The 115343-nt window shown below is 36.4% G+C and carries 125 protein-coding genes, 2 pseudogenes and 3 riboswitches (1 of these 130 running past the window's edge); of the genes and pseudogenes, 43 read left to right on the top strand and 84 right to left on the bottom strand.

The features are described 5' to 3' along the window. The 4 genes from BM211_RS00650 to BM211_RS00635 form a co-directional block, all read right to left on the bottom strand. Positions 1–990, bottom strand: partial view of a LacI family DNA-binding transcriptional regulator gene (locus tag BM211_RS00650; protein ID WP_035429269.1) — the 5' portion only. It extends 39 nt beyond the left edge of the window; the window shows 990 of its 1029 coding nt (coding positions 1–990); it begins with the start codon at positions 988–990; its stop codon lies off the left edge, out of view. Positions 991–1553: 563 nt separating this feature from the next. Beyond that, positions 1554–2396, bottom strand: coding sequence for a maltosaccharide ABC transporter permease MalD (malD, locus tag BM211_RS00645; RefSeq protein ID WP_090994615.1), 843 nt, complete (start codon positions 2394–2396; stop codon positions 1554–1556). Continuing rightward, positions 2397–3698: a sugar ABC transporter permease gene (locus BM211_RS00640; RefSeq protein ID WP_035429272.1), complete on the bottom strand. Its 1302-nt coding sequence runs from the start codon at positions 3696–3698 to the stop codon at positions 2397–2399. It lies immediately after the preceding gene. Between the two features lie 78 nt (positions 3699–3776). Beyond that, positions 3777–5039 (bottom strand): sugar ABC transporter substrate-binding protein, encoded by a 1263-nt coding sequence (locus BM211_RS00635; RefSeq protein ID WP_035429274.1) that lies wholly within the window; start codon positions 5037–5039, stop codon positions 3777–3779. A gap of 307 nt (positions 5040–5346) precedes the next feature. Between BM211_RS00635 and BM211_RS00630 the strand changes: the two genes are divergently transcribed. Continuing rightward, positions 5347–7107 (top strand): alpha-glycosidase, encoded by a 1761-nt coding sequence (locus tag BM211_RS00630; protein ID WP_090994613.1) that lies wholly within the window; start codon positions 5347–5349, stop codon positions 7105–7107. A gap of 79 nt (positions 7108–7186) precedes the next feature. Here BM211_RS00630 and BM211_RS00625 read toward each other — a convergent pair whose 3' ends face one another. After that, positions 7187–8863, bottom strand: a complete 1677-nt coding sequence (locus BM211_RS00625) for a glycoside hydrolase family 13 protein (RefSeq protein ID WP_090994611.1) — start codon at positions 8861–8863, stop codon at positions 7187–7189. A 299-nt stretch (positions 8864–9162) separates the two neighbouring features. Here BM211_RS00625 and BM211_RS00620 point away from each other — a divergent pair, with 299 nt between their 5' ends. Further along, the gene (locus tag BM211_RS00620; RefSeq protein ID WP_035429278.1) at positions 9163–10263 is read left to right on the top strand and encodes an ABC transporter ATP-binding protein; all 1101 of its coding nucleotides are present in this window, start codon (positions 9163–9165) and stop codon (positions 10261–10263) included. A 540-nt stretch (positions 10264–10803) separates the two neighbouring features. Here BM211_RS00620 and BM211_RS00615 read toward each other — a convergent pair. After that, positions 10804–11259, bottom strand: coding sequence for an RDD family protein (locus BM211_RS00615; RefSeq protein ID WP_035429279.1), 456 nt, complete (start codon positions 11257–11259; stop codon positions 10804–10806). 140 nt (positions 11260–11399) lie between these two features. Here BM211_RS00615 and BM211_RS00610 point away from each other — a divergent pair, with 140 nt between their 5' ends. Beyond that, the gene (locus BM211_RS00610) at positions 11400–11822 is read left to right on the top strand and encodes a DUF3997 domain-containing protein (RefSeq protein ID WP_035429281.1); all 423 of its coding nucleotides are present in this window, start codon (positions 11400–11402) and stop codon (positions 11820–11822) included. 34 nt (positions 11823–11856) lie between these two features. Here BM211_RS00610 and BM211_RS00605 read toward each other — a convergent pair whose 3' ends face one another. The 6 genes from BM211_RS00605 to BM211_RS00580 all read right to left on the bottom strand — a co-directional run bounded on the left by BM211_RS00605 (position 11857) and on the right by BM211_RS00580 (position 16053). Continuing rightward, a complete protein-coding gene (locus BM211_RS00605; RefSeq protein WP_035429282.1) occupies positions 11857–12198 on the bottom strand; it encodes a hypothetical protein in 342 nt (113 codons plus the stop codon). A gap of 85 nt (positions 12199–12283) precedes the next feature. Next, positions 12284–12793, bottom strand: a complete 510-nt coding sequence (locus tag BM211_RS00600; RefSeq protein WP_035429284.1) for a GNAT family N-acetyltransferase — start codon at positions 12791–12793, stop codon at positions 12284–12286. Positions 12794–12972: 179 nt separating this feature from the next. Next, positions 12973–13719: a hypothetical protein gene (locus tag BM211_RS00595; protein WP_371261846.1), complete on the bottom strand. Its 747-nt coding sequence runs from the start codon at positions 13717–13719 to the stop codon at positions 12973–12975. 159 nt (positions 13720–13878) lie between these two features. Then, a complete protein-coding gene (locus BM211_RS00590; protein WP_090994607.1) occupies positions 13879–15054 on the bottom strand; it encodes an acetyl-CoA C-acetyltransferase in 1176 nt (391 codons plus the stop codon). Between the two features lie 132 nt (positions 15055–15186). Continuing rightward, on the bottom strand, positions 15187–15636 hold the full coding sequence (locus tag BM211_RS00585; protein WP_035429289.1) for an NUDIX hydrolase: 450 nt from the start codon (positions 15634–15636) through the stop codon (positions 15187–15189). Between the two features lie 123 nt (positions 15637–15759). Further along, a complete protein-coding gene (locus tag BM211_RS00580; RefSeq protein WP_035429291.1) occupies positions 15760–16053 on the bottom strand; it encodes a DUF3928 family protein in 294 nt (97 codons plus the stop codon). Positions 16054–16693: 640 nt separating this feature from the next. Here BM211_RS00580 and BM211_RS00570 point away from each other — a divergent pair. From BM211_RS00570 to BM211_RS00550, 4 genes are all read left to right on the top strand, one after another. After that, positions 16694–17080, top strand: coding sequence for a hypothetical protein (locus BM211_RS00570; protein WP_090994603.1), 387 nt, complete (start codon positions 16694–16696; stop codon positions 17078–17080). Between the two features lie 39 nt (positions 17081–17119). Next, positions 17120–17413, top strand: coding sequence for a hypothetical protein (locus BM211_RS00565; RefSeq protein WP_035429295.1), 294 nt, complete (start codon positions 17120–17122; stop codon positions 17411–17413). Between the two features lie 54 nt (positions 17414–17467). Beyond that, positions 17468–18085: an ImmA/IrrE family metallo-endopeptidase gene (locus BM211_RS00560; protein WP_035429296.1), complete on the top strand. Its 618-nt coding sequence runs from the start codon at positions 17468–17470 to the stop codon at positions 18083–18085. A 398-nt stretch (positions 18086–18483) separates the two neighbouring features. Then, positions 18484–19260 (top strand): 3-hydroxybutyrate dehydrogenase, encoded by a 777-nt coding sequence (locus tag BM211_RS00550; RefSeq protein WP_035429300.1) that lies wholly within the window; start codon positions 18484–18486, stop codon positions 19258–19260. A gap of 271 nt (positions 19261–19531) precedes the next feature. On the opposite strand, the gene BM211_RS00545 is transcribed toward BM211_RS00550, so the two are convergent. Next, complete coding sequence (locus BM211_RS00545; protein ID WP_035429302.1) at positions 19532–19693, bottom strand: YvrJ family protein; 162 nt, start codon at positions 19691–19693, stop codon at positions 19532–19534. 195 nt (positions 19694–19888) lie between these two features. Next, positions 19889–20034: riboswitch (SAM riboswitch) on the bottom strand. 61 nt (positions 20035–20095) lie between these two features. Further along, positions 20096–20887: a carbon-nitrogen family hydrolase gene (locus BM211_RS00540; protein ID WP_090994601.1), complete on the bottom strand. Its 792-nt coding sequence runs from the start codon at positions 20885–20887 to the stop codon at positions 20096–20098. 103 nt (positions 20888–20990) lie between these two features. On the opposite strand from BM211_RS00540, the gene BM211_RS00535 reads away from it, so the two are divergent. The 6 genes from BM211_RS00535 (at position 20991) to BM211_RS00510 (ending at position 26093) form a co-directional block, all read left to right on the top strand. Beyond that, positions 20991–22181 carry a pyridoxal phosphate-dependent aminotransferase gene (locus tag BM211_RS00535; RefSeq protein WP_090994599.1) on the top strand — a complete coding sequence of 397 codons (1191 nt, stop codon included), beginning with the start codon at positions 20991–20993 and terminating at the stop codon, positions 22179–22181. Positions 22182–22232: 51 nt separating this feature from the next. Continuing rightward, a riboswitch (SAM riboswitch) is annotated at positions 22233–22339 on the top strand. 63 nt (positions 22340–22402) lie between these two features. After that, positions 22403–23647: a 2,3-diketo-5-methylthiopentyl-1-phosphate enolase gene (mtnW, locus tag BM211_RS00530; protein ID WP_090994597.1), complete on the top strand. Its 1245-nt coding sequence runs from the start codon at positions 22403–22405 to the stop codon at positions 23645–23647. Continuing rightward, positions 23644–24303, top strand: a complete 660-nt coding sequence (locus BM211_RS00525; RefSeq protein ID WP_035429309.1) for a 2-hydroxy-3-keto-5-methylthiopentenyl-1-phosphate phosphatase — start codon at positions 23644–23646, stop codon at positions 24301–24303. Before mtnW ends, BM211_RS00525 begins: the two co-directional genes overlap by 4 nt. Next, positions 24300–24938, top strand: coding sequence for a methylthioribulose 1-phosphate dehydratase (locus BM211_RS00520; protein WP_035429311.1), 639 nt, complete (start codon positions 24300–24302; stop codon positions 24936–24938). The genes BM211_RS00525 and BM211_RS00520 overlap by 4 nt, the downstream gene beginning before the upstream one ends. Next, positions 24916–25485 carry a 1,2-dihydroxy-3-keto-5-methylthiopentene dioxygenase gene (locus tag BM211_RS00515; RefSeq protein WP_090994595.1) on the top strand — a complete coding sequence of 190 codons (570 nt, stop codon included), beginning with the start codon at positions 24916–24918 and terminating at the stop codon, positions 25483–25485. Before BM211_RS00520 ends, BM211_RS00515 begins: the two co-directional genes overlap by 23 nt. Positions 25486–25814: 329 nt before the next feature. Further along, complete coding sequence (locus BM211_RS00510) at positions 25815–26093, top strand: hypothetical protein (protein WP_035429313.1); 279 nt, start codon at positions 25815–25817, stop codon at positions 26091–26093. 29 nt (positions 26094–26122) lie between these two features. Here BM211_RS00510 and BM211_RS00505 read toward each other — a convergent pair whose 3' ends face one another. The 4 genes from BM211_RS00505 to BM211_RS00490 form a co-directional block, all read right to left on the bottom strand. After that, on the bottom strand, positions 26123–26455 hold the full coding sequence (locus BM211_RS00505; protein WP_035429315.1) for a DUF3909 family protein: 333 nt from the start codon (positions 26453–26455) through the stop codon (positions 26123–26125). A 4-nt stretch (positions 26456–26459) separates the two neighbouring features. Next, positions 26460–27344: an NAD(P)-dependent oxidoreductase gene (locus BM211_RS00500; protein ID WP_035429317.1), complete on the bottom strand. Its 885-nt coding sequence runs from the start codon at positions 27342–27344 to the stop codon at positions 26460–26462. Next, entirely contained in the window at positions 27341–28474 is a 1134-nt protein-coding gene (locus BM211_RS00495) for a serine hydrolase domain-containing protein (RefSeq protein ID WP_035429319.1), read from the bottom strand. Before BM211_RS00495 ends, BM211_RS00500 begins: the two co-directional genes overlap by 4 nt. A gap of 98 nt (positions 28475–28572) precedes the next feature. Then, on the bottom strand, positions 28573–29865 hold the full coding sequence (locus BM211_RS00490; protein ID WP_035429933.1) for a GGDEF domain-containing protein: 1293 nt from the start codon (positions 29863–29865) through the stop codon (positions 28573–28575). 298 nt (positions 29866–30163) lie between these two features. On the opposite strand from BM211_RS00490, the gene BM211_RS00485 reads away from it, so the two are divergent. Then, on the top strand, positions 30164–30781 hold the full coding sequence (locus BM211_RS00485; protein ID WP_090994593.1) for a nitroreductase family protein: 618 nt from the start codon (positions 30164–30166) through the stop codon (positions 30779–30781). A gap of 331 nt (positions 30782–31112) precedes the next feature. Beyond that, positions 31113–31331, top strand: coding sequence for a hypothetical protein (locus BM211_RS00480; RefSeq protein WP_035429324.1), 219 nt, complete (start codon positions 31113–31115; stop codon positions 31329–31331). 52 nt (positions 31332–31383) lie between these two features. Here the strand turns inward: BM211_RS00480 and BM211_RS00475 are convergent. Further along, positions 31384–32524: pseudogene (locus BM211_RS00475) on the bottom strand (IS3 family transposase). 298 nt (positions 32525–32822) lie between these two features. Here BM211_RS00475 and BM211_RS00470 point away from each other — a divergent pair. After that, the gene (locus tag BM211_RS00470; protein WP_051957196.1) at positions 32823–33146 is read left to right on the top strand and encodes a DUF3915 family protein; all 324 of its coding nucleotides are present in this window, start codon (positions 32823–32825) and stop codon (positions 33144–33146) included. Between the two features lie 454 nt (positions 33147–33600). Here the strand turns inward: BM211_RS00470 and ptsP are convergent, their stop codons facing one another. The 4 genes from ptsP to glcT form a co-directional block, all read right to left on the bottom strand. After that, positions 33601–35313, bottom strand: coding sequence for a phosphoenolpyruvate--protein phosphotransferase (gene ptsP, locus BM211_RS00465; protein ID WP_090994591.1), 1713 nt, complete (start codon positions 35311–35313; stop codon positions 33601–33603). Continuing rightward, positions 35313–35576 (bottom strand): phosphocarrier protein HPr, encoded by a 264-nt coding sequence (gene ptsH / locus BM211_RS00460; protein ID WP_020059386.1) that lies wholly within the window; start codon positions 35574–35576, stop codon positions 35313–35315. The genes ptsP and ptsH overlap by 1 nt, the downstream gene beginning before the upstream one ends. Before the next feature lie 138 nt (positions 35577–35714). Beyond that, on the bottom strand, positions 35715–37772 hold the full coding sequence (ptsG, locus tag BM211_RS00455; RefSeq protein ID WP_035429330.1) for a glucose-specific PTS transporter subunit IIBC: 2058 nt from the start codon (positions 37770–37772) through the stop codon (positions 35715–35717). A gap of 325 nt (positions 37773–38097) precedes the next feature. Next, positions 38098–38946: a glucose PTS transporter transcription antiterminator GlcT gene (gene glcT / locus BM211_RS00450; RefSeq protein WP_090994589.1), complete on the bottom strand. Its 849-nt coding sequence runs from the start codon at positions 38944–38946 to the stop codon at positions 38098–38100. A 164-nt stretch (positions 38947–39110) separates the two neighbouring features. Here glcT and BM211_RS00445 point away from each other — a divergent pair, with 164 nt between their 5' ends. Next, positions 39111–39926: a Cof-type HAD-IIB family hydrolase gene (locus BM211_RS00445; protein WP_035429334.1), complete on the top strand. Its 816-nt coding sequence runs from the start codon at positions 39111–39113 to the stop codon at positions 39924–39926. A gap of 173 nt (positions 39927–40099) precedes the next feature. On the opposite strand, the gene BM211_RS00440 is transcribed toward BM211_RS00445, so the two are convergent. From BM211_RS00440 to BM211_RS00415, 6 genes are all read right to left on the bottom strand, one after another. Beyond that, positions 40100–40831, bottom strand: coding sequence for a GntR family transcriptional regulator (locus BM211_RS00440; protein WP_081904748.1), 732 nt, complete (start codon positions 40829–40831; stop codon positions 40100–40102). Continuing rightward, a complete protein-coding gene (locus BM211_RS00435) occupies positions 40761–41549 on the bottom strand; it encodes a glucosamine-6-phosphate deaminase (protein ID WP_035429338.1) in 789 nt (262 codons plus the stop codon). The genes BM211_RS00440 and BM211_RS00435 overlap by 71 nt, the downstream gene beginning before the upstream one ends. Further along, the gene (gene nagA / locus BM211_RS00430; RefSeq protein WP_035429937.1) at positions 41550–42692 is read right to left on the bottom strand and encodes an N-acetylglucosamine-6-phosphate deacetylase; all 1143 of its coding nucleotides are present in this window, start codon (positions 42690–42692) and stop codon (positions 41550–41552) included. Between the two features lie 298 nt (positions 42693–42990). Further along, positions 42991–43893, bottom strand: a complete 903-nt coding sequence (locus tag BM211_RS00425; RefSeq protein ID WP_035429340.1) for a ComEC/Rec2 family competence protein — start codon at positions 43891–43893, stop codon at positions 42991–42993. Positions 43894–43971: 78 nt separating this feature from the next. Next, positions 43972–44544 (bottom strand): SMC-Scp complex subunit ScpB, encoded by a 573-nt coding sequence (gene scpB / locus BM211_RS00420; protein ID WP_035429939.1) that lies wholly within the window; start codon positions 44542–44544, stop codon positions 43972–43974. 85 nt (positions 44545–44629) lie between these two features. Then, the gene (locus BM211_RS00415) at positions 44630–45361 is read right to left on the bottom strand and encodes a segregation/condensation protein A (RefSeq protein ID WP_035429342.1); all 732 of its coding nucleotides are present in this window, start codon (positions 45359–45361) and stop codon (positions 44630–44632) included. A gap of 169 nt (positions 45362–45530) precedes the next feature. Here BM211_RS00415 and BM211_RS00410 point away from each other — a divergent pair, with 169 nt between their 5' ends. Both BM211_RS00410 and BM211_RS00405 read left to right on the top strand, forming a co-directional pair. Continuing rightward, complete coding sequence (locus BM211_RS00410) at positions 45531–45626, top strand: YjcZ family sporulation protein (RefSeq protein ID WP_081904749.1); 96 nt, start codon at positions 45531–45533, stop codon at positions 45624–45626. Positions 45627–45713: 87 nt separating this feature from the next. Next, positions 45714–46232 (top strand): DUF309 domain-containing protein, encoded by a 519-nt coding sequence (locus tag BM211_RS00405; RefSeq protein ID WP_035429344.1) that lies wholly within the window; start codon positions 45714–45716, stop codon positions 46230–46232. A gap of 17 nt (positions 46233–46249) precedes the next feature. Here the strand turns inward: BM211_RS00405 and BM211_RS00400 are convergent, their stop codons facing one another. The 3 genes from BM211_RS00400 to BM211_RS00390 all read right to left on the bottom strand — a co-directional run bounded on the left by BM211_RS00400 (position 46250) and on the right by BM211_RS00390 (position 48239). After that, entirely contained in the window at positions 46250–46615 is a 366-nt protein-coding gene (locus tag BM211_RS00400; RefSeq protein WP_035429345.1) for a GNAT family N-acetyltransferase, read from the bottom strand. A gap of 656 nt (positions 46616–47271) precedes the next feature. Beyond that, a complete protein-coding gene (locus BM211_RS00395; RefSeq protein WP_035429348.1) occupies positions 47272–47709 on the bottom strand; it encodes a peptidylprolyl isomerase in 438 nt (145 codons plus the stop codon). A gap of 89 nt (positions 47710–47798) precedes the next feature. Next, positions 47799–48239: an NUDIX hydrolase gene (locus tag BM211_RS00390; protein WP_256216605.1), complete on the bottom strand. Its 441-nt coding sequence runs from the start codon at positions 48237–48239 to the stop codon at positions 47799–47801. Positions 48240–48457: 218 nt separating this feature from the next. On the opposite strand from BM211_RS00390, the gene BM211_RS00385 reads away from it, so the two are divergent. Next, complete coding sequence (locus BM211_RS00385; protein WP_035429352.1) at positions 48458–49324, top strand: DUF1002 domain-containing protein; 867 nt, start codon at positions 48458–48460, stop codon at positions 49322–49324. A gap of 212 nt (positions 49325–49536) precedes the next feature. Here BM211_RS00385 and BM211_RS00380 read toward each other — a convergent pair whose 3' ends face one another. The 12 genes from BM211_RS00380 to BM211_RS00325 all read right to left on the bottom strand — a co-directional run bounded on the left by BM211_RS00380 (position 49537) and on the right by BM211_RS00325 (position 58727). Further along, positions 49537–50322 carry a Cof-type HAD-IIB family hydrolase gene (locus BM211_RS00380; protein ID WP_090994986.1) on the bottom strand — a complete coding sequence of 262 codons (786 nt, stop codon included), beginning with the start codon at positions 50320–50322 and terminating at the stop codon, positions 49537–49539. Between the two features lie 112 nt (positions 50323–50434). Beyond that, positions 50435–51907: a spore germination protein gene (locus tag BM211_RS00375; protein WP_035429356.1), complete on the bottom strand. Its 1473-nt coding sequence runs from the start codon at positions 51905–51907 to the stop codon at positions 50435–50437. Then, a complete protein-coding gene (locus tag BM211_RS00370) occupies positions 51900–52463 on the bottom strand; it encodes a stage V sporulation protein SpoVABEA (RefSeq protein ID WP_090994587.1) in 564 nt (187 codons plus the stop codon). The genes BM211_RS00375 and BM211_RS00370 overlap by 8 nt, the downstream gene beginning before the upstream one ends. Before the next feature lie 5 nt (positions 52464–52468). After that, positions 52469–52819 carry a stage V sporulation protein AE gene (gene spoVAE / locus BM211_RS00365; protein ID WP_090994585.1) on the bottom strand — a complete coding sequence of 117 codons (351 nt, stop codon included), beginning with the start codon at positions 52817–52819 and terminating at the stop codon, positions 52469–52471. Between the two features lie 3 nt (positions 52820–52822). Next, complete coding sequence (spoVAD, locus tag BM211_RS00360) at positions 52823–53836, bottom strand: stage V sporulation protein AD (protein WP_090994583.1); 1014 nt, start codon at positions 53834–53836, stop codon at positions 52823–52825. Between the two features lie 37 nt (positions 53837–53873). Further along, entirely contained in the window at positions 53874–54329 is a 456-nt protein-coding gene (gene spoVAC, locus BM211_RS00355) for a stage V sporulation protein AC (protein ID WP_035429365.1), read from the bottom strand. Positions 54330–54340: 11 nt separating this feature from the next. Then, positions 54341–54757 (bottom strand): stage V sporulation protein AB, encoded by a 417-nt coding sequence (locus BM211_RS00350; protein ID WP_035429366.1) that lies wholly within the window; start codon positions 54755–54757, stop codon positions 54341–54343. Continuing rightward, positions 54750–55370, bottom strand: coding sequence for a stage V sporulation protein AA (locus tag BM211_RS00345; RefSeq protein ID WP_035429368.1), 621 nt, complete (start codon positions 55368–55370; stop codon positions 54750–54752). The genes BM211_RS00350 and BM211_RS00345 overlap by 8 nt, the downstream gene beginning before the upstream one ends. A gap of 243 nt (positions 55371–55613) precedes the next feature. Continuing rightward, complete coding sequence (sigF, locus tag BM211_RS00340; protein ID WP_035429371.1) at positions 55614–56372, bottom strand: RNA polymerase sporulation sigma factor SigF; 759 nt, start codon at positions 56370–56372, stop codon at positions 55614–55616. Between the two features lie 12 nt (positions 56373–56384). Next, the gene (gene spoIIAB, locus BM211_RS00335) at positions 56385–56825 is read right to left on the bottom strand and encodes an anti-sigma F factor (RefSeq protein ID WP_035429372.1); all 441 of its coding nucleotides are present in this window, start codon (positions 56823–56825) and stop codon (positions 56385–56387) included. Further along, positions 56826–57176: an anti-sigma F factor antagonist gene (spoIIAA, locus tag BM211_RS00330; RefSeq protein WP_035429374.1), complete on the bottom strand. Its 351-nt coding sequence runs from the start codon at positions 57174–57176 to the stop codon at positions 56826–56828. A 366-nt stretch (positions 57177–57542) separates the two neighbouring features. Then, a complete protein-coding gene (locus BM211_RS00325) occupies positions 57543–58727 on the bottom strand; it encodes a D-alanyl-D-alanine carboxypeptidase family protein (RefSeq protein WP_035429376.1) in 1185 nt (394 codons plus the stop codon). A 167-nt stretch (positions 58728–58894) separates the two neighbouring features. Here BM211_RS00325 and BM211_RS00315 point away from each other — a divergent pair, with 167 nt between their 5' ends. The 5 genes from BM211_RS00315 to BM211_RS00295 all read left to right on the top strand — a co-directional run bounded on the left by BM211_RS00315 (position 58895) and on the right by BM211_RS00295 (position 63617). Then, the gene (locus BM211_RS00315) at positions 58895–59314 is read left to right on the top strand and encodes a GntR family transcriptional regulator (RefSeq protein WP_035429378.1); all 420 of its coding nucleotides are present in this window, start codon (positions 58895–58897) and stop codon (positions 59312–59314) included. Beyond that, a complete protein-coding gene (locus tag BM211_RS00310; protein WP_035429380.1) occupies positions 59280–60161 on the top strand; it encodes an ABC transporter ATP-binding protein in 882 nt (293 codons plus the stop codon). Before BM211_RS00315 ends, BM211_RS00310 begins: the two co-directional genes overlap by 35 nt. After that, positions 60151–61233 (top strand): ABC-2 transporter permease, encoded by a 1083-nt coding sequence (locus BM211_RS00305; RefSeq protein WP_035429381.1) that lies wholly within the window; start codon positions 60151–60153, stop codon positions 61231–61233. Before BM211_RS00310 ends, BM211_RS00305 begins: the two co-directional genes overlap by 11 nt. A gap of 191 nt (positions 61234–61424) precedes the next feature. Continuing rightward, the gene (locus BM211_RS00300) at positions 61425–62507 is read left to right on the top strand and encodes an acetoin ABC transporter permease (protein WP_090994579.1); all 1083 of its coding nucleotides are present in this window, start codon (positions 61425–61427) and stop codon (positions 62505–62507) included. Between the two features lie 45 nt (positions 62508–62552). Next, complete coding sequence (locus tag BM211_RS00295) at positions 62553–63617, top strand: ABC transporter permease (protein ID WP_090994577.1); 1065 nt, start codon at positions 62553–62555, stop codon at positions 63615–63617. 12 nt (positions 63618–63629) lie between these two features. On the opposite strand, the gene BM211_RS00290 is transcribed toward BM211_RS00295, so the two are convergent. After that, a complete protein-coding gene (locus BM211_RS00290) occupies positions 63630–64175 on the bottom strand; it encodes a hypothetical protein (protein WP_035429384.1) in 546 nt (181 codons plus the stop codon). A 230-nt stretch (positions 64176–64405) separates the two neighbouring features. Further along, positions 64406–64825: a MarR family winged helix-turn-helix transcriptional regulator gene (locus BM211_RS00285; protein ID WP_141771576.1), complete on the bottom strand. Its 420-nt coding sequence runs from the start codon at positions 64823–64825 to the stop codon at positions 64406–64408. Between the two features lie 160 nt (positions 64826–64985). On the opposite strand from BM211_RS00285, the gene BM211_RS00280 reads away from it, so the two are divergent. Further along, positions 64986–65645 (top strand): SIMPL domain-containing protein, encoded by a 660-nt coding sequence (locus BM211_RS00280; RefSeq protein WP_090994575.1) that lies wholly within the window; start codon positions 64986–64988, stop codon positions 65643–65645. 135 nt (positions 65646–65780) lie between these two features. Beyond that, complete coding sequence (locus BM211_RS00275) at positions 65781–67070, top strand: NCS2 family permease (RefSeq protein WP_035429386.1); 1290 nt, start codon at positions 65781–65783, stop codon at positions 67068–67070. Positions 67071–67101: 31 nt separating this feature from the next. Here BM211_RS00275 and corA read toward each other — a convergent pair whose 3' ends face one another. From corA to spoIIM, 9 genes are all read right to left on the bottom strand, one after another. Further along, complete coding sequence (gene corA / locus BM211_RS00270; protein ID WP_035429387.1) at positions 67102–68064, bottom strand: magnesium/cobalt transporter CorA; 963 nt, start codon at positions 68062–68064, stop codon at positions 67102–67104. A 77-nt stretch (positions 68065–68141) separates the two neighbouring features. After that, positions 68142–69446, bottom strand: a complete 1305-nt coding sequence (locus tag BM211_RS00265; RefSeq protein ID WP_035429388.1) for a pyrimidine-nucleoside phosphorylase — start codon at positions 69444–69446, stop codon at positions 68142–68144. A 7-nt stretch (positions 69447–69453) separates the two neighbouring features. After that, on the bottom strand, positions 69454–70275 hold the full coding sequence (locus BM211_RS00260; protein ID WP_090994573.1) for a purine-nucleoside phosphorylase: 822 nt from the start codon (positions 70273–70275) through the stop codon (positions 69454–69456). A gap of 12 nt (positions 70276–70287) precedes the next feature. After that, positions 70288–71472, bottom strand: coding sequence for a phosphopentomutase (deoB, locus tag BM211_RS00255; RefSeq protein ID WP_035429390.1), 1185 nt, complete (start codon positions 71470–71472; stop codon positions 70288–70290). Positions 71473–72250: 778 nt separating this feature from the next. After that, complete coding sequence (locus BM211_RS00245; protein WP_035429391.1) at positions 72251–72994, bottom strand: FixH family protein; 744 nt, start codon at positions 72992–72994, stop codon at positions 72251–72253. Between the two features lie 139 nt (positions 72995–73133). Beyond that, a complete protein-coding gene (xerD, locus tag BM211_RS00240; RefSeq protein ID WP_035429392.1) occupies positions 73134–74024 on the bottom strand; it encodes a site-specific tyrosine recombinase XerD in 891 nt (296 codons plus the stop codon). Positions 74025–74030: 6 nt separating this feature from the next. After that, positions 74031–74261 carry a YqzK family protein gene (locus BM211_RS00235; protein ID WP_035429944.1) on the bottom strand — a complete coding sequence of 77 codons (231 nt, stop codon included), beginning with the start codon at positions 74259–74261 and terminating at the stop codon, positions 74031–74033. A 104-nt stretch (positions 74262–74365) separates the two neighbouring features. Next, on the bottom strand, positions 74366–74821 hold the full coding sequence (locus tag BM211_RS00230) for a ferric iron uptake transcriptional regulator (RefSeq protein WP_035429393.1): 456 nt from the start codon (positions 74819–74821) through the stop codon (positions 74366–74368). A gap of 107 nt (positions 74822–74928) precedes the next feature. Continuing rightward, on the bottom strand, positions 74929–75579 hold the full coding sequence (gene spoIIM / locus BM211_RS00225; RefSeq protein ID WP_035429394.1) for a stage II sporulation protein M: 651 nt from the start codon (positions 75577–75579) through the stop codon (positions 74929–74931). Between the two features lie 303 nt (positions 75580–75882). Here spoIIM and BM211_RS00220 point away from each other — a divergent pair, with 303 nt between their 5' ends. Beyond that, positions 75883–76434 carry a GNAT family N-acetyltransferase gene (locus BM211_RS00220; protein WP_035429395.1) on the top strand — a complete coding sequence of 184 codons (552 nt, stop codon included), beginning with the start codon at positions 75883–75885 and terminating at the stop codon, positions 76432–76434. Between the two features lie 59 nt (positions 76435–76493). Here the strand turns inward: BM211_RS00220 and BM211_RS00215 are convergent, their stop codons facing one another. Continuing rightward, positions 76494–77033, bottom strand: coding sequence for an NUDIX hydrolase (locus BM211_RS00215; protein WP_035429396.1), 540 nt, complete (start codon positions 77031–77033; stop codon positions 76494–76496). Between the two features lie 74 nt (positions 77034–77107). Here BM211_RS00215 and mciZ point away from each other — a divergent pair, with 74 nt between their 5' ends. Together mciZ and BM211_RS00205 are read left to right on the top strand one after the other, a co-directional pair. Then, positions 77108–77236: a Z-ring formation inhibitor MciZ gene (gene mciZ, locus BM211_RS00210; RefSeq protein WP_090994978.1), complete on the top strand. Its 129-nt coding sequence runs from the start codon at positions 77108–77110 to the stop codon at positions 77234–77236. A gap of 53 nt (positions 77237–77289) precedes the next feature. After that, on the top strand, positions 77290–78204 hold the full coding sequence (locus BM211_RS00205) for an aldo/keto reductase (protein WP_035429398.1): 915 nt from the start codon (positions 77290–77292) through the stop codon (positions 78202–78204). A gap of 26 nt (positions 78205–78230) precedes the next feature. Here BM211_RS00205 and BM211_RS00200 read toward each other — a convergent pair whose 3' ends face one another. Further along, complete coding sequence (locus BM211_RS00200) at positions 78231–79058, bottom strand: aldo/keto reductase (protein ID WP_035429400.1); 828 nt, start codon at positions 79056–79058, stop codon at positions 78231–78233. Positions 79059–79472: 414 nt separating this feature from the next. On the opposite strand from BM211_RS00200, the gene BM211_RS00195 reads away from it, so the two are divergent. Then, positions 79473–80438, top strand: a complete 966-nt coding sequence (locus BM211_RS00195; protein ID WP_035429403.1) for a quinone oxidoreductase family protein — start codon at positions 79473–79475, stop codon at positions 80436–80438. Positions 80439–80475: 37 nt separating this feature from the next. Here the strand turns inward: BM211_RS00195 and BM211_RS00190 are convergent, their stop codons facing one another. Together BM211_RS00190 and BM211_RS00185 are read right to left on the bottom strand one after the other, a co-directional pair. Then, complete coding sequence (locus BM211_RS00190; RefSeq protein ID WP_035429405.1) at positions 80476–80991, bottom strand: GrpB family protein; 516 nt, start codon at positions 80989–80991, stop codon at positions 80476–80478. Between the two features lie 24 nt (positions 80992–81015). Beyond that, positions 81016–81276 (bottom strand): YqkE family protein, encoded by a 261-nt coding sequence (locus BM211_RS00185; protein WP_035429406.1) that lies wholly within the window; start codon positions 81274–81276, stop codon positions 81016–81018. A 535-nt stretch (positions 81277–81811) separates the two neighbouring features. Here BM211_RS00185 and BM211_RS00180 point away from each other — a divergent pair. Then, on the top strand, positions 81812–83401 hold the full coding sequence (locus tag BM211_RS00180) for a bifunctional metallophosphatase/5'-nucleotidase (RefSeq protein ID WP_035429407.1): 1590 nt from the start codon (positions 81812–81814) through the stop codon (positions 83399–83401). 50 nt (positions 83402–83451) lie between these two features. On the opposite strand, the gene BM211_RS00175 is transcribed toward BM211_RS00180, so the two are convergent. Further along, positions 83452–83910 (bottom strand): ribbon-helix-helix domain-containing protein, encoded by a 459-nt coding sequence (locus BM211_RS00175; RefSeq protein WP_035429408.1) that lies wholly within the window; start codon positions 83908–83910, stop codon positions 83452–83454. A gap of 175 nt (positions 83911–84085) precedes the next feature. Here BM211_RS00175 and BM211_RS00170 point away from each other — a divergent pair, with 175 nt between their 5' ends. After that, complete coding sequence (locus BM211_RS00170) at positions 84086–85087, top strand: alpha/beta fold hydrolase (protein ID WP_090994570.1); 1002 nt, start codon at positions 84086–84088, stop codon at positions 85085–85087. Between the two features lie 145 nt (positions 85088–85232). On the opposite strand, the gene BM211_RS00165 is transcribed toward BM211_RS00170, so the two are convergent. Then, the gene (locus tag BM211_RS00165) at positions 85233–86177 is read right to left on the bottom strand and encodes a LacI family DNA-binding transcriptional regulator (RefSeq protein ID WP_035429412.1); all 945 of its coding nucleotides are present in this window, start codon (positions 86175–86177) and stop codon (positions 85233–85235) included. Between the two features lie 114 nt (positions 86178–86291). Then, entirely contained in the window at positions 86292–87458 is a 1167-nt protein-coding gene (locus BM211_RS00160; RefSeq protein WP_035429413.1) for a cation:proton antiporter, read from the bottom strand. A 348-nt stretch (positions 87459–87806) separates the two neighbouring features. On the opposite strand from BM211_RS00160, the gene BM211_RS00155 reads away from it, so the two are divergent. Beyond that, positions 87807–88730 (top strand): alpha/beta hydrolase, encoded by a 924-nt coding sequence (locus BM211_RS00155; protein ID WP_090994569.1) that lies wholly within the window; start codon positions 87807–87809, stop codon positions 88728–88730. Between the two features lie 8 nt (positions 88731–88738). Here the strand turns inward: BM211_RS00155 and BM211_RS00150 are convergent, their stop codons facing one another. Together BM211_RS00150 and BM211_RS00145 are read right to left on the bottom strand one after the other, a co-directional pair. Continuing rightward, on the bottom strand, positions 88739–89197 hold the full coding sequence (locus BM211_RS00150; protein WP_035429415.1) for a DUF4352 domain-containing protein: 459 nt from the start codon (positions 89195–89197) through the stop codon (positions 88739–88741). Positions 89198–89362: 165 nt separating this feature from the next. Next, positions 89363–89605, bottom strand: a complete 243-nt coding sequence (locus BM211_RS00145) for a DUF2552 family protein (protein WP_035429417.1) — start codon at positions 89603–89605, stop codon at positions 89363–89365. Between the two features lie 143 nt (positions 89606–89748). Here BM211_RS00145 and BM211_RS00140 point away from each other — a divergent pair, with 143 nt between their 5' ends. Continuing rightward, a complete protein-coding gene (locus tag BM211_RS00140) occupies positions 89749–89952 on the top strand; it encodes a CDGSH iron-sulfur domain-containing protein (protein WP_035429419.1) in 204 nt (67 codons plus the stop codon). A 34-nt stretch (positions 89953–89986) separates the two neighbouring features. Here BM211_RS00140 and crcB (BM211_RS00135) read toward each other — a convergent pair whose 3' ends face one another. Both crcB (BM211_RS00135) and crcB (BM211_RS00130) read right to left on the bottom strand, forming a co-directional pair. Beyond that, positions 89987–90340 (bottom strand): fluoride efflux transporter CrcB, encoded by a 354-nt coding sequence (crcB, locus tag BM211_RS00135; protein ID WP_035429420.1) that lies wholly within the window; start codon positions 90338–90340, stop codon positions 89987–89989. Beyond that, positions 90337–90741 (bottom strand): fluoride efflux transporter CrcB, encoded by a 405-nt coding sequence (gene crcB / locus BM211_RS00130; RefSeq protein ID WP_035429422.1) that lies wholly within the window; start codon positions 90739–90741, stop codon positions 90337–90339. Before crcB (BM211_RS00130) ends, crcB (BM211_RS00135) begins: the two co-directional genes overlap by 4 nt. 165 nt (positions 90742–90906) lie before the next feature. Further along, positions 90907–91050: riboswitch (FMN riboswitch) on the top strand. A gap of 300 nt (positions 91051–91350) precedes the next feature. Here crcB (BM211_RS00130) and ribD point away from each other — a divergent pair. The 4 genes from ribD to ribH all read left to right on the top strand — a co-directional run bounded on the left by ribD (position 91351) and on the right by ribH (position 95006). Then, positions 91351–92463 (top strand): bifunctional diaminohydroxyphosphoribosylaminopyrimidine deaminase/5-amino-6-(5-phosphoribosylamino)uracil reductase RibD, encoded by a 1113-nt coding sequence (ribD, locus tag BM211_RS00125; RefSeq protein WP_035429424.1) that lies wholly within the window; start codon positions 91351–91353, stop codon positions 92461–92463. Next, positions 92444–93088 (top strand): riboflavin synthase, encoded by a 645-nt coding sequence (gene ribE, locus BM211_RS00120; RefSeq protein WP_035429426.1) that lies wholly within the window; start codon positions 92444–92446, stop codon positions 93086–93088. The genes ribD and ribE overlap by 20 nt, the downstream gene beginning before the upstream one ends. Before the next feature lie 13 nt (positions 93089–93101). Beyond that, positions 93102–94295, top strand: a complete 1194-nt coding sequence (locus BM211_RS00115) for a bifunctional 3,4-dihydroxy-2-butanone-4-phosphate synthase/GTP cyclohydrolase II (protein ID WP_035429428.1) — start codon at positions 93102–93104, stop codon at positions 94293–94295. 249 nt (positions 94296–94544) lie between these two features. After that, entirely contained in the window at positions 94545–95006 is a 462-nt protein-coding gene (gene ribH, locus BM211_RS00110; protein ID WP_035429429.1) for a 6,7-dimethyl-8-ribityllumazine synthase, read from the top strand. 174 nt (positions 95007–95180) lie between these two features. Here ribH and BM211_RS00105 read toward each other — a convergent pair. The 9 genes and pseudogenes from BM211_RS00105 to BM211_RS00065 all read right to left on the bottom strand — a co-directional run. After that, a pseudogene (locus BM211_RS00105) lies at positions 95181–95396 on the bottom strand (hypothetical protein); the annotation flags it as partial. Between the two features lie 190 nt (positions 95397–95586). After that, positions 95587–96585, bottom strand: coding sequence for a biotin synthase BioB (bioB, locus tag BM211_RS00100; protein WP_090994567.1), 999 nt, complete (start codon positions 96583–96585; stop codon positions 95587–95589). Further along, entirely contained in the window at positions 96539–97396 is an 858-nt protein-coding gene (bioC, locus tag BM211_RS00095) for a malonyl-ACP O-methyltransferase BioC (protein WP_035429433.1), read from the bottom strand. Before bioC ends, bioB begins: the two co-directional genes overlap by 47 nt. Beyond that, positions 97389–98111 carry an alpha/beta fold hydrolase gene (locus BM211_RS00090; protein ID WP_035429434.1) on the bottom strand — a complete coding sequence of 241 codons (723 nt, stop codon included), beginning with the start codon at positions 98109–98111 and terminating at the stop codon, positions 97389–97391. Before BM211_RS00090 ends, bioC begins: the two co-directional genes overlap by 8 nt. Beyond that, on the bottom strand, positions 98108–99295 hold the full coding sequence (gene bioF, locus BM211_RS00085; protein WP_035429436.1) for an 8-amino-7-oxononanoate synthase: 1188 nt from the start codon (positions 99293–99295) through the stop codon (positions 98108–98110). The genes BM211_RS00090 and bioF overlap by 4 nt, the downstream gene beginning before the upstream one ends. Further along, entirely contained in the window at positions 99261–99989 is a 729-nt protein-coding gene (gene bioD / locus BM211_RS00080; RefSeq protein ID WP_035429439.1) for a dethiobiotin synthase, read from the bottom strand. Before bioD ends, bioF begins: the two co-directional genes overlap by 35 nt. Continuing rightward, on the bottom strand, positions 99989–101368 hold the full coding sequence (gene bioA / locus BM211_RS00075; protein ID WP_090994565.1) for an adenosylmethionine--8-amino-7-oxononanoate transaminase: 1380 nt from the start codon (positions 101366–101368) through the stop codon (positions 99989–99991). The genes bioD and bioA overlap by 1 nt, the downstream gene beginning before the upstream one ends. 122 nt (positions 101369–101490) lie before the next feature. Further along, positions 101491–101838, bottom strand: a complete 348-nt coding sequence (locus BM211_RS00070; protein WP_035429443.1) for a hypothetical protein — start codon at positions 101836–101838, stop codon at positions 101491–101493. A gap of 358 nt (positions 101839–102196) precedes the next feature. Next, positions 102197–104383 (bottom strand): bifunctional 2',3'-cyclic-nucleotide 2'-phosphodiesterase/3'-nucleotidase, encoded by a 2187-nt coding sequence (locus tag BM211_RS00065; protein ID WP_035429445.1) that lies wholly within the window; start codon positions 104381–104383, stop codon positions 102197–102199. A 301-nt stretch (positions 104384–104684) separates the two neighbouring features. On the opposite strand from BM211_RS00065, the gene BM211_RS00060 reads away from it, so the two are divergent. Continuing rightward, positions 104685–105452: a GDSL-type esterase/lipase family protein gene (locus BM211_RS00060; protein ID WP_035429447.1), complete on the top strand. Its 768-nt coding sequence runs from the start codon at positions 104685–104687 to the stop codon at positions 105450–105452. Between the two features lie 258 nt (positions 105453–105710). Further along, the gene (locus BM211_RS00055) at positions 105711–106157 is read left to right on the top strand and encodes a MarR family winged helix-turn-helix transcriptional regulator (protein ID WP_035429449.1); all 447 of its coding nucleotides are present in this window, start codon (positions 105711–105713) and stop codon (positions 106155–106157) included. A 204-nt stretch (positions 106158–106361) separates the two neighbouring features. Here BM211_RS00055 and BM211_RS26265 read toward each other — a convergent pair whose 3' ends face one another. The 7 genes from BM211_RS26265 to argC form a co-directional block, all read right to left on the bottom strand. After that, on the bottom strand, positions 106362–106520 hold the full coding sequence (locus BM211_RS26265) for a hypothetical protein (RefSeq protein WP_177206863.1): 159 nt from the start codon (positions 106518–106520) through the stop codon (positions 106362–106364). A gap of 54 nt (positions 106521–106574) precedes the next feature. Then, complete coding sequence (locus tag BM211_RS00050) at positions 106575–107126, bottom strand: DUF2062 domain-containing protein (protein ID WP_035429450.1); 552 nt, start codon at positions 107124–107126, stop codon at positions 106575–106577. Between the two features lie 104 nt (positions 107127–107230). Beyond that, the gene (gene argF, locus BM211_RS00045; protein ID WP_035429452.1) at positions 107231–108181 is read right to left on the bottom strand and encodes an ornithine carbamoyltransferase; all 951 of its coding nucleotides are present in this window, start codon (positions 108179–108181) and stop codon (positions 107231–107233) included. A gap of 13 nt (positions 108182–108194) precedes the next feature. After that, positions 108195–109349: an acetylornithine transaminase gene (locus tag BM211_RS00040; RefSeq protein ID WP_035429454.1), complete on the bottom strand. Its 1155-nt coding sequence runs from the start codon at positions 109347–109349 to the stop codon at positions 108195–108197. Next, on the bottom strand, positions 109318–110112 hold the full coding sequence (gene argB, locus BM211_RS00035) for an acetylglutamate kinase (protein WP_090994564.1): 795 nt from the start codon (positions 110110–110112) through the stop codon (positions 109318–109320). The genes BM211_RS00040 and argB overlap by 32 nt, the downstream gene beginning before the upstream one ends. Positions 110113–110123: 11 nt before the next feature. Continuing rightward, on the bottom strand, positions 110124–111347 hold the full coding sequence (argJ, locus tag BM211_RS00030) for a bifunctional glutamate N-acetyltransferase/amino-acid acetyltransferase ArgJ (RefSeq protein WP_090994562.1): 1224 nt from the start codon (positions 111345–111347) through the stop codon (positions 110124–110126). Positions 111348–111359: 12 nt separating this feature from the next. Beyond that, entirely contained in the window at positions 111360–112397 is a 1038-nt protein-coding gene (gene argC, locus BM211_RS00025) for an N-acetyl-gamma-glutamyl-phosphate reductase (protein ID WP_035429460.1), read from the bottom strand. 233 nt (positions 112398–112630) lie between these two features. On the opposite strand from argC, the gene BM211_RS00020 reads away from it, so the two are divergent. Both BM211_RS00020 and BM211_RS00015 read left to right on the top strand, forming a co-directional pair. Continuing rightward, the gene (locus BM211_RS00020) at positions 112631–112816 is read left to right on the top strand and encodes a YqzH family protein (RefSeq protein ID WP_090994560.1); all 186 of its coding nucleotides are present in this window, start codon (positions 112631–112633) and stop codon (positions 112814–112816) included. Positions 112817–112877: 61 nt separating this feature from the next. Beyond that, entirely contained in the window at positions 112878–113246 is a 369-nt protein-coding gene (locus BM211_RS00015; protein WP_090994558.1) for a hypothetical protein, read from the top strand. 23 nt (positions 113247–113269) lie between these two features. On the opposite strand, the gene BM211_RS00010 is transcribed toward BM211_RS00015, so the two are convergent. Together BM211_RS00010 and BM211_RS00005 are read right to left on the bottom strand one after the other, a co-directional pair. After that, positions 113270–114064, bottom strand: coding sequence for an SDR family oxidoreductase (locus BM211_RS00010; RefSeq protein WP_090994556.1), 795 nt, complete (start codon positions 114062–114064; stop codon positions 113270–113272). Between the two features lie 9 nt (positions 114065–114073). Beyond that, the gene (locus BM211_RS00005; protein ID WP_035429467.1) at positions 114074–115024 is read right to left on the bottom strand and encodes an MBL fold metallo-hydrolase; all 951 of its coding nucleotides are present in this window, start codon (positions 115022–115024) and stop codon (positions 114074–114076) included. Positions 115025–115343: the final 319 nt, after the last annotated feature.

Genomic DNA, 115343 nt, shown 5'->3' with positions numbered 1-115343 from the left:
CAATTTATGAGGAATAATAATACACTTTGGTGCAACTTCACAATGTTCAACTTTATCAACTAAATATCTAGCCGCTTCGTAGCCTAATTGATAAATATTTACATCTATCGTTGTTAATGGTGGATTTGCCATTTCAGATAATAATACATTATTAAAGCTAACAATCGAAATATCTTTCGGTACGGAGATTCCTTTTTCTGATAAAGCACTTAATACACCTAATGCAATTAAATCATCGGTCGCGATAATAGCTGTTGGCTGTTCGCTAAGTGTCATAAGTTTTTCTACTGCTTTTTGACCACTTTCTCGTAAAAACTCAAGATTTAAAATATACTCAGGTGGCAAAGAAATATCAGCCAATTTTAATGCATCTGTCATTCCAGCAAGGCGATCTTTCGTAACGAGTAAATCTGAATCCCCACCAATAAAAGCAATTCGTTCATGCCCAAGTGAAATTAAATATTCCGTTACTTCTCGAGCCGCCGTATAGTTATCATTATCAATGTATGTAATCTCATCTTTTCGCTCGTATGGCTTACCTATAAGAACAAATGGGAAATTTTGTTCATGTAAATATTCTAAAATACGGTCATTCATACGAGAATATAAAAGAATAATACCACCTATTTGTCTTCCTTGTACCATTTTCACAACACCGTTAAAAATCTCTTCTTCCGTTTCTCCAGTTGACATATACAATGAATATTCTTCTCCATGTGCAAATGAACTTATTCCTCGAATCACTTCTGGAAAAAATGGGTTTTGAAAGGCTTTACTCGCAGAACTCGGCATAACGAGTCCAATTGTTTTTGTTGTTTGATTTGCAAGACTTCGCGCATTTAAATTCGGATGATAGCCTAATTCAGTCATTACTTTACGAACACGTCGTTTTGTTTTCTCACTAATGCTCGGATTATCAGCAATTACACGTGAAACCGTAGAAGGAGCAACATTTGCTTTTTTTGCTACATCTTTAATTGTAACTGTCATAAATTTGTTCCTCCTCTCTTCTTTTATTTACATGATTTGTACAAATTACTTCTATATTCATCGTGCATTTACAGTCAATAAGATTTCCACCTTAATATTTAGAGAAAACGAAGAAAATAGATATTCTATATAAATCCATTTAAATTTCCCGCATATAAGTCGCTTCGATGCTCTTGTCCCTTCCTAAGAAGAAAGTGGTTTTTATGTCGCTTTTTTAACTTGGATATATATACATTATTCCATTCGCAAAAACCTATATTAATGTCGATCTATATTCTCCCTCTTCATGTATTGTAAAGGATAGATGGTTATTTTCCTATACTATATACTATTTTTTTGAATTTTTCTTTGTTCCTATACTTTCTAAATCGATTCTTCAACAAAACGAAACTTCCATCAGCAGGAGGTTCTTCAGCCCCCGCTGACGGAAAGCCTCCCAATCGTTTTTTTACGAACAGTTATTCCCCGCCTTTCCTCTTCACTTTTCTCTGAATCTTAAGGTAGGATTCTAACGATCCGCCAATAGCTGGATAAAAAAAGATAAATAGGACATAACGTCCCATTTATCCCTTCGTTCCTCCAGCTGTTAAACCAGAAATAAAATATTTTTGCAAAGATAAGAATAAAATTGAAATTGGTATCGCAATTAATACCGATCCCGCTGCAAATGTCGTAAATTCATTACCGAATTTTTTCGCTACCATTTCATACAACCCAACAGCTAATGTATAATTTTCTGGCGTACGTAAAATGATACTCGCCAAAATAAAATCAGTAAATGGACCAATAAAAGTAAATAACGCTACAACCGCAACAATTGGTTTTGCCAAAGGCATAACAATTTGCCAAAAAATCCGAAAATGCCCTGCTCCGTCCATACGGGCTGATTCGTCTAATTCTTTTGGAATCGTATCAAAGTATCCTTTCATGAGCCATGTATTCATCGGAATTGCACCGCCAACATAAATTAAAATCAGCGCTATATGTGTATCCATTAATCCTGTTAGCTGCGCTAAAATATACAATGCAATTAACGCTGAAAAGTTTGGGATCATTTGGAGAATTAAAAATGTTAGTAGCCCATTCTTTCTTCCGACAAAACGATATCTCGAAAATGCATATGCTGTAAAACTAATTGACAATACAGAGAAAATCATTGTCAAAACACTAACTTTCAACGTATTTTTATACCAAAGTAAATAGTTACTTTGCGAGAGATCAAGTAGTTTTTTGTAATGGTCCAGCGTTGCATTTTTAGGAATTATACTTGAGCCAGAGAGACTATCTCCTGGATTAAACGATGATCCTATAATCCATAATAATGGATAGAAAATAATCACACACATCATGAAAATTACAAAATAACTTAATGAAAGACGTAATATCTTCTGTCGTTTTATGTTCATTTACATCATATCCTCTTCTTGGAATGATTTTGTTCTTTTAAATTGCCATAAAGCAACTGAAATAACAATTAACGATAAAATCATCGTAAGTGCTGCTGCTTTCCCATATTGAGCCGATGTCATCGTCAACTTATAAATCCAAGAAATTAAAATATCTGTCCCGCCTGCATCTTGTCCCGCTACAGCCGGACCACCGCCATTAAACAGATAAATAATACTGAAATTGTTAAAGTTGAACGTATATTGCGTAATTAAAATAGGAGCAGTCGCATATAAAACGAGCGGTAATGTAATTTTACGAAATTGTTGCCAAGCTGTCGCACCATCTACCGTCGCTGCCTCATACAATTCACTTGGAATCGATTGCAGTATACCCGTCGTCATTGCAAAGATAAAAGGAAAACCGAGCCATGTTTGAATGAAGATTAAAGCGACTTTCGTCCAAAACGGATCTGTCATCCAAGCAATTCCTTTAATTCCAAATAGAGCTAAAACTTGATTGTTAATTGCTCCAAATGATTCGTTAAACATACCAGCAAATACGAGAATAGATACGAATGCTGGAACAGCCCAAGGTAAAATAAAGATTGTACGAATGATCGCTTTTCCTTTAATTCCTGGTTGATTCACTAAGATTGCCAAGAAAATTCCAAGCGATACTTGCAATGTCGTTGCCAAAAACGTCCAAATGATAGTCCAAGAAAATACACTTATAAATGTGTTTCGCCACATTGGTAATGTGAAAATATCAACAAAGTTTTTAAAACCGACCCAATCTACAAGTTTTGCAGGAGGAGAATGATATAAATCATAGTTTGTAAATGCAATTAATATGACGAAAATAATTGGAAGTACAACAACAAAGATTAATAACAGAAATCCTGGCGAAACCATCATATACGGAAAACCTTGATCTAATAAATGATGGTACTGCTCTTTTACAGAGTGTAACGGTATTCCTTCATCACGCTTTTTTCCATTTTGATACGCATCATATATATTAAAAGCATATATACCTAATCCAAATACAGTAACAATAAGCGCTAATATCCCTTTTACTAATAGAAAGATAGAGTGATCACGAGGAACCTCTGTACCGAGCGTTACAATCCCCCACAACCCAATATTTAATAAATCAGCAAAAGCTACAAAAAATGAACAAGTTAATACTAGAAAAATAATACCTTTTACATATTGTTTATTGTACAGTTGACCAATACCAGGAATAATAGACAATGTTGCCGCTGTCTTTCGGTGCTTTGAACTGTTTCCTACATGAGCTGGTTCAAAGGATGTCTGCATGTTTCTTCCCCCTTTTTTTCTTCCCCTTGGAAGGAGGAGAAATTGTGTCTCTTGAAAATAAGAGACACAATTTCTATATTATTTTTTCTTACTATGATTTGCTTCAATGTTTCCTTTAATTTGTTTCACAGCTCCATCAAGTGCCGCTTTTGGATTTTGTTTGTTTGTTACAACTAATTGCAACGCATCAGCAGCTGGCTTCCAAACTTCTTGCATTTCTGGAATGTTAGGCATTGGAACACTATTTTCAGCTTGTGCTACTACTGCTTTTGCAGCTTCGTTATCTTTAATAACTGAATCTTCCATCACTGATTTCACTGGAGGAATTTCTTTTGTTTTTTCAAAACGAATTTTTGCATTTTCTTCATTTGTTACCCAATCAGTGAATTTTGCTGCTAAATCTTTATTTTTTGAGAAGCTAGTTACATGCCATCCTTTTACACCAACAAATGTTTTCATCGGTTGACCATTCGGTAATTTTGGCATTGGAGCTACGCCATAATCAATCTTTGCTTTTTCAATCGCTTGAAATGCCCACGGACCGTTCATAATAGAAGCTGCTTTTCCTTCATTAAATAATCCATCTGCAGCTGATCCGCCAGACTCACCGATAATTCCTTCTGGGAATAGTTTTTCTTTATACCATTTTTGAATAAATTCTGCCCCTTGTACTGCACCGCTATTGTTTAATCCAATATCAGCTGGATTTGGTTGACCGTCTTTCTCACCAAATACATAACCGCCCATACCAGCCATAAATGCATTTGCAAAATAGAAGTTATCTCCTAATGCTAAAAATCCATATTTTCCGTCCTTCGTAAACCCTTTTGAAAAATTAAATAGTTCATCCATCGTTTCTGGTGCTTTTGGCATTAATTTTTTATTGTAAATGAATACAGGTGTTTCAATAGCCTTTGGTAAACCATATAATTTTCCATCATATGTTTGTGCTTTTAGTGATAAATCAGTAAACTTACTCTTTACAGAATCATCTACTTTTAATTCAGAAAGTAGCCCCTCTGTTGCTGCATTTCCAATTTGATCATGCGGCAATGTTACAACATCTGGTCCTGTACCAGCTGGACCGTCAAGACGAAGTTTTTTCACCTGCTCTGTCATCTGAACTTCTACAACTTTTACTTTTACATTATATTTCTTTTCAAAACTTTTTACGGCTGGATCTAAACCAACACCTTTTTTCTGATCTTCCCAAACAAGAAGATCATAATCTTTCTTCTCCTTGCTCGCTTCTTTTTTCCCTGAATCTTTCGGACCACACGCGGATAACATTCCGATTGTCAAAGCTGAAACTGTTAATAATGATAACGCTTTCTTCTTCATCCCTAACTACCTCCCAAATTATGTACATCATACTTCAATTAAAATGAAAACGTTTGCATATAGGAATTTAATAGAAGCACAAACAATCTTTCAATCTATGAAAACGTTTGCGCTATTTGTTTTTCATTATACATTCTTTTATAGATTTTGCAATATTATTTTTCAAAAAATTTACGTAATCATTCTCTATTGTCATTGACTTTATATAAAATGAGTACTACTCTTATAAACAATATTAAAGTTATATAAAAAGCAATCGTGTGCAGTATATAGTTATTTTCTTTAATAGTTAAGGGGGATTTTTCACATGTTAAAAGAAGCAATATACCATAGACCAAAAGATAATTTTGCATACGCTTACAATGAAAAAACACTTCATATTCGACTACGTACAAAAAAAGACGATGTAGATGTAGTTTCCCTCATTTATGGGGACCCATATGAATGGCAGAATAAGAAGTGGCTCACAGCGAAAATGACAATGAAAAAGAGTGGTTCGACGCATTTATTCGATTATTGGTTTGTGTCAATTGACCCGAAATTTAAGCGCTTACGATATGGATTCGAACTACAAAATAAGACGGAAACTATCGTTTATACAGAAAGAGGATTTTTCTCTGAAGCACCTACCGATGACGTCGGCCATTACTTTTGCTTCCCATTTATTCATGAAAAGGATGTTTTTACAGCTCCTTCATGGATAAAAGATACAGTGTGGTATCAAATTTTCCCGGAACGTTTTGCGAACGGAGATGATACATGTAATCCAACGAACACTCTTCCTTGGGGCAGCGCAGAGCCCACTCCGACAAATTTTTTTGGTGGAGATTTTGCTGGTATTATGCAGCATCTTGATTATCTTGTGGCACTCGGTATTTCCGGAATTTATTTCACTCCAATCTTTGCGGCACATTCGAATCATAAATACGATACAATTGACTATATGGAAATCGATCCGCAATTTGGAACGAAAGAAACATTTCAAAAACTGGTAGAAGCATGTCATCAACGGGGTATTAAAATTATGCTAGATGCCGTGTTTAATCATAGCGGATACTTTTTTGATAAATTTCAAGATGTTCTTGAAAAAGAAGAATGCTCTCCTTATAAAGATTGGTTTCATATTCATGAATTTCCGATTAAAGCTGAACCTATGCCTAATTATGATACATTCGCTTTTACACCCGATATGCCGAAACTAAATACTGCTCATCCAGATGTAAAAGAATACTTACTAGAAGTAGGGCGCTATTGGGTTCGAGAGTTTCACATAGACGGTTGGCGACTTGATGTTGCAAATGAAATTGACCATAGCTTTTGGAGAGAATTCCGCAGTGAAATAAAAGCAATTAACCCTGAAGTATATATTTTAGGAGAAATTTGGCATGATGCATTGCCGTGGTTACAGGGGGATCAATTTGACGCTGTTATGAGTTACCCTGTTACAAATGCTCTTCTTTCTTATTTTGCACACGAAACAATTAAGGCTAGTGAATTTATGGAACAAATCACAGCATCTTTGCATTCATATTCCATGAATGTAAACGAAGCTGCTTTTCATCTATTAGATAGCCACGATACACCGCGAATTTTAACGACCTGCAACGGTAATAAAGAAAAAGTGAAATTACTTTATGTATTCCAACTTTCCTTTATCGGTTCGCCATGTATTTATTACGGTGACGAAATCGGAATGGAGGGCGGCATGGATCCAGGCTGCCGAAAATGTATGATTTGGGAAGAGGATAAACAAGATAAAGAATTATTCCAACATATACAAACATTAAATTCACTACGTAAGCAATATAAAGCCTTTAGTGGACACGGTTCATTTCAATGGATTGAAGCAAACGACAAGCACAACTATATTTCTTATATAAAAACATACAAGAAGAAAACAATCTTTTTTGTTTTAAATCCAACAAATCAGAAAGTTACAGCTCCTATCCCTTATGATATCGCTGGTAAAAAGATTACCAACTTATATACAAAAGAAGAGTTTTCTGCAGAAACAAACTCACTGCAAATTACACTTCCACCGTACGGATTTTCAATTTTGACATGGTAAATAAGAAAAGCCTTGTATAAAAAACAAGGCTTTTTCGCTATTTGTTTGAGATGTGTTATATTCTATAACTTCTATCTTCTCATTTCAGTTTATACACCCTCGTTTCATAAGGCTGTAAAGCAATATTTCTAATCAATTCACTCTGAACATCATAATTGTGTATTAATAACTCTGAACTACTATATGTGATCTCTGTTGGCAACGCAAAAACACATGATTCCTCATTAAAGTTTGCAATAACAAGTAATTTCTCATTTTTCCATGTTCTCAAATAAGCAAAAATCGATGGATGATCTTCTAGAATTAAGTCATATGTACCATATACAATAATCTCATGATTTTTACGAAGTTCAATCAATTTCTTGTAGTAATAGAAAATAGAATTTGGGTCATGTAATGCCTGCCATGCATTGATATCTTTATAATTAGGATTTACTTTTAGCCACGGCTTTCCGGTTGTAAATCCAGCATGTTCACTGTCTTCCCATTGCATCGGCGTCCGAGCATTATCGCGTCCTTTTGTATAAATAGATTGCATTACTATTTCATGATTTTCACCACGTTCCATTACTTTTTCACGGTACATATTCAAGGTTTCAATATCACGGTAATCCTCAATTGAATCAAATTGGACATTTGTCATCCCAATCTCTTCACCTTGATAAATATAAGGAGTTCCTTTCATCATATGAAGTACCGTCGCTAACATTTTCGCTGATGGAATACGATACAATTTATCGTTACCAAAACGAGATACAACACGCGGCTGATCATGATTATTCCAATACAAACTATTCCATCCTGTATGCTCCAATGCTTTTTGCCACTTTGTTAAATTCTGCTTTAACGTAAGGAGCGAACATGGTATCACATCCCATTTACCATTTTCTCCAGAATCTAAATCCATATGTTCAAATTGAAATACCATCTGCAATTCCTGACGCTCTTCAGCTGTATAAAGTTTAGCTTCTTCCGTTGTTGCACCTGGCATCTCACCAACTGTCATAATGTCATATTTAGATAGCACTTCTTGATTCATTTCATGTAAATATGGATGAATATTAGGTCCATTCATAAAGTATTGATGTCCAGATACATACCCTTCCGTTTCAACATCAACAGCTGGGAGCCCCTCTGTTTTTGAAATAAAATTAATAACATCCATACGGAAACCATCAATTCCCTTATCAAGCCAAAATTTCATCATCTCATAAATCTCTTTACGTACATTCTCATTATCCCAGTTTAGATCCGGTTGCTTTTTTGAAAATAAATGTAAATAATATTCATCTGTCGTTTCATCATATTGCCAAGCCGACCCACTAAAAGCAGCTCCCCAGTTATTGGGCTCTTTTCCATCTTTTCCTTTACGCCAAATATAGTAATCTCTAAAAGGATTATCTTTTGACTTCCGAGATTCAACAAACCAATGATGTTCATCTGAAGTATGATTAACTACTAAATCCATCATTAATTTCATATTACGTTTATGCATTTCACTTAACAATTTATCCCAATCATTCATCGTCCCAAATTCATCCATAATCTTACGATAATCGCTAATATCATAACCATTATCATCGTTTGGAGATTCGTAAACTGGCGACAACCAAATTACATCTATACCTAGTTCTTGTAAATAATCAAGCTTTGAAATAATTCCGCGAAGATCACCAATTCCATCACCATTACTATCCATAAAGCTACGCGGATAAATTTGATATACAACACTTTCTCTCCACCATTGTTTCTCCATCATAATCCCCCATCTCATTATTTATTCACAAAATAGCGCAAACGTTTTCATGAGTGAATAATAACAGATTATAGACAAAATGAAAACAAACTTACACTCTTTACTATGATCAAACAGTTGTAAAACCAGCGTTCTACCAATAATAAGAACGCAGTATTTAATTAATAAGAACACAATATTTAAACCGTACTTTTAAAAAATATGCAAACGTTTTAATTTTTTTATTTATTTTTTTTATGCACTCATTTATAATAAAACGAAAGAAAACGTTTTCACATTTTTGCTGGGGGGAAAAATCAATGGCAGAACTAAAATTAGAAAACATTTACAAAATATATGATAATGATGTAACAGCAGTAACAGACTTCAATTTACACATACAAGATAAAGAGTTTATCGTATTCGTTGGTCCATCTGGATGCGGGAAATCCACAACATTACGGATGGTTGCTGGTTTAGAAGATATTTCAAAAGGTGAATTTTCAATTGATGGCAAGTTAATGAATGACGTTCCTCCGAAAGATCGCGACATTGCAATGGTCTTTCAAAACTATGCACTCTATCCGCATATGAGTGTTTATGATAACATGGCATTTGGCTTAAAGCTTCGTAAAATATCAAAAGACGAAATTGATCGCCGCGTGAAAGATGCAGCCCGTATTTTAGGGCTTGAAGATTATTTAAACCGAAAACCAAAAGCATTATCAGGAGGACAGCGGCAACGTGTTGCATTAGGACGTGCCATTGTTCGTGATGCAAAAGTCTTCTTAATGGACGAGCCATTATCAAACCTTGATGCAAAATTACGAGTAACAATGCGTTCAGAAATTTCTAAGCTGCACCAAAGACTTGGAACAACAACTATTTATGTAACACATGACCAAACAGAGGCTATGACAATGGCATCGCGCCTTGTTGTTATGAAAGATGGGAAAATACAGCAGATTGGAACACCAAAAGAAGTATACGAAACACCTGAAAATATTTTCGTTGGCGGATTTATTGGTTCTCCTGCGATGAACTTCTTACGTGGTCAGTTAACAGAAAGTCACTTTGTAGTAGACAATAAAGTTAAAATTAAAGTATCTGAAGGAAAAATGAAACTACTGAGCGAACAAGGCTACATTAACCAAGAAATTATTTTAGGAATACGTCCAGAAGATATTCATGATGAACTCTTATTTTTAGAAGCTTCACAAGATACAACATTTACAACAAAAATTGAAGTTGCTGAACTATTAGGTGCGGAATCCATTTTATATATGAAACTTGGAAATCAAGATTTTGTAGCACGTGTCGATGCGAGACATACGTTTACAAACGGTGATCAAATCCAGCTTGCATTTGATATGAACAAAGCGCACTTCTTTGATGTAAAAACCGAAAATCGCATTCGCTAAATACAAAGAAACCGTCCATATTCATGGACGGTTTTCCATTATAATATTACCTCTGCTGTATGAAATGGTTGTTGCTTTGTTCCTATAACACCAGAAGTCGGTAAATCTGTTAACATCATTTCTTAGACCGACAAATATAAGAATTTCCCCAAATGTAAAATTAGTACCCTTCATTTATAAATATATCATTTTAAAAATTTTCATTCCAATTAAAAAAAGCGCGCCTTTCCGTGACGCGCCATTAATATGGAGGGTACTATATAGGAGATGCCTGTCCTATATAAATTCTATTATATCAATTAAATTTATCGAATTTTGTAAAAATTTATACTCGATGAAATTTTTTATTAAAACGATCCCTCTTTCTTTATCCCGCTATTCGTGGGCAGTAATACTCCCACCTCAAAATTCAGTGAAAGCAGTGTTCAGTTCCAGTGGCTAGAATGTTAGGTGGGAGATAAACTGTTCGTAAAAGCCCGATTGGTAAGGGTTGATAATCAGTGGGGAATGAAGAAAACCCCCACTGATTAAAGTTTCACTTTATACAATGCTTATAACTCTAGTTTTTACTATAAGATCATGATACCCGCTATTATCACTTCTAAACAGCATCATGTATATATTACATATTATTGGAATTCCAAGAAATAAAATATTTGGTATTAATAATACAATAAACCTCATTGTTAATATTCCAAGCGTTAACTTTTCATTTGTAAGTGCTACAAGTTTTGTACGTGTAAATTTTTTCCCTGGTGTATATCCATTCCAAATAAATGGTAGAACAATAAAATAAAGTGCCATTAATAAACATACTAGTCCAAGATCATAACGAATATCTCCTAAACTTACATTAAAACGATTCAAAATCGCCTTATAGTTTCCTGTTGTGATCGCGACTATAGCACCGTACAGAACAGAAATGAAAAACATATCGATAATTGCAGCCCCTATGCGATTCATAACGATCGTCGGACGATGTATTTTCAGCTTCATGTTGTGTCGACTCCTTTTTCTATCCTTTATGTTTCATCCTATCATGTCTAAAAACAGTTGTAAACAACGCATAAATTGGTGTTTTACTATCTTTTCCTGTACAATATGTATCAATCATATTTCGGAAGGAGGAGCTCATATTGAAACGATTCATCATCTTCTGCTCTTTCATACTTTTAGCTAGTTGTTCAACAGATTCTAAGCACTCTCATTACAGTATTGGTGATGAATATGAGCTTATTGCTGTTACTAGTGACGCTCTAGAGCTTTTTCCAAAATCAGACGCCTTGTATGCTTCTCAATATATTCCAGCAAAAATTGTAGAAATTGCTTGGAACGACGCTTATATTTTAGCTAAACAAATAGACCAAACAGATGACCCTAACAACCCTGACGCCTCAATTACCAATCAAGCGATAGAAAATTATTGGATTATTGATTTAAAAAACAACCGCCGATTTGGTCCCTATACAAAAAAACAATTTGAAGAACAAAAACACGAATTTCGTATCTCAGAACAATTACAGAACGTGAAAACTTACTATAAAAAACAAAAATCTTAAAAAAGGCCAAATGTGTCATTTGACCTTTTTCTCATTAATTTTCTTTGTAAAACAACATTCCATACACAATAGTTCCAAACATAATACAAAATAATAATATGAATGCCCGTTGAATCAATCCAATATGCAATTGCAAAGTGACTTGAACACTCTCACCGTTATAATATCCATAGCCATAGAAAAAAACAAACATCAATATAAATATATAAATTTTGTATTTATAAAAATAATGTGCAATACTCATCCCTATCCCAAATAGTACTCCTATACATACAATTTCATATAAAAGATGAATAAGTGATAATTGCACGATTCGTTGTAACATATATAATAAGCCTATTTGAAAACAAACCGCTAACATAACTCCGATTAACACCGTGAATCCCCTCACGGATTGTCTCCCCTTTCACTCTATTCACTTCATTATATTCAAGAAGCGATAAAACGAGCGGGGGGTTGTACTACTTAAGAAGAGTTTTTATATCTTTCCAGCCGTATGCAGTTTCTTCTACGTGTAATTCTTCAATTTGTTTCTTGTCTACAAAAGAGCCTTGTAATGCTTCATAAAAATATTTAGAAGGATTACTTGCCACTACCCAAACAAGCATAGAATAGCAGCCATTTTCATATAAATCCACTGCTACCGCTTTTAGCAATCTTTTCCCGAGCTGATTTCGCTGGTATTCTTTTAAAATATATATCGCATATAACTCTCCGTCATATCCATAACTACCTGTTCTTTCTTTCCCTCCATCTGCAAAACCGATTATTTTTCCGTCAACTGTTTTAGCAACATAAACATGTGAATGCTGTTCCTGTAATATTTTTCTCCATAATCCTTCTCGCTTCTTATATGATTTTTTATCTAGCACTTCTTTTGGCATAATCCCTTCATATGTCTCTCTCCAACTATCAACATGAACACGCGCGAGTTCTGTTGCATCATTTACATTCGCTTTGACAATATACATTTTTTCATCTCCCTGCAAATTACTATATAAATATAAATTCTCTATAAAACGACATATCTCCTCTACGACATTTAGGTCGATACTTTGTAGCGATACAACATAACCTATAATCGTTCTCCCCCAAAAAATGGTCTTTACACCCTTTTTAACTTATATAACAACGAAAAACCATTTCACTATTATAATGAAATGGTAAATGTTTGTGGTTCTGCTATTTTTTCATGTGTGTCTCCTGCCGCCAATACATCTGTTGTAAAAGAAACTTTTTTTACTTTTTCATTAGGATCACTTAGTACAAGCCCAATTAAGCCATCCCTTTTTTCACCAGAACTATAATCCTCTCTCGATACACTTCTTGTACCAATAAGCGTATCTTCTGCATATAAAAAGTTTTTCGTTGGTACATGAAATGATTGCGTTTCATTTACAGTTACATTATTCATAGAAAAAAACTGCATCTCTTTGTCACTTGCATTTTCAACCTTATATGTAATTTCAATATATTTAGCAGCAGCATCGATATCCTGTCCACTTAATGATGCATACAATTCTGCTTCCGTTTGCTCCAATGTCTCATTTAAGCGACGTTGTACTTCTTCTGGAGTTAATTTTGTATACATTTTTAGCGTCTCTTTTGTGTCGGTTTTCATATTTGATAATGTAATCACTCTGATATTTTCTACATAGATTTTCATCGTTCCAACTTTAAATGTTTCATTTACATGTTTTATTTGTTCTAATTTTAAAGTTCCCCAGTTTTTTTGCTTAATCTCTTGCCCTACTTTTGTTAGTTGTAAACCGCCATATTCATTTGTCTCAGGAATAGCCTGTTTCTTCGGTTGCTTCACTTTTTCTTGCTTTGCACACCCACTTAAAATTATAAGAATGCTGCATAAAATATAAAATACATTCCTGATTTTCATCATCTTTCTCCTGTCACTATATACTATGAAACTATCATTTCATGTACTATTATACTATATATATTTAGAAGCTCTTTTTTTGAAGTTTACGAAAGACTGCTCCATCATCTATTCCGTTCATAAACAAAACCAGCTAGTGTATCTACTAGCTGGTTTTGTTTATTATAATGCTTCTATAAATAACGCTACTCCCATACCGCCGCCGACGCAAAGAGAAGCAATTCCTTTTTCTAATCCCCGTCTTCTTAATTCATGAATTAAGCTTACTGTAATCCGTGCTCCTGTACACCCAATTGGATGACCAAGACCAATTCCACTGCCGTTTACATTTACTTTTTCACGATTTAAACCTAATTCTTTCTCTACCGCTAAATATTGTGCAGCAAATGCTTCATTAATTTCAAATAAATCTGCATCATTTACTGACCAATTTACATTTTGCAGTCCTTTTTGAATTGCTGGCACTGGCCCTATCCCCATAAATTTCGGATCAACACCCGCTACAGAGTATCCAACAATTCTTGCTAATGCTTGAAGCCCTTTTTCTTTTGCTTTTTCTTCACTCATTAAGACTAACGCTGCACTTCCGTCATTAATACCCGATGCGTTTCCTGCAGTTACTGTTCCACCTTTGCGAAAAGCTGCTTTTAAACCCGAAAGTTTTTCTGCCGTAATATCTGCACGAGGATGTTCATCTTTAGAAATGACAATCTCTTTTCTCCGTTCCTTTTTCGTAATCGGAACAATTTGCTCATCAAAATAGCCCGCTTCGATTGCATGAAGAGCACGTTGATGGCTTAACAACGCTACTTCATCTTGTTCTTCGCGAGAAATTTCATATTGCTCGGCAAGATTTTCTGCAGTTTCTCCCATCATAAAATGATGGATTGGATCTTCTAACACTTCCCATACCATATCACGAATTTCTCCATGTTGTAGTCGTTGTCCCCAGCGGTTTTCTTTTAATACATACGGACTAGAGCTCATCGCTTCTACTCCTCCTGCAACAACAACATCACTTACACCTAATTGAATTTGCATTGCTGCTGAAATTAGCGCCTGCATACCTGAAGCACATTGACGCTGAATTGTATAGCCAGTAACCGTATCGGGAAATCCCGCCATAAGAGCTGCTGTTCTTGCTGTATTTGCCTCATCTGTTCGCTGAATACAGTGACCTAAAATCACTTCATCTACTTCATGGGGCGACACACCGCCTCTTTTTACAACTTCCTGCAATACAGGAACTATAAGTTCAGTTGGTTTTACACTTTTGAAGGCTCCTCCAAACGTTCCAATTGGCGAACGAACTGCCGCTGTTACGACTACATTACGCATCGTGTACTTTCTCCTCTCTTATGTATCCTAGTAAACTTCGGATGGAATACCATAAGATGAATATCTATGTCTATTATATTACGAATAAATCAAAAAATCAAAATACTCAATAAAATAAAAAGATAATCGCCCCTATTCTGTCAGCGCTAATAAAAATTTTTGAAAGATTTTTTCTGTCGTTGTATTCAATTTTGGCAATTTATCAATTGGAAAATATCGTATATCCAATCCTTCTTCATCACAATGTATTTCACCGCTTACACGATGCGCCTGAAATACATTGATTACATTATAAATTTCGTCTCCATGCGGAAAACGATAATATAAATCTTGACCAGAGAGCACGCCGAGAAACTGTAAGGAATCTGTTTGTAACCCTGTTTCTTCTCTTAATTCTCTTTCTGCGGTCTCTTCAATTGTTTCACCTAATTCCATCGCTCCCCCTGGTAATCCCCAATCATATGTATCAGATCGAAGTTGTAATAACACTTCATTCTTTTCATTTAAAACAATAATTGCCGATCCTACTATTATTAGTGGTTTTGTTCCAATTAATTTCCTTAGTTCCTGTATATACCCCATTATGTAACTCTCCTTTCTTTTTCTCTCCTATAATAGCAAAATTCTTTATTTGTTTGATACATATAAAATATTTAGATGCATAAAAAGAGGCTAACTCACATTAGCCTCTTCCCTGCTTATTATCTAGCCTATATGACTTTCGTATTTTACGTCCTCAAATGCTTTTTCAATTTCTTCATCCTGGTAATGAACATATGTAAAACGTCCTAACCCTACTAAACGTGCAATTTCCCGCAATACTTTTCCTTGTTCATACCCTTCTTTGATAGTGATATGAACATAAAACTTCATAAGCGGGTTCTCATACAACGATTCCTGCACTTCCACACATACATTTTCTACCCCTTGTACCACTTGAGCATAACTCGCAAATTGATAAATAGCTTCACGATCTGAAACAATTTTAAGTGTATACATGTTTTTTCCCCCTTTTCTTTTTACTATAACAAAAAATAGGTATATAAATATGTCGAAGTTTGACTATTTTCTGACTTCTTTTCATCATTTCTTATTCTGCAATTTACGAATAGTAAAGCCGCATCCTCAAGTTTCAGATAAAATGAACAAATCTTTTATCTGAAATACAACCGCTAATACAAATACACCTATTTTTGTATTAAAACTTTTCACACATTCATGTAAATATAATAAATTATTATTAACTCACGTTATAACAGGATAAAGCGAAACTTTAATCAATGGGGTTTTCTTCACCCCCCACTGATTATCAGCCCTCACCAATCGGGCTTTTACGGGCAGTTTATCTCCCGCCTAACTTCTTAAGAAAAGCGGAAGCGGCTCGCTCAGAATCGCAGGACGCCCACGCACAGGGCGGAGAGGAGCTTTTTGCCTCGTCCGAGGGGGCGAAACGACCGAAGATTCTAGCCGCTAAAGCTGGACAATGCTTCCGCTGAATTTTGAGGCGGGAGTATTACCGCCCGCGAATAGCGGGATAAAAACAACACAAAATGATAGTTCATTTGTCCATACACTTTTTCTCTTTTTACATAAAGTATCCTATAGACATTTTATGTAGCTATTAAAGGAGAGGATTCTCTTGTATTATTTTCACGGTTGCAGCCGAAAGAAACTCCAATGTAATGATAATAATAATAATTATAAACAGCCCGATTCCCAAGACCCAATACCAAAAGAACATACACACAATCACAACGTTGCTCAAATTTCAGATAGTGGAAATTCTCACGTAAATTTAAACGTAGACTCTGATATAGATTCTGAAACAGCTTCTTCTAATAGTCAGTCTAATGATGTAGAACAAGAACAGACTCAGACACAGAGGCCTACACAAGGGCAATCGAACACAGATGTTACAAACCAACTATTAGCAGCCCTGCTTCCATTCTTAACAAATGCATTAAATAATGCTACCCAACCCCAGCAGAGTAACCAAAGCCAAAACAAAAACAATTTAGATGAATAGGCTACTAAAAGTAGCCTATTTTTGTAAGGAGGATTGACCATGCGGCGAAATAGCTCTAATATTTCAAATAGCGGAAATTCTAATGTTAATGTGAACGTCACCGTCGATACAAGTTCCATTGCTTGTGCAATGATGTGTTATTGGCATACGAGCGGTATGATTACTGATGAACAGTTCACACATATGATAACAAATTTTAATAGCTTATTAAATAAAGAGGATCATATACTTCCGCAGTTCTTATCAAATAAAGAATGTTCTCCTTACTTTGTTCGACAAAAAAACAATTTAAATACATTAAAAACATATATCCCCCCTTTTTTCAATCGTTAAGTACATTTCCTCTTTATCCAGATAAAAAAGTTCATTATATTTGAGGTGTTTCCTATGTGTCCTTACGTTAACATATGTATTTGCATTACTCCCGGATCTCATATTGATGATGAACGTATTGCTAAAGACATTGCAATTGCTGAATATATTTGGCATCCTATCCTATTTAAAATTGAGAATGTCAATGTACTAGATGAGCCATATCGTTTTTATGATGGTGAAATTAGTTACGTATCTTCGTTAAAATCACAACCGAAGTTGACTTCTTTATTTGCTGAATGCAGGGATCATGCACCGCAATGTGATATTTATATTTGTTATATCGGCAGTAATTATTTTCAAGAAAACTCCATTATCGCTTGCGCCTATTCTTTAGCCGTTCACACACAAATTAAAGGTTATATTGTATTAACAAATGCCGCATCAGCTTCGCAGAACATGTACACACTTGCACACGAACTTGGCCACATTTTATTCACGCGACGTGTACAGGACAAGCTTACAATTGCAGATCCCGAGTGTCCAAATGGTTCCGAGCACCATCCTTCTCCTACAAACCTTATGCATTACATCATTCCTCCCCCTCATAAATCAAAAATAGATTCCTTATTAACGAATACACAAAGAGAATTATCTTTACAAAGTCCTTTATTGCGTATAGAAAAAGAGTAACTATTATAATTACTTCTATATATACAAGTCAAAGAGCCGATATAAAAACTCTTTTCTTTTTAGAAGGACGAGAGCATCTGGCCACGCATAGAAACGGTCAGGGCCTTTTCCTACCACATGCAAGGATGAAAACAAAACAAGAAAACAAGTAGCGGCCATGTTGTATTCTGCAAAGCAGCGACTTATATGTTGAAAAATCACCATGAATTTATATAAATCATTTCTTTCTTCTACTCTAAAAGGTTTTATAACTTCTTTTATTCCTTTTGTTAATAAATACACCTTCGTATTAACTAAAAACTTTTCCCCCTTCTCTAGAAACTTGCAGGATTTCCTACTTCGCTTCTATAAATAGAGCAATAGAGCTAACTATATTCATAGAGGAGATGGAATAAAACATGTTTAAAAATCGCGTTGTATTTTTAACAGGTGCAGCAAGCGGAATTGGATATGAAATAGGAAAAGCCTTTGCGAAAGAAGGTGCAACTGTAATGATTACGGATCGGTTAGAGAACCGAGTACAAGAGGCAGTGCAACAATTACAAAACGAAGGATATAAAGTATTTGGAATGCAATGTGATGTAACAGTAGAACGTGAGATTGAACGAGCTATCGCTGAAACTGTTACACGATTTGGTTCACTTGATGTATTAGTTAATAATGCAGGTATGCAATACGTTTCTCCAATTGAAGATTTCCCAACCGAAAAGTTTGAAATGTTGATTAAAATCATGCAAATTGCACCGTTTATTGCAATAAAACATACATTTCCTATTATGAAAAAACAACGATACGGTCGCATCATGAACATTGCTTCTATTAATGGTCTCGTTGGCTTTGCAGGCAAATCTGCATATAATAGCGCCAAGCATGGAGTAATTGGGCTTACAAAAGTCGCTGCATTAGAGGGCGCTGAGTACGGTATTACCGTAAATGCACTTTGTCCAGGCTATGTTGATACCCCGCTTGTTCGTAATCAACTTCAAGATTTAGCTACAACAAGAAACGTACCGCTTGAACATGTACTAGAAGAAGTCATTTACCCACTTGTACCACAACAACGATTATTACATACAGAAGAAATTTCAAACTACGCCTTATTTTTGGCAAGCGAAAAAGCAAAAGGAATTACAGGACAAGCTGTTGTCATTGATGGTGGTTATACAGCGCAGTAAAATTCAACAAACTATTTTCTTTCTCTATAAATCAACTTTAATTTTCCGATATATAAGTCGCCGCTATGCAGACCAAAATATGTACCTGTATTCGCTTCCTCCCTTTGTTTGAAATCTCACATGTGGCAAAAATAGGCCCTGACCGCTTCTACACACGGCCAGATGCTCTTGTCCTCCCCAAAAAGAAAGAGGTTTTTATGTTGTTCTTTAAATTTGGATATATTCACCAACCCAAAAACGGATTGTGCCTCTTCCGCACAATCCGTTTCCGTTACATATTTTCCTTTGGAGATTCATATCCTTGCATTTGCTTTGGTAACTTCTCAATCGCAACAATAACGCTATCTAACTTACTTTCAATTCTATGAAGTAAGTATAGTGTAACAACAATCGGAAAGCCGACATTGCCAATAACTGATATCCATTCCTCCATCGTTGTCTCCTCCCTTCTTATTATAAATAAGTGAAGAGACAAAAAAGTGGTAACTAAAAACAAACTAAATCATTTCAGCTGTTTTTTCTGTTAACTACTTGTATCCCACTTTGTTTCCCCCCTAATATATTAGGGCTTTTCATCATAAGAAAACCCCTTTCTACAACGAAAGAGGTTTGAAGATTCACTTCTCCCCTCTTATCTATCAGAAAGTCTCTCTTTCTGTTGGAATTAGCACCGTTCCTTACTAGGCGCCAATTATGCGCCCCATTTCACAATGGTATTACGGTCGGTTGCTGGGTTTCATCGGGCCAAATCCCTCCACCTGCTCTTGATAAGAGTATATAGTTGTCCGAATTTTCCATTTTCAGTTCTGACTATATCAAGAATAAAATTGGCTTGTCAACTTTTTTTTTGCGCGTACAATTCTGGACGTCGATCAAAAAAAACAGGAATCCCCTTTCGCACTTCTGAGATTTTGTTTGTATCTAATGTTGCAAACAAAATTGTTTCTGTTTCATCAGCTTCAGTAACAATTTCTCCCCAAGGATCAATAATAAGAGAATGTCCTGCAAATACATTATTAGGGTCACTCCCAGCACGATTGCATGCCACAACAAAACATTGATTTTCAATCGCTCTTGCCTGAAGCAATAACCGCCAATGTGCTAAACGAACAAGCGGCCACTCTGCTACAACAAATAATACAGTTGCCCCGTGCGCGGTATGAACGCGCATCCATTCTGGAAAACGAATATCATAGCAAATTGTTCCTGCGCATGGTATATCCTCCAGTAGAAAATGCCCCGTTTCATTTCCAGCAATTAAGTATTTATGCTCATCCATCAGTTGAAACAAATGCACTTTACTATATTCAGCTACAATGTTTCCATTTCGATCACTAACATACATCGTATTTGTAACACCATTCTCCGTTTGTTTAGCGATTGAACCACCGACAATATTTACGTCGTTTTGCTTACTCCACTTTGATAATAAACATTTCGTATAATTCCCATCTAAATCCGCAATTTCAGGAAGGCGCTCTAAATCATAACCTGTTGTCCATAACTCTGGTAATACAATAACATCTGGATTTTCCTTTATCGCTTCGCTTATTTTTTTTTCAGCATGTTCTATATTTTTTTCAACATCGCCAAAAGTGATATTCATTTGTACACAAGCAATTTTCATTACTCTCTTCCTTCTTCCTTTTTATTTTTTTCTTTACAAAAAGTTGGAAAGACTATATCATTTGTCACTATAATTGTAACAACTTTCAAAAGAGGTGGAAAGTATGAAACATTTTCAACCTTCCGAGATATTAACATCATTACCAACACAATTTTTTGCCTCCCTTGTCGCCAAAGTAAATGGAGTAATGCAAGCTGGTCATGATGTTATTAACTTAGGACAAGGAAATCCTGATCAACCAACACCAGATCACATCGTAATAGCATTACAACATGCAGCAAAGCACCCTATTCATCATAAATACCCGCCATTTCGAGGACATGATAGTTTAAAAGAGGCTGTCGCTACCTTTTATGAGCGTGAGTACGGTGTACAATTAAATCCCAAAACAGAAGTAGCTATTCTATTTGGTGGAAAAGCTGGCTTAGTTGAGTTACCACTTTGTTTTACGAATCCAGGTGATACAATCCTCGTTCCTGATCCAGGTTATCCAGATTATTTATCAGGGATAGCCTTAGCAAAAACAAAGATTGCTACAATGCCACTATTATCAGAAAATCAATTTTTACCTGATTACACAAAGATTGATGCACAAGCGGTTGAAAAGGCAAAATTAATGTTTTTAAACTATCCGAACAATCCAACCGGAGCTGTTGCAACACCAAAGTTCTTTGAGGATACTGTATCGTTTGCAAATAAACATGACATTTTAGTCTGTCATGATTTTGCGTATGGAGCGATTGGTTTTGACGCTAAAAAACCAACTAGTTTCTTACAAACTGATGGAGCAAAAAATGTTGGCATTGAAATATATACGTTGTCCAAAACGTATAATATGGCAGGTTGGCGCATTGCATTTGCCGCCGGAAATGAAAGTGTTATTGAAACGATTAACTTATTACAAGATCATATGTATGTTAGTATTTTTGGTGCTGTACAAGAAGCTGCTCGCGAAGCATTATTAAGCCCGCAAACTTGTGTCGATGAACTCGTAGAACGCTATGAATCTCGAAGAAATGCTTTCATTACTGCTTGTCGTTCTATCGGCTGGAATGTCACTTCACCAAAAGGTTCTTTCTTTGCCTGGCTCCCTGTTCCAAATGGGTATACGTCAGAGGAATTTGCTGATGTACTATTAAAACAAGCGCACGTTGCTGTCGCTCCAGGCATCGGCTTCGGCAAACACGGGGAAGGTTATATTCGCGTCGGTTTATTACATTCAGAGGAACGCCTTCAAGAAGCAATTCATAGAATCGCTAAATTAAAAATTTTCAAAAAACAATTGACAACGTAAAAATTCTCTGTCAAAATTCAGTTATCAAAAATTTTAAACATTTCCAAATACTTCTTATCAAGAGCTGGTGGAGGGACGAGCCCGATGAAACCCGGCAACCGATCTACTTTATGTAGGCACGGTGCTAATTCTCGCAGCGTTATGCTGACAGATAAGGAGCTGGTTGTAAAAAACCTCTCCTTAGCTGAGAGGTTTTTTTATTCAACTAGGAGGTTATGAAAATGAGCGGAATAACAGCAACTTACTTCATTCACGATGATTCTCATAATTTAATCAAAAAAGCAGAGCAAATTGCTCTCGGTTTAACAGTTGGTTCGTGGACACATTTACCACACTTATTACAAGAACAATTAAGACGACATAAAGGCTCAGTCGTTAGCGTAGAAAAATTAGAAACTGATGAAAATACAAACATATACCTTAATAAAAAAGTAACACGCGGATTTATTAAAATTCATTATCCATCCGCTAACTTCACAACCGACTTACCAGCAATTTTTACAACTGTTTTCGGAAAATTATCTTTGGACGGAGAAATAAAATTAATTGATTTAACATTTTCTGATGAGATTAAAAAGAGCTTCCCTGGTCCTAAATTTGGTATTGATAAAATACGAAACAATTTGAATGTTCACAATCGCCCCCTGCTCATGAGTATTTTCAAAGGAATGATCGGCCGGAATATCGGTTATTTAAAAACACAGCTCCGCGATCAAGCGAACGGCGGCGTTGACATTGTAAAAGATGATGAGATTTTATTTGATAATCCGTTAACACCGTTATCAGAACGCATTCACGCTGGGAAAGAAGTATTGCAATCTGTTTATGAAACATACGGTCATAAAATGTTATATGCTGTTAATCTTTCAGGACGGACTTATGATTTAAAAGAAAAAGCAAAACAAGCCGTTGATGCCGGGGCTGACCTTTTACTTTTCAACGTATTCGCATATGGACTTGATGTGTTGCAAGCCCTAGCGGAAGATAATAATATTTCTATCCCAATTATGGCACATCCAGCAGTAAGTGGAACTTACATAACATCTAAATTATATGGGGTATCTTCTTCTTTATTACTCGGCAAGCTCCTTCGCTATGCTGGTGCAGATTTCTCACTATTTCCATCACCTTATGGAAATGTCGCTTTACAACAAGAAGAAGCACTTCATTTAGCCAAAGCGCTTACAGATGAAAATGAACCATTTAAGCGTAGCTTTCCGGTTCCATCTGCTGGTATTCATCCAGGACTTGTCCCACTACTGATTCGTGACTTCGGTGAGCAATGTGTCATTAATGCTGGCGGCGGTATTCACGGCCATCCATCCGGTGCACAGGGGGGTGGAAAAGCATTTCGAGCTGCTATCGATGCAGCTTTAACCAACACGCCGCTTCATGAGGTTGATGATTCTTATTTACAAGCTGCTTTGCGTCTCTGGGGCAATCCTACTAAAGAGGTGAAAGCATGAGCATTCAAATTTTTTGTGACTTCGATGGCACAATTACAAATAATGATAACATTGTTGCCATTATACAAAAATTTGCACCACCAGAGGCAGAAGCTATTAAACAGCAAATTTTATCACAAGAGCTATCTATTCAAGAAGGCGTAGGAATGCTTTTTTCTCTATTGCCTTCAAGTTTACAAAATAAAATTACAGCCTATATAAAAGAAACCGCCGTCATTCGTACTGGCTTTACAGAATTTGTACATTTTTTACGACAAAATAATATCTCACTTTATATCATATCAGGAGGAATGGACTTTTTTGTTTATCCTCTTCTCGAAGGACTAGTTGATTTTGAACAAATTTACTGTAATACAACTGATTTTTCCAACGACACAATTCAAGTAAATTGGCCGCATTCGTGCGATGAGCATTGTGAAAATAAATGTGGTCTCTGTAAATCAACGCTTATTCGCAATTTAAGTTCACAAAGCGGTTTTAATATTGTAATCGGTGATTCTATTACAGATTTGCAAGCAGCAAAACTTGCTGACAAAGTATTTGCTCGTGACTTTTTGATTACTAAATGTATAGAACATCATATTCCTTATGTACCATTTGAAACATTTCATGATATACAAAACGAAGTGGAAAAATTGTTAGGAGTGATAAAGTGAGGCAGCTCTTTCGTCAGTGGCAAGAACTGAGTGAACTAAAAAAAGAATTAACTGATCGGAATTGGTTCCCAGCAACAAGCGGTAATATTTCAATAAAAGTGAGTGATAATCCTCTTACCTTTCTCGTTACAGCAAGCGGAAGAGATAAAACAAAAACAACGCCGGACGACTTTTTGTTAGTTGATCAAAACAGCAAGCCTGTTTTAGAAACTGATTTACGCCCTTCTGCCGAAACACTGCTGCACACCTACATTTATAACCTTACAAATGCTGCGTGTGTCTTACACATTCATACGACTGATAATAATGTCATTACGAACGTATACGATCAAGAAGTTGTACTCCGTAATCAAGAAATTATTAAAGCGCTCAATATTTGGGAAGAAGGAGCCTCTATTCGAATTCCAATTATCGAAAATTATGCACATATTCCAACTTTAGGTGAAGAATTCCGCAAGCATATTCATGAAGATGCAGGTGCTGTTTTAATTCGCAATCACGGCATTACCGTATGGGGAAAAGATGGGTTTGATACAAAAAAAAGATTAGAAGCATACGAATTTCTATTTCAGTTCCATATTAAACTTTTATCAATTAAAGGAGATGTTCAACATGGCGCAAATACGTATTCATGAAATTAACACACGTATTGAAAATGAAATAGAAGTACAGCAGTTCTTAAAAAATGAAGGTGTTTTGTATGAAAAATGGGATATTACAAAACTTCCTGGTCATTTATATGAAAACTATGCATTAACTGTTGAAAATAAGAATGAAATTTTAGAAGTGTTTGCACCAGAAGTTACGGATATTTCTAAGCGCCGCGGCTATCAAGCGAGCGATATTATTTCACTTTCTAGTGCCTCACCTAATCTAGAAGAATTATTAGTAAACTTTAGACAAGAACACCATCATACTGATGATGAAGTTCGCTTTATCGTCAGCGGGCATGGCATTTTTACCATCCAAGGAAAAAATGGTCCATTCTTCGACGTTGAACTTGAACCTGGAGATTTAATTTCGGTTCCTGAAAACACGAGACATTATTTTTCTCTTCAAAATGATCGTCAAGTTGTCGCAATTCGTATTTTTGTAACAACTGAAGGTTGGGTTCCTATTTATCCCGCATTAACGGACAGTAAGACTCCCACCTCAAGATTGGGAGAGAAGCAAAGAAGATAGGTGGGAGTCTAACTGTCCGTAAAAGCCCGATTGGTTCAACTAACCACCAGTGGGGAATGACCCCCCCCACTGATGGAAGTTTCACTTTATTAAGGTAGCATGTTGAATAAAGGGGATTGGTTCCCCTTTTCCTTCCCTTTATTCACTCTACATATATTTCCTCCTATGGACAGGATTATCTCCTTAATGAGATAATCCTTCTTTTTTGTTGAAATTTTTTACAATTTTATGAACATTTTATGAATTTTTTCTGAAAATTCTGTTTAAACTATGTTATAATACAAATAATAGAAAAAAAGAACGATATTGTAAAAGGAGGAAGGGAATATATGGAGTTAATTTTAGCAATTCTTTTTGGTGTCGTTTGCGGGGCTATACCTGCTGTTTTGGGAGCTATTATGGATGAGTTAGAAATTGGTATGATTGGTTTCGTCGCATCTACTGTAAGCGCTTTATTTTTCGGTTTATATGGTGCAGTTCCTGTCGGTATCCTGTTTGCCTTCTATATATTACGTCACGCTCGCACAAAACGATTTACTCAAAACAGAATAGCTGAAGTGATTCCCTTTCCAATTGAAAAAGCACGCCGGGCAACAAGCCTTTCCTAACTAAAAAAGTCCTCATAACGAGGACTTTTTTACTTATTTTCTTCTAAAAATTGAAACAGCTCTTGTAAATGAAGCGCATCGTCTCCGTAACTAACCGAAACATAAAATTTCCCGTCTACTTCTGCATTCATATATAAATCAATGAGATCACGCTCATATTTTAATGCTAAATAAAATTTCATCTCTTCTAGCATTTCTTTCGTTGTTCGAATAACATAACGCCCTGTTGCATCTCTACCATATTCAAATAACGGTTCAAAGTTATACTTCTTTTTAAACGCCGCCTGTTGTTTATCATTAATAAGAGTCGTTTCTGTACACTGTACTGTGCGAATAATATTATCGAACTTTTCTAAACTCATACAATCATTCCTTTATATATTGTTTATATAATGCTTGTGTTCCACTATTTTCTTCACCATCTTGCATCAATTGCTCATATAATTCTCTAGCAAGAGTTAAGCCAGGTGCAGATAATCCAAGCTCTTCTGCTTCTGCTAAGGCAATGTTCATATCTTTTATAAAATGCTTCACATAAAATCCTGGTTCAAAATCATCTTGTAACATACGAGGTGCTAAATTACTTAATGACCAGCTGCCTGCTGCACCAGTAGAAATACTTTGTAACACTTTTTCTGGTTGTAACCCTGCCTTTTTTGCATAAGCAAGTGCTTCACATACACCAAGCATATTGGATGCAATTGCAATTTGATTGCACATTTTTGTATGTTGACCACTACCTGCTTTTCCTTGCAATATTATATTTTTACCTAATAGTTCAAATAATGGCAAGCAGGCTGTATATACTTCTTCGTCTCCACCAATCATGATTGCAAGACGCCCTTCTTTTGCTCCAACATCTCCGCCCGATACAGGGGCATCTAATACATAAATCCCCTTACTCTTTCCTTCTTCGTAAATCCGTTTCGCCAAAGTTGGTGTTGATGTTGTAAAGTCGATCGTAATTGTTCCTTGTTTTGCTTGAGTAAGAATTCCATTTTCACCAAAATATACTTCCTCTACATCATGCGGATATCCAACCATAGTCATTACTACATCTACTGTTCCTGCAATTTCCTTTGGAGAATCACACCACTGTGCGCCTTCTTCAATTAAATCCGCAGTTTTTTCTTTTGTACGATTATATACGTACACAGTATAGCCTGCCTTTAGTAAATGACGTACCATACTTTTTCCCATAACACCGGTACCAACAAAACCAATAGAAGCTGGTGGTAATAACTGCTTCATTTTCTCATCTCCTCTTTTTCTAACAAATCACTCACAAGTTTACGAAATTCTGAATTAAACTCATCATTAATTCCATTTTGCACATTTGAAAATACAGTAACAAATAATTTTTTATCCCAATTAAAGTTATTAAATGTATTCCATCCCGAAAGTACACCATGGTTGTGATAATAATCTGGATATATGTAAAAGCTAAATGCGTATTTTTTTTCCGCAGATGGTGTTACCATTAATTTTAAACTTTCAGGCGAAATAAGCTTAGTTGTCATAATTGCTTCGTCTAATTTTTGCATATCATGTGCCGTTGTATACATCTCACCGCATCCATATAACCAATTCATATTTAATTTTGGAGCTAATACAAGCTCATTCTCTTGCTTTTTATATCCTTTTGTAAAATTCACATCTCCTTCTGGTGTCTCTCCCATTCCTGATTCTGTCATTCCCGCTGGAATAAAGATGTGTTCTGTAACGTATTGTGCTAAAGATTGTCCCGATCTTTTTTCCACAATATAAGCTAGTAACATATAATTATAATCTGTATATAACCAGCCTTGCCCCGGTTGAAAAGCAGTTGGTTGTTGTCCAAGCCACGTTACTAAATTAAGCCGTGATGCCGCATTAACTTTACCTTTCCCATGCCCAGGTAGTCCTGATGTATGCGTTAATAAATGATATAATGTAATATTTTTATTCGCAGGAAAAGATGGAATATATGTATGTACATTTTCCTGTATATTTAACTTCCCTTGTTCTTGTAACTGTAAAATCGATACAGCAGTGGCCGTTTTTGTAATAGAACCAATTCGATATTTTGTTTGCGGTGTATTTTCAATTTGCTTTTGTATATCCGCATAGCCATACCCGTTATTTAATATTGTACGCCCTTTATAGGTAACAAGGACTGATCCATTAAATTGTTTGTCTTTTAAATACTGATCTAGTTTTTGAGTAACAGCGGTATAATCAATTTCTTTTGGTTTTTCTTTTTGTTTTTCTTTCGTTGTATTAGCAGGGGCAGTTGTTTTTATTGATTGAGCTTCTTTTTTAGCAGGTACTTTAAAAAAGAAATAGCTTCCTACTAATAAAATAGAAAGTAAAAAAATAATTGTACTCCATAACGTCTTCATTTCTTAATAATCCTCCATCGCATCTTAAGTATTTACTCCTCCCCTCCTTCCCATTATCCGTTAATAAAAAAAAATCGCAACAATTTGTTGCGAAAAAATTACATTTTTTCTTTCCGATATAAACACACTTGATTTTTCCCCTTTTTCTTTGCTTCATATAGTGCAATATTTGCTCGATGCATTAACATTTCTTTTGTAATTCCATTTTCAAATGCCGCAACACCGAAGCTCGCTGTTATCTTTGATATTCCAGAAAAATTTTTTGTTTCAATAAAAAACCGGAGTGCTTCCGCAATTTGAAATGCTTCTTTTTCTGTTGTTTGAGATAAAAAAATAATAAATTCTTCTCCACTCCACCGTGCAAAAACATGATGCGTCTGTAATTTTGTTGTTACAAGTTCCGCCAATTGTACTAGCGCTAAGTCTCCAAAATCATACCCATACGTGTCATTTACTTTTTGAAAATTATCCAGATTAAATATAACAAGAGCAAATGATTGATTCATTCGTACAGCAGTTTCCAAGCCTTCTGAGAATAGTATTTGAAACTTCATTCTATTATAAATATTCGTCAGAGAATCAGTTGTTACTAAGCGCTCTTGCTCTTTATATTCTTCTTCTAACGCTGTAATATCTGTACATGTCGCGATGAATCTCGATACATCATTAGGTAACGGAGCAATACGTAACAAAAATATTCTTGCTTCTCCAATTTCATTATACATTTTAATTTTTCTTGAGTGCGTTAAGCAATCATCAATCCACATTGTATTATTTTCCGCAATATAATATTCATTCTCTTGGGCAAAATGTTCTGCAAATGTCATATGGTGCTCATGATATGACATAAGATCTTCGTATCCGAAAAACCGTAAAAAATTTGTATTGCAATCTATAATTTCATCATCTTCTAGAATAAACAATAAATCATTTTGAAAATCAAATATCATTTGAAGTAACTCTTGCTGTAATATGACTTGTTTAACTAATGACAACTCATACACACTTTTTTGTACTTCAGCAAGTACAGATTGCGGCGTAATTGGTGGTAAGACGATGTTTCGTACACCAAGTTTAATTAAGTCAACAAATTGATATGTCACTTCTTCACTCCATACAACGATAAATGAAATATCTGAATTAAATAGTTCCTTCACAAAATCAACCTGAGAAGCTTTCGTAATGTATATAATCACGATTTGCGGCTGAACTTTTTCAAACAATATTTTTCCTTCTTCAAAACTATGTGCCAAAAACAAGCACTTTGGCTTTATCATTGCAATTGTGTGTCTCTCGTTATGACCATCTTCGATATACAAGACATTCATATCGAGATCCTTTAATACATTTTGAAAAACTGTATGTTCCAATAAAAAATGTAGAATGTTCACCATTAGGCTTTCACTCACTTTATTTATCCCATTCTAACAAACTTAAAAGAACTAAATCTATTCAACAAACTATCACATGGTAACGAATTGAATCTCTGTATCATCTTTTATTGTATGTAAACAATAAATCAGACTCCTGTGCGAATACCTTCTATTCCCCACATCTTTTTCAAAATACTTGACAATAGAAATGTATATATTATATCCTTTTACAGTATCAACTAACAAAATGTAAGTAAAGAACATTTTTTTCATTCGAAAATATTTACAATTAAAAACGATACTTGGAGGAACTATAATGACAAAGCAAGATTTCTTTACTGTTTTATACGAACGTACATCTAATCGTGCTTTCAACCCTGAAAAAGAAATTTCAAAAGAGGAACTATATGATATTTTAAAAGCAGCTGGCCAAGCACCATCAGCATGGAATCTACAGCATTGGAAATTCCTTGTATTCCAAGGAGAAGATGCACAACGTCGTTTACATCCAATTGCATATAATCAGCAACAAATTCTCGATGCCTCTGCAGTTGTTGCTATTTTAGGCGACCTAGAAGCATATAAAAGTGTTGATTCTGTATACGGCCCACTTGTAGAACAAGGACTTATGCAGGAAGAAGCAAAAAATCGTTTAGCGCAAAATATTGAAGGTGCATATCAACGTGAACAATACTCGCGTGATGCAGCATTCTCAAACGCCTCTTTAGCAGCAATGCAGCTTATGCTTGCAGCAAAAGCAACTGGTTGGGATACATGTGCAATTGGAGGATTCAATCCACAAGCATTAATGGAAGAGTTTAACGTTTCTTCTCGTTACATTCCAATTATGTTAATTACAATTGGTGAATCTACATTAGCAGGACACCCAGCACCACGTATGAGCGTAGAACAAGTAACAGAATGGGCAAATTAATGTGAACCTCCATCTATGGGGGTTTTTTCTATTCCTCACTAATGAAATTCTCACCAACTATGAATCTGACAGCGGTTATTCAGCATTTAAGTCACTGCTGTGGAGAATACAACATGACCGCTTCTATGTATGGCCAGATGCTCTCGTCCTCCCTTAAAAAGAAAAGGTTTTTTATATCGTTATTTTATTTGTACATATCTATCTTCTTCACTTTTCTCTAAATATTAAGAGCGGATTACTACCTAATAATAACAGAATGTAGTCTAAAGGTGCTTTTTTGTTACAATTGTGATACAATAGTAACAAATTGATAACAAGTGAGGGATTTTCGTTGAATTTATATGGAAGCTTTATCGCCATATTATGCTACATAGTCACAGTACTGCTTCTGTACTTCGTTGGGGATATGACAAATATTGCGATGCTACAGTTTTCAAAAGAAACAACGCTTCAATCAGAAGTTAGTCAGTATACCTCTCGCTCCTTTGCACCGTTACTATTAGCACTTCCTGTATATATCATTGTTTTATATAAAAGCAAAAAAATATAAAGACTGCCCTAAAAATGAACTGGACCACTGATGTGAGACAGGAATAAAACACCTATGCTACCTGTTCCCTATATTCAACCGGGGACAGGTAGTTTAATTTTTTAAACGGTCGCATGTGATTATAATAATGCATGAAATCATTCACGTTTTCTAGTACAATAGAATTTGTAAGGCGTACCCTTTTTAGGGTATAGAATTCTTCCGACTTTATGGTGGAGTGGAAGGATTCGATGACGGCATTATCGAAGCAGTTTCCTTTCCGGGACATGCTTGTGATAATGCCTTTTTCTTCGGATAAATCCTGAAAAGCATAAGAAGTATAGACGGATCCCTGATCACTATGAAGGGTAACACCTTTTACTTCTCTGTTCTTACTGGCAGCCTCTAATACAAGAGTTACATCTTGAGTTTCTTTCACACGATAAGCGATGATTTCGTTATTATACAGGTCCATAATTGTTGATAAATACATCATAGATTCTCCAAAAGGTAAGTACGTAATATCCGTTACCCACTTTTGATTTGGTCGGTCTGCTTGAAAATTTTGTTCGAAACGATTTGGTACTACCTTCTGACTTTCTCCTACTACCTTCATTTTTCGTTTTGGTTTTACTCTACATTGAAGGTCATATTTTTGCATAATTCTTTGTACGGTCTTTCGGTTAACTTGTATTGCTAATTTTGTTCGTAATAACCCCGTGACGGTGCGATGTCCAATTCGAAATTTGTAAGTTGTACAAAGCCTTTTAATTTGCTTTTCTAGAGGAGACAAGCCCCATGGTTTTCTCCTCCAGCGATAATAAGTAGCACGGGAGATGCCCATGCATTCACAGATGAGACTGATGGAATATCGATTTTTCATTTCTTCTACGAGCGTGACGATGACTTCTGGGACCATCTCCTTTCGATTTCCTGATACTTTTTTAATAGTTCTACTTTCAATTTGTTCGTTTTAATTCTTCTATTTCAGTTAAGTCTGCAGGACCTTTTCCATAACTATACTGTTTGCCGATTGGTTGTGCTAATCGATGTTCTTCTCCATTTCGAAACCATTTCATCCATGTTTTGATCTGTCCCACATTACATATTCCCAATTTTTCCATAATTTCACGATTGGTTAATTTCCCCTCTAACTTCAATTCAATCACTTGTCTCTTCACAGTTTCTGAATAATAATTTTTCTTTTTACCCATAGAAAAAACACCTCCAATTTGTCGTTTACATTTACATACGACAGTGGGGGTGCTTTATCCTTGTCTCATTTTACTGGGTCATTACAAAAAAGGGGCAGTCTTTTTTATTTCCATATCAGCTTTTGTCCAAACTCTCATTTCCCCCTTCTCATATGTTATAAGAAGAATCGCAACAGTCTACCTAAGATATTTATTCTTTTCCTACAAAATAGGAAAAAATCTTTTAAAAAAATTACACTATGTCCAAACAAAGCATGTACCTAGAGCATATCTTATTAATGTGAAGGGGGTGAGAATTATGTTCGGAGGATGTTTTGGATTTGATGACTGTGGTCGCCGTAGCAATAGACACAACGTCTGCCGTAGCGATAGACGCAGCGGCCGCCGTAGCTTTAAACACGACGATCGCCGTACTGGTAATAGAAATCGTTTTTGTAACGTTCTTAGAAATCTTTCAGTCGGTACTCGAGTCACTCTATTAACAATTAGAGATAACGGTACTTTTACTAACGTTGTATTTGAAGGCTTCTCAAATGGCGTAGCACTTTTCTCAGGAGGCAGTATACCAGGTGGAGGTTTATTACGTGTTTGCCCAGATGACGTTGTAGCTATCGTTTTCTAAAATGAGTGAATAATTCCCAGGAAAGCAATTGCTTTCCTGGTTTTATTTATTTAACTACTCACAAGCATCAAAAGTTGATTAATTCGAAAACAATTAGCTAGCATACAAAACCGTTTAAAAAACGATGTAGCTTTGAAATAAAGTCGTACTGTTTATAAAAAAGATGTACCGTTTTAAAGAAAGTTATACAGTTTACAAAAAAAGTTGCATCGTTTTATTCCTTTTCGATTAAAGAATTCTAAGTGGGTTTTAAACAAACTTTTTTATAAAAAATAATCTCATAAAATATGTTTAGAGCTTATTTTTATGAGATCTTTTTTCAAAACGGATTCGTTTTATGTACCGTAGAATAAGAGTTTGTGGGCTATTTTCAATTAAACTTAATTTCAAAGTTATAAATAAATTATATGAAAAAACCTGGGACCGATTTCAAATCAGTCCCAGGTTTTTTTCATTAAATACTTTTTACAAGTTCTACTACTTCTTCAGCAGTTGACATGTTTAAAGCCTTTTGTGCTAATTCTTCCATTTGTGCTTTTGAAAGCTTGCGAATTTGTGTTCTCGCTGGAAGAATAGATGTCGCACTCATACTAAACTCATCTAATCCTAATCCAACTAACAATGGAATTGCTAGGGCATCTCCTGCCATCTCACCGCACATACCAGCCCATTTTCCTTCTTTATGAGCTGCATCAATAACCATTTTTACAAGGCGTAAAATCGCTGGATTATATGGTTGATATAAGTAAGATACGCGTTCATTCATACGATCCGCTGCCATTGTGTATTGAATTAAGTCGTTCGTTCCGATAGAGAAGAAATCTACTTCTTTTGCAAATTGGTCAGCTAAAACCGCAGAAGCAGGAATTTCAACCATCATACCTACTTCAATAGCGTCTGAAACAACTGTACCAGCTTGTACAAGTTTCTCTTTCTCTTCTAATAAAACTGCTTTTGCTTGACGGAATTCATCAAGAGTTGCAATCATCGGGAACATAATTTTTAAGTTACCGTATACACTTGCACGAAGTAAAGCACGAAGTTGTGTACGGAAGATATCCTGTTCTTCTAAGCATAAACGAATTGCACGGTAGCCTAAGAACGGGTTCATTTCTTTTGGTAAATGTAAGTATGGAAGCTCCTTATCGCCACCAATGTCAAGTGTACGAACGACAACTGGCTGACCTTCTCCTACACCTTCAAGAACAGCTTTGTATGCTTCAAATTGTTCTTCTTCTGTTGGAAGATTGTCACGGCCCATGTATAAGAATTCTGTACGATATAAGCCAACGCCTTCTCCACCGTTATCAATAATACCTTTTACATCTTTCGGTGTACCGATATTTGCTACAAGCTCAACATGTTGATTATCTGCTGTAACTGTCGCTTCATTTTTTAATTTTGCCCACTCTGTTTTTTGTTCTTCAAATTGTGCTTTCTTTTCTTCATAAACACGAAGAGTTTCTTCAGATGGGTTTACAATTACTTCTCCGTCTAAACCGTCGATAATTACGATATCGCCGTTTTGGATTTGTTCCATAACAACTTTTGTACCAACAACAGCTGGTATTTCCATAGAGCGAGCCATAATTGCAGAGTGAGATGTACGTCCACCAATATCAGTTGTAAAACCTTTTGCATATTTACGATTTAACTGAGCTGTATCAGATGGTGTTAAATCTTCTGCAATAATGATTACTTCTTCAGAAATTGTGCTAGGGTTTGAGAAGTTAATTCCAAGTAAATGTGCAATAACACGCTTTGTCACATCACGAATATCGGCTGCACGTTCTTTCATATATTCGTTATCCATGCTCTCAAACATAGTAATGAACATTGATGCAACTTCATCCATCGCGAATTCAGCGTTTATTTTTTCGCTTGTCACTTTATCTTTTACTGGGTTTACTAGTTCTGGATCATTTAATACTAGTAAATGTGCTTCAAAGATCGCAGCTTTATCAGCACCAAGCTCAGTAAAAGCATGATTTTTAATTGCTTCTAATTCAGATTTTGATTTTTCAAGCGCAGCTTCTAAACGTACGATTTCCGCAGCTTCATCCGAAATCGTTTTCTTTTCAATGTTAAATTCAGGATTTTCTAAACGGAATGCCTTTGCAATGGCAATACCACTTGATGCAGCAATCCCTTTAATGTTAAGAGTCATTATTCTCCTAACCCTTCGTTTTTCATAGTTTCTTCAATAGCTGCTACTGCTTGAGCTGCATCATCACCATTTGCAGTAATCTTGATTTCTGCGCCTTGTTGAATACCTAAAGACATAACACCCATGATTGATTTTAAGTTTACAGTTTTACCATTATATTCTAAGTTGATATCTGCACCGAATTTGCTTGCAGTGTTTACAAGTAAAGTTGCTGGACGAGCATGAATTCCTGAGTCGCTAGTTACTTTAAAGATTTTTTCCATAATGATCTATCTCCTTTAAAATACAATATATTTGAGGTTGTATAGATGTGAGTATAACACCATCTATATTGTATATAATAGGCGATGTTCGGTCAACCGCATCGCCTATTATAATTATAAACATTTTGCGTCTAAATTTTACTGAATATCAATAACGTTTGTTTCACCTTTCTTGACATTACCTTGCTTTTTGATTTCAACTTTCTGTCCTTCTTGTAAGTTTGTGAAAACAATTGGCGTAATAATAGAAGGTGCATTTTCTTTTACAAACGCTAAATCTACTTTTAATAACGGTTGGCCTTGTGTTACTTTATCTCCTTGAGAAACTAACGCTTCAAAGCCTTCTCCATTTAATTTTACTGTATCAATACCGAAGTGAATTAAAATTTCTCTTCCGCCTTCTGATTGAATACCGATTGCATGTTTTGTTGGGAATACGTTCACAATTTCACCATTTACAGGAGATACTACTGTCCCTTCTGTTGGTTCGATCGCAAAGCCATCTCCCATCATTTTTCCAGAAAACACTTGGTCTGGTACTTCAGTAATCGGTAAAACTTTACCTTCAATCGGAGTCGCAATTACTTCATTTGTATCTTTTTGAACAGGTGCTTCTACTTTTGCAGGTGCTTCTTTTGCAACATGCACTGCACGGCCTGCCATAATATCTTGAATTTGTGATTTTAATGTATCTGATTTTGGACCAAAGATAGCTTGAATATTGTTACCAATTTCAAGAACACCTGCTGCTCCAAGCTCTTTTAAACGAGCTTTGTTTACATCCTTTTGTTCCTTTACTTGTACACGTAAACGTGTAATACAAGCATCTAAAGAAGCGATGTTTTCTTTTCCACCAAGTGCTACTAAAATCTCACCTGGAAGCTCGCCTGCTTCTACTTTTCCTGCTCCGTCATTTTCTTCAACAACTTCACGACCTGGTGTTTTTAAATCCCATCTACGAATTGCAAAGCGGAATCCGAAGTAGTAAATCACTGCAAGTACAAGACCAACAATAATTACCCACCACCATGCTGTACGGTTTGGTAATACACCGAATAACATAAAGTCAATCAAACCACCAGAGAATGTCATTCCGATTTTAACGTTTAAAATTTGCATAGTCATAAATGATAAACCAGCAAATACTGCGTGGATTCCAAATAATACAGGTGCTACAAATAAGAATGAGAACTCAATCGGTTCTGTAATACCAGTTAAGAAAGCTGTTAACGCTGCAGAAGCTAAAATACCAGCTGCTACTTTTTTATTTTCTGGACGTGCTTCATGGTACATCGCTAACGCTGCTGCTGGAAGACCAAACATCATGAACGGGAATTTACCTGTTGTAAATGTACCAGCTGTTAACTCAACACCATCTTTTAATTGTGCCATGAAAATCTTTTGGTCACCGTGAATAACGTCACCCGCTGCATTTGTATATTGACCAAACTCAAACCAGAATGGTGCATAGAAAATATGATGTAATCCAAATGGAATTAAAGAACGTTCAATTAAACCGAATATAAATGCTGCTAACGTTCTATTTGTATCAATCATTTGATGCGAGAATGAATTCAAACCGCCTTGAATTGTTGGCCAAATAAAGCACATTAAAATCCCTAAAAGTAAAGAGAATGTTGCTGTTGCAATTGGCACGAAACGTTTACCAGCAAAGAATCCTAAATATGATGGTAATTCAATATTAAAGTATTTATTATAACAATACGCTGCCAATATCCCTACAAGGATACCACCAAACACTCCCGTTTGAAGTGTCGGAATACCTAATACGTTTGCATACGCTTGATCTGTAAAGCCAGTTTTAACTGGAACTTTGTCACTTACAATCGTAACAAATTTCTCTACTCCTAAGAATACGCTCATCGTTTTGTTCATAATTAAGTATCCTACGAACGCTGCTAACCCAGCTACTCCGTCTCCACCTGCTAACCCGATGGCAACCCCTACTGCGAATAATAGTGCCAGGTTTCCGAAAATAATATCACCAGATTGCTCCATAATTTTCGCAACTAGAACAAACCAATCTGCTTTTAACGCAGGGATATGATTTGTTAACTGTGGATTTTGGAACGCATTACCAAATCCAAGTAAAATCCCTGCAGCCGGTAAGATTGCAACTGGTAGCATAAGTGCTTTACCGACTTTTTGAAGAACACCAAAGATCTTCTTAAACATAATGATCCTTCCTCTCTTATTATAATTGGTACTTTCGACAAACGCCAAAAGGCATGAGGAAAAAAGGTAGGACGATAGCTATACAAAGGGTAGTATGTCCCTTTCTTTAGCTTACATGCCTAACTTTTCTTCACTCATGCCTGATCGAATCAGTAACACGTGTCAAAAATAGGTATACGTAATAAGTTCACAAATTAAAGTAAACGTTTTCTTTGTGCACTGTTATTCATTTGTCGAATTTAGTAGAACTTTGTATAACTGAATTATACATAACAATTGTAAGCGATTCAATAGATTTTTTTAACGTTTACATTTCCGACAAAGTTTAAATTTGTTCAACCTTTTTTAAGCGCTGCAAATGCATCGTTAAATAAACCGTTTCTGCTTCATACACAGGAAGTTGCAATTGCTTTTGCATAACTTTCACAAGTTTCCAAGCTAAATTATAGCACTCTGGAAATTCAGCTTTTAATAAATCTGCAAAATTTTGTGATTCTTCCACTTTCTCACCATTCTTTATACGTTCGATTGCAAATTGTAGATGACGAACAAGACGTAGATAATGAATGCTCTCTTTGTCTAATTCTAGTTGTAAATTTGTTTCAATTAAAGAGACAAGATGAGCGATTAGTCTAGAATTTTGATTAACAGCAGATACTTCAGAGTTTGTAACTGAGCTATAAATATGAAGTGCAATAAATCCAATCTCTCCTTCTGGAAGATGAATATTTAAGCGGGAATTAATTAATTCTACAACTTCTTCGGCAATTTTATATTCATTTGGATACAACACTTTTGTCTCCACTAAAAATGGGTTATCTACTGTAAACCCTTGCTTTAATCGCTTTATAGCAAAAGCGATATGATCAGTTAAAGAAATATGAATATGCTCATTTAATGGTGTTTCTACTCGATCTTGAATATAAAACATGAGATCATTCATTAGTTCAATCAAATTCTCGCTCACATGCGGAACCAGCAGTTTGTATTGTTCACGTTCACGTTCATTTGTTAATACAAACATTTTTTCAATCTGTTCTACTTCTAACATTTCTTTTGATTTTTTCCCAAACCCAATCCCTTTTCCAATAACGACCACTTCTTCGTGTTCTGGATGAGCAGCAATAATGACATTATTATTTAAAACCTTTTTAATTTCGAGACAATTATCCATACAACACCACCCCTGCACATAAAACGTCTACTTTCATGTTACAGAACAACCTTATTTTCCGTCAATGTTAAACATCTACCATTTTAAAAAAGTCAATTTTTAGACATGAATGTACGAGATACGTATAATATAAAAGCATACGTCTAGTTGAAAGGAGCCCTATCATGATTAAAATGTTTATAAGCGATATCGATGGCACAATGATGCAACACGGAGGTGTAATCGATAACCAAGATGTAGATGCATTGCGTAGCCTTGCTAATCAAAATATAACTCTTTGTTTCGCATCCGGCAGACTTGATAATGAAATTGCTGATTTAATGAACAAAGTTGATATGAATTTTCATCGTATTAGCGTGAACGGTGTATTTGTATATACACACGAAAATAAACAACTCTTATCTGCAACATTTGATTCTACTATTTTACCCGAACTGCTGTCTATAACAAATAATGAACCATTCTTTCGTTATGTAAGTGATGAATATAATTATTACATTGAGGAAAAAACACCATTTATTCATGAACTTGAAAAGCAGGTAAAAATGACTTCCGTTGAAGAACCAAACTTGCTCGCAAAAATTGATACAACAATTTTCCCAAATAAAATTTCAGTCGGTGGTACAAAAGAAGATTTAGTTATTCTTCAAAAACAAATTGAGGAAAATTTCAAAGGAAAAGTAAGTACTTTTATTTCTGCTGAACAATGTTTAGATGTTATGCCTCCTAACATTAGCAAAGGTTCCGCTATTTCTGTTTTATTAAATGAATTTAATATTAAACCTAATGAAGTAGCTTGCATTGGTGATTCATATAACGATATTCCTATGTTCGCTTTAACACCTCATAGCTTTGCAATGGCAGGTGCAGATGATGCAGTAAAGCAGCATGCATCACATATTGTTTCCTCTGTTAAAGATGCAATCGAATATGTTCTTCGTTATAATCAAAAACAAAAAAATACGACTCACCCCTTATAAGGATGAGTCATATTTTTCCTGCATTAACGGACAATAAAGCAGCCGCCTCAAGATTGTAAAAAACCTGAAGAAGGTAGACTGTCCGAAAAGCCCGATTCGTTCAAATAGCGATCAGCGAAGATTCGCCCGCTAACGGAAGTACCACTTTATCTCACAGCATATAGCTCCACGTTTTACTTATTGCGTGAAATATTCGTAATAAACTTATAACGATCTCCTCTGTAAATACATTTTACATACTCCAGCGGCAACTCGCCTGCTGCATATGACCATTGTCTCATTACAAGCACTGGTGCTTTATTCGGAATATGAAGATGCTCTGCTTCTTCATCCGTTGCAATAGATGCTTCAATAGATTGTGTAGCACTAATTAACTTAAAGCCTAGTTTTTCTTCTAAGTGCTCATACAATGATTGCTGTAAAATTTCTTCATTAATATCTTTTACAAGAGATGGTGACAAATACGTTGTCTCAAACGCAATTGGTTCATCATCAGCTAGGCGAATTCGTCTCACCTCGTAAACCGATTCTCCCGCTTGAATTCTAAGCCTCTCTGCTACTGCAGCAGTAGCTGGAACAAGGTGAAAGCTTAATAATACGCTACTTGGTTTCATTCCACGAGAGAGCATATCCTCTGTAAATCCTGTCATACCTTGCAACTTTTGTTCAACCTTTGGAAGTTGTACAAAAGTTCCAATTCCACGTTTTCGATGTAAATACCCTTGTTCAACTAAGTTATTAATGGCCTGTCTGATTGTCATTCGACTTACTTCAAACTTATCACATAATTCATTTTCAGATGGAATTTTATCTCCCGGCTTCCATTCACCGGATTCAATTAGTTGCTTCACCCACTCCTGAATCTGATAATAGATCGGAAATGGTGAATACTTGTCGATATTCATCAGCAATCGCCTCACTGCATAAAGATAGAGCTTCTTGATCTGCGATTACGGTTACATTTGGATGATGTTGCAAAACTGTAGCCGGACACCCTTCACTTACTTTCCCTTGTAGCATTTCCTTAATCGCTCCTGCTTTATTCAATCCAGAAGCAACAAGTACTATTTGCTTTGCTTTCATAATGCTACCAATCCCCATTGTAATAGCATGCGTTGGCACATCTTCTTCTTTTTCGAAGAAACGCCGGTTAGCTTGACGGGTAGATTCTGTTAACTCCACAATGCTAGTTACAGAATCAAATGATGTTCCCGGCTCATTAAATCCGATGTGACCGTTTTCACCGATTCCAAGAATTTGTAAATCAACTGGATTGGCATCAATAATACTTTCATAACGCTTACATTCTTCTTGTAAATCGTCTGCCATTCCATTTGGTACATATGTTTCTTTAAACGAAAGATGATTAAACAACTGTTCTTGCATAAAATAATGATAGCTGTTTTTGTTTTCGTGTGGTAAATTTACGTACTCATCTAAGTTTACAGTGGTTGTACGGCTTGTATCAAGTTTATTTTTTCTTATCAATGCATAAATCCCTAATGGGGAGCTACCTGTAGCCATTCCTAATACTGGATTTTCTTTTGTCTTTATAACGTGTTCAATTAATTTATAACCCGCATCTGCTAATTCTTCTGGAGTTTTTACAACGACGATATTCATTTATTTCCCCTCTTTCATATGAATTCCTAATCGGACTGTATCTCGTATATATAAATCTTCAGACATAATAACGAAATCCGCATGTTTTCCTATTTCTAAAACACCCTTGTTTACTAATCCAAATTCCTCAGCTTGGTTAATTGATGTCATAAGAACAGCCTCCTCAATGGAGCATCCAGTAAACGCTATCACGTTACGCAACGCTTCGTCCATTTTCAAAATACTGCCCGCTAATGTCCCATCTTCTAATCGTGCGCTACCATCTTTTACGATAACCGGTTGTCCACCAAGTTCATATAATCCATCTGCTAACCCTTTTGCACGCATTGCATCCGTAATGACACTCATTTTTCTAGCGCCTTTTAATTTATATGCTAATTTCACCATATCCGGGTGAATATGAATACCATCTGTAATTACTTCGACCATTACATCTGGATTTAATAACACATGGCCAACTACACCTGGCTCACGGTGATGCAAACCACGCATTTGATTATAAAGGTGCGTTGCATGTGTAATGTTTCTCCCAATTAATTGTTCATTCGTTGCATCTGTATGTCCAATTGTACCGATGACATCCGTTTCTGCGAGATATTCTTCAAACTCACGCGCACCTTCTTCTTCTGGAGCATATGTTACGAGTTTAATTAAATTCCCGCTAGTCGTTTGCCATTGCTTAAATTGCTCAATATTTGCAGAGACAATATATTCTAGCGGCTGTGCACCTGCACGTTTTTTTGAAACATATGGACCTTCTAAATGAATATATTCGAAATGCGCACCTTTTTCCTTTGCTTCTTTTGCAGCATTCAGCGCCGCTTCAATTGCTTCAGGAGATTGCGTCATTGTTGTTGGAAAGAAAGTTGTAACCCCTTCTTGTAACATCTGTTTACCGAGAGTTACTAATCCGTCGCTATTTGCATCCATTGCATCAACATCGTATCCACCGTGAATATGAACATCAATCATACCTGGAATGACTATATTCCCTTTCATATCATGAACCGTTTCATTTTCTTGTGGTACATACTGAGCCATCAATCCAAGTTCTTGAATTTGATCCGTGTAACGAATAAAGCCGCTTTCTAACACTTCACACCCTGTATAAATTTTAGCATTGATAACGACTTGCATTTTCATTTTCATTTTCATCGATCCTTTCCCGTGTAATCCCTATCTCTATTTTAATACACGCACGAATAGTTGTCTATACAATTAACCCTAATTTTTAAAGAGGTAGTTTTTTTCTCTAATAATCATAATATAAAACAGTCATTTTACTCAAAAGAACTTTCAGAGTACTCCCTCCTACACGAAACAAAAAAAAGCAACTACACTTATAGAAATACATCGTATTATGCATGAACAAATTTAACTATAATTAAATTTCAGCAGCTTTGATTTCTTTCATATGCTGCTGAAATGAATGATACAAACACTATTTTAACAATGGCAATGGTAGCTGATGCTGGAATATGATACACTGACCATCTGTTTCAATTTCAATATCTTTTTTCACGGTAGTGTGTACAGTCACGCCATGCCGATGCAATCGTTTCATTACACTTCGATGCGGATGACCATACGTATTCTTCTTATCGTATGAAATAATAGCAAACTGCGGTGCAACAGCCGTTATAAACTCTTCACTCGTTGAAGTATATGAACCGTGATGGCCAACTTTTAACACGTCTGCATGCACATCGTACTTATTCATAATTTCTTCCTCTGTATGTGTATCAGCATCCCCCATGAATAACAAATCAGCCTTACCGTAACGAATTTTCAATACGATAGATGACTCATTATTTTCTCGTTTTGTTTTTCCATCATTTAATACTTGAACAGAAATATGAGGATCTAATGGAATATATTGCCCCTCCTTTACACGTAAAAATGGGACTCCTCTTTTTTTAATACTTCTTATATACGAATGATATGTAAATGAACTATATAATTTCCCACTATCTAGTACAAGAGAAACTGGCATTTGTTCAATAATTGGAATTAGTCCTCCGATATGATCCATATCAGGATGTGTACCGATAACAACATCTAAGCGTTTAATTCCCTTTTTAATTAATTTCTCCATAATAAGCTCCCCAGCCTCATACGGACCACCATCAATTAAAATTGTCTTCCCGTTTGGTAAGGAAATAATTGTTGCGTCACCTTGCCCAACTTTTAAAAAACTTACAGTCATCTTACCTAAATGTGTACGCTGACTTGAAAAGGAGGAAACCATATGTATAGAAGCATACTGCTGTATAGGATTTACACTATTTAAAGTTATACATAATATTGCCGAAATTAGAATAAGAGCGATACGCAGATCTTTCATACACCTTCTCCTTTTTCTATTTAGTATGACGCAGCTTTAATTTCATATACAAAAAAAGCTTGGCAAAATGCCAAGCTTTCACTTCGAAATTTCTTGTAAAGAACCAAAGAATAAATCCGCTTCATTCATTCCTTCCCCTTCTTCTGATAGAGAAGGTAGTTCATCTAATGTTTGTAATGCAAATGTATCTAAAAACTCTTTTGTTGTACCGTATAAAATAGGACGTCCCGGCCCTTCTGCACGTCCTACCTCTTTAATTAACAAATGAGATACAAGCGTTTGAAGAGCTCGATCTGTTTTCACACCGCGAACCTCTTCAATTTCGGTTCTTGTAATCGGCTGTCGATAGGCGATAATCGCTAATGTTTCTAGCGCTGCTTGCGATAAAGATGCAGCTGTTGGTGCATCCATTAATTTTTGATAATACGCGGCGTGTTCTTTTTTCGTTGTAAAACGATACACTTTTGCAAATTGAACAATCTGTAAGCCGCGGTTCAGTTGATTATATTCTTCCTGCAGCTCTTCTACAAGCTGTTTTACATCTTTCACTTCTACCTCTAATACTTTTGCAATTTGTTCTGGATAAATCCCTTCATCTCCTGCTACAAACAGCAGCCCTTCTATAACTGCCTTTTGTTCTTGTCTTTCCAACTTTAAAAGCTCCTTTCTCACATTCTATGTCTCCATATACGTTATAAAGACCGAACAACAATTTGCGTTCGGTCACACATTACAGCTATTGTTTCATTAAGAAGATTTCATCAAAATTTTGCTCTTGCTCAATAGCAATTTTTTGATGTTTCATAAGTTCTAAAATTGCTAAAAATGTAACAACAATCACATCTCGATCATCATCTACAAATAAATCGTAAAAACTTTGACGACCTCCTGCAAGTTCCAATTGTTTTAAAACATCGTCCATTCGCTGTTCAATTGGGATTTCCTGCCTAGTAACTGTAGCTGTTACCGGTCGTTGTATTTTTTTTCGACGCATGAGCTTTTGGAACGCAGCTAACATATCATATAACGTAACATCAATCGGCAGCTTTTCCGCTTCTTCTTTTTGAAACATCATATAATCAAGAGGAGGCCGTGTATATAACTGCGCTCGTTCTTGTTCTTTCTCTTTTAATTGAGTTGCAACTTGCTTATACTTCTTATACTCAATTAGGCGCTCCATTAACTCTTGGCGAGGATCTTCCATAAACTCTTCACTACTATCTTCTACATCTTCTTCATACTTTGGAAGCAGCATTTTGCTTTTAATTTGTAATAGCGTCGCAGCCATAACTAAATATTCACTCGCAACATCAAGCTGTAATTCCTTCATCGCATGTATATATGATAAATATTGTTCTGTAATTTCCGCTACAGGAATATTATATATATCAATTTCATAACGATTAATTAAATGTAATAGTAAATCTAAAGGGCCTTCAAATGCCTCAACTTTAAAATTATATTGCACAAATCATCCCACCACATTTTTTCTGTAACATTCTAAGTATAGAGCATACTTATGTACTATCCAACCTTTTTCAAAAAATTAATTAAAAATAGACGCATACCTAGGCCACAATGCCCATCCCCTTCATATGATGACAGTGTAATGAGTACATTGTAGGAGGTTACAAACTATGGGTCATGTTTCTGGCGGTTTCCACGGCGGATTCGCTCTACTAGTTGTGTTGTTTATTTTATTAATTATTGTCGGCGCAGCTTGTTTTTGCTAACTGACATAAAGCGACTAGAGCACTCTCTAGTCGCTTTATATTTATGATACACTGTATACAACGCTACTTAGAATGGGAGTGAAAAACATGTATCATAAAGCATACATACAGTTTTTAATTCATTTTCATAGTGATTACGACTACTTTGAATGTCACGAAGTTTTAGAAGAACATTGGAAAATAAAGCCACGCGGAGAACGAGAACAGCATTGGGTTGGACTCATTCAAATTGCTGTTGCCTTATATCACCATAGACGATCTAATTGGAACGGTGCTGAGCGAATGATGAGGAGTGCCCTATTCATCTTACAGAATGAAAAACAACATATAGAAGCATTAGGTTTAGAGTATTCGAAACTACTATTACTTCTTGAGGAACGACTGTACATCATTCAAAATCATGATTCTTACACAACATTATTTCTTCCTTTTGCTGATTTGAATTTAGAACACCAATGCATACAATTATGCAAAACGGAAGGATTACCGTGGAAAGAGACTTCTTCTACTCCAAGCGAGGATATTATTCATAAACACTCCCGCCGTAATCGTGAAGATGTAATTAACGAGCGAGATATACAATTACAAAAGAGAAAGCAGAGATAAAGTTATCTCTGCTTTTACTAATGCACATTATGTTCAACTTCTTTGCATTTCTCACAAAAACTAGATGTTTGTTCGTTTCCACATACCTTAATATTCGGCAACATTGTTTGTAATTCTTGCACCATTTTCGTTCCAATTCCCGCTTGACGATGCGAAGGATTCACACTAATATGTTGAATTTCTAGTACACCATTATCGTGTTTTACCGTCCCAATAATCCCAACAATCGCATCGTCTTCCTTCCATAAGTACAGCTGCCAATCGTCATTTTGCTCATAATCCTTCATCGTTGCTTGTAATCGCTTTATGTCTTTTTCCATTGGCATAAAAGAAAGAAGTCCCATTGCAATTTTTTCATAACTTTTTTTAAAACGAATTAACATGAAATTTATCCCTTCTTACAAAAGTTACAAATCATATCCCCTTATTCAGCATGTTTATATCATGTCTATTTTACAACATTTCTAACCTACTGAGAAGGCTTGCCTAAAAACAACTTTATAATCATACAAAGAGGGAGGATGGAAGTCAAATGTTGATATTTTGTTTATATTATGCTAGTAGGATTGTATTGTTCGGATCTATGTAATTGAATTACCCCCACCTACCATTGCACGCTTGAGGTTGGGGGTCTTCTCGCCAGATATGATAAAAAACATATAAAAAACTCTTTGTTTAGGGGGGCGAGAGCGTCTGGTCATGCATAGAAGCGGTCAGGGCCTTTTTCTGCCACGTGCAATGTTTAAAACAAGGCGCTGACCCAAAAAGCACATAAGTACTTTTTAAAGTCACTCCTTTTTTCCGTTATCGACCATTCTTTGCAATATATCGGCGATTCGACACGAGATAAAGATCCTCTGACAATATTCGACATACAAGTGGTCGATTCGCTGAGCTGAATCATACCGAAAAGTAAAACTTCCGGGACACCCTCTTGTTTTCTGCTTTACAGCGACTTATGTGCCGAAAAACTCAAATGGCACATAAGATACATAAATTCTATAAAAAAAGAGAGAGCACTTTGCCCCCTCTTAACATTTTACTCTTCCCAAACCTTAACTTCTTTCATAACATCGCCTTGACGCATATTTAATACTGTTTCAATGCCAGTTGTTACTTGACCAAATACAGTATGAACGCCGTCTAAATGCGGTTGTGGTTCATGTACAAGAAAGAATTGGCTTCCTCCTGTATTTCTTCCAGCGTGCGCCATAGAAAGTGCCCCTACTTTATGTTTGTGAGGGTTTCCAGCTGTTTCACAAGGAATAGAGTAGCCAGGACCACCTGCTCCTGTTCCTGTTGGATCGCCACCTTGGCTTACAAAACCAGGAATTACTCTGTGGAAAGTAACTCCATTGTAAAAGCCTTCATTAGCTAATTTTCTAAAGTTTTCTACTGTTTTTGGTGCTTCCTCTGCGAAAAATTCTAATTCGATTTTTTCACCATTTTCCATTAATATGTATCCTAAAGTTTTCATGTATAATAAGCTCCTTTCAACAATCTCAGCCTTATATTACCACACTCACTGTAATAAACAAAAATATTATTATGAAATCCTCTATAAATTTAGTATGTTACGTTCGTAAGCCAATGCACAGGTTCTTTTTGATTCTGTTCAATAATTTTCATAACCCCTTCTGGATATAGTAGCTTTGTTTTCAATTCGCTAATTTCTTTCCATTTCAATATAATATCAGGATGCTCTTTATGTGACCTTACTACCTGCTCATCTTCTTCAACAGCGCACCAATAAAATAGCGTACAATGATGATATTTTTGATTATCTACCTCAAAAATATGTTCATTCACAGCAGCAAAGCGTTCTACTGTTACTTGTAAATCATATTCTTCCGCAAACTCTCTTTCAATTGCCACTGCAGCACTTTCTCCAAACTCAATCGATCCACCAGGTAAGCGATAAAATCCTTCGTTTGTATCACATTGAACCAATATATTTTTCATATTATGATTAAAAATCAGCGCTTCCACCCTCAACAACGGTCGCACTCTATCTCTTCCTTTCAAATGAATTGGATGACAAACATATACTTCTCTATTTCAAACCTCATCATTAAGACCTTACTGCTCACAAATAGTAAGAAAAAATCCGACAATCCTGCTATTTCTTTCTAAAATCAACCTAAAGACGGATGACAAACATAAAAAATATACTATAATTACTTTGTTGCCCGAAAATTTCAGAAAGAGAAAGGGAGCGATTTTTCGTGAAAACGAAATTGTTAGCACTGCTATTAGCTGTTATGGTCTTTTTAATTCCAACAGCTTCATACGCAGACGTGATTGAGGGAGAGTCTATTGTTACATTAGGAGAAAATTTAACAGAACAGCAAAAACAACAGCTTCTCCAAGAAATGAAAGCGCCAAAAGATGCGCAAATTATTACGGTATCAAATGCGGAAGAACATAAATATTTAGATGGAGTTGTACCAAACGCTCAAATTGGCACGAAAGCAATTTCTTCTTCTATGATTACGTATACAAAAAAAGGATCTGGTCTTGTTGTTCAAGCGCATAATATCAATTGGGTAACAGATGCAATGTATACAAACGCATTAATTACAGCAGGTGTAAAAGATGCGAATATTTACATTACAGCACCGTTTAAAGTATCAGGAACTGCCGCTTTAACAGGTTTAATGAAGGCTTACGAGACAACAGCGAAAAAAGAAATTCCAGAAGAAGTTAAAAAAGTAGCTAATGAAGAAATGGTTCAAACTGCAAAACTTGGTGACCAAATCGGAAACGATAAAGCTGTACAACTTGTTACTAAAGTTAAAGAAGAGATCGCAAAAGAACAACCAAAAACAAAAGAAGATTTACGTTCACTTATTAAAAGGATTGCTGATCAGCTCGGAATTACATTAACTGATGAACAACTTGATAATTTAGTAGCACTCTTTGACAAAATGAAAAACTTGAATATTGATTGGGATCAAGTTAGTAACCAATTAAATAAGGCAAAAGAACATGTTTCATCGTTTTTAGGTTCTGAAGAAGGTCAAGGCTTTTTAGAAAAGTTAAAAGGCGTATTCGCTAGCTTTATAGACTTTATTAAGTCACTATTCAAGTAGTATATAAATACAAATTGAACAAATGATATAAAGACCCTTTTTTAGGTGGGCAAGAGCTTCTGGCGTGCATAGAAACGGTTAGGGCCTTTTCCCTACCACATGCCAAGTTTCGAACAAAGGGAAAAAGCAAATGCAGGTCATATTTCGTTCTGCATAATAGCGACTTATATCAAAATGAATTTAAAAAAGCTCGTTAGTAACGAGCTTTTTTCTTATGCTAACAATGGTAGTTTCATAATCGCTTCTTCTACTGAACGAACTACATGACTCGCTTTTTCTTTCACATATGGATGAGCATGATGCAGCGTAAAGGAATGCGGTGTCACAGAAAACATAGAAATATCATTAAAAGAATCTCCGATACACGCTACTTCATGTGCTTCAATTTGTAAATGTTCCATTAAAAGCCGCAGTGCACTTCCTTTACTAATTCCAATTGGCATAATATCCACGTATCTTTTCCCTGAAATTACGACTTCCGCCTCGCCTTGGAACTGGTTTCGCAACTCTTGATCTAGCGATGTGATTTTCTCTTCTTCTCCATAAACAAATAATTTTGCCGGATAAATAGTTTGTCCGAACTCTTCCTCTAATGTCTCTATTTCTGTGATTTCCCCTTGAATATATTCTTCAAACGTACGATGATGTTCATTTTTCTTTTTTGTATATCGATGCTCCTTTGCACATACAATATCCGCCAACTTTTTTTCATGTATATATTTATATATTTCCCGGGCAACCTCACCATCAAACGTTGATTCGTTTAGTATTTCTCCTTCTTTCGTAAATAAAACGGCGCCATTTAATCCTGTCGTATAATAAGGGAAAGCGAAATGTTTCACAACAGCGTGAATCCGGTGAGTAAAACGACCAGAAGCAAAACAAATATTCGTACCTTTCTCTGCTAACCAACATAATGCTTTTTCATCGTCACGATGAATCCGATTCACGTCATAAACGAGTGTGTCATCTAAATCGCTAACGAACAACTTAATCATCTCATCTCCCCTTCCATACACCATATTTACTCCTAGTGTACAAAAGAAATGTTATGTTTTTGTTAACAACAGATAAATTTATCACAAAAATGAGCAGAATTTATTCTTCTGCTCATTTTTGCCTTTTTATATTTTGAGGATGGACGATGCTCGGACGTACCTTCAAGCTAGAAATAGATGGACGAATTAAAACCTTTACCAACGCTCCCCAATCAAATGGAAGGAATGGCCAAAGATACGGTGTTTGTAAACTTCTAATCGATGCTAAAAATAAAATTAACACTGTCATCCCGATAATAAATCCTATTTCTTGAAATAAAGCAGTACATAAGATTAAGAATAACTTACCAATTTTATTCCCTAACCCTAATTCATAACTTGGCGTTGCATAAGATCCAATCATAGAAATGGCCGTATATAAAATGACTTCTGGTACAAATAGGCCGACATTGATTGCAATTTGACCAATTAATATAGCCGAAATTAACCCAGCTGCTGATGACAGCGGTGTTGGTGTATGAATCGATGCCATCCTCAGAAATTCAAGTCCTATTTCTGCTAAAATAATTTGCAAGGCAATCGGTAAATTGGTCACTTTATTCGGTCCAATAAATGCTAACTTTTCTGGCAATAAAGCAGGATCCAGTACAAACGCAAGCCAAAGTGGCAATAAAAACAGTGAAAATACAACCCCTACAAAACGAACCCATCGTAAAAATGTTCCAACCGCAGGATTTTGCCGAAATTCCTCTGCATGCTGTACATGATGAAAATATGTTGTCGGTGTAATTATTGCACTAGGAGAAGTATCTGTCAGGAGTAAAACATGTCCTTCTAACAAATGATTCGCTGCGACGTCTGGTCTTTCTGTATAGCGAATAAGTGGAAAAGGATTATATCCTTGTTTCACAAGAAACTCCTCAATTGTTTTATCTGCCATTGTGACACCGTCGATTTGAATATTTTCTATCTCTTGCTTTATTATTTTCACTAAATCAGGATTCGCAATATCTTGTATATATGCGATACAAAGATCTGTGTGTGACCGCTCTCCTACCCGGATAATTTCATGTCGCAAACGAGGATCACGAATACGTCTCCGAATAAGAGCTGTGTTTACAATAATATTTTCAACAAATCCATCGCGCGCACCTCTAACAACTTTCTCCGTATCCGGCTCTGTCGGAGTTCGTCCTGGATAACTACGAACATCGATTACAAACGCTTCTGTTTCTCCCTCAACAAAAATAACGATTAATCCTGATAAAACTTGCAATATGACATCATCCATCGTCTTTACTTTACTTACTTGCTGATGAATCAGACGATTTTCTAATAACTTTACTGTACCTTCTCCGTACCTTTGTATTTCATTCGTATCAACAGCCTCTTCGAGAATGTGTATGATATAGTTTGTATCACATAAACCATTTACAAACAAAACACCAATTTCTTTATCTAAAATTTGAAATTTACGAATTCCCACATCAAAGGTAACGCCAAGTCCAACTGTTTGCTTCAAATAATTTTCATTGTCACTTAAAAATGAAGAAATTGGTATATTAATCTTTTTTGTGTTAGTCATAAAACCCACTCCTTTCTAAAATTAATTGAATTGCTTGTTTTGTAATTGGTGACCCACGTTTCCAATCATCATTGCCGTACATTTTCCCAATATCACCGATTCCAACAATAATAGGAACATGTAGTTCATCTAAACAGTAAACGGTATCACCGTTAATTCTTCCAATTTCAATATCTGCCAATCCAAATTTATCAACGCCATACTCAGTTAATCGTCCTTCTCGATCAACACTCACATCCACGCGTGCCCATTCCCAATGATGCGTATTCGAAGCAACCGCTAACACGCCAAGTACATCAATTTGTTTATTCGTCGCCACATATTTTAACGCTTTTTCTCCTGATCCTTCCCCAATATATCCACTATCATCAAACATAACAAAAACAGGGTCATGTGGTGTTTGCATGATAAGCTCAACAATCTTTCTCCCTGTTAATTTCGTTGGATTACTTTGCGATGCCGAAATGCATCGTCCACCAAACTCCTTTGCCAGTAACTCGATTGTTCGCTGCGCATATTCATCTCCGTCTGTCACCAAAATAACCCGTCTTCTCATCTTATTTATCCTTTCGGTTTAAAAATAAGTGCTGTTAAAAATGCAAACAAAATTGTTGCTGAAATTCCAACAGATGTTAACTTAAACATTCCCATTCCAATCCCAAGATAACCATACTTTTCTGCCGCTTCCATCGCACCATGCAATAAAGAATGACCAAAACTTGTAATTGGCACAGTTGCTCCTGCTCCTGCAAACTGAATCAGTTTATCATAAATGCCAAAACCATCTAGAATAGCACCAGCGACTACGAATGTTGCCATCACATGTGCAGGTGTTAATTTTGCAAAATCTAACAGGAGTTGTCCAACAACACAAATCGCCCCTCCAACTAAAAACGCATATATAAATTCCACATATTACACCCCTTTTATTCTTTCAAATACGATACCGTGTGCAATTGTTGGAATCGATTCTTTTTGTTGAATCATAATTGGACTTAATAAAGCACCTGTTGCGACGACAAAAATCCGCCCCAAATTCCCCTTTTCCATTTCTTTCATTAAATGTCCATATGTTACAACCGCAGAACAAGCACAGCCACTTCCTCCTGCAAATACTTGCTGATCATCTCTATAAATCATTAAACCGCAATCATTATAGACATTCCCTAGATCATAGCCTTCATCTAACAAAAGTTGCCGCGCAATTGGTGTTCCAACTCCCGATAAATCACCAGTCACAATCAAATCGTAATCAACAGCACTTCTATTTAAATCTTCAAAATGCTGCCCTATTGTATGAGCTGCAGCAGGGGCCATTGCAGATCCCATATCAAACGGATCTGTTATACCTAAATCTTGAACTTTTCCAATGGTTGCTGATGTGACTTTAATTGAACTTCTTTCACGACTAATTAACGCTGTACCAGCTCCTGTAACAGTGAATGTCGCTGTAGATGGCTTTTGTCCCCCATACTCCGTTGGATAACGAAATTGCCGTTCAGCTGTGGCATTATGACTACTCACTGTAGCTAACACGCGATTTGCAAATCCACCATCAATAAATGCTGCGCCTACAGCTAACGTCTCCATCGAGGTAGAACATGCTCCAAACATGCCTAAAAATGGAATGGAAAGCTCTCTTGCAACATAATTTGCCGTAACTGTTTGATTTAATAAATCTCCAGCTAAAAAAAAATCAATATCAGATGCTTGCACCTTTTCTTTTCGCAATGCTTGTTGAATCGACTCTCTCATTAACCTTCTTTCCGCTAACTCCCAGCTCTCTTCTCCGCAATGCAAATCATCATATGTAATATCAAAACTATCTCTAAGTGGCCCTTTTGCCTCATCCGGTCCAACAGCCGTCCCCGTCGCATTTACATATACATCATTTTGAAATAGCCACGTTTGTTTCCCAGTTAATCTCATCTATCTTCTCCTTTACTTACATAAGCTGAAACTTTCATCATTGGAGGAGCTTCCATGTATACCGAATGAGACCTACAACATACGCCCCAACAACTCCAAATACAATTACACTTCCAGCAATCTTAAACATATTTGTGGCAACTCCAAGAACAATTCCTTCGCTGCGATGCTCCATTGCTGCACTCACCATTGAATTTGCAAATCCAGTTACCGGGATTGCTGATCCTGCTCCTGCAAATTGTCCAAGTTTATCATATACACCAAGCCCTGTTAAAATGGCCGACAGTAATATTAACGTTGTGATTGCCGGATTCCCCGCACTTTTCTCCGTAAAATCAAAATAATGTATATACATCTTCATCAAAGCTTCACCTAATGTACAAATAAGCCCTCCCACAATAAAAGCCTTTATACAATTCATCATATAATTAGGCTTTGGATGATACTCTTTCACGTTATTCGTATAATCATCTTTTAATTTATGCAGTGCCATTGACATGCCTCCTATTTCACAAAATAAATCCAATGAAATAAAGATCCTACTACCTTACCAAGAACAAGCGCGATAAGAAGAATTACAATTTTCCCATCAACCCCAACACGCTTTGCTAATATGGGAAGTACATTTAGCACTTCAGTTAAAGCAGCAGCAAGCATTCCGATAAATGTGCCGCATAACAATCCAAGGAGCAAAAGCCAATACGGTGAAGCCAGCAATGTAACATCGCGTAAACTGCACCACGTACCGCCTAACGCACCGCTCACAACAGCCCATTCATAAGATTGCCCACGATGACCACTTTTCGTTAACTGAGCGAGCCTTGGAATCACACCCAACACAGTTAAAAATGCAACGTATCCTCCTCCAACAGCAATTCCACCAGCAAACCCAATAAAAATGACCACAATATACTCAATCATTTTGGATGTTCTTGATCATTTCTTTGTTTTCGTTCATCATTACATATTGATCGAGGGATTGCTGGTATTGGAACATTTCAACTTCTAATGGGCTTGGCTCCTCATTAATACGCTTTTGAAAAACGTGATTAAAAAAAAGAATCATTCCAAGTCCAAGCCCTAGCGAATATGGGATTTGAAATAAAAGCGGCTTTTTGTTACTTTCTCCTGTAATCATGTAATACAAACGTTGATGCACTTGCTGCATACTAACGTCTTCATGAAAATAAATGATCGCAAGAGCTGCTCCTACAAACAGCAATAACCACACCATTCCAAAGAAAACTGGATTTACTTGTTTTTTTTCATATACAATTTCAACAATCGTTTGTGCTGAACCGAGCAAATTAATTTCTAAACTGCTAGAATACTGCCGAATACTTTGAATCACTTTCATCACATCAATTACTACATGCGTTTTATCTTTCTTTGTAATTTTGTATATAACCTGTCGTTTAATCTCATCTACAATATGTGAGGCCCCAACCACTTGCGCAACGTCACCAATTTTAATTTCATAAGCAGGCGAAACTTGTAGACGATTCCTCATCTTTACATATATCGTTTGCTCCACTCCAATCACCTCTTAACTATTCCTCGTACTTGTAGTATGGATATTGGAAATTTTTCTAATACAACTTTTTTAAAATAAAGTGAAACTTTAATCAGTGGGGGTTTTCTTCATCCCCCACTGATTATTAGTTGAACCAATTGGGCTTTTACGGGCAGTTTACCTCCCACCTAACTTCTTTGTTTTTGCTGAATTTTGAGGTGAGAGTATTACTGCCCGTTAATGCGGAATAAAAAAACGAATAGACTATTCGCCTATTCGTTCCTTCATTTGCTTTAATATTTTCTTTTCTAGCCTTGATACTTGTACTTGAGAGATTCCTAAACGCTCTGCTACTTCCGATTGTGTCTGGTCTTTATAATACCGCAAATATACAATCAACCGTTCACGCTCATCTAATTCACGAATCGCTTCTTTTAACGCAATCTTATCAAACCACTTTGTTTCAGAGCGATCCGCAATTTGGTCTAAAATAGTAATGGGATCACCATCATTTTCATACACCGTTTCATGTATCGATGATGGTGCCCGGCTTGCTTCTTGCGCCATTACAACTTCTTCCGGCGTTAGCTCTAACGCCTCTGCTATTTCGGTAATTGTCGGTGCACGGCCATACTCTTTTGATAATTCATCTTTCATTTTACGAATTTTATTGCCCGTTTCTTTTAATGAACGACTTACTTTCACTGTTCCATCATCACGTAAAAAACGTTGAATTTCTCCAATAATCATTGGAACTGCATACGTTGAAAACTTTACATCAAAAGATAAATCAAATTTATCGACAGATTTCAGCAACCCAATACAGCCAATTTGAAACAAGTCCTCCGGATCATAACCACGATTTAAAAAACGTTGTACAACGGACCAAACAAGCCTCATATTATTTTGTATAATTAAATCTCTTGCTCCTTGATCGCCGTGTTGACTTCTTTTAATTAATTCTTTTAACTCCTGATCCTTTAACTGTCCTTTTCCTTTTTCACTTCTGACCTCTATGTCCATAGGCAATTCTCCTTAATTGCATAGAGCGTTACTTTTTGATAGATACTTCGTCAAATGGATCGTTGTCCCGAAAGATTCATTAGAAATAACCTCTACTTCGTCCATAAAATTTTCCATAATGGTAAATCCCATTCCAGAACGCTCTAATTCGGGTTTTGTTGTAAAAAGGGGTTGCCTTGCCTCATCTAAATCTAGAATTCCAATCCCTTCATCACGAATTGTTAACTTTACCATGTCATCTTCCAAAATAACCGTAATATAGACAATGCCATTTGAATTCTCTTCATATCCATGGATAATGGCATTTGTTACCGCCTCAGACACAACAGTCTTCACTTCCGTTAACTCTTCCATCGTTGGATCAAGCTGTGCAATAAAAGCGGCAACTGTAACGCGAGCAAACGATTCATTTTGACTTAATGCTGAAAATTGAAGGTTCATTTCATTTCTCATCTATGCCACCCCCAACGTCGCGAGCGCATGCTCTTCATTTTCTTCTAATCGAATAATTTTAAATAGCCCTGACATCTCAAATAAGCGCTTTACAGCAGGAGAAATTGCACAAACAACCATTTCGCCGCCTAAGCTTTTGACATGTTTATATCTTCCTAGCACAACACCAAGACCAGAGCTATCCATAAATGCTAATTGCTCTAAGTTTAAAATAATATGATGAACATGATGCGTCTCAATCATATCAGTTACTTTCACTCGCAACTCTTCGGCAGTATGATGATCTAGTTCGCCAGCTAAACGAACACATAAGACGTCACGCTTTACTTCTAAATGGATGGAAAGACTCACTCTATTTCCTCCTTACATTCAAAATTCGCGTATACACGCAAAATATATAAGAAGTTTTTCTCTAAAATAAATGTAGAATCCTTCCACCTGACAAAAGAAGTACTATTTCGCCATAAAATGAACCTTCTGTATAAATCCAAATTCAAAAACCGACAGAAAAGTATTTTTTTAAAATGACCTGGAAGGGACTGGCTATGTATAGGAGCGGTCAGGGCCTTTTCCTGCCACATACAAGGTAAAATAAAGGTAGAAAGCAACTGCAAGCACCTAGCCAAAATCTATATGTCGAAAAACGAAAATGGATTCATATAGAAACCGCTCTCATTATCAAAACTATTAACAGAGAAAGCGGCAACTATATTGCCGCTATTTCGATGTTGAAAACATCCCCAAACTTCGTTTAAATAACTCCCACCAACTCGCTGCTGCAACATCTTCTTTTGCAACAATTGTTTGTTTGAGTAACACTTCATTACCTTTTTTTATAACTAGTGTACCTAAGGCATCTCCTTTTTTAATCGGAGCTTTCACCTTCTCCTCAGCAACTATTTCTTTTTTAATATCCTTCATTGTCTCTCCTTTTTTCATTAAAAGGGAAGCATTATCAGCAGCTACTAAGTCGACTGTTTCTTTTTTTCCTTTTCCTACTTTGACCGTTTTGATCTTTTCTCCTCTTGTATACATCTTTTTCGTCATATATTGACTAAATGCATAATCAAGAAGCTTTGTTACTTCCGCATTTCGTTCCTTCGATGTTGGAGAGCCCATAATAACAGAAATAACACGCATCCCATTGCGTTCTGCCGATGCTGTTAAACAATATTTTGCTTCTGTTGTAAATCCTGTTTTCACACCGTCAACACCTGGATAGAAACGAACAAGCTTATTTGTATTTACAAGCCAAAATTTCTTATCCGTATCTTCACGTAAATAATCTTCATATTTCCCTGTATATTTACGGATTAATGGATATTTCATCAATTCCTTTGCCATAACTGCCATATCATATGCCGTTGAATAATGATTCTTTGCTGGAAGACCTGTCGGATTTTGAAAATGAGTATTTTTTAGTCCTAAATCTTTTGCTTTTTTATTCATCTTTTCTACAAATCCTTCTTCCGATCCAGCGATATGTTCAGCAACTGCAACTGATGCGTCATTTCCGGAAGCAATGGCAATACCTTTTAACATTTCATCGACTGTCATTTCTTCACCAGGCTCAAGGAAAATTTGTGAACCTCCCATAGAAGCGGCATGTTCACTCGTTCTCACTTTATCTGTCAGTTTTAATTTCCCTTTTTCAATTTGTTCCATAATGAGTAACATGGTCATAATTTTTGTCATACTAGCAGGCGGCAACTTTTCATTTGGACTTTTTTCAAATAAAACTTTCCCGGTATCCTGCTCAATCACAATTGCTGACGATGCTTGTTCCGCTAGTTTCGGTTTTGCTTCCGCTTCCACTTCTTTTTTCTCAGATTGCGCAAAACCAACTGGAACAGCGGAAAGCAATAACATGAAACAAACAAGTATTCCTATTAATCGCTTCATGACTAACCCTCCATTCTATATCACACCTATTTTTTCCAAACGAAGGGTTTTTATACCATAATTTTCTAAAAAATATAGTTGACAAATGATAATGCACTATATATTGTATTAAGTGTATTACACCTATTAGTACACTCATACTTTTTATTAGAAAGGAGACTTTGCTCTTGCACATTCAACTAGATCCAAGAAGCAACACTCCGATATGGGAACAAATTGTTCATAATGTTAAAGAGCTCATTTTAAAAGGGATGCTCGAACCTAACGATAAACTCCCTTCGGTTCGTGAACTTGCCTCTTCACTTGTGATTAACCCAAACACAGTGAGTAAGGCTTATCAAGAATTAGAGCGACAAGGAATTATCGAAACGCTGCGCGGCAAAGGAACATTCGTCTCGCAATCCATTACTCCCGCACAAGATGAAAGGAAAATTGCTATGGTAGAAAAACAATTCCATCAATTGTTACTAGAAGCTTCGTATCTTGGTATTTCAAAAGAAAAAATTCATGATTGGATTGATTCATACTATAAAGAGCTAGGAGGAAATACTCATGTTAAAAGTGACGAATGTAAAGAAAACAATTGATAATCAAACGATATTAGAAGATATTTCATTTACTTTACAAAAGGGGAGCATTGCCGGATTACTCGGAAGAAACGGAGCTGGAAAAACAACTTTATTACGTACACTCGTTGGAATCTTAAATCCAGATGAAGGCACTGTTACATACAACGAAATTGATGTGCACAAACATCCTGAAGTGAAACAAAAAGTCGTATATGTTCCAGACTCTACAAATGTATTAAGCGGATACACAATAAAAGAAATCGTAAAATTTTATAAAGCAGTCTATCATCATTTCAATTCAGACTATTTCTATGAGTTACTTGAGCGCTTTAACTTACCAGACAAACGCATTCGCAGCTACTCCCGCGGAATGAAAGCATTATTAGCAATGATCTTAGCTTTTTCTACCGGCGTAGAATACATTATTTTAGATGAGCCCACAAACGGACTTGACCCGATTGTAAAAAGACAAATCCTGCAATTTTTAATTGAAGAAGTAGCCGAACGCGAAATTACCATTCTCATTTCTACACATCACTTAGATGAAATTGAAAAAATTGCAGACACAGTCATCATTTTAAAAGATCATACTATCGCATCTATCACAGCTTTAGACGATACAAAATCACGCTATGCAAAAATTCAAGTTGCTTATGAACGTTCATTACCACAAAAACTAGAAAACTTAAGCAACGTGAAAGTTTTACAACAAACAGGAAAAGTATATACCGTTTTAATCGAAGGTAATGTAGCAACTACGTTAGAAAAGTTTCATAAGGAGCAGCCACTCTTATTAGAAGAACTGCCGATGTCACTTGAGGATGTATTCGTTACGGCTTTTGAGGAGGGGTCACATGTTTCATAAGGCGTTGTGGATACGGACGTTTAAACAGGGGAAATATGTACTGCTACTATTTTGGTTAAGTAGTTTATATATGCTTCCTTATGCATATTATAGTGCCGCACAATCAGAGCTTCGACAGTCAAAAATGAAATGGGATAATCATGTATATTATTATTCCTATCATTTTCAATTAGATGAACCTATCCTAATACAAGGCATTGCGCTCATCGCACTCGCTTGTGTTTTAATTGGATGGGAACGCAACAATCAATCAGCGGATTTTCTTTTCTCTATGCCTTTTAAGCGAAAAGATATTTTTCTAACAAAATGGTTGTTTGGGGTTTTTAATATTATAATCGTGAATTGTGTTTGCTGGATTAGTATGTGGGGAATAAAAAAAGCATCTTTTCATAATGCTTATCAAGATTTTAGTCCATTTCATACTTATTTTATCTACCTAACAATTGTGCTAATTGCTATTTATACATTCTCTTTATTTATTGGAACAATTACTGGAAATATTTTTTCACAAGGCACTTTAACTGCGGTCATTTTATATCTTCCGTACGGTTTAATTTTACTAGTATCTGGATTTGTCTTTGTTCATACTGGAGGGGCAACCGAGGATCGATATAAAATTGAGAGTAAAACTAGATATTACTTAGAACAAGTAAGCATCATTGCACCCTTCCATGAATTTTATATTAGTTACAGCTACCAGCCTGAAATGACATTTGATCGTGACGGTCATAAAATTTCAGAATCACCTACCGTAGACCCTATGGAGAAAACATCGATTCCACCTGTTTGGAAATTGCTGAATCCATTCGTTTATATCATTCTATTTTTACCATTAGCAATCATTTTATATAAACGCTCTCCTAATGAACAAAACGGAAAAATCTTATTGTTTCCACAGCTACAAAAATGGTTTATTGGCTGTACAGTCCTTTGCTTTGCATTACTCGCAGGACGAACATTTGGAATAAGTGCTTTATGGATTTACTATATAACCTTTTTAGGAGCAGGGTTTATTAGTTATATGATTTTAACTCGCTTACTAAAATGGAAGTTTTCTTTTGGTGGAAGATAACGATATTTTGTAACTACTCAGTCGATCTGTGAAAAAGACTCAGAAAAGTATTTTTTAAAATGGTAGAGAGGGACTAGCCATGTATAGGAGCGGTCAGGTCCTTTTCCTGCCACACGCAAAATTTTAAAACAAAGAAAGGCAGCAAGGTGTTTTAATCACGAAGCAAATACATACAAATAGAGGTGAATTACATGTTTCATAAAGCATTGTGGCAGCGCAGCTGGAAGCAGGGAAAATTTATTGTTTTATTGTTTTGGTTAAGTAGTTTATATATGCTTCCCTATAAGTACCTTAGTTTAGCTCAATCACAGTTTCATCTTTCAAAAATAAAAAATCCTGATTATACACATTATTATCAATATGGATTTAATTTAGAAGGCACTATCCTTGGACAAATCGTACTATTACTATTACTAGCGTGTATTTTTATCGGCTGGGAAAAACATACACAATCCATAGACTTTATATGGGCCATGCCGTTTAAACGAAAAGATATGTTCTTAGCAAAATGGTTGTTTGGGGTTATAAATATTTCAAGTGTACAAACAATATGCTGGATTAGTATGTATATTATCTATAACAATTCATTTCATCATGCATATCAAGTGTTTACACCTTTTCATTTTTATTTTCTTTATGCAACAATTGTCCTAATTGCAATTTATACATTCTCTTTATTCATTGGGACAATCACAGGAAATATTATTTCGCACGGTCTACTAGCAACCATATGCTTATTTTTACCATTTGGTCTTCCTTTACTTATCTCAGGGTTAGTCACTATACATGCTGGGGATTCTGTTAAAGCAAGAACTTGTTTTGAATGTAAATACGATGATGCTTTTTTACATGCAAGTCCATTGAACCCAATTACAAAATTCAAAGTTGAATTCGATTATCATCCAGAATACGAACATGACAGATATGGCAATATTGTTTCATCAAACTTAAATAAAAAGCCGAATCATTCCCAAATTCCATCTAGTTGGAAGCTGTTAAGTCCAATTTTGGTCATTCTGCTATCCTTGCCCTTAGGTGCATACTTATATACACGTTCTCCTAATGAACAAAACGGAAAAATGGTCTTATTCCAGAAACTTCAAAAATCGTTTGCTGTTTGTACAATTATGTGTTTTGCACTACTCGGAGGAAAAGTATTCGGCGGAAACGATTCAATATGGGGATACTATTTTGGGTTTCTCGTAACAAGTATTATTAGTTATATAATTGTAGCTCGCCTACTCAAATGGAAGTTTTCTTTCAATACTAGATAAGCTTAAGTTTACAAACTAGCAATATAATGAACTGGGGGAAACGGTATGTTTCATAAAGCATTATGGATGCGAAACTGGAAGCAAGGGAAATATATTATTATGTTATTCTGGTTCAGTACCTTATATTTCTTACCCTATCAATATTATAGCGACGCATTGCACAGAGCTGAGTACTTACGCGAAACGACGGATACATATTATTCCTATCACTTGAGCGGAGATAATCCTACATTTTTCCCTGGCCTGCTTTTAATCGGATTAGCTGTCATATTAATAGGCTGGGAACGTCATAATCAAACAAATGATTTTTTATGGTCCATGCCATTTAAACGCTCACATTTATTTTTATCAAAATGGTTGTTTGGTTCGGTTCATATTGTGAGTACACTAAGTATAAGTTGGATTCTTATGTATATTGTCTATAACACAACGATACATGGCGAGTATCAATCTTTTACACCATTTCATCTATATTTCGTGTATACGATTATTACGCTCATTGCTGTATACACATTATCACTTTTTATTGGAACGATTACAGGAAATGTGATCTCACAAGGAGCACTAAGTTATATTATAGTAATTTTCCCTCTCTATATTTTTCAGCTTGCGTTTCCGTTCGTTGCATTACATGTGGCTACACAAAAAGAATATAATAACATTTATAATAAAAGTTCTATGCATATAGAAAATACAAGTATTGTAGCGCCACTTTCCCATTTTACAATTGACTACACTTATGATCCAAGCAGAGAAGATATAAAAGATGAATACGGCGAGGTACATGCGGGACCTGCTTATCATCATATCCCGTCTGCATGGGCACTATTGAGTCCTATAATTTATATTCTCATCTGTCTTCCATTAGGAAGCTACTTATATGCACGTTCACCAAATGAACAAAATGGGAAGATATTGCTATATCAAAAACTTCATATCTATTTTTCAATATGTACTTCCATTTGTTTCGGACTTCTTGGTAGTGAAGTGTTCACTGATGGCAGTACATCTATCCCACTTCACTATATGTATTTTATCGGGTTTGGCATTTTGACATATGTCATTTTACAGCGAGTGTTAAAACATAAACTTTCTTTATATGCAAAATAGCCTCCTCGGAGGCTATTTTATCTTCTGTCTTCTTTCACTATAGTTCTTCTCCTCATCTGTCCCAAATCCATCGTGGTTTGTCACAATTTGATCGGTTGGTGCAACAATACTTTCGGCAATTTTCCAGTCTCCATACTCTTGTACAAATACTTGTAAGAAGTAGTTCGTTCCATTCATTTGATATGTATTTTCTTTTTTCACATCATACTGCACAGCTAAATAGTACACTTGTACATTTTCTTTTCCAAATTTTGATACATACTGAGAAACTCGCGGCATATAAATGGAAGCTTTCGTTAGTGACATTTGTTTTATGCTGATGAGAGAAGAATGTTTTATATTATGTAAAGTATCTTGATGGTGAATGCGATCATTGTGATGAAATAATACAGACGTTTGCATCGAACGCATCCATAACTTTGAATATAAAACGGTTTTATGATTTGATATATATTCCAGTTCTTTTTGGACAATTTGATTGGGAGACGCTGCACTTATCTCAGTTCCGTACCATAATAAACAAATACCGATAATGCCAAAAGAAACAATCCGCTTCATTGTATGCCTCCTATTCCATATACGTAAAGTATAAGAATTTCAGGCTATTTTTATACAATGCAACGATTCCCCAATAAATCCATTTTATCTTTTCAACATATTAGTCGCTACTATGCACGGCCAGATGCTCTCGCCCACCTAAAAAGAAAAAAGGTTTTATAGCGATTTTTTAATTTGTATTTATTTTTACACATAAAAAAAATAGAAAAGCAATCTCTGCTTTTCTATCTTCATAGAACTCTATCAAAGAGCTCTAATGCTATTTCTATTTCCTCGTCGCTCCAGTTCTTAAACTTCTCTCTATAATATTCTTTTCGAACATTTTCCAATTTTTCAGCAACTTCTCGTCCGCTATCTGTAATTTCTAAATACACAATACGTCTGTCCGTATTAGATCGCTTTCTTATTACAAGCCCCTTACGAGTAAGGCGATCTGTAACTGCTGTAATATGACTGGATGTAACATTCACTTCACTTGCAATTTGAGATGCCATTTGCGGACTTTTCCAATATAACGCACGCAGTACAGAAAATTCATTCCATGGCATATATTCAGAAAAAAGTTCATTAATATCATTTTGTAATAGGCGAAGCATTCTCCGAAAAGAAGTAGATAAGTTTAAAATAAGTGCTTCTCGTTTTTCGTTCACTGTTCTCGATCCTTTTTTATAATATTTACACATATTATAATGCATGAATACCACAATTGTATATATTTTCTTTCTACTTAGATTTTCCACCATTTTTCTAAATTTAAGAAAAAATGGACTTCCTTCTTTCATATAAATAAAGAAAGGAAGGTGAACAATTATGCAAATGGGCATGCCCCCCTATCCACATGAGTTACGTAATGGCAAGGAAGCAACGGTTACTGTACAAGGTGAAGGTGTCGTGAAAGCAAAACCGGATGTTGTCGTTTTAACAATCGGTGTTCGTACTGAAGATCAAAATGTGAAACAAGCACAAGCAGAAAATGCTGCTCTTTCTACTAATTTACTTACTTCTTTAAAACAACTTGGAATTACAGAGCAAAATATTAAAACACTTTCTTACACCATTACACCGCAATATGAAATCGTAAACGAAAAGCCTGCATTGCGAGGTTATCAAGTTGAGCATTTATATGAAATTACTGTGCTCAATGTACAAAAAGCAGGCGAAGTATTTGAAGCAGCTGTTACAAACGGAGCTAATGTTGCTAGAGGACTTGTCTTTCGTGTTTCTGCACCGAATGCCTATTACAAACAAGCATTAATGCTCGCTGTGCAAAACGCGCAAGAAAAAGCAAGGACAATTGCTAGTACATATAATTTAAATATAAATCCCGTTCCTCTTTCTATCGTTGAAGAGTCTTCTCATATGCCGCGGGAATTTGTTGCGTATTCCGCTGTTCATAGCGGCACTCCTCCTATTCAATCAGGTGAAATCGAAATTATTTCAACTGTACGTGCTGTTTTTACCTATTTGTAACTATATATCTAGCAATAAAGAAAACGTTCTCATTTTTATTGTTGTAAAAAACTTTTGTTTTGCTATAATAATAGACGGTGGGCCTTACATAAGGTTATCACGGGTGGGAGAGGGATATGAAAAAGAAGGTTTAACATGAAAGGAATTCTTGAGAAAACATTTAAATTAGACTTACATCAAACATCACCAAAACAAGAAGTGCTCGCTGGTGTAACATCATTTTTCACAATTGTTTATATTATGATTGTGAATGCATCCATTTTATCAGATGCTGGCATTCCTCTAGAGGCAGGAATTTTAGCAACAGTATTCAGCTCATTTGTCGGATGTCTATTAATGGCATTTTGGGCAAATGCACCGGCGATTCTTGTACCAGGTATGGGAGTAAATGCGTTTTTTACGTACACAGCTGTGCATACGCTTGGCTTAACTTGGCAAGAAGCATTAGCAGCGGTATTTGTCGCTGGTATTATTTTTGCAATTGCCGCTTTTACACCAATTGCTCGCACACTTTCTGCCGCAATTCCAAAGTCGTTAAAAGAAGCGATAACTGTTGGTATCGGACTCTTTTTAGCATTTATCGGCTTGCAAAAAGGTGGCCTTGTCGTTGCAAATTCAAATACTGCTGTTGCATTAGGAAAATTAAGCAGTCCCGTTGTTCTAGCAACACTGCTTACTCTTATCGTTGCATTAGTTTTATTTATTCGTAACGTACGTGGAAACTTCTTATGGACAATTGCAATTGGAACCGGAATTTCCTGGTTATTTGGTCTTGTTGATACAAGTCAAGTTGGCAATAGTTCATTCTCCTTTGCTAACTATGGTGATGTTTTTGGCGCAATGTCGTTTGGGAAATTGACTTCTTTACCATTTTTAATCGCAACGTTCTCATTGAGTATGGTACTCATTTTTGAAAACATGGGACTTTTGCACGGTTTATTAGAAGATCAGCGTAAATTCCCTCGTGCTTATCAAGCAAATGCAATTTCAGCGATGACATGCGGTCTATTTGGCACTAGTCCAACTGTTTCTACAGTAGAAAGTGCTGCTGGTATTACAGCGGGCGGCAAGACAGGTATGACGTCTATCGTCACTGGTAGTTTATTCTTTGCCTCATTATTTGCACTGCCGTTTGTAAAATTAATTCCAAATAGCGCAATCGCTCCAATCTTAATTATTATTGGCGGCTTAATGATTACAAACATTCAACAAATTCCTCTGAATGATTTTTCAGAAGGATTTCCAGCGTTTTTAATCATCGTTATGATTCCGCTCACATATAGCATTGCTGATGGTATTGCATTTGGATTCATTGCATATCCAATCTTAAAAGTAGCACTTGGTAAACATAAACAAGTTGCAAAACCGCTTTATGTTATCACATGTCTCTTCTTAGCCATGTTTGTGCTGCATGCCATTGGCTAAAGCAAAAACGCCGGGAATTCCCGGCGTTTTATTATTTAAACCAGCCCTTCTTATAAAACCAGACCATCATTCCGCCACCTATAAACGCCATTACGGCTAAACAAATATAATAACCATATTCCCATTTTAACTCTGGCATATGATCAAAGTTCATTCCATACACACCAACTATAAATGTTAATGGCATGAAAATAGTTGAAAAAACCGTTAATGTCTTCATAATGTTATTCATATGGTGAGAGTTAAGTGAAAAGTAGCTATCGCGAATATCAGCTGTCAGCTCTCGACTTGCTTCAATCATTTCGGCAAGCTTTAAAAGGTGATCGTGAATATCTTTGAAATAAATTTCGTGGTCACTTGCACCATAAAAGCGCGTTGAATTTAAAATACGATATAATAAATCGCGCATCGGTACAATTGTTCGTCGTAATTTTGATAAATCAGAGCGAATATCAAATACCTCTTCTAATACAGTACCAGCTGTATCTCCCGTTAAGTTATCATCAATAGCATTTAAATGATCTTCAATATAATATACAGGAGCAAAATAATCATCGACAATTTGATCAATAATCATATGGGTCACATGAAGAGTACTTCTCTTTATGCGCTGCTTTTCTCCAAGTTTATTCCAAGCTCGTTCAATCGCCTTATTATGCGAAAAGTGAAAAGATACAACAAACTGATCGCTAACGAATAAATCAATTTCATGAGGCTCTAACCCCTCTTCGCTAAAAGCATGAAGTACTAAAAAATTATATCCTTCATAAAAGTCCACTTTCGGCCTTTGGACATACTCCAAACAATCTTCAATCGCAAGGGGATGGAATTTAAAATAATCTTGTAAAATATATGTATACTCTTCTTTCGTCGGTTTACACAAGTCTAACCAAAACCATACGATATCTTCTCGCTTCGTTTCTTCTAATGGTACGTCATATAATACTTCATTTTCCTTTGTTACTGCACAAATTCTTATCATAATTTCACCCATTCTTATTATAAGCAAAAAAAGCTAAGGAGAAAACTCCTTAGCTTTTTTATCTCACAATTCGCGAACAAATTGTCACTTTATTTTTCAACGATGCCGTGTACTAATTGCGGTGCATCGACGTGCTCCGCAGACACTTTCATGTTTTCGTAAATTTTTTGTTTTACATCTTCTACATTTTCACGGTTTGCGTAAATTGTTACAAGTGATTCACCTTTTTTCACGCTATCGCCAACTTTTTTACGAAGCATTAGACCAACTGCTAAATCAATTTCAGATTCTTTCGTTGCACGGCCTGCACCAAGAAGCATCGCTGCTGTACCAATTTCATCTGCTACAATTTCAGATACGTAGCCATCTTCTTTTGCTTCTACTTCAATCATATATTGCGCTTGCGGAAGTTTCGTTGGATCATCAACAACAGAAGCATCGCCGCCTTGTGCTGCTAAGAATGTTTTAAACGCTTCTAATGCCTTGCCATTGTTCATTACTTCAATTAGCTTTTCACGTGCATCTTCTAAAGAAGAAGCTTGTCCAGCTAAGTATACCATTTGACTTCCAAGTGTTAAACATAACTCTTCTAAGTCTTTTGGTCCTTTTCCTTGTAATGTATCAATCGCTTCCTTTACTTCTAGAGCGTTACCGATTGCTTCACCAAGCGGCTGACTCATATCAGAGATAACAGCCATTGTTTTACGCCCAACGTTGTTCCCGATACGAACCATTGCTTCTGCTAATCGCTTCGCATCCTCATCCGTTTTCATAAATGCACCCGCACCTGTTTTTACATCAAGAACGATTGCATCCGCACCAGCTGCAATTTTTTTACTCATAATAGAGCTGGCAATTAACGGAATAGAGTTTACCGTTGCTGTCACATCACGAAGTGCATATAACTTTTTATCAGCAGGTGTTAAATTACCACTTTGTCCAATAACAGCAATTTTATTTTCGTTTACGAGACGAATGAATTCCTTGTTTTCAATTTCTACATGGAATCCTGGAACTGCTTCTAGTTTATCAATCGTACCACCTGTATGCCCAAGACCACGACCAGACATTTTCGCAACTGGTACACCTAAAGCAGCTACTAATGGACCTAATACAAGTGTAGTTGTATCACCAACACCACCTGTTGAATGCTTATCTACTTTTACGCCTTTAATCGCTGATAAATCAATTGTGTCACCACTATTTACCATTGCCATCGTTAAATCAGCACGTTCCTGCTCATTCATATCCTGGAAGAAAATTGCCATTGCAAGTGAACTCATTTGATAATCTGGAATATCACCATTTGTGTACCCTTCAATGATAAATTTAATTTCTTCTGTCGTTAATGCTTTGCCATCACGCTTTTTCGCAATTAGGTCCACCATTCTCATTGTAAACTCATCCCTTCATTTGTTTTACAATTTCTTTTACAAGTGCTAAGAAGTTTGCTTTTACACGCTCTGTTGTTTCAATTACTTCCTCATGATTAAGTGGCTGATCTAAAATACCAGCTGCCATATTTGAAATACAAGAAATACCAAGTACTTTCATACCAGCATGACGCGCTACAACAACTTCTGGTACAGTTGACATGCCGACAGCGTCGCCGCCAACTGTGCGGATCATACGAATTTCTGCTGGTGTTTCGTATACTGGACCTGTCATCGCTACATATACGCCTTCTTGTACTTTAATATTTAAATCAGCTGCAACTTGTTTCGCCATTGCACGAAGATCTTTACTATAAGATTCAGACATATCAGGGAAACGTACACCCATTTCAGAATCATTTGGTCCGATTAATGGATTGTGTCCCATAAAGTTAATGTGGTCTGAGATTAACATTAAATCGCCTGGCTCATATGATGTATTTACACCACCAGCTGCGTTTGTAACAACAACTGTTTCTACACCTAATTCTTTCATAACACGAACTGGGAATGTTACTTTTTGCATATCGTATCCTTCATAGTAGTGGAAACGACCTTGCATTGCTACAACTGTCACTCCTTGAAGTGTACCGAATACTAATTGGCCAGCATGACCTTCAACTGTAGATACAGGGAACTCAGGAATTTCATTGTAAGGTACAGCTACTGCGTTTTCAATTTCATCAGCTAAAACACCTAAACCTGAACCTAGGATTAGTCCTACTGTTGGTCTTTCTGAAAATTTACCTTTTAAATATGCTGCAGATTTTGTAATTAATTCACGATTCATTTTATATTCCTCCTATTTACCTAGCTCGTTTAAGAAACTTTTTCCGTATTTTGGCATTGTTACATTAAAGTTTTCTGCAACTGTTGCACCGATATCAGCAAATGTTTGACGAAGTGGTAATTCTTGTCCACCATTTTTCATACTTGGGCTATATGCTAATAATGGTACATATTCACGCGTATGGTCTGTACCGTAGTGAATTGGGTCATTACCATGGTCAGCTGTAATAAGTAATAAGTCATCTTCTTTTAACTTTTCAAACACTTCAGGAAGGCGTGCATCATATTCTTGTAATGCTTCTCCATATCCTTGAGGATCACGACGATGACCGAACAGTGCATCAAAGTCAACTAGATTTAAAAAGCTTAAACCAGTAAAGTCCATGTTTAATGTATCTACAAGTTTATCCATGCCATCCATGTTGGATTTTGTACGAAGAGACTCTGTTACACCTTCTCCATCATAAATGTCAGAAATTTTGCCAATTGCAATTACATCATAGCTAGAATCTTTTAATTCGTTCATAACTGTGCGACCAAATGGTTTTAAAGCGTAGTCATGACGGTTCGGTGTACGTGTAAAGTTTCCTGGCTCTCCAACGAATGGACGAGCAATCACACGACCAACCATATATTTTTCATCGAGTGTTAACTCTCGTGCAATTTTACAAATGTTATATAATTCTTCAAGTGGTACAACTTCTTCATGAGCAGCAATTTGTAGCACGCTATCAGCAGATGTATACACAATTAATGAACCTGTTTCCATATGCTCTTGTCCAAGCTCATCTAGAATCCCTGTTCCAGAAGCCGGTTTATTCCCAATGATTTTACGCCCTGTTCTCGCTTCTAACTCGTCCAGCAATTCTTTTGGGAATCCTTCTGGGAACACTTGGAATGGCGTATCAATGTATAGGCCCATGATTTCCCAATGTCCTGTCATTGTATCCTTACCCGTAGATTTTTCTTGCATTTTTGTATAACATGCAAGCGGCTTCTCTACTTTCGAAATCCCTTTCATTTCACGGATGTTACCCAAACCTAAATTCATCATGTTTGGCATATGTAATCCATCCATATGCTCTGCAATATGACCTAATGTGTCAGAACCTTTATCGCCATATTTCTCAGCATCTGGTGCTTCTCCAATTCCTACGGAGTCCATTACGATAAGGAAAATACGTTTATATTTGCTCACAACTGTAACCTCCTATATATGCTACTAATGTAGTATGTTCAATTTGCTGTAAAAACTTCCTTCTTCTTCTAAGTCAGATGTCAGACGTCTTATACAGCTATCATAACATGTTCACGCTTTCTTTTTAATAAATTTTTTCACATTTCATATTTTCTACACATTTTATTGTAATCTATTCTTCACAGAAGTGCTAATGAAACTAATATATAAATCCATTTTGGTTTTTTCAACATATAAAGTGAAACTTTAATCAGTGGGGGTTTTTTCATCCCCCACTGATTATTAGTTGAACCAATCGAGCTTTTACGGGCAGTTTATCTCCCACCTAACTTCTTAAGAAAAGCAGAAGCGGCTCGCTCAGAATCACAGGACGCCCACGCCAAAGACGGAGAGGTGCTTTTTGCCTCGTCCGAGGGGGGCGAAACGGCCGGAGATTCTAGCCGCTAGAGCTGGACAATAAAGAAATGTGGAAGTGGCTCGCCCATCTAAAAAGAAAGGTTTTTTTGTAACTACTCAACCATACACTTCATTAGCAGATAGATTGCTGCCATGAAGATAAAAATGGTAATGCACCTCGCATTTTAAAACTTTGCACGTGGCAGGAAAAGGCCCTGACCGCTTCTATACATAGCCAGTCCTTCTCGACCATTTAAAAAAATTGCTTTTCTGCCTTTTTTTCATAGAGTAACTGAGTAGTTACGGTTTTTTTATTTATTGTTTCAAGTTATATATAACTTGAAACAATAAATAAAAAACAGCTCTTTCAAAGAGCTGTTCCTTACTTCACTTCAACCGTTTCGTCTTTATGGTCATGAAGATCACCTTTTCGTACATGAACCTTCACTTTATATGCGCCTGTTTCTTTAAATGTATGCGTGCTTGTATATTCACCTTTATTCCCTTCTTTTGCTGGAACAAACTCGTGCTTTTCTGAACCATCTTTCCAAATCTCAAGTTGAACTTCCGCACCAGTTAGTGTTTCTTCTTTTTGTTTTACGTGTACTTTCATTGTAGACTCTGTATTTGCTTTTACGCCATCTGCCATAAGATGAATCATAGTCTCACTTTTATGATCACCATGACCTGCCCCGTGACTATCATGAGCTTTCTTTTCTTCTGTTACTTTTGCATTTCCAACAGCTACTTTTACTTCTGGCATTACATGCATATCACGTGCATTTGTATGTGCAATAATATGGTAAACACCTTCAGATGGGAATGTTTTATCAATTGTATAAACGCCGTTCCCTTTATGCTTTGCATTTACCATTTCTTTTTTCTCTTCGCCATTTTTCCAAATTTCAAATTTCACATCATCTGCATCTGTTACTTTCTCTTTCCCTTGTGTAACAATTGCTTGTACTTCTACTTTTTCATTTGGCTTTATTGTTTCAGGATTTGTTTTTACTTCTACTTTTACTTCTTCAAGCGGCTTATCTTTTTTCGCTTTCTCATCCGATTTCGTATTGCAACCAGCTAAGGCTAGCATGGCGATAAATAATGTAATTAAAAGTTTCTTCATTATAACTTCCTCCCTCGTTCTATATTAGTATAGAGGAAATAAACGGTCATATTCTAGCCTTCTGCTGAAAACAATGTACGAAATATTTGTGAAGTTTTTGTGAAGTTTTTTCACCATAATAGCAAAAGGACATGAAAACTCATGCCCTTGGGTGAAACTGTTTATATACATCTTTTAATCTAGTTTTTGAAACATGTGTATAAATTTGTGTTGTTGAAATATCAGCATGCCCGAGCATTTCTTGTACCGCCCTTAAATCTGCTCCATTCTCTAATAAATGCGTTGCAAAAGAATGACGCAACGTATGCGGTGTAAGTTCTTTTTGAATATTAGCTTCTTTTGCAAGTCTCTTTAAAATTTTCCAAAACCCTTGGCGTGATAAACGATTTCCATGATGATTTAAAAAGAGTGCTTCTGCCGTTTTCTTTCCTAATAGTTCTGGTCTTCCCTTTTCAATATAATGCTGAATCGCTTCTGCCGCTAAGCTGCCAAGAGGGATAATTCTCTCTTTATTTCCTTTTCCAACGCAACGAACAAAACCCATTGTTAAATGTACATCAGCTATGTTTAATTCTATTAACTCAGAAACACGTAACCCTGTTGCATATAATAACTCTAGCATAGCCTTATCACGAATTCCGAAGGCACTCGTTGCTTTTGGCGTTTGTAATAATGCTTCTACCTCATCAATAGATAGCACTTTCGGTAATTTCCGCTCAGCTTGAGGCGTTTCAATATGTACAGATGGATCATGTTCTACAACACGTTCACGTAATAAAAATTGATGAAACGATCGTACAGATGCAATGTGACGCGCCATCGTTTTCGAAGATTTATTATTCTCTTTTAGATGATGCAAAAAGTTTACAATATGCATTCGCGTTACATCCTGAAAAGATGTAATCCCCTCTACTTTTTGTAAATACTTCATATAGCTTTTTAGATCACGTTCATATGATACAACTGTATTTTTAGCTAATCCTTTTTCAACAACCATATAATGAATAAAATCTTGTAATTGATCTTCCACTCTTCTCTACTCCCCATTTTCATAGAAAAAAATTATTCTGTTTACGAAAGCATCTTTCACTGGTTCTTCTGTTCCGGATACTTTTTCTACCATTTCTTCCTTCGGTTTTTCATAACGATGATAACTTTCATATTCTTCATTTATCCATAGTATAGCGAAATAAAACAAAATGGTACAACTGGTAAACAATAAAAATACTTTCATACTATCAAAAATAACTTTCATTGCTCGGCGCATTGTAATTTCCTCCAAAATATATGTTATTACAACATATGCCAAGCTTTTCATCATTTATACCTAATTACAAATAAAAAACCTCTTCCTAACTAAATAGGAAAAGGTTAATTTTCTTCTGTTAATTTTTCTTGACAATTTTCACAAATACCGTGGAACGTTAAGCGATGGTCTTTTACTTTAAAGCGCCACTCTTGTTCTACTCTTTTTTCTACTTCGCCAAGTAAATCTTCTTGAATTTCCTCTACTGCACCGCATTCCGTACAAATTAAATGATGATGAAAACGTGATGCTCCTTCTTGGCGTAAGTCATAGCGCGAAACACCGTCACCGAAATTAATCTTGTCGACAATCTTTAACTCGGATAATAACTCCAAAGTCCGATAGACGGTTGCAAGTCCGATCTCTGGCGACTTTTCTTTCACAAGGAGGTAAACATCTTCCGCGCTTAAATGGTCTTCTTCATTTTCTAGCAGCACGCGAACTGTTGCTTCACGTTGTGGTGTTAATTTATAACTCGCTGCATGTAATTGCTTCTTAATTCGATCAATTCTTTCTTCCATTCGGTACTACTCCCTCCCTCGCCACTCTTACCCCATTATATCAGAAGAAGGGCAACTGTCAAAAGAAAAATAATCAAAATTACTTGATAGTAATTCTCAAAGTGTAATTATTTTTTATTAATAGTATCCATGACTTGTTTCATAAAAGTTGGCGATACATACGCTTCAATTCCTGAAGCAACGGCTAATACCACACCGATAATAAGAAAAAAGCAAGTATAGCGCATAAAAAGTGGTAGCAATGGCTCATTTACTTTACGAATGAATTGATGCCTTATCATTCGTAATGAAAAGCTAGCTGCAATCGTCGTCATAATAAGAAACGTCGGTATGATAATTATATTTTGTGGAAGTACAGCTACAAATACTAATAATAGACCGTTCCAACCGAGTTGACTCACTAAAAAGCCTACTGTAAACCCAACAACGACTCCTTTTAAAAATAATAAAATAAAAATAAGTGGTAAACCGATGATGGAAATACCTAAAATCCAAATAAAGCCAATGTATTTCAGTTGCGATAAGTAACTTTCTCGAAACATCTCACCTGCATTTGCAAATTGTCCTTTGGAAACTTGTCCAAAAAAACGACTCAAATAAAAGTATAAATCTTGCTTTTGACTTACTTGTAAACTATTCACAAGAATCGCTCCAAAAATAACGCCCATTAATAAAAGAACTGCTACAAATACATATAGTGAAGAATGCTCTTGTACATGATATGTTATACGATCTTGCCAAGATGATTTCCTTAGCATTTTCATTCCCTCCGTCCTTTCCCTTACTATTTAAATTCATTTTGATTTTCGACATCTTTGTCTAGCTATACAGAAAAAGAACCTACACTCTTTGTTTTCACTTCTCATATGGCAGAATAAGGACCTGACCGCTTCTATGCATGGCCAGATGCTCTCGCCCACCGATAAAAAATGGTTTTATGTCGGTTTTTCAATTTGTATCTATATAGAATGTATGATAGAAAGAAAAAAGTATGACGAATTAACATTGAAATTCCACGCCACTTTGCTAAACTTAAAAGAAGAGAATAGGAGGGATTTCGTTTGAAACAACTATTATTAGATTTTCCAACATTATTTCAGACTGAGCGCTTACAAGTGCGGAAACCGTTCCCAGGTGATGGAGCGGAAGTTTACGAAGCAATTCAAGCTTCTTTAGAAGACCTGCAGCCATGGATGGCTATTACACACGAAACTGAAGAATCAGCAGAATCAGCAGTTAGAGCGGCACATGGAAAATTTTTACTCCGCGAAACATTACCGTTCCATCTATACGAGAAAACATCGGGTACTTTCATCGGTGCACTCACTCTTCATCCAGAAAATTGGGATATCCCAAAGTTTTCTATTAGCTTTTGGATTCATAGTTCTTATACAAAACAAGGATATATGACAGAAGCATTAAAAGGGGCAGTTCAATTCGCTTTCGATAAACTTGGGGCAAAACGTCTTGAAATTCGCTGTGATGCGAATAATACAAACGCACGATTAGTTGCAGAGCGCCTAGAGTTTATTCTAGAAGGTACGCACGAAAATGATTTCCTTGCTCCTGATGGTAGTTTACGTGATACGTGTGTATATGCAAAAATACAATAAAGTAAGTAGCTAGTCATTTTCACATTCTAAAAAAATAAACACTCGCATAAAGCGAGTGTTTATTTTTTTAATTGTAAATATTGAATTGCAAACATTGTCTTTGCATCATGAATACGTTGCTCGTTTATTAGTTGCAGCGCTTCTTCTAATGATACTTCCATTAACTCAACAAACTCATCTTCATCTAGATCCGCTTTGTCCTCTTTCTTTTTCAGGCCAGTTGCTTCATATACGTATACAATTTCATCTGCAAACCCTGGTGAAGTGTAGAATGACGTAATGAGTTCCATGTTATCACATATGTACCCTGTTTCTTCTTCTAATTCACGAATTGCTGTGACTTCAGGTTTTTCTCCTTGCTCCAACTTTCCAGCAGGAATTTCTACAAGCGCTTTTTCCATCGCTTTCCGATACTGCTCAACTAACACAATTTTTTTATCATCTGTAATCGCAATAATCGCTACCGCACCAGGATGCTTCACAATTTCACGTTTGCTCGTCTCACCATTTGGCAATACTACTTCATCAACACGAACTTTAATTACTCTTCCATCAAAAATAGGCTCAGTCGCAATCGTTCTTTCTTCAAGATTACTCATAAGACTTCATCTCCCTGTTCTATTTCCTAATCTTTCTTCATACATTCTATCACATTGAAGGGAGCGAGATGAAAATGAAAATATATATTTTACCAAATCGAGTAACGTTAGTCGGAAAAGCTTGGGAAATTCGTCATATGCTAAAACAATATGAACAACGTTATAAAAACGTTCATGACTGGATTACAAATACACAAATGTAAAGTGTTTGTGAAACTCCTTACGCTTTCGTACAATATAAGTAAGGAGGAATATTATGAAAACACGTCAATTAGGAAATTCAGATTTATATGTAAGTGAAATTGGATTTGGATGCATGTCACTTGGGACAAATGAATCAGAAGCCATTCAAATCATTCATGAAGCGTTAGATTTAGGCATTAATTTCTTGGATACAGCCGATTTATATAATTATGGATTAAATGAAGAGTTTGTTGGAAAAGCACTACAAGGGAAACGAGAGCACGTCACCCTTGCCACAAAAGTTGGAAACCGCTGGACAGAAGAAAAAAACGGTTGGTCCTGGGATCCTTCTAAGGCATATATAAAAGAAGAAGTAAAAGAAAGCCTGCGCCGATTAAAGACGGATTATATTGATTTATATCAGTTGCACGGCGGAACAATTGAAGATCATTTTGACGAAATCATTGAAACATTTGAAGAACTAAAACAAGAAGGATTGATTCGTCATTACGGAATTTCTTCCATTCGTCCTAATGTCATTCGCCAATATGCAGAACGCTCTAATATTGTAAGTGTTTTAATGGAATACAGCATGCTTAATCGCCGCCCAGAAGAATGGTTCCCATTCTTACAAGAACACAATATTAGCGTCATTGCCCGCGGTTCACTTGCAAAAGGTTTATTAACTCATAACAATGAACAAAAATTAGCCAAAGTGAAAGAAAAGGACTATCTCTCTTACAGCTTTGATGAAGTAACTCAAGCTGTCTCTCATATAAAAGAAATAACAGATGAGCGCTCACTAACAGAAACCGCACTTCAATATTGCCTGCATAATCCCACAATTGCAGCTCTCATTCCAGGCGCTAGCTCAATTGACCAATTACGTGAAAACATAAAAGCAGGCACTACAAATGCATTGACAGACAAACAATATAAACATATTCAATCACTTTTAAAATTGGATACATATGAATCTCATCGCTAAAAAAGCTACCGAAAATCGGTAGCTTTTTACATCGTATCGTATTTTTCTGGATTTGTTCCTGAACGCTTATTACAATCTAAAGTATCAATTTGGCACACTTCTTCTTCCGTTAATGAAAAATCAAAAATATGAAAATTCTCAGCAATGCGAGATGGTGTAACAGATTTCGGAATTGTTACAATGCCGCTTTGAATATCCCAGCGCAAAATAACTTGAGCAGGTGTTTTCCCATATTTCTTAGCGATTCCTTGAATAATAGGATGCTCAAACACCTCTCCTCCTCGCATAAGTGGGCTCCACGCTTCCATTTGAATTTGTTCTTGCTGACAAAAATTACGAAGTTCAAATTGTGCCAACATCGGATGAAGCTCAACTTGATTCACCATCGGTTTAATGTGACAGTTTGCTAATAAATGCTTTAAATGATGAATATGAAAGTTTGATACACCAATCGCGCGCACTTTCCCTTCTTCATACAATTTTTCTAGTGCACGATATGTATCCACATACTTCCCGCGTATCGGCCAATGAATTAAATATAAATCAACATAATCCATCTGTAATTTCTTTAAACTCATTTCGAAAGCTTTCAGCGTCGTTTCATACCCTTGTTCATCGTTCCATACTTTCGTTGTAATAAACAGCTCTTCCCGAGCAATTCCAAATTCACGAATCGCTTCTCCGACACCGCTTTCATTTTCGTAAATAGTAGCTGTATCAATAGAACGGTATCCAATTTCAAGCGCTGTCTTCACCGCTCGTTTTACTTCTTCTCCTTCTTTCGCCTTATATACTCCTAAACCGAGCATTGGCATTTTTACGCCGTTATGAAGTGTTGTTGTTGAAATATGCATAAAAACCTCCTCCTTTCCTCCATTTCAACAAGAAAAAAATAAAAAGTCAAAAGAAAAGCGGTTTGTTCACATAATCTTGTTATATTAAGAAATCAGCCTTAAGTTGTAGTTTATGATATTTTATTAACTATGAGATTTTTCATATTCGATTTTCTTTTCTTCCGCAATTGGACACGTTTGTGGAACAAGAAGGAAAAGGGTGGTACATATTAGTCACCGCTAATATGTACCACCCTTTATTTTTTATGACTTTATATATTTTAGACAATTTCAAACCAACACTAGAGTATCTGCCCATACATAGAAGCAAGCAATTCCTTTCCCACTTTTTCCAAAGCGTAATTCCTTGCTTTCTTCAACCTTTTATCTTACAGTGTAAGCGTAAAACAAAATACACAAAGTAGAGGAAAAAAAATGAAAGCTCTTGTATTTAACACATTTGGAGAACCAGAAGTATTACAATATAAAGAAATCCCTAATCCTGCTATCGGACCTAATGAAATTCTTGTAAAAATGAAAGCAATTGGCTTAAATTTTGCCGATGTTTATAGAAGAAAAGGTAATTATCATCTTGCCGGTAAACCGCCATACATTTTAGGTTATGAAGGCGCTGGAATTGTAGAAATGGTCGGAACTGATGTTACAACCATCAAGCAAGGAGACTCTATTGCATTTGCAGATGTTCCTTATGCAAATGCAGAGCTTGTAGCGGTTCCAATAGAGAAAGCAATTCCACTTCCTGAACATATTTCACATGAAACTGCTGCTTCTATTTTACTTCAAGGTTTAACAGCTCACTATTTAACCCGAGATAGCTATGCGGTAAAAGAAGGAGATATTGTACTCGTACACGCCGCTGCCGGTGGTGTCGGCCAGCTTCTTGTACAAATTATAAAATTACTAGGCGGTAAAGTGATCGCACTTACTTCTTCTATTCAAAAAGCAAAAGCTGCCGAAGCTGTTGGTGCAGACTGGGCCTTTTTATATGAGGATGATTGGAAACAGAAAGTCATGCATGTGACAAACGGAAAAGGTGTCGATGTCGTATATGAATCGGTTGGTTCTACGTTGATGGACAGCTTTGAAGCGACACGCATTGGAGGAACCGTTGTTTTTTACGGAATGGCAGGAGGCGATCCAGCACCTGTAGACCCGCGCATGCTTATGGATACATCTAAGACGCTAACCGGCGGAGATTTATGGAATGTACTCACGTCTCGTAACGAACGCGTTCTTCGTTCTAACGAGCTGTTCATATGGATTCAACAAGGAAAAATCGAGTTATCTAAACCAACTACATTTTCATTAAGCGAAGGTGCAAAAGCACACCATTATTTAGAAAGTCGAAAAAGCACAGGAAAGATTTTATTAATTCCATAAAGCAATAATAAAAACAACGTGCCACACACATGGCACGTTATTTTTTATTCATCCACTCTAGCGCTCTTTGTTCCCTCTCACGAACAAATGCATCTTTTCCTTCAATATACTGCTCAATGTCATATGTAAATTGTTTCGCGAGCTCTTGCTTTAGCGTTGCATACGCCTCAGCTTCTTCACAATGCTCCATCATGTAATCGCGAAAAGAGAGATGACGGATAATTTCTTGATTTCCTGTTTCATACACATGTAAATGATAGCTTCGCTTTTCTTCCGTACCGTGTATGTAGAAACGCCGTCCCGAAATACCATTTTCACCTTTTGGTGTATAACCTAGTTTTTGGAGTACATCATTCCAACTATCCACTTTGTCAATATTCGTAACTTCCATAATCATATCAATAATGGGTTTTGCGGCTAATCCTGGAACGGATGTACTACCAATATGGTGAACTTTCACATGTTCTGGCATTGCTTCCTTTAAACGTTTCGCTTCTTTCTGAAATTTTTCTGCCCAGTGATTTTCATAGGGCATTACTTCCACCTTTCTCATGCCCATCCCCCTTATATTCTTTTCTTACTTAAAGTCTTTCCATGATAAAGCACTTTCACTTAATAATTCTTCAAATGATTTATTTTTTTCACGTTCACGCTGTTCCTTACGCTTTCTCTCTAACTCCATTTCCTGTTTCTGTACTTCTTGCTCTTTCAGCTCTTTCTGTTTACTTTTTAGCTGCTTCATTAAAGCTTCGTTCAATTGATCCCCAATTGTTATTGATTCCTTTTCCATTTTCATTGCTGTTTGGTTCTGCGTACGCTTTTGTTTTTTCTTTGCCATAATGTAATCACCTTTTATCTTTTTCTTTATTATAGTAGAAAGTGTAAATTAGCAGCAACTAATAGAGCAGTATCACTATTAAGTGGTACTAATCTTACCTCTCTATATACAAGTAAAAAAACATCCTTCTTTTAATTGTAGATTATTTTTTATTCTACATAACCGCCCACTTTGATTTTTTAACAGACAAATCGTAACTATGCAAAATACTACACGTTCGCTACTGGCCTACTCCACTTGTTGCAAGAGTGGAAAAGCCCCTGACTGCTTCTATGCGCGGCCAGCCGCTCTCGTCCCCCTCTAAAAAAGGGTTTTTATGTCGATTTTAAAATTCGTATTTATGTATATATTGAATATCAGAATAGGTTTATAGAGTTAACCGCTTACAATTAATTGTTTATTTTCTATATAAAAACAAAAGTTTTTTTTGTGAATTCTCTTAAAACATCATAATTTTTATAGATTGTTTTCTCATAATCTATTAAAATTATGTCGTATGATGTCAGATTTATATAAAAGGGGAGAAACAAAAAACATGTGGAAAAAAATTATACCTGCCGTCGCTGTTTTAAGTACCGTTACATTTTCAAGCGTATTTGCAGCACCACCAACTTCTACACCAGCACAGGAAAATCGTTATATTGATGTTCAAATGCTAGGTATTAATGACTTTCATGGTCAATTGGACACTGTGAAAAAATTAAACAATAAGGATGTAGGTGGTGTCGAGTACTTAGCTGCACACTTACGTAATCGCGAAAAACAAAACCCAAATACGCTACTTGTTCATGCTGGAGATGCAGTTGGTGCAAGTCCACCAGTTTCAGCTTTATTACAAGATGAACCAACAATGGAAATCTTCAATGACCTTGGCTTTGATGTTGGAACCATTGGTAACCATGAATTTGATGAAGGGATAGACGAAATGCGTCGCCTTATTTATGGCGGTTATCATGAAAAGACTGGAAACTTTAAAGGTGCTCAGTTTCCTTACGTTGCAGCCAATGTTTACAATAAAACAACAGGACGCTTATTTTTACCACCATTTACAGTAAAAATGGTACAAGGAGTTCCGGTTGGTTTTATTGGTGTTGTTACAACTGAAACACCAAACGTTGTTATACCGAAAATGATTGAAAATGTACAGTTCACAGATGAAGTAGAAGCAATTAACAAGTCTGCCGCACAATTAAAACGATTAGGCGTAAAAGCAATTGTTGTACTAGCACACAATCCTGGTACAACGGATGATAAAGGGATTACAGATGGAGATCTTGTTCGCTTAGCTCAAAATACCGACTCAGAAGTAGATGTCATTTTTGGCGGTCATAACCATGCATATGTAAACGGCACTGTAAACGGAAAACTTATTGTACAAGCTTATTCGTACGGCATGGCTTTCGCAGATGTTGATTTAAAAATTGATAAGAAAACAAAAGATATTGTAGAGAAAAAGGCTGAGATTGTTTCAACGTCCCATGACGGCATCCAACCAGATCCGCAAATTAAGAAAAAAATGGAACAGTATCAAGCAAAAGTCGCTCCTCTTGTAAGTGAAGTTATCGGTAAATCTGCAGTTGCTTTAGATAGAACACAATCACCAGCTGGGGAATCTACGCTTGGTAACTTAATAGCTGATGCACAGCGCAGTGCGATGAATGGCCAAATTGCCATTATGAATCCTGGTGGTATTCGCAACGATTTAGATGCTGGAGATATTACGTGGGGAGAATTATATGGCATTCAACCTTTTGGAAATCAATTAATAAAGTCAACATTGACAGGAAAAGATATTCGTGACATTTTAAATCAGCAGTGGCAAAAAGATAGAACGCGTATGCTCCAAATTTCTGGTATTACATATAAATGGGATGATAGTAAAGCAGTTGGTGAAAAAGTCGCTGATGTGCATTTAGCAAATGGTGAAGCACTTGTTGATTCACAAACATATACTGTCGTAGCAAATGCCTTTTTAGCTTCTGGTGGGGATGGTTTTGTTTCATTTAGAAACGGAAAAAATCCAGAAACAGGACCAAATGATTTAGAAGCACTAGTAGATTATGTGAAACAAGCAAAATCACCAATTGAAGCAAAAATTGAAGGTCGTATTCAAAAAATAAATTAGTCATTATAAAATTGATTTATATAGTTGGATAAAAGCGGGAGCTCCCGCTTTTATTCTTTTTCACGATATCTTTTTAAATATTCTTCCAGAGCAACTTCAACAACTTTAGACTTGTGTACACCATTTCTAATAGAAAAACAGTCTAGCTGTTCTAAAGTTTGTTTTGACAAAGAGAACGTACGTCTTTTTTTCTCTCCTGTTTGGACAGAAGTAATACACATTCCATACTCCTGTTTTTGCAGCAACTTATAAATACTTTGCAATTGTTCATAAATAAGACGTTGATAATCTATTTTTTCTCGCTGTATGCTCGCAGCTTCTTTTAATTGTAAATGACGTGGTTCTTCTCCCTCCCCAACAAACATCCTTTTTTTCTGCCCACTATCATATTCATATCCGAGCAATCGTAATTTCTTTGATAGTGTATATGGACTCATTTCTAGTCGTTTCGCAACCATTGCGATCGATTCATGATTATTTAAGCGATCAATAATCTCACCAATATCCACCTCATTCCACCTCTCTTATACATAACTTGAAACTCCTATCTTTAAGCATTTTACTTCTCATTCATACAGGATAAAGTTATTATGTTATGATACAATGATTTCTTATTAATATATTTAGTATATGATGACAAATCGACACCGTTCACTATATCGCACTCGAAAGGAGGTCTCTCTCATGTTCAATCGCAGCGGCACCCCCTCTTTTTACGATAAAAATAAACAATTGATTCCAAATAGCATTGCTACAATTGAAACTGTTCTTATAAACAATCGTAAACAATCGTTGCTTATTCGTGGGCAAGATCTCAATCAACCTCTTTTATTATGTTTGCACGGTGGACCAGGAATGGCTCATATTGGGTTTGCACGCCATTTTCAAGTAGAACTTGAGAAACATTTTATTGTTGTCAACTGGGATCAACGCGGAGCAGGAAAATCCTTTTCATGGCGAGATTTCAAAGAGCCCCTAACAATTGAGCAATTTATTTTGGATACACATAAACTAATCGATTATCTGCTAAACAAGTTTCAAAAAAAGAAGTTATTTCTTCTTGGGCACTCCTGGGGTAGCATTATTGGATTATCTGCTGCACAGCAATCTCCTCAATCTATCGAAGCCTATATTGGAGTTGGTCAAATTGTGCATATGAAGCAAAATGAGACGTTACTTTTTGAACATTTAATTCGATCCGCAAAAAAGCATAGACATGACCGGGCGCTCGCATCCTTAAAAAAGCTTGGAAAACCACCATTTCTAGATACAAAACGACTGCTTATTCAAAGGAAATGGCTTGGTATCTTTGGTGGTGCTACTCAAAATGGGACATTTTTTTCGTTCATTCGAAAAGGATTTTTCTCATCTGAATACACATTAATAGATTGGATAAAATTTTTTAGCGGAAGTATAAAATCCGGCGAATTATGGAAGGAAATGTTAACTATTGATTTCTTTTCACAAATTCCAAGCGTATCGTTTCCTGTCTATTTTTGCTCTGGGCGCTATGACTATCAAACGCCTTATGCACTTGTCCAACAATATTGCAATGTTTTGAAAGCTCCGATTAAAAAAATGATTTGGTTTCCTAACTCAGCCCACTCTCCACATTTTGAAGAACATGAACGTTTTACAGAAACGTTACTTGAAATTAAACAAGAGCACTTCTTGCTACACCCGTGAATACTTCGATTTTTTCTATATTTCATGAAACGGATTATGCACTGCAAGAAGCATGCTTCTTGTTCAAAATGAAACTCCCATCAAACCGGATTCTAGCTGTCTACAAAGAGAAAAATAGAAAAAGGTGCGTGTACTCACGCACCTTTCATCTTGTTGATCCTCTCTCAATTAGTTCGAAATCTAAATTTACTATCTCATGGTTATCTTCTACCTTTTTTATTTTTGCAATTAATTTCTGGATAGCTACTGCCCCTATACTTGTGATTGGCCGAGCAATCGTCGTTAATGACGGTGTAGACCACTCTCCTTGCATAGTTCCATTTAAACCAATAACTTGCAAATATTCTGGAATAGAGATATGTAATGTTTGCGCAGCACGGATAAAATCAATTCCGGCGGTATCACTACAAGTGACGATGCCATCTATATATGGATGTTTTCGCAATACTTCCGCAGCAATTTGTTCTGAATTTTCCTCTCTTCTATACATTTCGATCACTCGGTAAGATATGTTTTTCTCCCAAACCGCATCTAAAAAACCAGCGAAATGTTCCTCCATTGCTTCATGACTCGGTCCTTCATGAATATAAGCAAGAAAGTGGCATCCTTTCTCTTTTAATAACGAAACAGCTTGTATTGCTCCATTATAGTACTGTGAAATCATTTCCTCGCTTGAATCGATAATTACAAACGGAACTGATACTCTTTCTTTTTGTAATCCTTCATATACATCACGCGTCATAAGGATACCAGCAATATTATTTTGCTCCAATATATCCATATAACCATGCTTGTGCTCCATATTACATATAACGATTTGATATCCTTCTTTGTAAGCTTCTTCTTCAATAACCGTAAGCAAGGATAAAGATGCTGGATCTTGTATGTTAGATACAAGTAAAGCAATCATGGTGGAAGACTTTTTAAATAAAGCTTTAGCCACCGCATTTGGTTTATACTGCAACTCCTCAATTGCTTTCTTCACTTGTTTGACTGTATCTTCATGTACATATCCTTTTTCATTTAACACTCGTGAAACTGTTGCGACTGAAACTCCCGCCAACTTTGCAACATCGCGAATCGTTGCCACTTCTTCACCCCTCAACATGGAAATGCTTTACATTTACACCGTAAAACAAATTAAATGGTACGTCAAGAATATTATTTTATATTTCTGAAAATTGTTACATAAAAAAAGAAGTGCTTACACAGCACTTCTTCCCTCTTTCAATTGTTTATCTTTTATCGCAAATGTTTTCTTCAACATCGGCGGTGTAATCATCGTTGTTAAAATAACAACAATAACGATTGCTGTAAAATAATCTTGTGCTAATAACCCTGACGCAAGACCTTGCCCAGCAATAATGAGCGCTACTTCACCGCGGGAAACCATTCCAGAACCAATGATTGTAGAAGACTGTAAATCAAATCCTGTCATACGCGCTCCAAGACCACAGCCAATTAATTTCGTTAATACAGCAATCACCGTTAAAATGACAATAAACCCAACTTTATCCCCAATTCCTGCAAATGTAATATTCATCCCAATACTTACAAAGAAAATAGGAACAAACATTGCGTATGCAATTGGTTCAACTTTCTTCTCAACTTCATGTTTATAATCTGTTTGAGAAATTGCAATCCCTGCCGCAAACGCTCCGATAATGCCAGCTATTCCTAATAATTCTCCGAAATATGCAAAAGAAAAACAAATAATAAGAGCTGTACTAATAATAGATTCCGACACACGAAGCGGAGAAAGCCAGCGCATAATCATCGGAACGCCCTTCCATCCAATTAGGATAATAGCTGCAAAGAAGACAACTTTTTTCAAAATAACCATAGTTAAATTTACATCATCTGCACCTAAGAAGCTCATTGCAAATGCAAGTAAAATAACAACAAGAATATCATCAAACACCGCTGCGCCAAGCATTGTTGTACTTTCACGTGTTTTCATTTTCCCTAAATCTCGAAGCGTTTGTACTGAGATACTAACGCTAGTTGCACAAAGAAGTAAGCCTAAAAATACCGCATTCGCTTGCTCCATTCCCATAATAAGACCGGCAACATAGCCACCTACAAACGGGAAAATAATTCCCCCAACTGCTACTGCAAAAGAAGAGTTACGGTTTTCATTCAGTTCTTTTAAGTCCGTTTCTAAACCGGCCATAAACATGAGAAGAATAACCCCAACCTCACTTAATTGCCTTAGTAAATCCGTATTATCAATTAACCCCAGCACTGCAGGACCAATTATAATACCTACAATAAGTTTTCCAAGTACAGATGGTTGTCCTAGTCTAACACTTAAGTCACCAGCAAGTTTTGTACTTAACAAAATTACTGCTAATTGAAAGAAAAATATCATCTCATCGCTCCTTTTCTTATTTTACTCATTAAAATAACTATATATGATTTATACTGGTCTGTGAAATTATCAAATATGTACCTTTACGTAATGATTGCGTTTATTTATTTCCAGTAATTTCTTCTTATAAAAAAACTTCCTATTTATAAAACAAAGATATTTTTCTTATTCAATCCCTTTATAAATCTTACAAAAAAAATTTCTAAACTAAATTTCATGTAATATTATATCCCTATTGTAGTCAATTTTCTATTTTTCTCACTCCTTTCCGCTTGCCGTTCTCACCTTTTTATTTGGTTATGATACAATGTAATTATTATATGTACTGTAACTTGGAGGAGAGAGAGTATGAAAGCGTTTTCGAAAGCATTATTAACGATAATTGGTACTCTTATTGGAATTGGCATTTTCTTTACGAATAAAGTTATGTATTTAAAGAAAAAAACAGAAGAAGAGATTTTAGAACGTGAAACAAAACAGCATTTTCGCTTGGAGGATTATGAAGCCATGCAGAAAGAAGAAGTATGCCTCTCTTCTCAATTTGGTTATAACATTCATGGTTACTTTATTCCTGTTAACCATTCAAATAAGTTCATGATTTTTTGTCACGGCGTCACCGTCAACAAAATAAATTCTATAAAATATGCAAATTTATTTTTAAACAGAGGATTCAACGTATTTATTTATGATCATCGCCGCCACGGCCAAACAGGAGGCAAAACAACAAGTTATGGCTACTACGAAAAACACGATTTAAAGACGGTGGTAGATTGGCTCAAACAACGATTCGGTTCAAATATTACGCTTGGTATCCATGGTGAATCAATGGGAGCAGCAACGTTATTACAATATGCAGGTATGGTCGAGGACGGAGCTGATTTTTACATCGCTGATTGTCCGTTCTCTGATTTTTACGAACAGCTTCATTATCGTTTAAAGGTTGAGTTTCATTTACCAAAATGGCCTCTTTTACCACTCGCTAATACGTTTTTGAAAGTACGTGATGGTTATACAATTCGGGAGGTTTCTCCAATTGATTGTGTGAAAAAAATAAAAAATCCTGTATTGTTCATCCACAGTAAAGATGACGATTACATTTTATGCAATATGACACAATCATTGTATGAGGCAAAGGAAGGTGCAAAAGAACTCTTTATTGCTGAAAAAGGTGCTCATGCTTGTTCTTATGCAGAAAATAGAGAAGAATATGAATATGCTGTTGATCACTTTTTAACAACATACGTAAACGAAACAAAAAACAGGCTCGCATAAGCCTGTTTTTATTTTAACGAAATAACAATTGGTTTATCTTTAGCAAACGAAGGAGCAAACAATAATTCAGATGCTCTCTCTTCTTTAGGTATTTCAAATATAATGCCCGATTGCAATGTATCGTATGATTTTAACTTTCTATCATGCAATATGCTTGTATTCCCTTTCGTTTGAACAGCTCCATATATTTTCCCGGTCTCTGAAATAACATTAAACTGCGCCTGCTTTACAATAATACTTTTATTTCTACTGTTCTTTAACGAAAAGTTTACGACAAGAAGCGTGTAATCATTTTTTGCAGTCCATACATCATAATGCGGTACACGACTTATATTTTTAATAACAAGATCTATTTGATGAGCGGATAAAATACCTTTTACACTTGATCGATTAGCTTGCTCTTCTTTATTGCATCCGGCTATGCAAAAGGAAATGATAATACTTATTATAAACAATCGTTTCCGCAACAACTTCCACCTTCTTTGCTGTTTCTATCGGTTGTATGTTGCACACATTGTATGTTTTTATGCATTAGAAACTACACCACAAAGAGGCTCATTCATTTCCAAATGAATGAGCCTCTTTCCTATCCCAACCAACAGCAAAAGTTTTCTTAGATTCACAATGGCCTATTACGCCAATACATCTGTAACTTGATCCATATTTTCAGAAATCCACTTTATTGCTTCATCAAGTGATGAAAACTCTGTTGTTTGAAATGTTACTTCATCTTGTAATAACCATACATCCTTTACTTCCTGCTGCACACCGGCAATTGACCAATGAAGTAAACTGTAGGGATGGTTATCATTTAAAAACGATACCCACGTTCGCTCTGTTGCGATATTTTGTAATGTACGTAATTGTTTTTTCATGTTTATGTTCACCTTAATATGTTTTCAGTATATAACTTATTATATCATTTCTATTTTCTCACAAAAAGCATTGTTTCTAAACATTGTCAAGTCATTCTAGTAAGTATATGATAAGCATATGCGTTTGGTGAGGAGGTGTAACAATGGGGAAAGTACAAATTAAAGTAAATGATAATGGTTCGTTTCGCATTACAGGGGATGTGGAACTAATCGATGCGGAAGGAAATGCATTTCCAGCAAAGCCGGCATTTTCACTATGTCGCTGCGGGTTATCAAAAAATATGCCGTATTGCGATGGTTCACATAAAGGACAATTTGAATCTGCTGTAAGGGCACCGAAAGAATAACACAAGACGCGCACAAAAACATGTGCGCGTTTTTTTACATACTTCCCACATAAAATCCTAAAAAAGCAATACCAATACCTATTACATAACTCATAACAAAATATAATAATGCCTTTTGACCTTCTCGTTTATGTATCAATTGGATCAATTCCAGTTGATATGTTGAAAAAGTCGTAAATGCTCCCATAAATCCTGTGCAACATAATAATACCCACATTTTAGCTACTCCAGCACCGTATAACAGACCGAGTAAAAACGAACCCATCATATTCACAAAAAATGTTCCATAAGGAAAAGAATCCCCATATTTTTCTTTCGCTATCGTACTAATAAAAAAACGGGCAATTGCCCCGAAAAAACCACCGATACTAACAAGTAATATATTCATATGTTTCCTTCTTTCCTCCTACTACGTTCATATAGCTTATTCCCAACATAAAATCCGCCAAAAGAGAAAAGCAATCCTCCTATCATACTTGTGCTCACATATAAAAAAGCCATTGTGAACGATTCATGCTGCAATAACTTTAGCGTGTCTACACTAAAAGTTGAAAACGTTGTATATGAACCAATTATCCCTGTACCAATAGCACTTATCATAAGCGGTGAAACCTGTTTCATCCGAAAGATAGACATCGTTAAAAATGCTAACAAAAAACTGCCACTCATATTAGCTAACCATGTTGCTAATGGAAAACTAGTAAAAGATGTTGTTTCAAAAAGCTGTCCTACTCCATAGCGAGCTAAGGCTCCGATAACGCCGCCTATTCCTACTGCAATATATTTCATACTTCCACCTCGTTTTAAACACTATATAAAATTTTTCTACACTAGTATAACAAATTTATTCTCTTTGCTAATGCACGATTTAAGTCCTTTTTATTTTCATACAATTCTTCACATTCAAATATTTTTATAGCCTTTTGTCTTTTTTGTGCTATAATGTGAGCAAACAGCATCCTTCGGGGTCGGGTGAAATTCCCAACCGGCGGTGATGAAGTGCACACTTCTAAGTCCGTGACCCGTTTTCAAGTTGAAAACGGTGGATCTAGTGAGACTCTAGAGCCGACAGTATAGTCTGGATGGGAGAAGGATATGTTTTCTAGTACGTATAATAGGATAAGTTTATTTCAGCATGCACATTTGTACTGTTTATTTTTAAACATACATATGTTTTCTTTCGTATACCATTGTTTTCTTTGCTGAAATCATACAATAACACTAGCATGTAAAAAAATAGATATTTGCTGGGATTCTTTTCTATGCAAACATATCGATTAACGCTAGGTTTCTTTCGTATACTCTCGTATCCTTCTTATATTTCTAGAAACATCGTCTCTCTCACCCCAAGGATTCTATCCTTGGGGTTTTTTGATTTTTTTTAGGAGAGGTGAGTTTATGACAGATCAAGAATATATGGCACTTGCTTTGCAATTAGCAAAACATACAGCTGGGCAAACAAGTCCTAATCCTATGGTCGGTGCTGTTGTTGTAAAAGATGGGAATATCGTTGGAGTAGGGTCCCATTTACGAGCGGGAACTGAACATGCTGAAGTTCACGCCCTCCGCATGGCTGGTGAAAATGCGCACGGTGCAGCAGTATATGTAACACTAGAACCGTGCAGTCACCACGGAAAAACGCCTCCTTGTTGTGATTTACTCATCGCAAAGAACGTTAACCGAGTCGTTGTTGCAGCACTAGATAGCAACCCGCTCGTTTCAGGTCAAGGTGTCAAGCGATTACAAGAAGCTGGGATTGACGTAACAATTGGTGTTCTGGAAAAAGAAGCAAAAGAATTAAATCGTTACTTTTTCCACTACATGAAAACAAGGCGTCCATTTGTCACACTAAAAACAGCAATGAGTTTAGATGGAAAAATTGCTACTCGGACAGGAGAAAGTAAATGGATTACCGGTGAAGAAGCACGCGCTGATGTACACCGTTATCGTCATACACACGATGCCATTCTCGTTGGTGTAAATACAATTATTACTGATAATCCGCATTTAACAACGCGAATTGTAAATGGCGGAAAAAATCCGATTCGCATCGTACTTGATACACATTTACGAACACCGCTTTCATCTCATGTAATTACAGATGGCGAGGCCCCAACATGGTTTATCGTTGGAAATGGCGTTTCAAAAGAGAGAATCGCAACATTTCAATCAGATATGGTATCTGTATTGCAAATGAAAACGAATCGTATTGAAATAAACGAACTGCTCGATCTTCTCGGAGAAAAAAATATTCTTTCTCTCTTTGTCGAAGGCGGACAAACAGTTCATGCAAGTTTCTTAGAAGCAAAATGTTTTCAAGAACTGATTACTTATATTAGTCCAAAGCTAATTGGTGGTAAAGAGGCCCCAACATGTTTTGGCGGAAATGGTTTTACACAACTTGAAGATGCACTCGCGCTGCACATTCAATCGATGAAACAAATTGGTGATGATATTAAAATAGTTGCCACCCCAAGAAAAGAGGTGCCTTATGTTTACAGGAATTGTTGAAGAACTTGGAACAATCGCTAATATGCAGCAAACTGGCGAAGCTATGAAACTGACAATTTCGGCAAAGACCATTTTGGAAGACGTAAACTTAGGTGACAGCATTGCTGTTAACGGAATATGTTTAACCGTCACTTCTTATACAACCCATTCTTTTACCGTTGATGTCATGCCTGAGACGATGCGCGCAACGTCTTTGCAGTCACTTACTCGCGGTTCAACAGTAAATTTAGAGCGCGCTATGAGTGCAAACGGCCGCTTTGGTGGGCATTTTGTGACAGGACACATTGACGGCATTGGAACAATTATTGATAAAAAAAGAAGCTATAACGCTGTATATTACAAAATTCAATTACCAAATGAATTGCTTCGCTATTGTTTACAAAAAGGGGCTGTTGCCATTGATGGTACAAGTCTCACAATCTTTGGAGTTGAGGAATCTTCCATCACGATCTCTCTCATTCCACACACATTAAGTCAGTCAGTAATCGGAATAAAAGCTGCTGGCGATATCGTGAACATTGAGTGCGATATGATTGGAAAATACATTGAGCGTTTTATTACAAAGCCAACATCTAAAAAGAGCTCAATTACAGAAAGCTTTTTACAAGATAATGGATTCCTATAAAGGAGGAAATGAAATGTTTCATCGAATTGAAGAAGCGCTAGAAGATTTAAAACAAGGAAAAGTTATTATCGTATGCGATGATGAAAATAGAGAAAATGAAGGGGATTTTATTTCTTTAGCCGAGTATATTACCCCTGAAACAATCAACTTCATGATTACGCATGGGCGCGGCCTTGTATGCGTTCCGATCACAGAAGAATATGCCAATCGTTTAGAGTTAGGACCTATGGTTTCACAAAATACAGATTCACACGGTACGGCTTTTACAGTTAGCGTCGATCACATTTCGACGACAACTGGTATTAGTGCGCATGAACGTGCGACAACTGTACGTGAACTATTAAATCTTGAAGCTGCAGCAAGTGATTTTAAACGCCCTGGACATATATTCCCTTTAATCGCAAAAGCAGGTGGCGTTCTTCGCCGCGCTGGGCATACAGAAGCTGCTGTAGATTTAGCAAAATTATGCGGCGCCGAGCCAGCAGGTGTTATTTGTGAAATTATAAATGAAGATGGAACGATGGCACGAGTGCCTGACTTATTAGAAATTGCAAAGCAATTTCATTTAAAAATGATTACAATTGAAGACTTAATTGCATATCGCCGCCATCATGAAACATTAGTGCAGCGCGAAGTCGAAATTACATTACCAACTGACTTTGGTACATTTCGGGCCATCGGCTACTCCAATTCTCTAGATCATCAAGAACATATCGCTCTTATAAAAGGTGATATTTCTACAGAGGAACCAGTGCTTGTACGCGTCCATTCTGAGTGCTTAACTGGTGATGCGTTTGGATCTTGCCGCTGCGACTGTGGTCCGCAGCTTCATGCAGCGCTCGCTCAAATTGAACGAGAAGGAACAGGAGTTCTTCTGTATATGCGTCAAGAAGGACGAGGCATTGGACTGCTTAATAAATTACGAGCATATAAACTGCAAGAAGAGGGCTACGATACTGTAGAAGCAAATGAAAAACTCGGCTTTGCAGCTGATCTTCGTGATTATGGTATTGGCGCACAAATTTTAAAAGATTTAGGGTTACAACAGCTTCGCCTATTAACAAATAACCCACGTAAAATTGCAGGCTTACAAGGTTATGATTTAGAAGTTGTAGAACGCGTGCCGCTCCAAATTCCAGCAAAAGAAGAAAATAAAGCATATTTACAAACGAAATCAACAAAATTAGGTCATTTATTAAATCTATAATATATAGCTGCAAATTAAAAAAATGACATACAAACCCTTTTTTTAGGGGAGGGCGAGAGCGTCTGGCCACGTATAGGAGCGGTCGGGGCCTTTTCCTGCCACATGCTAGGTTTGAAACAAAAGGAGCAGTCATTAAAAGCCCTTTCTTTTTGGGTAGGCGAGGGCAAATCATATTTTGCTTTGCATAGCAGCAACTTCTATGTTGGAAAAATTAATATAAATTTAAATAGATTAAGGGAGAGATACATGATGGTATTTGAAGGTCATTTAGTTGGTACAGGATTAAAAGTAGGTATTGTCGTTGGTCGTTTTAACGAATTTATTACAAGCAAGCTATTAGGCGGTGCATTAGACGGTTTAAAGCGTCACGGGGTAGAAGAAAATAACATTGATGTCGCTTGGGTACCTGGTGCATTTGAAATTCCGTTAATTGCAAAGAAAATGGCAAACAGCGGAAAATACGATGCTGTCATTACACTTGGAACAGTGATACGCGGCGCAACAACACATTATGATTATGTTTGCAATGAAGTCGCAAAAGGCGTAGCTTCTCTTTCATTACAAACAGAAATTCCTGTTATCTTTGGCGTGTTAACAACAGAAACGATTGAACAAGCAATTGAACGCGCTGGTACAAAAGCTGGCAATAAAGGCTGGGAATCAGCCATTGCAGCGATTGAAATGGCAAACTTATCCCGCCAGTGGGCATAGAGTGAAACTTCCTCTTGTGAAACGCTTTTTCTCACAAGAAGTTAGCCCACCCAATCGGGCTCTTATGGCTGGTTTGTTTTTCTTCCTGCGCTTACTTCTTACCAGCCATTTGAGCGGGATCAACTGATTACATTTCGAACAAAAAGAGGCTTCGGCCTCTTTTTATTTTTCTGCTTTTCCTTCTTGCACAATTTGTAGTTCTTGACGCACTGCTTTTAAATTTTTTCCTTCTGTTTCAATTCCAAAGTACGCAGCTTGGTGCCGAAAATGCTGTTCAACCCTCTTTTGCAAATCTTTCTGTTCAGGATTTTCAACAGCTTTTACTGGGTCGGCACTAACTGCTTTCCATAAAATAAGAAAACTCATAAACGCTAATATATGTTTATGCATTCGAATCCCCCAAATCACGATTAAACTCCCTCTTACTATGTACAATTGCAGAATTGGAAATTCGAATACATATTATGTCATCTCTTTACAGATCCAATGATTCCAACACTTATATACGCTTTATTACATTTTATTTACAAAAAAAGAAAGCTCCTTCATAGAGAGCTTTCTTCTCAAGTTAGCATAGGGCCTACAATGCACATTCCTCAATTTCAAACCCTAAATCTTCAATCATTCCCCAGTCTGTTGTTGGCTCTTGGCCAGCAGTTGTTAAATAATCTCCAACGAAAATTGAGTTTGCTGCAAATAAACCAAGCGGTTGAACAGATCGCAAATTAATTTCACGTCCGCCAGATATACGAATTTCTTTTGACGGATTTACAAAACGCATCATCGCTAATACTTTTAAGCACTGCGTTGGTGTTAATTCTTTTTGCCCTTCTAACGGCGTTCCTTTCACAGCAACAAGGAAGTTACATGGAATAGAATCCGCATCTAGACGCTTTAATTCGAATGCAATCTCTACGCGTTGTTCCGTCGTTTCACCCATTCCGAAAATTGCACCAGAACACGGTGATATCCCCGCATGCTTCGCCTTTTCAACTGTATCTACACGATCGTCAAATGTATGGGTTGAACAAATGCTTTCGTAATTATCTACATGTGTATTTAAATTATGATTGTAACGATGTACGCCAGCTTCTGCAAGGCGCTCCGCTTGATCTTCATTTAAGAATCCAAGGCAGCAACAAATCTTCAAATCAGTCGTTTCGCGAATTTCTTTTACCGCTCCAATAACATGATCAACTTCTTTATTCGTTGGGCGACGGCCAGAAGCAACGATACAATATGTGCCTGCCTTACGCTTGATTGCTTCATGCGCACCTTCTACAATCTTCTCTTGTGTTAACCAAGCATATTTATCAATCGGCGCTTCGGATACGATTGATTGCGAACAATACCCACAATCTTCTGGACATAAACCTGACTTCGTATTAATAATCATATTTAATTTTACTTTTTTCCCAAAGTAATGATGACGAATTACATACGCCGCATTCATAATTTCTAAAATTTCTTCGTCATTTGCTTGTAAAATACTGAGTGCCTCTTCTTTCGTTACATCTCTTCCCTCTACTACTTCAAATGCGATTTGCTTCCAATCTGTTTTCGTTTGGACATGTTTCATTTCTTCTCTTCCCCTCTTTTTTCATATAAGAAAATAAAGCATGATATGTTGCTGCAATTCGTTCACATTTTGTAAAATCTCGTTCATATATGCGAAGCATACTACGAAAGATAGAAGGGCTTTGACAATAAGATTCTTCATTACTGTTCGTTGCTCCAACTTTACGAATCGATTGTAAAAATTCACGAACTGTAGCAAATGTTTCTATGTAACATGTTTCAGTAATCTGTATATCCCCTGTTATTCTTTTACACAACCCTTGCAGCTGTAACCCTGTTAAAAATCTTTGCCCAACAGTTGTAGTATTCTCTATGGCATTCGCTGTTTTCGCACGCTCAAATGATGTATGAAGCTCATGAAACGTTTCATTTCCAAATGTTGAAAACAACAGCACACCATCTTCACGTAAATTTTTATATAAATGTACTAATGTAGCTGATAAATCATTTAACCATTGAAATGTTGCATTCGAGATTATTACATCATATCGCTCGTGAAGTGTAATACGTTCAATGTCTTCACATCGAAATGTAACAGCCTCTACATTACACCTTGTTTTTGCTTTTGTAATCATACTTTCTGCAAAATCAACAGCGGTAATCGTTGCCTTCGGAAAGGATGTTGCTAGTTGCTCTGTGACATAACCTGTGCCACAGCCAAGTTCTAAAATATGAATTTGTGCCGCTTCATCGAAGTGCTCTTTCATACGAGCAAGCAGCCGATCCGCCATCTTTTTTTGAACACTTGCATATTGATCATAGGATACAGCCGCTTGATTAAATCGTTTTTGTAATAACGCCTTGTTAATCATTTCGCTCTATCCCCTTTACAAACTGTATCATTTCTTTTGCACATCGCTTTGCTTGTGTGAAACAAAGTGCATGTCCAGCTTCTTCTATAATCGTGAGTGATGCGTTTATTTTTTCTTGCATATACTCCGCAGCAGAGAGAGGACAAATCATATCATCTTTTCCATGAAGGAGTAATACTGGCACATCTATTTGTAATAGCTGTTCTCTAACATCTGTTTCTATTAAATATTGGAGTCCACATTGCAAAGAATGAATCGAATCACCTTGAAATTGTTCCGCTATTTTCAAGAATGCAATATCATGTCCGTTTTCCTGCTCCGCCTTGGAAAACATACTCACATAAAACCGTTTCAACGTATCATCTTTTTGTTTCAAAAGATTTCGATTCATACGTTCAACAAAAGAGTTTTTCCAGCCATGTATGTAATCGGAATCAGTTGTAAATTTCGCTGTTCCTCCTAGTAACACAATCCCTTTCGTTTGCAATGAATGATGTACTTGAAGAGCGGCCAATGCTCCAAGTGACCAGCCAACTAAAATTACTTCTTTCCCTTCTGCTACCTCTATAATTCGACGTTGAAACTCCTGTTTATCTTCACTATTACGCCAATGAACAACATGTACGGGAAAATCATGTAAATGCGGAAGGAATGCTTCCCAAACCAGTTCTTCCATGCCCCATCCGGGAATGAGAATAAGACTAGGCTGCGTCATGAAATCACTCCTTCTTCTTTTCCAATTTGTACAATCCGCTGCGTTGCCCATTGTAAATCATCATTCGTATGGTGAGCTGTTACGGCAAAGCGGATGCGAGAACTATGCTGCGGAACAGTAGGCGGCCGAATAGCAATCGCTGCTATTCCTGCTTCTTGCAATTTCATACTAAAACGGAGCACTGCTTCATTAGACCCTACAATTACAGGAACAATATGCGTCGTGCTGTCTCCAATATGAAAACCAGCTTCTTGCAAACCTGTTCGAAAATATCGGCCATTTTCTATTAATATATGACGATGTGTTTCATCTTTTCTCACAATGTCAATTGCTTTTCCGATTGCACCAAGCGTTCCTGGTGGTAAAGCAGTTGTAAAAATAAAACTACGCATCGTATTGATCATATACTCGATGCAAACAGCATTTCCGGTAATATATGCACCATAGCAACCCAATGCTTTACTACATGTACCCATATGAATATCTATCGACTTGGCTAATTTCGGATACTCATGAGCAAGACCCGCTCCGTTTTTCCCGTATATTCCGCCCGCATGTGCCTCATCAACCATAAGAAGCGCTCCGTACTTTTCTTTTAGCATCACTAAATCTTCTAAATGAGCCCTATCTCCATCCATGCTAAAAATAGAATCCGTCACAATAAGTTTTCGCTTGTCTGCCTTAGCAGATTTCAGTAATTGCTCTAAATGCTCTAAGTCATTATGACGATAGCGCTTATGCTCAGCACCACTTAATACGATGCCATCTACAATACTGGCGTGATTCAGCCTATCGCTAAATACAATGTCATGACGACCTACAAGTGAAGAAATTGCTCCGACATTTGCCGTATAACCACTATTCACAATTAGTGCTTTTTCAGTTTCTTTCCAAGCGCATATTCGCTGTTCAATTTCTTCATATAACGGATAGTTCCCGACAACGAGACGGGACGCCGTCGCTCCGGTCCCATACGTTTTTGTCGCTTCAATTGCAGCTTCTTTTAACCGTACATCACCAGCTAATCCTAAGTAATTGTTTGAAGCTAAATTTAATAATCTCTTTCCATTTCGAACGAGCCACGCTTGTTCGGCGTGCTCCGTTGCCAACAATTTTCGGTGCTGTGACGTTTCTATAAGACTCGATAGCTTAGACTGAAAATGCGTTTCCCACACTGGATTCATTGCGTAAAAACTCCTCTAATTTTGAGATAGCAATACTCTCTTCTGCCGCTTGTAATAGTTCATTTCTCGTAAAGTTTTCACGAAGCGCTGGCAGCAATCCAATAACCGGTACGCCGCTTAATTCTTCTATCATTTCTTTGTTTTCTATTACTCTTTCTTTTTCATGTTCTCGGCATCCAGATAAAATGATACCCGCGACTGAAAGACCGTGTGCTTTTGCATAAGAAACCGTTAAAATAGTATGATTCACTGTCCCAAGCGTTGGCCTTGCTACAATAAGCACTGGTAATTGCAGCTGTTTCGCAAAATCGACAACGAGGGCATCAGTTGTGTAAGGAACTACAAGTCCGCCAGCGCCCTCTACAAACAAAGAGTCGAATTGTTTTGATAATTCATTGTAATGACTCGTAATATCTGATAATAGCACTTGCCTTCCTGCCCGCCTCATTGCTAAGCGAGGCGCAAGCGGTTCTTCAACTGAATAAGGGCAAATCTCTTCACATGATATTGTTACACCGGCAGCAGCTTTCAACCGAGCAGCGTCTCCTTCTGGATGAGAGGCAAGATGACCGCTTTGCAATGGTTTATACACGCCAATATTGTATCCGCGCTCGCGAAGCACACCAGCTAATGCACCTGTTACAACCGTTTTCCCTACTTCCGTATCGGTCGCTGTCACAAAGAAACCACTCATCATTTCTCCTCCGTTACCTCTTGAATAGCTTGCTGTAAAATTGCAATCATATCATCAAGCTCTTCTATCGTTGACCCAAGCGGCGGCATAAAGACAACAACATTCCCTAGTGGACGAAGAATCATTCCTAAATCACGTGCTCTTCTACAAACCTTCACACCGACTCGTTCCTGCCAAGAATATGCTTCCTTCGTTTCTTTATTTTGCACGAGCTCAATGCCAATCATAAAGCCTCGCTGACGAATATCTCCCACATGCTTAAATCCATGCAAAACTTCTAAGCGCTTTTCGATATATTCTGCTTTATGACTAACAGATTCTATAAGATTAGTCGTTTCAAATAATTTCAAGTTTGCAAGCGCTACTGCACAGCCTAGTGGATTTCCTGTATAACTATGGCCATGGAAAAACGTTTTTTGTTCCTCATAATCACCTAGAAAAGCACGATAAATTTCATCTGTCGTTACGGTAATAGCAACCGGTAAATATCCTCCTGTTAACCCTTTTCCAGCAGTTAAAATATCCGGTGTGATTCCTTCATGTTCGCATGCAAACATTTTGCCTGTTCTGCCAAATCCCGTTGCTACTTCATCTGTAATAAGAAGAACATTGTATGCTGTACAAAGCTCTCTTAATCCTTTTAAATAACCATCTGGCATTGTAATAATCCCGCTCGCCCCCTGGACAATCGGTTCAACAATAACAGCTGCTACTTCTTCGTGATTCTCTCGTAATAAATCTTCCATTTCTTCTAAATGTTTTTTCACAATCATTTGCCCATCTTCCCCATAAGGAGAACGATATGTATACGGATATGGTACTTTTAACGTATCGAATAAAAGCGTACTATATGCTTGGTGAAACATATCAATTGCCCCGACAGATACCGCTCCAATTGTGTCACCGTGATATGCTTCTTTCATCGTAACAAATCTCTTCTTATTAGGCTTTCCTTTATGCTGCCAATATTGAAAGGCCATTTTAATTGCAATTTCAACTGACGTTGCACCAGAATCAGAATAAAAAACTTTCTTTAGTCCATTAGGTACAATTTCAATAATTTTTTCGGCTAATAAAATACTTGGTACATTCGCGATACCTAGCAATGTAGAGTGCGCAATTTTGTTTAACTGCTCACGAATCGCATCATCTAGCTCTTGAACATGGTGACCATGAACATTGAGCCAAATGGAAGACACACCATCCCAATAGCCTTTTCCATTCACATCGTATAATTTTCTTCCTTCTCCCCGTTCGATAATGACAGGATCATCTTCCAAATAATCTTTCATTTGGGTAAATGGATGCCATACATAATCTTTATTTTTTTGAGCTAGTTCCTCATATGTAAAAGTTTGCTCCATGCTCCTCACAGTCATGATTGTCACCTCTAATGTTAACTTGTTTGTTTAAAAGGTTAACATTAGAGGGCAAATACTGTCAATTCTTTTTCATGGAACCATGTTCTAAAAAAAGAAGACTTATCCTATGATAAGTCGCCCTATTTTTTGCTCTGAATTTTACCAATCTCTTGAATTAACTGTTCGTCCGTTTTACCTTCTACGTCGATTCCAAGCTCTTTCGCATGCTCACGAAGAAGCTCTTGTCGCTTTTCAGAACGCACTACACTTATTTCTTTTTGAATCTGTTCTTTTGGTTTTCCTTCTGTAGAAATTCCGAATTTATCTGCTGTTTTTTTCATTATTTCTTCTTCATCTTGTCTCACTGTTTCTTTTGGTTTTTCAACACTTTTCTTTATTGGATTAGGAGATGACGCAAATGCTGTATAAATTCCAGCACCAAAAATGACTGTGAACACCATTGAAATCGTTATGATCTTTACCTTCATATTTTCCCCTCCTCATATTCATTATAAAGAACAAAAAGATAATTTATATCCTTTTCTTTATCATATAACTTCAAAAATAACTGTTGATATTCCTTCTATTTTATATAATAAAAATTTACTACCACGATATGAATCGGCGATGATAGGATTTAGTAGTATTTCGCTTCAAGATTTCAGAAATCTGGTGAATGGTGCGAACCAGTACAGAACGAAGTATGAATTGGTATTTCAGCTAATTTGCCATTTTTATCTTTTTACTGGTTGATACATTAATTAGTGCTGGAACGATTCCTACATTCTTTCATGAAATAAGGAATAGAAAGAAAAGTCCACTGCTAAGCAGCGGACTTTTTCTTTCTTATTTATTTAATTTCTTTCTTCTAAATAACGCAATCGCACCTGCCCCAATAAACGCAAGACCTGCTCCTAATGTCGTAAACATATTCGCTCCTGTCTTTGGCAAGTTGTTGTCTGTTTTCGCTTGCTCTTTACCTGCGTCTGTTGCTGCCGGCTTCTCTTCGTTGTTTTTATTATCTTCTGTTGTTTTCGGCTGATCTCCGCCATTGTTGTTATCTGTTGGCGTTTTCGGCTCATCAGTTCCATTATCGCCACCAGCTGGTTCATCTTTTTTTGATAAATCAATTGCATATTTAGCAAATTCATTTTCTGATGGACTAACGTAAGAAATGTTGCCGTCTTTTGTTATATATTTTTGAGCATTTGGAGAAGAATCAAATGTAATATTCAATTTCTCACCAGTGATTGGTTTAAATGCCCAGTTTTTATCTGCTGTCGGGTTAATTGTTTTTATTTGTTTCATATATTCTACAATAATTTGACGTGTTTCATCAGGAGATTGTAAAATTACTTCCCCATTACTTACACCTGGGAATGTTTTACTGCTACCACGGTAGTTATTCGTTGCTACAACAAACTCTTGACTATCCGATACTGGCTTTCCATCAAACGTTAAGTTCACAATGCGATTTGCAGCTTCATTTACAACTTTTCCATCTTTGTCATATTTAGCTGGCTGCGTTACATCAATTTCATATTTCACACCGTCTAATACGTCAAAATTGTATGTTGGATAGTTAACATTCACTAATTTTTGCTCATCTTTGTTCTTTGGATCGATTTGATTAAATTGACCAGCAGACATTTCTAACCAATCTTTCAACTGAGCCCCATTTACTTTCACTGCATATAATGTATTTGGATATACGTATAAGTCTGCAACGTTTTTAATTGCAAGCGTTCCCTTTGGAATGTCTGTATAATATGTAGCGCCGTTACGGCCACCTGCTTTAAACGGTGCACCTGCTGATAAAATTGGCAGCCCTTCAAATTCCGTACCCTTCATCTTCTGCTCTGTGTACCACTTTTGTGCATTCGTTACAGTTTGAACAGATGGATCATCTTGTACAAGCGCAAAGTAACTATTAATTGGCGCTGTCGTTTCGCCAACTGGTGTATTTACATATTTAATTGTTCCTTCATGGTCATCCTTTATTGCTTCTACTAATTTTTGGTCTGATTCTACTAAAGCAGTGCCTTTACTATCTGCAATTGGACGAACGGCAGGTTTCGATTTCTCTTTTTGTACTTCCCATTTTCCGTTCACTTGCTTTAATTCCATATCAATCATTCCTAAATTACTTCCGAAAACACCTGGCATTACAACAGGAACACCATTCTCATACTTGTCCGTTATTACTGTATGAGAATGCCCCATCAGCACTGCGTCAACACCAGGAACTTCTGTTGCTAAATAATAAGATGCATTTTCCATTCCAGAATTGTAACCGCTTTTATCAACACCCGAATGAGCTAGCGCAACGATGATATCCGCGCCTTCCGCTTTCATTTTCGGTACCATTTCTTTCGCTGTTTCTACAATATCCTTCGCTATTACTTTTCCTTCTAAATTCGCTTTATCCCATCCCATAATTTGCGGTGGAACAAAGCCCATTACACCAATCTTTACTTTATGCTTTTGACCAGCCTCATCTTCTACTTCTTTTTCAAACACATGGTATGGCTTGAAATAATTTTCACCAGTTTTCGCATCATATACATTCGAGTTAATTACAGGAAACTGTGTTTTGCTAGTTGCTTGTTTTAAATAATCTAAACCGTAGTTAAATTCATGGTTTCCAAGAGAAATGACGTCATATTTCATCATATTCATTAAACGATATAATGGATGGACATAGCCTCCATCTAAACCTTTTACTTTTGCTACATAATCACCAAGCGGCGTTCCTTGCAATGCATCTCCATCATCAAATAAAACAGAGTTTTTTGCCTCTTTACGTGCTTCATTAACTAAAGTCGCTGTTTGAACTAATCCTACTTTATTATCTGTTTTTGTTTGATAGTAATCATAGTTCATTAAGTTCACATGAATATCAGATGTTTCTAATATTCTTAGTTTTACAGCACTTTCCTCTCCTTCTGCATGTGCAGGTGTAGGCCATACTTGCGGAGCAATAACACCTATTGCAAGTGCAGCACCAGCCAACGTTTTTGTTGATTTCTTCACAAAAAATCCCCCTTATAACATAGTCCCTAGTTATAAAATATACGATGGGATCAGTGTCCCTACTTCTTAATCACCCAAATTGCCAAGACGTTAGTTGTCCTACTTCTTTTGCGATTTGGATAAATTTACCCCATCTAAAGTTCATCATAACGAACTGTCGTTTATATCGTCAACAAATTTTGACGTACTTCTACAAATTTTATGTTAAAGTATTGTAAAATTTTTGTGAACACGTAATGTGTATTCCATTGCTTCTCATCATGAATATGATAAAATAACCATTTATAAGGAGGATAACATAATGAAAAAACTTCTTTTATCTACAGTTTGTCTCCTCCTTCTTATCATTACACTTTTGTATTGTGACAAGAAAAATGAGACAAATGTTCAAAAAGAATCTTCAGTAGCAACCGTTCCACACTGGATTGATACACAAACTGATGCGACGCTTCATCATCTTGTTCTAGGTGATTCTCTTGCAAAAGGTTACGGGTCTACACAAGGTGGGTACGTACAAGTTGCTTCTCATATATTAGAAACACAATTACAAAAACAAATTATCGTCGATAATCTTGCAAAAAATGGGTTAACAACAGACCGGTTACTTCAAATGATGCAAACCGAAGAAATGAAGCAAAAAATAAAAGAAGCCAACATGATTACAATTAGTATTGGCGGAAATAATGTTTTACACATCAACCGAAACGTCGGTGCTTTAGAAGGAATGAAGTTATTAAATGAAGAGAAAGATTATTTTGAACAAGACTTACAAAACATTGTAAAAACGATTCGTGCCGCTAATCCGAATGCGCTCATCATTCTCTCTGAACTCTATAATCCATTAAAACTAGAGGATGCCATTGCTTCTTACGCAAGTGTTTTCTTAGACAATTGGAATAAAGTGATCTATTCGATTTCAAAAGAAAATCAACCTTCACTCGTCTTACCGATTCGTAATTTATTGCCAAATGATCAAAAAGATTTACTATATGATCAAGTTCATCCAAATGATAAAGGATATGAGAAAATCGCCGAATCGTTTGCAAAACAAGTGTTATCATATAAGTAGGCGACGTTCCTACCTATGGTTATATAAATACAACGACCTAAAAACATCTTTTTTAGATAGGCAAGAGCATTTGGCCATGCATAGTAGCGGTCAGTTCCTTTTCCTGCCACGTGCAATATTTAAAACAAAAGGGAATTATATAGTTGAACTAATCGAACCCTTATAGGCGGTTTTTCGCCTTAGATTCACACAAAAATCATTCTATTTTTATAACATTGTATTTTTTTGTTACAATAAGGACAGAAGGGGGGCTGTTATATGGATTCACGTGAGTGGGAACACATTGTTGATCATCTCCTTTCGCTAGTGCCTCTTTTTTATCGCAAGTTTATGCTTCCTGGAGAGTTTTCTTCTCAGCGACATATGCCGCCATCACATACGCAGGTATTATTGTTATTGCATGAGCGAGATACATTAGCAGTTTCAGAAATCGGCAAACGGTTAGCTATTTCAAGACCGAATATGACACCACTGTTAAATAAACTCATTCAAGAAAAGCTTGTAGAGCGCCACTATAGCGAAAAAGATCGGCGTGTTATTTTAATGTCTCTTACAGCTGAAGGAAAATCATTAGTCAATCAATACAAACAATTCCTTTTAAAAAAACTAAAAGAAAATTTACAAACATTATCAGCAAGCGATCGGGAACAGTTAACCCATTCATTGCAAACAATCCAAAATGTAATTTTGAAAGCGAATATATAAGGAGGTGACTAAAAAGTCTACTTTTTAGTCACCTCCTTTCACTTTTTGGTATGATTCAACTCAGCGAATCGACTACTTGTATGTCAAATATCGTCAAGGGGTCTTTAAATCGTGTCGAAGCGCCGATATATTGCAAAGAACGGTCGATAACGGAAAAAAGCTACTGATCTAAAGGGCACTTATATGCCTTTTAGGTCAGCAGCTTTATGCTTCGTAATAATTTCCATAATATACATTTGAATATGGCCAAGTAGTTAAATACGGTCTACTTTCTTGTAATGGTTGCACAGTTTGCCTTATATATGGAACAGGATAATACTTAACTTGTGGATGGTACCTTGGATCATAATAAGAAAAAAACATCACATTTCCTCCTTTTTAGAAGCATATTCAAAAAGGAAATGTGATGTGCATTCATTATAGTTGTACAATTGGGCTTTTTATTTGTTTCTTTCTTTTCGTCAGTCGTAATTTACGATTTTTCTCGTACAAATAGTACATAACAAAATAAGCAATTACGCCAAGTACAATCCCTAAAATCGTCATACCTATTATTACATAGACTTCACTTTGTAATAAGCCTTTTAAGATTGTTAACCCATTTACTGAAAAAAAATCTTTTATTGTATAATGGTGAAGCGGTATTTTTTTTATCTCAAAAGGATAAATAAGTTTTCCTAGTGCATGCGCAAAAGGAATTAACAGAACAGGTAAAAATGTTAATTTACCAATAATATTACCGATAACCGCTGCAGGAAACGAACCTTTCAGTAATCGAACAAGCGGATAAAAAATAAGATATACGAGCGAAGCCGTATGAATAACTAACATTTCCATTCCAAAACCAACAGCAAATCCGCGTGAAACAATTTTCGCGCCTTCTGGTGCACGCAATAATTTATAATAATTTACCTTCACTCCTCGCCAAATACGTTGAAAGAATGAATATGTTTTCTTATTTACTCGCATCTACACCATCTCTCTTATATTTTTCTGTTTCTTACTATTATAAAGTATGTAACGAGAAAATGCGAAAGCTAGATAAGACATTTCAAATGAAAAACAACCTTCTATTATGAAGAAGGTTGTTTTTCTTGTAATAAACTGACTAATAATGCCTTTTGTACATGCAGGCGATTTTCCGCTTGTTGAAACACAATGGATTGTGGACCATCAATAATTTCTGAGGTGACTTCTTCTTCGCGATGTGCTGGTAGACAGTGTAGAAAACGATAAGTTGATTTTGCTTCTTGGACAAGTTGCTCATTCACTTGATATGGCTGAAACAATTTATATTTCTCTTTATTATCCTCTTGCCCCATACTCATCCAAACATCTGTATAAATAAAATCTGCTTCTTTGACCGCCTCTTTTGCATTATATGTAATCTCAATTTTAGCTCCTGTTTCCTTTGCAATTTCAATCGCACGCTTCACTATTTCTTCATTTGCTTCGTAGCCTAGAGGCGTTGCAACTGTAATGTTCATCCCTACTTTTGCACTCGCAAGGAGCAATGAATGACAAACATTATTTCCATCACCAACGTAAGCAAGCTTAATATTTTTAAATGTATTTACTTCTTCATAAATCGTCATTAAATCTGCCAATGCTTGACACGGATGGTGATCATCTGTTAATCCATTAATAATAGGAATTGTCGCTTCCTTTGCTAATTCTTCTACTTCCGCGTGTGAAAATGTTCGTATCATAATTCCATCTATATATTGTGATAACACTTTTGCAGTATCTGCAATACTTTCTCCTCTTCCAAGTTGCAGTTCCTTACCATTTAAAAACATACCATATCCTCCAAGCTGAATCATTCCAGCTTCAAAAGATACACGTGTACGAGTAGAATGTTTGTCAAAGATCAATCCTAAGATTTTCCCATTTAAGAGAGGTAATGTTTTTTCTTTTTTTACGTACATCGCAAACTCAATAATTGCAATGATTTCTTCTTGTGCTAATTCTTCTAATGTTAAAATATCCTTTGTTTGCAGTTTTGGTACAGACACGATTTGCATCCAAATTCCTCCTCTATTTTAGCAGCGCTTGTTTACATACACGATTCATCATTTGCACCGCTTCATCTATTTCTGCTTTCGTTACAATAAGCGGCGGTAATATACGCAATACATTAGGGCCAGCTTGCAAAATTAGAAGACCTTCTTTCTCTAACGCGGCTACCATCGCACTAACTTCTCCTTTGCAAACAACTCCAATCATGAGTCCTTTTCCGCGAATATCAATGATCCACTCCTTATCCTCTAATTCTTCTTGTAATTTCCGTAAAAAATACGTTCCTTTTTCTTGTACTTCTTTCAAAAAAGAGGTACAAGAAACAATTTGTAATACTTCTTTTGCAGCTGCCATTGCAATAAAATTCCCGCCAAACGTCGAGCCATGTGTTCCCGGAGAAAAAACAGATCCTAACTCTTTTTTACTAAGCATCGCTCCGACCGGAATACCATTTCCAAGCGCTTTTGCAACTGTGACAATATCAGGTGAAATTCCCATTTGTTCATATGCGAATAACGTCCCTGTTCTTCCCATTCCGGTCTGCACTTCATCGACGATGAAAAGTGCACCGTATGCATGACATAACTTCTCAATTTCACGTAAATACGTAACATCTGCTGGAAGAACACCACCTTCTCCCTGTACAATTTCCACCATAACAGCTGCGACTTCTTCATTCATCGCTTCTTGAAACGCGGTGATATCATTAAATGGAAGGTGTAAAAAACTTGGAAGAAGTGGTCCAAATCCATCATGAATTTTAGATTGTCCTGTTGCACTCATCGTCGCAAAAGTTCGTCCATGAAATGATTGTTTACACGTAATCACAACCGATTTCTCGGTATACTTACGTGCTAACTTCAGTGCTGCCTCATTTGCTTCCGCTCCGCTATTACAAAAAAATGCATAGTGTAACTCGCGATTGTTTGTTAATAACTTAGCAACTTCTTCTTGTACTGTATGAGGAAATAAATTTGAAATGTGCCATATTGTTTGTAATTGCTTTTCAACAGCATTTACGACCACTGGATGACAATGCCCTAAATTACATACCGCAATGCCAGAAGTAAAATCTAAATATTGCTTTCCTTGTTTATCTGTAACCTTTGTGCCGTTTCCGTTCACAATTTCAATATTTCGTCTACTGTATGTTGGAAAAACATGTTTTCCCACTACCTCTCCCCCTTTTTGTTACTGTTGTGCCAATCCACTCCCCTTTGTTTGTCAAAAAACGTTGTGTACTGTTCACAATTACAGCATCCTTTACACCTAGCTCTAATGATGCTAGTGCAGCTTTTACTTTCGGAATCATCCCACCAGTAATCGCCCCATTATCGATAAGCTCGAGAAGCTGCTGTTCATTTGCTTTCTCAATGAGCTTATCCTTATATATAACGCCATCTACATCTGTAATAAAAATTAATTTCTCCGCATTCATTGCTGTCGCAATTGCCGCCGCTGCTGTATCTGCATTCACGTTATATAGCTGTCCATCCATTACTCCAACGGGCGCAACTACAGGAATATACTGATTTGCTAACAAACACTGTAATAATGTTGTTCGAACAAATTTCACTTCACCAACATAACCAAATTCTGCTTCTAGCGGAGCGACTTGCAATAACCTTCCATCACATCCAGATAGTCCAATCGCATCAATTTTTTGATCATTTAATTTTGAGACAAATGTCTTATTTGTACTGCCGCATAATACCATTTGTACAATTTTCATAACCTCTGCTGTTGTCACACGTAATCCGTCTTTCTTTTCAATAGGAATCCTTAATTTGTTTAGCATCGCATCAATTTCAGGCCCACCACCATGAACAATAATCACATCATACATTTGTGCAATTTGTTTCATACATTGAAAAAATGTTTCACCTAAACGAGCCAACATACTGCCGCCGCATTTTATTACAATACGTTCTCTCATCTCGTCTCTCCTTATGTGCGATAACAAGCATTAATTTTGATATATTCATAACTTAAGTCGCATCCCCATGCTCTTCCGCTTGACTCGCCCATTTGTAGATACACATCGATAACAAGCTCTTCTTGTTGCAGCATTTGTTTCATCTCCTCTTCTGAAAAACATTGAGGTTCACTATTCTTTAACACCGCAATCGATTGAATAGAAATATCAACCGCACGTGGTTCAATCACAATACCACTTTGTCCAATTGCACTAATAATCCGCCCCCAGTTTGCATCCTCACCGAATGCAGCAGCTTTCACAAGATTGGAGCCAACAATTTGCTTCGCGATCATATTTGCTTCTTCTACAGTTCGCGAACCATGCACATTTACCTCAATTAACTTTGTCGCTCCTTCTCCATCTTTCGCAATTTGCTTTGCTAAATCTTCACATACTTTTCCAAAAGCAAATAAAAACTTCTCCCATTCTGGATGTTCTTCGTATATTGCAGTTGTATTAGATAACCCACTCGCCATAACAAGCACCATATCGTTTGTCGACGTATCCCCATCGACTGTAATTTGATTAAATGTATGATTTGTAACTTGAGATAAAGCTCTTTGTAATGTTTCACTTTCTATATTCACATCAGTCGTAATAAACCCAAGCATCGTTGCCATATTTGGATGAATCATCCCCGATCCTTTCGCAGCCCCGGCAATTGCAACCTCTTTCCCTTCAATTGAAAACTTGTAACATGATTGTTTCGCAACTAAATCTGTCGTCAAAATTGCTTCATAAAACGATGTCGCAACCCCTACTTCTGTTGATGGTTGTAATGAAAAAATACCACTACGTACTTTCTCCATGGGTAAAGGCTCTCCGATGACGCCTGTGGACGCTACCGCAACGTAGTTTTCCTCTACACGAAACTGTTTAGCTGCTAATGCACGCATTTCATATGCATCCTGCAAACCTTTTACACCTGTACAAGAATTTGCATTTGCACTATTCACAACAATAGCCTGTAATTTTTGCTTAGCAGCAATACTTTCTTTCGTCACGATAATCGGAGCTGCTTGAAATTGATTTTGCGTATAGACAGCCCCGCAGCTCGCTGGTACTTCACATACGATTGCTCCTATATCTTTTCTCTCTTTTCTTAATCCTGCATGAATGCCGATCGCGGCAAATCCTTTTGGTGTTACAATTGAACCGTTTTCTATCTTCGCGCATAATACTGTTTCAATCATGCTTTCTCCCCCTTACGGATACAACGGCATGAATTGTAAATTCTCCGTCTCCGCTATCCCTGCTAATAGATTTGCATTTTGCACAGCCTGCCCAGCTGCCCCCTTCATTACATTATCAATGACTGCCACAATCGTAATTCGGCCTGTTCGTTTATCATAAGCCGTTCCAATGTCACAAAAGTTGGATCCCCTTACCTCTTTTGGACTTGGAAAAACTCCCTTTTCTCGTATTCTTACAAACGGTGAATGACAATAGCTATCCTCATAAACTTGCTGAAGCACAACATCTGTTATTTCTTGCTTCGCCTTTGCATAGAGCGTGACCATAATTCCTCTCGTAATTGGAATCAGATGTGTACTAAACGTGATTGGTTTCATGTTCTCATCCCACTCTTGCAACATTTGCTCAATCTCTGGAATATGCTGATGTTCATTTACTTTATAAATGTATAAATTATCGTGAATTTCCGGGAAGTGCGTCATACTTGTCGGCGTCTTTCCTGCCCCAGAAACTCCTGATTTTGCATCAATAATAAGGGAATCTACTTCGATGATTCGGTTTTTTACTAATGGCGCTGCCGCCAGCAAAGTGGCAGTTGCATAGCATCCTGGATTCGCAATTAAGTTTGCAGCTCTGATTTCGCCTTTTTTCCACTCCGTTAATCCGTACACCGCTTGCTGTAATACCGCTTCTTTCGCAGCTGTTTTGTTATACCACTCTTCATATATAGCCGGTTTTCGAATTCGAAAATCTCCTGATAAATCAATCACTCTTACCCCAGCCTCTAGTAAGCTCGGTGTCAAATTTGCCGACACCCCAGCCGGCGTTGCTAAAAACACAAGATCCGCCTCTTTCGCAATCCTTTCAACATCTACCTCTGCTAATGAATGGGAAACAAAAGTAGATAAATGAGGATATGGTATCGTCATGACTTCTCCAATTTGCGAATAAGAATGTACCGATGTCACCGTAAAAATTGGGTGATGTGTTAATAACCGTAAAAGCTCAAGACCTCCATATCCAGTTGCCCCAATAATCGCCGCCTTCATAATTCCTCCTCATTACCTTTTAGATTTAAATACGATTATAATATTGTATATTTATAGAGTCAATTAAATATTTATAAATTTATAAACTATTAAAATTAACATTTTAAAGACACTTTACTGATAAAACTTTTATAACAAATGAATTTTTATGCAAAAACAAAGATATGGAGATTTTCTTTTCAAATTCAAGTACAATAAAAACAATACATATACACATATAGGTGAGAAAAATCATGAATGAAAAATTAATCGAAAAAATGATTACAAAAAGTTTTCAACAATATCAATGTGCGCCAACTTCACAAGAAGACTATAAAATGCTTATAGAACGTATTCAAAACATACTTTCTAGTAATACAGAGGTTGACTTGTATGAAGCAATAGAGGATGTCGTATATGAATACATTACGCTATCGTAAAAATTGAAAAACTTATAACATGTTAAAGGAGTATGAAGCATGAAAAGGAGGATTATGAAAAATGAAAAAAATTTTTATTCTTCTCGGATTACTTACTTTCTTTTTAACAGCTTGCCAAGATAACACCATGAACTTCACAGACATTTATCCTCGTATTCATGTAACAAAAATAGAAATAACGAAAGGCAATGGAGAAAATACGATTATTACAAATCAAACACATATCGACGAATGGATCAATCACATGCAGTCAATTACATTTACATCAGAAGAAAGCCAAGAGAAAAAAGTTGGATATTTATATTCCATAAAAATGTATAACAAAGACGAAGAAGTAGGCCATTTCACGACTTCTGAAATTAACGGATATTATTACAAAGAAAATACTGAATTAGTATCAGCCATAGAAGATTTAACCAACAAAAAATAGGAGATTCTCTATTTGAGAATCTCCTATTTTTTACTTAATGATTTTCCAACAACACGCTCGAATAACCCTGGAAACAATGAAAAAATAATCGGTCCTAAATTCATCCACTTCGGTAAATTTACTTCACGCTTTTTCATTACGATTGCTTTTACAATTTGCTGCGCTACATAGTTTGGTTTTAATATGTAACGTTCAACACTTTTTACGTATGTACCAGATTGATCTGCTATCGTATGAAAGTTTGTGTCAATTGGACCTGGATTAATTGCTGTTATCGTAATGTTTGTATTGGCAAGTTCCATACGCAAGCTATTTGTAAACCCTAATACCGCATGTTTCGTTGCTGCATATGCACTTGATTTCGGCGTTGCAATTTTCCCTGCCAGTGAAGCGATATTCACAATCTGCCCACTATTTTGTTCAATCATATAAGGTAAAATCGCTTTCGTACACGCTACTAAACCGAATACATTTACATCAAACATATCTTTAACTTCTTGAACGGATGCATCAACAAACGTTTTAAACACCCCAAAGCCAGCATTATTGACTAGTATATCAATACGTCCTATATCTTGAAGCATTTGTGCAAAAACAAGTTTTACTTCTTCTTCATTACTTACATCCAACACATAATAATGACAAGAAGTACGATATGCGGTTTCAATTTTTTGTTTGAGCGCTCGTAATTTTTCTTCTGTACGAGCAATTAGGACAGGGATTGCACCGCACTCCGCTGCTTGCATCGCTAACTCTTCTCCAATTCCACTTGAAGCTCCTGTTATGACGATTACTTTATCTTGTAAACGCCTATTCATGGCTGTCACCTACTTTGCATAGTAAATCCATTGCTCTGATGACTTATCAATCATCACCTGTTGATTATATGCTAAAAAGTCTAATTGTCCAACTGTTTCAGAGATTGTAAGCGGTAACTGCTTTTCATATAGCACAGGAAATAGTTTAACGCACACTTCAAATGCTGTCATCGGTTGTTCCTTTAATAAATTTAACACTTTAAAGGCACGTGTCTCTTGTTTTTGAAGACGCTCGTTTACTAATTTTTTCACATCGATAACATCTTCCCCATGCCCTGGTAAAACACGTGAAATATTCATACTAGCTAAGCGCTTTAATGTCTCATTGTACTGCAGCATCGGCTTCGCTCGTTCTGTTTCTCCTTCATATGGCGGTTCTAAAATTGGATTAGAGGAAATATGACCAATTAAGGCATCACCGCCAATTAGCAATCCATCCTTTTCACGATATAAAGAAATATGAGTAGAAGCGTGTCCTGGTGTTTCAATCACCGTAAATTCCGGCAACGAAGCAACGCGGTCCCCTTCCCTCACCGTATGTGTAAGCGAACGTTTACAAGAGTAAATCATTGTTTTCGTTAACGATGCACTTTGTTTTAAACATGTTTCTGGGACGCCCAATTGTCTAGATTCTTCTAAAAAGAATTGTTGATATCGCTTTAGAAATTGCGGATCTTGTGTAATCCACGGTTCATTCCACGGATGGCCTACAATATTTGTTTGATTAGAGAATATATCCAATAGTCCGCAATGATCTGCATGGTGGTGTGTCAGCACTACTGTTTCAATATCTTCTACCTTATATCCTAGTGTATTTAGTTGCTTCTCTAATGCTAGTCTCGATTTTTCTGTATTCGTTCCTGTATCAATTAATGTTAGTGTCTCTCCCTCCACTAAAAAAACATTAACGATTTCCACCGCAAATGGAACAGGAATTTCCAATCTATGAATAACTGTCATACTATAAGCCCCCTCTGTTTCTCCGTTTCAAAAATGAATCTTCCTTCAGTTTACATCTAACATGAAAATTTGTCATTATTTTCAGATAAAAAGAAGGGATTTTCTACGAAGAGCCGAATGTATGTAAATTTAACATATTTCCAAAAGAATTCCCCTTCCTCAAGGAATGAGAAGGGTGAAGCCCAATGAGTAGGAAAGGGATGAATTTTGGTTGGCGTAAGCCAAAGGATTGAAAAAGGAATTTCCTCGAATCAGATAGAATGTATGTAAAGAATGATTTGGATCTCAAAGTTATCGTTTGCTGGCTGTGGGCGGTGCA

This window comes from Bacillus sp. 491mf, from assembly GCF_900112415.1.
Classification (GTDB): Bacteria; Bacillota; Bacilli; order Bacillales; family Bacillaceae_G; genus Bacillus_A.
The sequence above is the reverse complement of the archived record's forward strand: the minus strand, read 5'-3'. Positions and strand labels throughout refer to the sequence as shown.

Excerpts from the sequence above, each read along its gene's own strand:
- malD (WP_090994615.1), bottom strand. The coding sequence starts at position 2,396 with ATGAACATAAAACGACAGAAGATATTACGTCTTTCATTAAGTTATTTT.
- BM211_RS00640 (WP_035429272.1), bottom strand. The coding sequence starts at position 3,698 with ATGCAGACATCCTTTGAACCAGCTCATGTAGGAAACAGTTCAAAGCAC.
- BM211_RS00635 (WP_035429274.1), bottom strand. The coding sequence starts at position 5,039 with ATGAAGAAGAAAGCGTTATCATTATTAACAGTTTCAGCTTTGACAATC.
- BM211_RS00630 (WP_090994613.1), top strand. The coding sequence starts at position 5,347 with ATGTTAAAAGAAGCAATATACCATAGACCAAAAGATAATTTTGCATAC.
- BM211_RS00625 (WP_090994611.1), bottom strand. The coding sequence starts at position 8,863 with ATGGAGAAACAATGGTGGAGAGAAAGTGTTGTATATCAAATTTATCCG.
- BM211_RS00620 (WP_035429278.1), top strand. The coding sequence starts at position 9,163 with ATGGCAGAACTAAAATTAGAAAACATTTACAAAATATATGATAATGAT.
- BM211_RS00615 (WP_035429279.1), bottom strand. The coding sequence starts at position 11,259 with ATGAAGCTGAAAATACATCGTCCGACGATCGTTATGAATCGCATAGGG.
- BM211_RS00600 (WP_035429284.1), bottom strand. The coding sequence starts at position 12,793 with ATGTATATTGTCAAAGCGAATGTAAATGATGCAACAGAACTCGCGCGT.
- BM211_RS00595 (WP_371261846.1), bottom strand. The coding sequence starts at position 13,719 with ATGATGAAAATCAGGAATGTATTTTATATTTTATGCAGCATTCTTATA.
- BM211_RS00590 (WP_090994607.1), bottom strand. The coding sequence starts at position 15,054 with ATGCGTAATGTAGTCGTAACAGCGGCAGTTCGTTCGCCAATTGGAACG.
- BM211_RS00585 (WP_035429289.1), bottom strand. The coding sequence starts at position 15,636 with ATGGGGTATATACAGGAACTAAGGAAATTAATTGGAACAAAACCACTA.
- BM211_RS00580 (WP_035429291.1), bottom strand. The coding sequence starts at position 16,053 with ATGTATACACTTAAAATTGTTTCAGATCGTGAAGCTATTTATCAATTT.
- BM211_RS00565 (WP_035429295.1), top strand. The coding sequence starts at position 17,120 with ATGCGGCGAAATAGCTCTAATATTTCAAATAGCGGAAATTCTAATGTT.
- BM211_RS00560 (WP_035429296.1), top strand. The coding sequence starts at position 17,468 with ATGTGTCCTTACGTTAACATATGTATTTGCATTACTCCCGGATCTCAT.
- BM211_RS00550 (WP_035429300.1), top strand. The coding sequence starts at position 18,484 with ATGTTTAAAAATCGCGTTGTATTTTTAACAGGTGCAGCAAGCGGAATT.
- BM211_RS00545 (WP_035429302.1), bottom strand. The coding sequence starts at position 19,693 with ATGGAGGAATGGATATCAGTTATTGGCAATGTCGGCTTTCCGATTGTT.
- BM211_RS00540 (WP_090994601.1), bottom strand. The coding sequence starts at position 20,887 with ATGAAAATTGCTTGTGTACAAATGAATATCACTTTTGGCGATGTTGAA.
- BM211_RS00535 (WP_090994599.1), top strand. The coding sequence starts at position 20,991 with ATGAAACATTTTCAACCTTCCGAGATATTAACATCATTACCAACACAA.
- mtnW (WP_090994597.1), top strand. The coding sequence starts at position 22,403 with ATGAGCGGAATAACAGCAACTTACTTCATTCACGATGATTCTCATAAT.
- BM211_RS00525 (WP_035429309.1), top strand. The coding sequence starts at position 23,644 with ATGAGCATTCAAATTTTTTGTGACTTCGATGGCACAATTACAAATAAT.
- BM211_RS00515 (WP_090994595.1), top strand. The coding sequence starts at position 24,916 with ATGGCGCAAATACGTATTCATGAAATTAACACACGTATTGAAAATGAA.
- BM211_RS00510 (WP_035429313.1), top strand. The coding sequence starts at position 25,815 with ATGGAGTTAATTTTAGCAATTCTTTTTGGTGTCGTTTGCGGGGCTATA.
- BM211_RS00505 (WP_035429315.1), bottom strand. The coding sequence starts at position 26,455 with ATGAGTTTAGAAAAGTTCGATAATATTATTCGCACAGTACAGTGTACA.
- BM211_RS00500 (WP_035429317.1), bottom strand. The coding sequence starts at position 27,344 with ATGAAGCAGTTATTACCACCAGCTTCTATTGGTTTTGTTGGTACCGGT.
- BM211_RS00495 (WP_035429319.1), bottom strand. The coding sequence starts at position 28,474 with ATGAAGACGTTATGGAGTACAATTATTTTTTTACTTTCTATTTTATTA.
- BM211_RS00485 (WP_090994593.1), top strand. The coding sequence starts at position 30,164 with ATGACAAAGCAAGATTTCTTTACTGTTTTATACGAACGTACATCTAAT.
- BM211_RS00470 (WP_051957196.1), top strand. The coding sequence starts at position 32,823 with ATGTTCGGAGGATGTTTTGGATTTGATGACTGTGGTCGCCGTAGCAAT.
- ptsP (WP_090994591.1), bottom strand. The coding sequence starts at position 35,313 with ATGACTCTTAACATTAAAGGGATTGCTGCATCAAGTGGTATTGCCATT.
- ptsH (WP_020059386.1), bottom strand. The coding sequence starts at position 35,576 with ATGGAAAAAATCTTTAAAGTAACTAGCGACTCAGGAATTCATGCTCGT.
- ptsG (WP_035429330.1), bottom strand. The coding sequence starts at position 37,772 with ATGTTTAAGAAGATCTTTGGTGTTCTTCAAAAAGTCGGTAAAGCACTT.
- glcT (WP_090994589.1), bottom strand. The coding sequence starts at position 38,946 with ATGGATAATTGTCTCGAAATTAAAAAGGTTTTAAATAATAATGTCATT.
- BM211_RS00445 (WP_035429334.1), top strand. The coding sequence starts at position 39,111 with ATGATTAAAATGTTTATAAGCGATATCGATGGCACAATGATGCAACAC.
- BM211_RS00440 (WP_081904748.1), bottom strand. The coding sequence starts at position 40,831 with ATGAATATCGACAAGTATTCACCATTTCCGATCTATTATCAGATTCAG.
- BM211_RS00435 (WP_035429338.1), bottom strand. The coding sequence starts at position 41,549 with ATGAATATCGTCGTTGTAAAAACTCCAGAAGAATTAGCAGATGCGGGT.
- nagA (WP_035429937.1), bottom strand. The coding sequence starts at position 42,692 with ATGAAAATGCAAGTCGTTATCAATGCTAAAATTTATACAGGGTGTGAA.
- BM211_RS00425 (WP_035429340.1), bottom strand. The coding sequence starts at position 43,893 with ATGAAAGATCTGCGTATCGCTCTTATTCTAATTTCGGCAATATTATGT.
- BM211_RS00410 (WP_081904749.1), top strand. The coding sequence starts at position 45,531 with ATGGGTCATGTTTCTGGCGGTTTCCACGGCGGATTCGCTCTACTAGTT.
- BM211_RS00405 (WP_035429344.1), top strand. The coding sequence starts at position 45,714 with ATGTATCATAAAGCATACATACAGTTTTTAATTCATTTTCATAGTGAT.
- BM211_RS00400 (WP_035429345.1), bottom strand. The coding sequence starts at position 46,615 with ATGTTAATTCGTTTTAAAAAAAGTTATGAAAAAATTGCAATGGGACTT.
- BM211_RS00395 (WP_035429348.1), bottom strand. The coding sequence starts at position 47,709 with ATGAAAACTTTAGGATACATATTAATGGAAAATGGTGAAAAAATCGAA.
- BM211_RS00380 (WP_090994986.1), bottom strand. The coding sequence starts at position 50,322 with ATGATTAAGTTGTTCGTTAGCGATTTAGATGACACACTCGTTTATGAC.
- BM211_RS00375 (WP_035429356.1), bottom strand. The coding sequence starts at position 51,907 with ATGACTAACACAAAAAAGATTAATATACCAATTTCTTCATTTTTAAGT.
- BM211_RS00370 (WP_090994587.1), bottom strand. The coding sequence starts at position 52,463 with ATGAGAAGACGGGTTATTTTGGTGACAGACGGAGATGAATATGCGCAG.
- spoVAD (WP_090994583.1), bottom strand. The coding sequence starts at position 53,836 with ATGAGATTAACTGGGAAACAAACGTGGCTATTTCAAAATGATGTATAT.
- spoVAC (WP_035429365.1), bottom strand. The coding sequence starts at position 54,329 with ATGGCACTGCATAAATTAAAAGATGATTATACGAATAACGTGAAAGAG.
- BM211_RS00350 (WP_035429366.1), bottom strand. The coding sequence starts at position 54,757 with ATGATTGAGTATATTGTGGTCATTTTTATTGGGTTTGCTGGTGGAATT.
- sigF (WP_035429371.1), bottom strand. The coding sequence starts at position 56,372 with ATGGACATAGAGGTCAGAAGTGAAAAAGGAAAAGGACAGTTAAAGGAT.
- spoIIAB (WP_035429372.1), bottom strand. The coding sequence starts at position 56,825 with ATGAGAAATGAAATGAACCTTCAATTTTCAGCATTAAGTCAAAATGAA.
- BM211_RS00325 (WP_035429376.1), bottom strand. The coding sequence starts at position 58,727 with ATGAAGCGATTAATAGGAATACTTGTTTGTTTCATGTTATTGCTTTCC.
- BM211_RS00310 (WP_035429380.1), top strand. The coding sequence starts at position 59,280 with ATGTTAAAAGTGACGAATGTAAAGAAAACAATTGATAATCAAACGATA.
- BM211_RS00305 (WP_035429381.1), top strand. The coding sequence starts at position 60,151 with ATGTTTCATAAGGCGTTGTGGATACGGACGTTTAAACAGGGGAAATAT.
- BM211_RS00300 (WP_090994579.1), top strand. The coding sequence starts at position 61,425 with ATGTTTCATAAAGCATTGTGGCAGCGCAGCTGGAAGCAGGGAAAATTT.
- BM211_RS00295 (WP_090994577.1), top strand. The coding sequence starts at position 62,553 with ATGTTTCATAAAGCATTATGGATGCGAAACTGGAAGCAAGGGAAATAT.
- BM211_RS00290 (WP_035429384.1), bottom strand. The coding sequence starts at position 64,175 with ATGAAGCGGATTGTTTCTTTTGGCATTATCGGTATTTGTTTATTATGG.
- BM211_RS00280 (WP_090994575.1), top strand. The coding sequence starts at position 64,986 with ATGCAAATGGGCATGCCCCCCTATCCACATGAGTTACGTAATGGCAAG.
- BM211_RS00275 (WP_035429386.1), top strand. The coding sequence starts at position 65,781 with ATGAAAGGAATTCTTGAGAAAACATTTAAATTAGACTTACATCAAACA.
- corA (WP_035429387.1), bottom strand. The coding sequence starts at position 68,064 with ATGGGTGAAATTATGATAAGAATTTGTGCAGTAACAAAGGAAAATGAA.
- BM211_RS00265 (WP_035429388.1), bottom strand. The coding sequence starts at position 69,446 with ATGAGAATGGTGGACCTAATTGCGAAAAAGCGTGATGGCAAAGCATTA.
- BM211_RS00260 (WP_090994573.1), bottom strand. The coding sequence starts at position 70,275 with ATGAATCGTGAATTAATTACAAAATCTGCAGCATATTTAAAAGGTAAA.
- BM211_RS00245 (WP_035429391.1), bottom strand. The coding sequence starts at position 72,994 with ATGAAGAAACTTTTAATTACATTATTTATCGCCATGCTAGCCTTAGCT.
- BM211_RS00235 (WP_035429944.1), bottom strand. The coding sequence starts at position 74,261 with ATGCGCCGAGCAATGAAAGTTATTTTTGATAGTATGAAAGTATTTTTA.
- BM211_RS00230 (WP_035429393.1), bottom strand. The coding sequence starts at position 74,821 with ATGGAAGAAAGAATTGATCGAATTAAGAAGCAATTACATGCAGCGAGT.
- spoIIM (WP_035429394.1), bottom strand. The coding sequence starts at position 75,579 with ATGCTAAGGAAATCATCTTGGCAAGATCGTATAACATATCATGTACAA.
- BM211_RS00215 (WP_035429396.1), bottom strand. The coding sequence starts at position 77,033 with ATGAGTAATCTTGAAGAAAGAACGATTGCGACTGAGCCTATTTTTGAT.
- mciZ (WP_090994978.1), top strand. The coding sequence starts at position 77,108 with ATGAAAATATATATTTTACCAAATCGAGTAACGTTAGTCGGAAAAGCT.
- BM211_RS00205 (WP_035429398.1), top strand. The coding sequence starts at position 77,290 with ATGAAAACACGTCAATTAGGAAATTCAGATTTATATGTAAGTGAAATT.
- BM211_RS00200 (WP_035429400.1), bottom strand. The coding sequence starts at position 79,058 with ATGCATATTTCAACAACAACACTTCATAACGGCGTAAAAATGCCAATG.
- BM211_RS00195 (WP_035429403.1), top strand. The coding sequence starts at position 79,473 with ATGAAAGCTCTTGTATTTAACACATTTGGAGAACCAGAAGTATTACAA.
- BM211_RS00190 (WP_035429405.1), bottom strand. The coding sequence starts at position 80,991 with ATGAGAAAGGTGGAAGTAATGCCCTATGAAAATCACTGGGCAGAAAAA.
- BM211_RS00185 (WP_035429406.1), bottom strand. The coding sequence starts at position 81,276 with ATGGCAAAGAAAAAACAAAAGCGTACGCAGAACCAAACAGCAATGAAA.
- BM211_RS00180 (WP_035429407.1), top strand. The coding sequence starts at position 81,812 with ATGTGGAAAAAAATTATACCTGCCGTCGCTGTTTTAAGTACCGTTACA.
- BM211_RS00170 (WP_090994570.1), top strand. The coding sequence starts at position 84,086 with ATGTTCAATCGCAGCGGCACCCCCTCTTTTTACGATAAAAATAAACAA.
- BM211_RS00160 (WP_035429413.1), bottom strand. The coding sequence starts at position 87,458 with ATGATATTTTTCTTTCAATTAGCAGTAATTTTGTTAAGTACAAAACTT.
- BM211_RS00155 (WP_090994569.1), top strand. The coding sequence starts at position 87,807 with ATGAAAGCGTTTTCGAAAGCATTATTAACGATAATTGGTACTCTTATT.
- BM211_RS00145 (WP_035429417.1), bottom strand. The coding sequence starts at position 89,605 with ATGAAAAAACAATTACGTACATTACAAAATATCGCAACAGAGCGAACG.
- BM211_RS00140 (WP_035429419.1), top strand. The coding sequence starts at position 89,749 with ATGGGGAAAGTACAAATTAAAGTAAATGATAATGGTTCGTTTCGCATT.
- crcB (WP_035429420.1), bottom strand. The coding sequence starts at position 90,340 with ATGAATATATTACTTGTTAGTATCGGTGGTTTTTTCGGGGCAATTGCC.
- crcB (WP_035429422.1), bottom strand. The coding sequence starts at position 90,741 with ATGAAATATATTGCAGTAGGAATAGGCGGCGTTATCGGAGCCTTAGCT.
- ribD (WP_035429424.1), top strand. The coding sequence starts at position 91,351 with ATGACAGATCAAGAATATATGGCACTTGCTTTGCAATTAGCAAAACAT.
- ribE (WP_035429426.1), top strand. The coding sequence starts at position 92,444 with ATGTTTACAGGAATTGTTGAAGAACTTGGAACAATCGCTAATATGCAG.
- BM211_RS00115 (WP_035429428.1), top strand. The coding sequence starts at position 93,102 with ATGTTTCATCGAATTGAAGAAGCGCTAGAAGATTTAAAACAAGGAAAA.
- ribH (WP_035429429.1), top strand. The coding sequence starts at position 94,545 with ATGGTATTTGAAGGTCATTTAGTTGGTACAGGATTAAAAGTAGGTATT.
- bioB (WP_090994567.1), bottom strand. The coding sequence starts at position 96,585 with ATGAAACATGTCCAAACGAAAACAGATTGGAAGCAAATCGCATTTGAA.
- bioC (WP_035429433.1), bottom strand. The coding sequence starts at position 97,396 with ATGATTAACAAGGCGTTATTACAAAAACGATTTAATCAAGCGGCTGTA.
- BM211_RS00090 (WP_035429434.1), bottom strand. The coding sequence starts at position 98,111 with ATGACGCAGCCTAGTCTTATTCTCATTCCCGGATGGGGCATGGAAGAA.
- bioF (WP_035429436.1), bottom strand. The coding sequence starts at position 99,295 with ATGAATCCAGTGTGGGAAACGCATTTTCAGTCTAAGCTATCGAGTCTT.
- bioD (WP_035429439.1), bottom strand. The coding sequence starts at position 99,989 with ATGAGTGGTTTCTTTGTGACAGCGACCGATACGGAAGTAGGGAAAACG.
- bioA (WP_090994565.1), bottom strand. The coding sequence starts at position 101,368 with ATGACTGTGAGGAGCATGGAGCAAACTTTTACATATGAGGAACTAGCT.
- BM211_RS00070 (WP_035429443.1), bottom strand. The coding sequence starts at position 101,838 with ATGAAGGTAAAGATCATAACGATTTCAATGGTGTTCACAGTCATTTTT.
- BM211_RS00060 (WP_035429447.1), top strand. The coding sequence starts at position 104,685 with ATGAAAAAACTTCTTTTATCTACAGTTTGTCTCCTCCTTCTTATCATT.
- BM211_RS00055 (WP_035429449.1), top strand. The coding sequence starts at position 105,711 with ATGGATTCACGTGAGTGGGAACACATTGTTGATCATCTCCTTTCGCTA.
- BM211_RS26265 (WP_177206863.1), bottom strand. The coding sequence starts at position 106,520 with ATGTTTTTTTCTTATTATGATCCAAGGTACCATCCACAAGTTAAGTAT.
- BM211_RS00050 (WP_035429450.1), bottom strand. The coding sequence starts at position 107,126 with ATGCGAGTAAATAAGAAAACATATTCATTCTTTCAACGTATTTGGCGA.
- argF (WP_035429452.1), bottom strand. The coding sequence starts at position 108,181 with ATGCAAATCGTGTCTGTACCAAAACTGCAAACAAAGGATATTTTAACA.
- argB (WP_090994564.1), bottom strand. The coding sequence starts at position 110,112 with ATGAGAGAACGTATTGTAATAAAATGCGGCGGCAGTATGTTGGCTCGT.
- argJ (WP_090994562.1), bottom strand. The coding sequence starts at position 111,347 with ATGATTGAAACAGTATTATGCGCGAAGATAGAAAACGGTTCAATTGTA.
- argC (WP_035429460.1), bottom strand. The coding sequence starts at position 112,397 with ATGAAGGCGGCGATTATTGGGGCAACTGGATATGGAGGTCTTGAGCTT.
- BM211_RS00020 (WP_090994560.1), top strand. The coding sequence starts at position 112,631 with ATGAATGAAAAATTAATCGAAAAAATGATTACAAAAAGTTTTCAACAA.
- BM211_RS00015 (WP_090994558.1), top strand. The coding sequence starts at position 112,878 with ATGAAAAAAATTTTTATTCTTCTCGGATTACTTACTTTCTTTTTAACA.
- BM211_RS00010 (WP_090994556.1), bottom strand. The coding sequence starts at position 114,064 with ATGAATAGGCGTTTACAAGATAAAGTAATCGTCATAACAGGAGCTTCA.
- BM211_RS00005 (WP_035429467.1), bottom strand. The coding sequence starts at position 115,024 with ATGACAGTTATTCATAGATTGGAAATTCCTGTTCCATTTGCGGTGGAA.